Source organism: Xanthomonas protegens (assembly GCF_038442435.1).
In the GTDB taxonomy this organism is placed as follows: Bacteria; Pseudomonadota; Gammaproteobacteria; order Xanthomonadales; family Xanthomonadaceae; genus Xanthomonas_A; species Xanthomonas_A sontii.
Map to the genome: position 1 here is coordinate 114309 of NZ_JAQJCQ010000006.1, position 115343 is coordinate 229651.

The following is a 115343-nucleotide window of genomic DNA, read 5'->3' on the forward strand; positions in this document are numbered from 1 at the left end:
ACTTCGGCACGGTCGGTGCGCTGGCGCTGGACCTGCAGGGCAACCTGGCCGCCGGCACCTCCACCGGCGGCATGACCAACAAGCGCTATGGCCGCGTCGGCGATTCGCCGATCATCGGCGCCGGCACCTTCGCCGACAGCCGCTGCGCGGTGTCCGGCACCGGCTGGGGCGAGTTCTACATCCGCGCGGTGGCCGCCTACGACATCTGCGCGCGGGTGAAGTACGCCGGGCAGAGCCTGGCCCAGGCCGCCGACGCGGTGATCGACCAGCAGATCCCCAAGGCCGGCGGCGACGGCGGTGCGATCGCGCTGGGCGCCGACGGCAGCGTGGCCTTCCCGTTCAACACCGAGGGCATGTACCGCGGCTGGATCGGCGCCGACGGCGTGCCGCACGTGGCCATCTTCAAGGACGAGGCGTTGCCGCTGCCCGGCGGGCAGTGAGCCCGGCGCGCCGGCGCTCCCTGCGGGGCGCCGGCCGTGCAACGCGTCGGCGGCTGGCGCCGTGATCGGGACGCCGGCGCCATGCCTGCGCCCGGCCATCTGTACGCCGGCTGGCTGCCGCGCCGGGCCGAGCCAATGGCACATGCCGCTGCCATGCAAACCCGGTAACGTGGGCGGCTGTCTTGGCCCCAAGGTCCTCCCAGGAGTTCCACCTCATGTCGCGTAACGTCGTTCTGGCCGCCGCCATCAGCCTGGCGCTGGCTGCCTGTTCCGGTAAGGAGTCCACCCCCGTGCCCGCCGCTCCCGCTGCTCCGGCCGCCGCGCAGCCCGCCGCCGCCGCCAACCCGCTGCTGACCCCCAGCACGCTGCCGTTCCAGGCGCCGCCGTTCGACAAGATCAAGGACAGCGACTACCTGCCGGCCTTCGAAGAGGGCATGAAGCAGCACCTGGCCGAGATCCGCAAGATCGCCGACAACCCGGAGCCGGCCACCTTCGCCAACACCCTGGAAGCGATGGAGCGCAGCGGCGAGACCCTGACCCGCGTGTCGCGCATCTTCTTCGGCCTGGTCCAGGCCGACACCAACGATGCCCGCCAGAAGATCCAGGAAGAGATCGCGCCCAAGCTGGCCGCGCACCAGGACGAGATCAGCCTGGACCCGAAGCTGTTCGCGCGCATCAAGAGCCTGTACGACCAGCGCGACACGCTGACCCTGGACCCGGAGCAGAAGCGCCTGGTCGAGTACGAATACCAGGAGTTCGTGCGTGCCGGCGCGCAGCTGTCCGACGCCGACAAGGCCACCCTGCGCAAGCTCAACGTCGAAGAGACCACCCTGGCCACGCAGTTCCACACCAAGCTGGTCGCGGCCACCGCCGCCGGTGCGGTGGTGGTGGACGACAAGGCCAAGCTCGACGGCCTGTCCGACGGCGACATCGCCTCGGCCGCGCAGGACGCCACCGCGCGCAAGCTCGACGGCAAGTACCTGCTGGCCCTGCAGAACACCACCCAGCAGCCGGTGCTGGCCTCGCTGAAGGACCGCGACCTGCGCCAGCAGGTGATGGCCGCTTCGCAGTCGCGCGCCGAGAAGGGCGATGCCAACGATACCCGCCAGACCGTGCAGCGCCTGGCGCAACTGCGCGCGCAGAAGGCCAAGCTGCTCGGCTTCGACAGCTATGCCGCCTACAGCCTCAGCGACCAGATGGCCAAGACCCCGGACGCGGCGCTGAAGCTGCTCACCGACACCGTGCCCGCCGCCACCGCCAAGGCGCGCAGCGAGGCTGCGGAAATGCAGAAGGTGATCGACGCCCAGAAGGGCGGCTTCAAGCTCACCGCCGCCGACTGGGACTTCTATGCCGAGCAGGTGCGCAAGGCCAAGTACGACCTGGACGAGTCGCAGATCAAGCCGTACTTCGAACTGGACAACGTGCTGCAGAACGGCGTCTTCTATGCCGCCAACCAGCTGTACGGCCTCACCTTCAAGGAACGCACCGACATCCCCACCTACCACGACGGGATGAAGGTCTATGAAGTGTTCGACAAGGACGGCAAGTCGCTGGCGCTGTTCTATACCGACTACTTCAAGCGCGACAGCAAGTCCGGCGGCGCCTGGATGGACGAGTTCGTCGGCCAGAACGGCCTGACCGGCACCAAGCCGGTGGTCTACAACGTCTGCAACTTCACCAAGCCCGCTCCCGGCCAGCCGGCGCTGCTGAGCTTCGACGACGTCACCACCATGTTCCACGAGTTCGGGCATGCGCTGCACGGCATGTTCTCCAACGTGAAGTACCCGACCCTGGCCGGCACCGCCACCTCGCGCGACTTCGTCGAGTTCCCCTCGCAGTTCAACGAGCACTGGGCGTCGGATCCGAAGGTGTTCGCGCACTACGCCAAGCACTACCAGACCGGCGAAGCGATGCCGGCCGACCTGGTGGAGAAGATCAAGAAGTCGCGCACCTTCAACCAGGGCTACGCCACCACCGAGTACCTGTCGGCGGCGCTGCTCGACCTGTCCTGGCACACCCTGCCGGCCGACGCGCCGCTGCAGGACGTGGACAAGTACGAGGCCGACTCGCTGAAGAAGTACAAGGTGGACCTGGCCGAAGTGCCGCCGCGCTACCGCACCACCTATTTCGACCACATCTGGGGCGGCGGCTACTCGGCCGGCTATTACGCCTACTTCTGGTCGGAAGTGCTCGACGACGACGCGTTCCAGTGGTTCAAGGAACACGGCGGCCTGACCCGCGCCAACGGCGACATCTTCCGCGCCAAGATCCTCTCGCGCGGCAACACCGTCGACCTGGCCACCCTGTACCGCGACTTCCGCGGCAAGGATCCCAGCGTCGAGCCGCTGCTGGAAAATCGCGGTTTGAAGAACTGATCGGCGCTGCGCCGACCGGGTGTGTCGAGAACGGGATGGCCTTGCGGCCATCCCGTTTTTGTTGGAGTGTCCGGATACTCCATCCGCCACAAGGAGATGGTCATGAAGGGAAGCTGGATTGTCGGTATGGCGCTGCTGGGCGCCTGCTTTACGGTGTCTGCCGCAGGGCGGTTGGACATCCGGCTGGAACACGCGCAAGCAGACAGCAAACGCGCGGGCGCAGCGGTCATCACGATTACCCTGGTCAATGTGGGCGATCAGCCGATCGCGGTGCCGGATGCCTATATCCCCGAGGTGAGCCGCGACGGGCGACTGCAAGCGAATCTGTTCCGAGTGCTGCAGGAAGACGGAGGCCTGGCGGACTACGTCGGCATTCACGTGAGTCAGCTCCCGGGTTCGATACCCGATGTGATCCTGCCCCCGGGCGAGTCGAAATCCGCGACTGTGGATCTGTCACTGAACTACCGGATCGTGCCTGGACGCCGCTACTTGGTGGCTGTGCAGCCGTTGTTGCGGTACAGCGAACTTCCGGCGACCACCACCGCGAATGTTTCCGGTCAGGTGGGTTCCCTCAAGGCCGCTAAGTCCAACCGCATCGAGGTCATGCCGTAGGCATCGGCCGACGGCGTAACCGCCGTTCTTTTGCTCGCACGCTGACGCGCGCTGCGGTCTGGGAAGGCACACTCGAACCGCCCAGGTGGCGTGCCTCGACAGATGCGGCATGATTGCGGCTGATCCATCAGCTTATGCATGGGAGTCGAAACATGATGGTGGGTCTGGCGCTTCTGATGAGCGTGACAGCGGGTTCGGCGCATTTCGGCGAATCGAGACTGGAGAGCTTTTCCAATGTCTGCTGGTCCGAGGATGGCGGAGATTTGCTGGGGACGACGCTATGGATCCTGCCTGCCGTCGATGGCACTCGGCTGTTGATCCAGCGCTACGAGGGCGGGCCTTTGACGCCGGCCTTGTTGTCGACGCGTGTCGAAGACGGAAAGCTCGTGGTGTACTCCGACCGGAGCGAACCGCTTTACGCGGTGCGTCGCGACGGTAAAGGAGTCCGGATCAGGTATCTCGATGGCGAGCAAGGGAGTGATGGCGGAAACGAGGAGCGTCTCCCTCCCGTTGTCACAGTGGGTGAGTTTCCAGACTGCAAATGAGTTGCCGTCTGCATGGTGTCGGCAGGCGTCTGTGCCGGGCGGCGCCATGCCTTTCGTCACTGGCCCCCCGAGCCGCTGAGCGCGCACTGTCGCGATGGCACGACCCGTGCCGTCCTCGCTCACCATAGGTGCCCCATGACCCTCGCCGATCCGCATGCCACCCGCCTGCAGCGCGCCGCGCGCTGGAGCCGCAAGGAACTGCTGCCGATGGTGGTGATGCTGTTGCTGCTCACCGCGGCGCGGTCGTCCTTCGCCAATCACTACGTGGTGCCGTCCGGCTCGATGCAGCCGACGCTGCAGCCCGGCGATCGTGTCGCCGTGGACATGAGCGCCTACGGGCTGCGCGTGCCGTTCACCGAGTACCGCGTGCTCGAACGCGGTCGGCCGCAGCGCGGCGACGTGGCGGTGTTCGATTCGCCGCACGATGGCACCCGCCTGATCAAGCGCGTGGTGGCGGTGGCGGGCGATCGCGTCGACGTGCGCGATGGCCATCTCTCGATCAATGGACAGCCACTGCAGGTGGACGCCGCAGGCGATCAGGAGCGGTTCGGCGCGCGCGTCGCGCGGCTCGACCTGGACGCGGGTGGCGGCCCGGACCTGCACGGCGTGCGGGTACCGCCCGGCAAGCTGCTGGTCATGGGCGACCATCGCGGCAACAGTTTCGACGGGCGCTACTTCGGTTTCGTCGATGCCGACAGCGTCTATGGCAAGGCGCTGGCGGTGTTCTATCGCCGTGGCGAGGGGTTGGAGTGGGCGCGGTTGTAAGGCACCTCTAGCAACGCGGGGACGTGCTCCGTAGGAGCAGCGTCAGCCGCGACGGGCATTCCCGGTAACGCCTCGCGGCTGAAGCCGTTCCTACGGATGCGACGTGCTGCTGGCGCGGTGCAATCAGAACGCCACGTCCGCCAGCGCGCACGCCACCTCCCACAGCCGCGCGGCCACCTGCGGATCGCGCGCCTGCCGGGCGATCCTGGCCAGAGCTGGATCGCCTTTCAGTTCGAACAGGCCGTCCGGCCCGTAGTACGCGCCACCCCGCACCTGGGGCGAGGTCGCGGCATAGAGCGTGGGGAGGGCGCCGGCCGCAGCGGAATGGCTGATCAACGGGGCCAGCCATTTGGTCGCCGTGCCCACCACGCTGCGGCGGCCGTCTGCGTCCGGGCCATTGGCGACCAGCGCGGTCTGCGCGATGCCGGGATGCGCGGCGACTGCACACAGGCCCCACCCGCGCGCGTCGCTGCGCCGCTGCAGTTCCAGCGAGAACATCAGCATCGCCAGCTTGGATTGCCCATAGGCCTTCCACGGCCGATAGGGACGTTCGCTCTGCAGGTCGTCGAAGTCGATGCGGCCCTGGCGGTGCGCCAGGCTCGACAGGTTCACCACGCGTGCGCCCGGCGCGGCGTGCAACAGCGGCAGCAGCCGCGCGGTCAGCGCGAAGTGGCCGATGTAGTTGCTGCCGAACTGCAGTTCCAGGCCGTCGGCGGTGGTCTGCCGCTGCGGCGGCGCCATCACGCCGGCGTTGTTGATCAGCAGATCCAGCCGCGGGGAGCGCGCCGCGATGCGCTCGGCGAAGGCGGCTACCGAGGACAACTGCGCCAGGTCCAGGGCTTCCACGCGCACGTCGGCCGCCGGATGCGCGGCCAGGATCGCCTGCCGCGCGGTCTCGCCCTTGCCCGGGTTGCGTGCGGCCAGCACCACGCCGGCGCCCGCGCCGGCCAGCGCCAGCGCGGTCTCGTAGCCCAATCCGCCGGGGCTGGCGCCGGTGACGATCGCGATCTTGTCGCGCTGCGGCGGCAGGTCGGCCAGTGTCCAGCGGCTCATGGCGCCACCTCCTGCGCCAGCGCGCGCCACCAACGCGCGCCGGTTGCTGGCTGCATGAGGTCGACGTGCTCGCCCATCCGCGGCGTGGCCAGCGCCACGCCGGCGGCATCGGCCAGCGCGGCGAGGCGTTCGAAGGGTTCGTGCCAGGCGTGCATGGCCAGGTCGAAGGTGCCGTTGTGGATCGGCAGCAGCGTGCGTCCGCGGATGTCCAGATGCGCCTGCAGGGTCTGCTCCGGCTGCATGTGCACGTGCGGCCAATCCACGTCGTAGGCGCCGTTCTCGATCAGGCTCACATCGAACGGGCCTAGCCGCTCGCCGATCGCCTTGAAGTCGTCGGAGTAGCCGCCGTCGCCGCTGAAGAACAGCTTCAGTTCGGGCGTCTGGATCGCCCACGAACACCACAGGCGGCGCCCGCGGTCGAACATGCCGCGCCCGGAGAAATGTTGTGCCGGGGTGGCGGTCAGCGTCACCCCGTCCACCGTGGTCGATTGCCACCAGTCCAGTTGCCGCACCTTGTCCGCGGCCACGCCCCAGCGCCGCAGCAGGTCGCCCACGCCCAGCGGCGTCACGAAGGTCCCGACGCGCTCGGCCAGGCGGCGGATGCTGGCGCGGTCCAGGTGGTCGTAGTGATCGTGCGACAGGATCACCCCGGCGATCGGCGGCAACGCGTCCAGCGCGATCGGCGGCGCGTGGAAGCGCCGCGGGCCGGCGAACGGAAACGGCGAGACGCGTTCGGAGAACACCGGGTCGGTCAGCCACAAGCGTTCGCGCAGCTTGAGCAGCACGGTGGAATGGCCCAGCCGGTACAGGCTGCGGTCGGGCGCGGCCAGCAGCTGTGCGGCGGTCAGCGGCAGCACCGGCAGCGGCTGCGCAGGCACCGCCTCGGGCGACTTGCGGGTCAGCAGATGCCACATGATCCGCAGGGTCCCGGCCAGACCGGGCAGGCCGCTGGTGCCCGGGGTGGCGTTGCGGAAGCGGCCGTGGCGGTACTGCGGCGAGGCCAGATGCGAGGACGGGACAGGGGACAGCAGGGAAGCGGATGCGGACATGGCAGCAATCCTTGGAGGGCATCTTGCGGAGAACTTACACTGCACAGTGTAGTTTCCTTTTCGCGAAAGTAAACCGGTCGGTGTAACATCCATTCATGCCTTTTCTATCCACGCCCGCTCCGACACGGCTGACCGATCGCAAGCGCCAGGCGATCCTGGAGGCGGCGATCGCCGAGTTCCGTGGCCATGGCTTCGAGGCCACCAGCATGGACCGCATCGCGGCCAGCGCCGGCGTGTCCAAGCGCACCGTCTACAACCATTTCCCCAGCAAGGACGCGCTGTTCGACGCGATCCTGGTGCAGCTCTGGCAGCGCAGCCTGGACACGGTCGGCGTGCCTTACGACCCGCAGCAGCCGCTGCGCGCACAGCTGCTGCAGTTGCTGCGGCAGAAGCTGCGGCTGTTCGACGATCCCGCCTTCGTCGACCTGTCGCGGATGGCGATGGTCGAGGGCATGCGTGCGCCCGAGCGTGCGCGTGATCTGGTCGCGCGCCTGGGCAGCAAGGAGGAGGGCACCCTGGTGTGGTTGCGCGCGGCGCTGGCCGACGGCCGGCTCAAGCCGCTGCAGCCCGAGTTCGCCGCGCAGCAGTTGCAGGCGCTGATCAAGGGCCTGGCGTTCTGGCCTCAGGTGAGCGTGGGCCAGCCACCGCTCAGCGCGGCACAGCAGGCCGAGGTCGCGGCGTCGGCGGCCGACATGTTCCTTGGGCACTACGCGCGCGATCCGGACTAGCCGCATCGCCGCGCGTGCGCAGCGGGCATCAGCCCTCGCACCACACCGCCAGTTCGTAGCCGTCGCCGTCGGCGAAGTGGAAGCGGCGCCCGCCGGGGAAGTCGAAAAGCGGGCGCACGATGCGGCCGCCGGCGGCTTCGATGCGGGCCTGGGTTGCTGCGAGGTCGTTGGAGTACAGCACCACCAGGGCGCCGCCGGGCTGCGGCGTGCCGTGGAAGAAGCCGCCGCTCAGGCGGCCGTCGCGGAACTCGCAGTAGTCCGGGCCGTAGTCCTGGAAGGTCCAGTCGAAGGCCTGGCCGTAGAAGGCCTTGGCCGCATCGATCGAGGCGACGGCAAATTCCAGATAGTCGATGCGGTGGTGTTGCTCGGCGCGGGACATGGGCGGCTCCTGTGGACGAGCCGGCAGTATCCATCGCCCGGGCGGCGCCGGCTTGGCGAAAACGGCCAGCGGGTTGGCCGTCGCGTTCGACGGTTCCGCAGCGGCGGTGTCTGCGCTTCGGTTGCACGCCAGGCCTGTCTTCGGCCGTGCGGTTCTTGCCGACTTCTCGAAGGGCGTGGCTTGGAATCCTTGCGTTGGGGGCGGTGGAACTCGATGCACGGCCCGTCGGCGATCCGATCGGTGCGAGGTCGAACTGGATCGACGCTGCGCTGGCGGAGCGCGCGGTCGACCTGTGCAGCCGCTTTACTTCGCCGGGAGCGTGCGGACGAAGGCGATGGCTTCGCGCAGCAGGCGTGCGGCGAGCGCGTCGTCGGCGAAGGTCTCCGGCGCGACCCGGACCCAACCGGCCATCGCCCGGCCGCGCGACAGCATCGGCACGATTTCGGGCAGGGCCAACGCCCACGCGTCGTTGCCCTTACCGAGTCGCACCAGCACGCCGTCGTCGCGCGCGCCGCACAGCAGATGGCCGTGCAGCAGCCAGGCCCAGCCACCGAACATCGGTTTCTCGGTCAGACCGCGCTGCGCACCGAGCGTGTCGCGCAGCATGTGCTCCAAGCCTGCATCTCTGGCCATATGTCACCCGGGTCTTTTCGCACCTGGCGACACGGTAGCAAACGGCGCCAGACGACAGCCTGTACTCGATGCAGCGCGGCGTCGGCGTGCAGACGAGGTGGCCGGATCACTCTTTTTTACCCAATCCAAGCGGATGCAGGTGCAGCGCCCTGTAGGGGCGGCTTCAGCCGCGACAGGCGTTATCGTGACCGCCTGTCGCGGCTGAAGCCGCTCCTACGACGCGAACGCCCGACAGCGCGCGTTTCGTCGCTCTCAGCGGCGCACTGCCGTCGCAGACCCTGTCAACGTGCATGCCGCTGCACCAGCGCGCGCGGGCTGAGCCCGGTCAGTTGCCGGCTGTCGCGCACCAGATGCGGCGCGTCGCCGTAGCCGGCCTCGAGGGCGGCCGCGGTCAGGTTGGGATGCTGACGGACCAGGCCCAGGAAGCGTTGCAGGCGCAGGATGCGCTCCAGGGTCTTGGCGCCATAGCCGAACGCGTCGTGGCTGCGTCGCCGCAGCGTGCGTTCGCTGATGCCCAGCGCGTTAGTTAGTGCTGCCAGTCGCGGTGGTGCGTCGCCGGCGAGCTGCGCGAACAGCCAGGCCATCGCGTGGTCGGCCTGCAGTGGGCGGCTGGCGCACAGCGCGTGCAAAGCCGCCAGCGGATCGGCGGCCTCTTCCAACTGCGCCTGCCAGTGACGGCCTTGCCCATCCCACAGCGCCTCCAGCGGCACACGCTGGTCTGCGATGGCGTGTAGCGGCACGCCGAGCAGGCTGGCGCCGGCACCGGCGGCCAGACGCACGCCGGTGAGCACGCTGCCTGACGCCAATGCGGCCTCGGTGGCGCGGCGGTCCGGCCCGGCCACGAACAGCGCGTGGCCGTCCCAGATCAGGTCGACGCAGCCATCCGGCAGCACCTGCGTCGCGGCGGTCTCGGCTTCGCCCTGGCGGAACCGCCAACTGCAGCGCAGGCGGTCGCGCAGCGCCGGTGGTGCGTCGGCTTCGGCGTAGCGGGAGGGCAGGGACACGGACGGTCGGTGTGCAGCGGGCGTGCCGCCACGGTAGCAGAGCGCAAGGGCGCCGCTGACGCGCGGCCGTGCGCAGCTACCGCTCCGACGGCCCGCTCTCGTCGTAGCCGCGCGGGGTGAACAGGTCCGGCTGGATCAGCTCGATGAAGGCGCGTGCCTGCGGCGACAGGTACTTGCCCTTGCGCACCACCACGCCGTAGCTGCGCGCCGGGAAGTAGTCGCCCAGGGCGCGGGTGGCCAGGCGCGCGCGGTCGGCGTCGGTGAGGCAGATCGAACTGACGATGGACACGCCCATGCCCATCGCCACGTACTGCTTGATCACCTCCCAGCCGCCGACTTCCAGCGCCACGGTGTAGGGCACGCGCGCCTGCTGGAACACCAGGTCGACCAGGCGATAGGTGACCTGGCGCCGCGGCGGCAGGATCAGCGGGTAGGGCGACAGGTCTTCCAGGGTCAGCCTGGGCTTGCGGGCCAGCGCGTGGTCGCGCGGGGCGATCAGCAACTGTTCGAAGCGGTACACCGGGGCGTAGCTGAGGTCGGCCGGCACGTCGAGCATCGAGCCGACCGCCAGGTCCACCGCGTCCTCGCGCAGCAGGTCGGTACCGTCGGCGCTGATCGCGTTGTGCAGGGTCAGCCGCACCTGCGGGTGGCGGGCGCGGAAGGCCTCCACGATCTTGGGCAGCAGATAGAGGATGGTGGAACTGTTGGCGGCGACGTTGAGTTCGCCGGCGTCCAGCCCGCGCGCCTTCTCGCGGAAATCCGCCTCCAGCCGGTCCAGGCTCTCCACCAGCGGCTGCGCCATCTCGTACAGCAACTGGCCCTCGCGGCTGGGCACCAGGCGCCGGCCGCTGCGCTCGAACAGCACCACGCCCAGTTCGCGTTCCAGCGCCTGCAACTGCAGGGTCACCGCCGGCTGGCTGACGAACAAGGCCTCTGCGGCACGCGACACCGCGCCCAGTCGCACCGTCTGGCAGAACGCGCGCAGCGGCTTGAGCCGGTCGGATTTGTAGGGAAATCGCGGGGTTGCGGCGCTACCCGTGGCCATGACGTGATAGATATAAGGCTTGCTTATATAAAGCATTGACAAAACTGCTTTGTCAAATACATGCGCCGGAAGCACGGTGGAGCCCCGGAAACATCGAGGAATCCCCACATGTCCGCCCCCGCTTTCGCCACCGCTCCCGACCCGTCCACGCGCTCCACGCCGGGTATCGCGCTCACCGCTTCGCTGGCCGGTCAGGACGCCCTGCTGCCGCCGCCGCTGCTGGCCCTGTTGGTGTCGCTGCACCGGGCGATCGAGCCGGAGCGCCAGGCGCGGTTGGCGGCGCGGCGAGAGCGCCAGGCGTTCTTCGACGCCGGCGGCCTGCCGGACTTCCGCGACGACACCCGCGCGATCCGCGAGGGCGACTGGCAGGTGGCGCCGCTGCCCGAGGCGCTGCAGGACCGCCGGGTCGAGATCACCGGCCCGACCGATCCGAAGATGGTCATCAACGCGCTGAACTCCGGCGCCAAGGTGTACATGGCCGACTTCGAGGACTCGACCGCGCCGACCTGGCGCAACCTGGTCGCCGGCCAGCGTGCGCTGGCCGAGGCGGTGGCCGGGACGCTGACCTTCACCGCGCCGGCCGCGCGCGACGGCAGCCCGGGCAAGCGCTATGCGTTGCGCCCCTACGAGGAGCAGGCGGTGCTGATCGTGCGCCCGCGCGGCTGGCACCTGGACGAGAAGCACGTGCTGGTCGACGGCCAGCCGCTGGCCGGCGGCCTGTTCGATGCGGCGCTGTTCGCCTTCCACAACGGCCGCGCGCTGCAGGCCAAGGACCGCGGCCCGTACCTGTACCTGCCCAAGCTGCAGTCGATGGAGGAAGCGGCGCTGTGGGAGACCGCGCTGGCCCACATCGAGGACATGCTCGGCCTGCCGCAGGGCCAGATCAAGGTCACCGTGCTGATCGAGACGCTGCCGGCAGTGTTCGAGATGGACGAGATCCTGCACGCGCTGCGCGGCCGCATCGTCGGCCTGAACTGCGGCCGCTGGGACTACATCTTTTCCTACCTGAAGACCTTCCGCCGGCATCCGGACCGGGTGCTGCCCGAGCGCGGCCAGGTGACCATGACCCAGCCGTTCCTGAAGGCTTACTCGGAACTGCTGATCCGCACCTGCCACCGCCGCGGCGCGCATGCGATGGGCGGCATGGCCGCGCAGATCCCGATCGGCCACGACGAGGCGGCCAACGAGCAGGCGATGGCGCGAGTGCGCGCGGACAAGTTGCGCGAAGTCACCGCCGGCCACGACGGCACCTGGGTGGCGCACCCGGCGCTGATCCCGATCGCCCGTGCGGTGTTCGACGAGCACATGCGCACGCCGAACCAGCACGCAGTGCGCCGCGAGGACGTGCAGGCCGACCGCGACACGCTGATCGCCCCGTCCACCGGCACCATCACCCGCGCCGGCTTCGAGGGCAACATCGAGGTGTGCGTGCGCTACCTGGCGGCGTGGTTGGACGGCAACGGCTGCGTGCCGATCCACCACCTGATGGAAGACGCCGCCACCGCCGAGATCAGCCGCAGCCAGCTGTGGCAGTGGCTGCACGTGGGCGGCCTGCACCTGGACGACGGCACCGCCATCGACTTTGCCCTGTTCGACGCCTGCCTGCGGCAGTTACCGGCACGGCTGGGCGAGCGCGCGCTGCTGCCGGGCGGGGCGCGGGTGGACGAGGCCATCGCCTTGCTCGATCGCCTGACCCGCGACGAAGAACTGGCCGACTTCCTGACCTTGCCGGCCTATCAGTTGATCGATTGATGTGAGGCCGGGAGTGGGGATTCGGGAATGGGGAATCGTGGAAGCGATACCCCTGCGTCGGATCCCTTCCATGCCGGCCAAGCCTTAAATCCGACACCCCCACCGTTTCATCGCTGCATCCATTTCGAGGAGAACGCCAGATGAGCACCACGCTGCAGACCGCCGAACAGATCCAGCGCGACTGGGACACCGATCCGCGCTGGGCCGGGATCACCCGCAACTACACCGCCGCCGACGTGGTGCGCCTGCGCGGCACGGTGCACGTGGAGCATTCGCTGGCCCGGCTCGGCGCCGAGAAGCTGTGGAAGTACCTGCACGAGAAGGACTTCGTCAACGCGCTGGGCGCGCTGACCGGCAACCAGGCGATGCAGCAGGTCAAGGCCGGGCTCAACGCCATCTACCTGTCCGGCTGGCAGGTCGCCGCCGACGCCAACCTGGCCGGGCAGATGTACCCGGACCAGTCGCTGTACCCGGCCGACTCGGTGCCGGCGGTGGTCAAGCGCATCAACAACACCCTGCTGCGCGCCGACCAGTTGCACCACGCCGAAGGCAAGGACGAGATCGACTTCCTGCAGCCGATCGTGGCCGACGCCGAGGCCGGCTTCGGCGGCGTGCTCAACGCCTTCGAGCTGATGAAGGCGATGATCGAGGCCGGCGCGGCCGGCGTGCACTTCGAGGACCAGCTGGCCTCGGTGAAGAAGTGCGGGCACATGGGCGGCAAGGTGCTGGTGCCGACCCGCGAGGCGATCGAGAAGTTGAACGCCGCGCGCCTGGCCGCCGACGTGATGGGCGTGCCGACGCTGCTGGTGGCGCGCACCGATGCCGAGGCCGCCGACCTGGTGACCAGCGACATCGACCCCAACGATCGCCCGTTCACCACCGGCGAGCGCACGGTCGAGGGCTTCTTCCGCACCCACAAGGGCCTGGACCAGGCGATCAGCCGCGGCCTGGCGTACGCGCCCTACGCCGACCTGATCTGGTGCGAGACCGGCAAGCCCGACCTGGAGTTTGCGCGCAAGTTCGCCGAGGCCATCCACGCCAAGTTCCCCGGCAAGCTGCTGGCCTACAACTGCTCGCCCAGCTTCAACTGGAAGAAGAACCTGGACGACGCCACCATCGCCAAGTTCCAGCGCGAGATCGCCAGCTACGGCTACAAGTTCCAGTTCATCACCCTGGCCGGCTTCCATGCGCTGAACTACTCGATGTTCAACCTGGCGCACGGCTACGCGCGCCGGCAGATGAGCGCCTTCGTCGAACTGCAGGAGGCCGAGTTCGCCGCCGCCGACCGCGGCTTCACCGCGGTCAAGCACCAGCGCGAGGTCGGCACCGGCTACTTCGATGCGGTGACCCAGGCGATTCAGCAGGGCCAGTCCTCGACCACCGCGCTGAAGGGCTCGACCGAGGAAGAACAGTTCCATGGCGAGAAAGCGGCCTGACCTGCAGCCAGGCGCGCCGATCGATCGCCCCTCCCTGGCAGGAGGTGGGAAGCCCGGGTTCGCCCGGGCTTTTTTTCGTGCGCTGCCGTCGGCGGAACGACGCTGTCTACCGCGTGCGACAGATCGCCGCAGCAGCGGCTGCGACGTCTCTCGCAGGAGCGAGATTGCCTGTGAAACGTATCGTGAGGGCGGCGTGTAGGTGCTATGCTCCGCGGACAGGGCCAGCGACGTCACATTAGGGGGCCGGATGAGCTGCGACAGCGCCGCATCCACCGCACGCGGCACAATTTCCAACGCTGCGGTCGCTCCGAAGCCGAACGAGCTGGCGGTGCTGACCGCCGCAGAATTGCGCCTGTTTTCCGAGTTCGGTCGCGCCCGTACGGTGCGCGCCGGCGACGTGCTGTTCCGTCGCGGCGACGGCGGCAGCGCCATGTTCGTGATCACCAGCGGCGTGATCGATCTGGATTTCGGCGAGGACCTGGTGGTCAAGCACCTGGGCCATGGCGAGTTCTTCGGCGAGCTGGGATTGCTGATCGGCAACCACATGCGCAGCGCCGACGCGCTCGCCGCCAGCGACGGCGCCCTGGTGGAGCTGGACCACGACGATTTCCAGCGCCTGGTCGAGCGCGACCCGGGCGTGGTCGCCTACTTCCTGCGCCGCACGATCATGCGCGTGGTGATGAACGAGCAGACCCTGATCCGTCAGCTGCGCCGGCGCAACCGCGACCTGGAAGCCGCGCTGGACAACCTCTACGCCACCACCCACCAGCTCAGCCAGACCGAGGAGCTGGTGCGGACCGACGAACTGACCGGTCTGCACAACCGCCGCGGACTGATCCTGCGCCTGCAGGAGTGTCGCCGCGATGGCCGCTCGCCCGGCCCGGGCCTGCTGCTGATCGACTGCGACCGCTTCAAGCACATCAACGATGCCCACGGCCACCTGGTCGGCGATCGCGTGCTGCAGAACGTCGCCAACATCCTGCGCTCGGTGGCCGGGCCGGACGACACGGCGTGCCGCCTGGGTGGCGACGAGTTCTGCCTGCTGGTGGCCGCCGGCACGGTCGAGGACCTGCGCCGCATCGGCGAGTTCGTGCTCGCCACCGTGCAGAACCTGCTGGGCGTGCCGCACCCGGCGCCGCACATCTGCCCGGTCAGCATCGGCATCAGCCGGGTCGATCCGCATTCGGACTGGAACGACTGGTACGCCAACGCCGATGCGGCGCTGTACGAAGCCAAGCGCCAGGGCGGCAACCGGCTGTACTGGCACGACCTCGCCTCCGCCCCCTGCTGAGCTACCGCGTCCCCGCCGAGCCGCCGCCATGACCGATGCCACCGCACCGCAGCCCGAGGTCCCGCAGCTTCGTACCCTGCTGCTGACCGACCTGTGCGATTCGGTGGCGCTGGTGGAAAAGCTCGGCGACGCCAATGCGGCCGAGCTGTTCAAGCGGCACGACTCGCTGGTGCTGGAGTTGCAGCAGCGTTGGCGCGGCCGCCTGATCGACCGCTCCGATGGCCTGCTGCTGCTGTTCGAACGGCCGATCGACGGCCTTGGGTTCGCCCTGGACTACAGCCGTGGCCTGCACGCGCTGGGCGCGTCGCGCGCGCTGGACCTGAAGGTGCGCGCCGGCCTGCACGTGGGCGAAGTGCTGACCTGGCGCAACAGTGACGCCGCCGTGCAGGTGGGCGCCAAGCCGTTGGAAGTGGAAGGCCTGGCCAAGCCGACCGCGGCGCGGCTGATGACCCTGGCCCGGCCCGGGCAGATCCTGCTCTCGGCGGTGGCCGAGTCGCTGACCCACCGCGCCGCGCGCGAACTGGGCGAGCGCGGCGAGCGCCTGCTGTGGAAATCGCACGGCCGCTGGCGCTTCAAGGGTGTGCCGACCCCGCTGGAGATCTACGAAGTCGGCGAGATCGGCCACACCCCGCTGCGCGCGCCCAAGCCCACGCCCAAGGCCTGGCGCGACATCCCGCTGTGGCGGCGGCCGGCGGCGCTGGCGGCGGAGGCGGCGCTGATCGCCGCGTTCGCGGTCGGCGCCTGGTTCGTCACCCGCCCGCAGCCGGCCATCGCCTTCGCCGAACGCGACTGGGTGGTGGTGGGGGATTTGCGCAATCTCACCGGCGACCAAGTGCTCGACGAATCGTTGGATCAGGCATTCCGGATCAGCCTCGAGCAGTCGCGTTATGTGAACCTGCTGAGCGATCTCAAGGTGCGGGATACCTTGGCGAGGATGAAGCGTCATCCCAACAGCCGCGTGGATCGGGCACTCGCGTCGGAAATCGCATTGCGCGACGGCGCACGTGCCGTGATATTGCCGACCGTCGCTGAAGTCGGTGGGCGCATCCAGGTCACTGCCGAACTGATTGATCCGGTGACGCAGGGGACGGTTTATACCGAATCCAAGACCGGACGTGGTCTGGAGTCGGTATTGGCGTCGGTAGACGCAGTTAGTGGGCAGCTACGGCGCGAACTCGGGGAGGCGATGCAGTCGGTAGAGCAGGCATCCAAGCCGCTTCCCCAGGTCACCACGTCCAACCTCGACGCACTGCGCGCCTATGCGCTCGGCGTGGAAGCCACTGCCGCTGGCAAATGGAAGCAGGCCGAGCAGAGTTTCCAGGCCGCGACCGACCTGGATCCACAGTTCTCCCTGGCGTATCTCGGGATTGCTCGAGTGCTTGCGGCGACATCTGATAGGGCGGCAGCGTTGCCTTATCTAGCGCGCGCGACCCAGTTTTCAGACCGGCTGCCTGCGCGGGACCGCCTGTACCTCAGCGCATGGACGGACGAATTGAAGGAAAGCCCTGCGGCGCTCAGCGGATGGCAACAGCTATCACGCTTGTATCCCGACAATTTTTCTGGGCACGGGAATGCGTTCTGGCATTTGTTCCAGGCCAATCGCTTCGACGAGGCGTTGTCGCATGCAGTTGCTGCAGACACGCAGCAGGACCCGTATCAATCGATAGCGATCGACGATATTGGTCGCGTCTATCTCGTAAAAGGGCAGTTGCCACGGGCCAAGGCTCAGTTCACGGAGTTCGCATTGAAGGGCAAGAGCGGTCCTGCGCGCAGGCTGGCGAATGTGCTTGCGCTTCAGGGCAACTATCCTGAAGCGGAAGCACAGCTTCGTTCGATTCCCCCTAGCGGCTATCCGGATGACGATCTTGTGCCTCACTTGGACCTGATCACGACCAAGGTGGATCGGGGAGACTGGGCTGCGGTCACCACGCAGGTGCGCGAGGCGATTGAAGCCAGCGGTTCCGCCAACGACTTCACCCAAGCACAGTTCGGTTTCGTGGACCTATCGATCCAAGCCATGACGCAGCAGGCAGCCGACGTGTTGCCGCGGTTGAGACAATGGCAAGACGGGCAGTTGCAACGATTGGGTCAAGCCGCTCCTGGTCAACCTTATGCCGCTGATCGTGCTGCCCTGATCCTTGCTGTCGCCCACCTGGCGCAGCGTTTGGGAGATGACAGCCTGTCATCGCGTGCATTGAAGGCAACTGCGCCATGGACTGAGGCGACCGCGGACCCTGTACTCGTCAAGTTGACGAGGATCGTGCAAGCAGGTCGTTATCGCCTCGGCGGCGACTACGCGAGGGCGCTGGAGCTATTGGCTCCGCGCGACGACGACTTGTTGCAGGGGCGAGTGGCCTTGTACCTCGCCTTGCAGGCAACGGGCGATTACCGCCAGGCACTTGAACAGGCCGAGTGGATCGGCAGCCATCGTGGACTTGCCTACGGAGAGGCATCGGCCGCGCAGTCATTGCAAAGCTTGAATGTCGCCGATACTCGAATGGCTGAGCGGTGGGCCGCCGAAACCCTGTCGCGTCTGGACAGGGTTCCGGATGCAACCCGGAGGATGCAGGCGCTGCGGGCCGCTTGGCCGAGCGTCGCCATGCCGCCTTACTTGAGAGAAACGCTCGAAGCGACCTTGCCTGCTTCGAAGCAGAAGATGACGTGGTGATTGCCATCCACGGTCAGATGGCTGACCAGCTCCGCACGCGCCTGTGCGATTTCTTCCTTCGAGGCCAGTTGCTGCGAGGTCATGCAATAGAACGGAGCGCCCTGCTTGGGCGGGCTCGCATCATTGGCCAGTGCTTGGGCCGCCGGGGCATAGCCCAGGCTGGCAAGCGCCGCAGCCGGATTCTCCTGGAATGTGGTACGGAAGGCGTCGTCCGTGCTCAGCAGTTCGAGCAGGCGGTCGGCGATATCGGCGGGCAACGGATCATGGTTGGCGGCATTCATGGCAGGATTGGTCTCCAAAGAGCGGTGGGATGGGGGCCACAAAAGGGACTGCGGCAACTCTCTATCGGCATCATCGCCGCCTAATTGAACGGATTTCCGGATATGCGTGTACGTCGCTGCTTTCATCTGTTTCTGGAGCCGCGCGACGTTGGTCGGTTCGATCTGGCCTCCTTGCTCGCAGGGGGCAACGGTCTACGGCGAGAGCGGCGCTGGATCGCCTTGGCTCCCCATCTTGAAGTCGAGTTAGAGGTCGAGGCCAGCGAGCGGGAGTTGCTGGGCTCGCTGTGTGCAGTCGAATGGACCGAGGCAAGCACCTTGCCCGAGGCGGCGATCCGGCTGATCGAGATCGGTCTCCTGGTTCGCGAGGATGACATCGCTCAGGATGGCTTCGCCGGTCGCGATGCCGCCATGCGCGCCACGTACTGGTGGGGCCCCGCAGCTTTGTCCCACAGATTCGGTCGTTGGCAGGGAAGCGACAGCGTGGCGTCGATGGAAGCCAACGGGCTGACGACGGCGGCCGGTCTGTGTCAAAAGCTCGGCCCGCCGCCTTCTGAAGTGGGTTCGCGCTGTGCGCCCGAAGTGCGCTTGCACTTGCCTCGCCAGGCGGAAGACGCGTTCGACGCCTTGCTTGCCCGCCGTGCGACTTGCCGAAATTTCGACACGGCGCGGCCACTGCCATTAGCGGCGTTTTCGCAGTTGCTGCAGCGCGTCTTCGGCGCGCGTGCCAGGGTCGAGGCGAACGACATGGCGGCTTTCCTGAAGAAGAATGCGCCCTCTGCCGGCGGTCTACATGCTACCGAGTGCTATTTGCTGATCCAGCGAGTGGATGGGCTCGCGCCTGGCCTGTATCACTACCACCCAGTCGAGCATGCACTTGAGCCGCTGCCTCCACCAGAAATGGCGCTTGGTGAATTGGCACGGACTGCGGTTGCCGGTCAGTACTGGTTTGCAGACGCACCGGTATTGGTGGTGATGGTGCCGCGCTATGCTCGGATATTCTGGAAATACCGCCATCACCCGAAGGCATACCGTGCTCTGTTGCTTGATATGGGGCATCTATCGCAGTTGTTGTATCTATGCGCCACTCAGGCCAAATGGGGTGCCTTTGTCACGTCGGCAATCAACGAGGTGGACATCGAGCAAGCATTTGGTCTGGATGGCCTGCATGAAAGCCCTTTGGCAGTCTGTGGCTTTGGTTGGCGTGCGCCGATGCTTGCCACTGCCGAGTTTGATCCGGGCGGTGATGTCTGGCAGGCGGATGTCTCATAGCGCTGATCTCTCCCACTGCTCAAGCAACGGCCCCTCCGCCCCAAACAGCGGATCGATGCACGGAACCGGCACCTGCGCGATGCGTTGCAGCATCGCGGCGTCGGGCGCCTCACGGCAGATGTCCCAGTCCTGGCCGTCCGGATAGGCGCCGACGACCATGAAGTCGGTGCTGGCCGACAGCCGGCAATGGCCGGTGCCGGCCGGCAGCAGCAGGGCGTCGCCGGCCGCGAGCGTGACCTCGATACCGCCCGGGCCGCCGAGCAGCACATGGGCGTTGCCGCGGGCGACGCCCAGCACCTCGTGCGCGGTGGAGTGGTAGTGGTGGTAGTCGTAGATGCCGTCGCGCCATTGCGGCGGCCAGCCGTGTGCGGCGAAGCGCCGCTCGAAGCCGTCGGCATCGATGGCGCCCACGCACTGCCGGTAGTGCAGCACCGGCAGGAACGGGTGGTTGGGCACCCAGTCGTACGGCGGCAATTGCCAATGGTCCAGCGGCATCGCGGGTCTCCTGCGCAGTCGGTCGGCAGGCCGATGCTAATCGTGCGACGTCGTCGCCATGTCAGCGCATGAGCGGAACGCGATGATTGTCGCGCGGCGACCGCCAGATGATGTGTTCGCCGCACCACGCGTCCTCTCGCTGCCGTGTGGACGCTGCTTGGCGGCCTCAATGCAAGGGAATGCGCTCCGCGTCCTCGCGATGGTGCGTCCCCAGCCGTCCGACCATGGCCGCGCTGCCCGGGTTCAACCCCACGACGTCGACTTGCGCGCCGTGGCGGCGAAATTTCAGTACCACCTGGTCGAGCGCGCCGATGGCGCTGATGTCCCAGACATGCGCGTCGCTCAGGTCCAGGGTGACCCGCGCCGGCGCGTGGGCGAAGTCGAAGGCACCGGCGAAGCCGCCGGCCGAGGCGAAGAACAGTTGGCCGCGGATGCGGTAGGTGTGGCCGCCATCGGCGTCCTCGCTGCGCGCGATGTGCAGCATGCGCCCGACCTTGCGCGCGAAGAACAGCGCCGACAGCAGCACGCCGGTGAGCACGCCGCGCGCCAGGTCGTGGGTGGCCACGGTCACCGCGACGGTGCCGAGCATCACCACGCTGGAACTGGCCGGGTGGGTGCGCAACTGCGCCAGCGAACGCCAGCTGAACGTGCCGACCGAGACCATGATCATCACCGCCACCAGCGCGGCCATCGGGATCTGCCGCACCCAGGCGCCGGCGAACACCACCAGCAGCAACAGCACGCTGCCGGCGACCAGCGCGGACAGGCGCCCGCGCCCGCCGGACTTCACGTTGATCACCGATTGCCCGATCATCGCGCAGCCGGCCATGCCGCCGAACAGGCCGCTGACGATGTTGGCCACGCCCTGGCCCACGCATTCGCGGTTCTTGTCGCTGGGCGTGTCGGTCATGTCGTCGACGATCTGTGCGGTCATCATCGACTCGAGCAGGCCGACCACGGCCATCGTTGCCGCGACCGGGAACACGATCCGCAGCGTTTCCAGCGTCCACGGCACGGTCGGCAGCAGCAGGCTGGGGAGGCGATCGGGCAGTTGTCCCTTGTCGCCGACGGTGGGCACGTGGATGCCGAAGTACAGCGCCATCCCAGTCAGCAGCACGATCGCCACCAACGGCGGCGGCACCGCCAGGCCGCGCGTCCAGCGTTGCCCCAACAGCAGCGCCGCAGCGCCACCCACGGCGATCGGCAGCAGGGTCCACGGCGCCATGCTGCCGGCGGTCAAGGCCGCGCCTAGCACCAGCAGCCACAGGCCGATGCCGGGGAAGCTGCGCTGCGACAGCCAGGGCAGGCCGTAGATCAGCAGCAGGCCCAGCGCCACCAGCGGGTAGACCGGGACGGGCACGCCGATCAGTTCGGGCAGTTGTGCCATGAAGATCAGGATCGCCAGTGCATTGACGAAGCCGGTGATCACCGAGCGCGAGACGAAGCGCATCAGCGCACCGAGCTTGAACAGCCCGGCCAGGATCTGCAGCACGCCGGTCAGCAGCGTGGCCGCCAGCAGGTAGGGCACGCCGTGCTGTTTGACCAGGCCGATCATCAGCAGCGCCATCGCGCCGGTGGCGGCGGAGATCATGCCGGGGCGTCCACCGGCGAAGGCGATGGTCACGCAGATGCAGAAGGCCGCGTACAGGCCGATCTTGGGGTCGACGCCGGCGATGATCGAGAACGCGATCGCCTCGGGAATCAGCGCCAGTGCGACGACCAGGCCGGCGAGCACGTCGCCACGGAGATTGCCGCACCACGATTGGCGCAGGGAAGAGGAAAATTTCAAGGTAAACGCTCCCGACACTGCCCCTGTCGCAGGGCAGCGCTCGCTGTATGCAATGGAAAACCAGCAACCTGCGGCCTGCCGTCGAGGCGGGCCGATGCAAGCTGCGGGTGTCAGGGTGGCGTCATGGGAAGCGCGTAGTGAGAGAGCGGCGCGAGCGGGCGCGCGCCGCCAGTATACGCGATGGCTGCCGCCGCGCCCGCTGTGACCGCGTGCACGCTGCCGCCGCCGCACGACTCACGTTGCGCTCACTTTCGCCGCGCAGAATGTGCGGATCGCAACGCCGTATCGTGGAGTCGGCCATGCAGGATCTTCGCATCGATCATGTCGATGGCGCCTTGTCCGCTCTGGACCAGGCCGACCCGCAGTACAAGGCCGCGCTGTGGCAATGGGCGTGCCTGGAAATGCTGCACGAGACGCTCACTGCCATGCACCAGCTCTCGCACCGCGCCGGCGTGGCCGAACTGGTCGCCGACGCCTGGCTGGCCCCGGTCGACGTCATCGCCCCGGAGCAGCCCTTCTTGGAGCGTGCCGCCTTGGCCGATCCACGCGTGCCGGCCTTCGCACTGGCGCTGAATGCGGCGGCGTCGCGGCAGTCGCGCGCCGACTTGTGGCGCAGCGGCTATGCCAGTGCGGTACAGGCCACCCTGCAGGGCATGCAGGCGCTGGCCGGCAAGCATCGGATCGATGCCCGCTTGCCCGCCCACCATGCCGCGGCGACGGCTGCGGCCTGAGCACGGTGTCGACCATAACGTTCGTGCGCTGCTGCCCCGCCTAGCGACCGTGATGGCGCACTACGCGTTCTGCTCGTACTGACTGTCTGCTCGCACTGCATGGTCTTCGCCGCAAGGCGGGGCGTATGACCGAAGCGACGATGCGGTTGACCGGACGCAGCCGGCCCTCGTTTGCGCGCGATGACACGCACACCACATCGCGTTCACCCCCATGCGACAGCGTGCGCGACAGCCTTGCGCCATGCGTCACGACGACCGCCAGCCTTCCGCGTCCGCGCCACAGCGTCGACGCGCGCGCGATGCCAGCGGCACGTCCGAAGCCGCTGCCTGGTGGCGGCAATTGCACGCCAGCCGCTGGCTGCGCGTGGTGGCCGCGCTGCTGGCGCTGGCCGTGGCCGCCGTGTTGCTGCTGCAGTGGTACGACCATGGCTGAGGCAGCGCGTCTTCCCGATCCGCACGGAGCGTTCCGCATGGCCCGATCCACCGTGCATGCCAATGTCCGCGCCTGCGAGGTGCGGGAGGCCGTGTCCGGCGGCCACGAGGCAGCCACGCATGCCTGGGTGGTCACCGAAGTGGGGCGGCTGATGCACCTGCCGGTGCACGACGAGCGCTGTGCCGCCGGTTCGGGGGCGTTCTGCGTGCCCGACGACACCCTGACCATCGCGCAGGCCGAGCAGATCGGCGTGCACACGGCGGCCGATCTGCTGGGCGGCGTGGTGCCGCACGCCTTCGTCGCCACCAAGGCGATCAGCCATCCGCTGATCGAGATCGGTGCGCAGTCACCTGACGGGTGGCAGCCCGACCTGGGCGCGGCGCTGGCGTCCGCCACGCTGCCGGGCTACGCCGCCTTCAGCGCTGCCGATGCCCGGCGCGCGTATGCGCGCTTGTGCGACGGCGGCCCGGTGCGGCTGAAGCTGCCGCACGGCGTCGGTGGGCTCGGTCAGGTGCTGCTCGGCGATGCGCAGGCGCTGGATGCGGCGCTGGCGACACTGCCCGCGCACGAGCTGCGCGAGCATGGCGTGGTGCTGGAACGGCACCTGCAGCAGCCGACCACCTTCAGCGTCGGCGAAACCCACTGCGCCGGCGTGACCATCGCCTACTGCGGAACGCAGTCGGTCACCCGCGACGGCAGCGGCCGCGAGGCGTACGGCGGCTCGGAACTGCAGGTGATCCGCGGCACCCTCGACACACTGCTGGAGCAGCCGTTGCCGCCGCGCGAGCGCACCGCGGTGACGAAGGCACGCGACTACGACCGGCTGGTGGCTGCGGCCTATCCGGGCTTCTATGCGTCGCGCCGCAACTACGACGTGATCGAGGGGCTGCTTCCCGACGGCAGCGTCGCTTGCGGCGTCCTCGAGCAGTCCTGGCGGGTCGGCGGCGCCACGCCGGCGGAACTGGCCGCGGTCGCCGCGTTCCAGCAGTCGCCGACGCTGCAACGCGTGGTCGCCGCCACCGTCGAGCGCTATGGCGCGCATCCGCCGCCGCCGGCCGGGGCGCAGGTGTACTACGTGGGCGAAGAGCCGCGCACCGGCCTGCTGACCAAATACCGCTACATGCGCAGCGCCGCCTGACCATGGAAGCCGAACTTTCCAGCATCGACATCCCGGTCGACGGCGCGGCGCTCAGCGGCACCTTGCTGACCCCGACCAGCCGCCTGCCCGGCGTGCTGTTCGTGCACGGCTGGGGTGGCAACCAGCATCACAACCTGGTGCGCGCGCGCGAGGCGGCCGGCCTGGGCTGCGTGTGCCTGACCTTCGACCTGCGCGGCCACGAAGGCCTGGCCGCGATGCGCGAGACGGTGACGCGCGCGCAGAACCTGGACGACATCAAGGCCGCCTACGACCGCCTGGCGGCGTCGCCGCAGGTGGATCCGGACGCGATCGCGGTGGTGGGGCTGAGCTACGGCGGCTACCTGGCCGCGTTGCTCACCCTGGAGCGGCCGGTGGAGTGGTTGGCGCTGCGCTCGCCGGCGCTGTACAAGGACGCGCACTGGGACGGTCCGAAAGTCGCGCTGAACCGCGATCCCGATCTGATGCCCTACCGCAACCGCGTAGTGACGCCGGCAGACAACCGCGCCCTGGCGGCCTGCCAGCGCTACCGCGGCGATGTGCTGCTGGTGGAGGCCGAACGCGACACCATCGTGCCGAGCCAGGTACTGCACAACTACGCGGCAGCGTTCTCCCACGCGCGCTCGCTGACCACGCGCATGATCGCCGGTGCCGATCACGCGCTGACCGAGAAGGCGCACCAGGCCGCCTATACGCGCCACCTGATCGACTGGCTGACCGACATGGTGATCGGGCGCCGCGTGGCGCTAGCCAGCCGCGTGGTCGAACAGCGCAAGCAGCGCCTCAAGCGCAGCGAGGGCGAGGCGGCGACGGCGCCCGGCAAGGGATCGAACGCGTTCCATGGGCGCCTGGAAGCGAAGGAGCACAGCGCCTCGCCACCCGCTTCGTCGCGTTGAGCCGCATGCAGCGCCGGAGGCGTGCGACAGCAACACGCGGCGCACGCGGCGATGTGCCGTGCACGCGATGGTGTGCTGTCCTTGTTGTCGCCTTGACATTGGCAGGCGGCACCTCGGGGCGCCTTCAGTAACGACCGAAGACTCGTCGTAGGAGCGGCTTCAGCCGCGACAGCTGTTCCCAGTAACGCCCGTCGCGGCTGAAGCCGCTCCTACACTGGCAAAGACGATATGCCCGGCTGCGCTAGGCGCTGTTCAGTGCCGCCGCCCTGAATGCGCCAGGTGCTGCCAGGCATGCCGCACCAGCCAGCGCGCCTCGTCCCACGGCACCGACAGCATCGGCGCGCACTGGTGATAAGCGTCCTGCAGCACGCGATACAGCTGCGCCTCGTTGGCGCGCGGGTAGGCCAGGTACACGTCATAGCCGATCTTCAGCAACTGCGCGTAGTCGGCGAAGCCCTGATGGCCGAGGCGGCCCTCGGCGTGGGCCTGGCGCCAGTACGCCATTTCGGCGTCCAGATCGACAGTGCGGTGTGGGTGGGCAGGCTGGGCAAGTGCGGAGGCGGTGTGCATGGACATCACTCCGGTGTCGGCGGTCCCCTGTGATGCCGATCGTAGCCGATGAACGATGGCTGACCGTGAGGAAGCCGTTTGCTGCACGTGAAGCGGCGCCGTCGTCGGCCTGATTCCCGGCATGGCGCTGGAATCGCCCGCCCTCGGCGCCGCGTGGCCCTTTGTTTGCAGGCCGGTCCGGCGGTGCCCGACGTCTGTCCGTCATGCCTGCCGGCCATGCTGCACTGCAGCTTGCGCCGAAATAATGATGATCTATAACTATTATCAGTCCTAAGTGATCCCGCTCCTCCCCCCTCCCCATGCAGGCCTATCCATGAGCAGCTACCAAGACCGCTGGCAGACCGTCCAGGTCGAGATCGACGCAGGCATCGCCTGGGTCACCCTGAACCGGCCGGACAAGCGCAACGCGATGAGTCCCACCCTCAATCGCGAAATGATCGACGTGCTGGAGACGCTGGAACTGGACAGCAGCGCCGAGGTGCTGGTGCTGACCGGCGCCGGCGAATCCTGGTCGGCCGGCATGGACCTGAAGGAATACTTCCGTGAGACCGACGGCAAGGAAGAGATCGTGCAGGAGCGCATGCGCCGCGACTGCTCGCAGTGGCAGTGGCGCCTGCTGCGCTTCTACAGCAAGCCGACCATCGCCGCGGTCAACGGCTGGTGCTTCGGCGGCGCGTTCTCGCCGCTGGTCGCCTGCGACCTGGCCATCGCTGCCGACGAAGCGGTGTTCGGGTTGTCGGAGATCAACTGGGGCATTCCCCCGGGCAACCTGGTCAGCAAGGCGGTCGCCGACACCATGGGCCACCGCAACGCCATGCTCTACATCATGACCGGGCGCACCTTCACCGGCACCGAGGCGGCGCAGATGGGGCTGGTCAACGCCAGCGTGCCGCGCGCGCAGTTGCGTGAGGAGGTGACCAAGCTGGCGCAGGAACTGCAGCAGAAGAACCCGGTGGTGCTGCGCTTCGCCAAGCACGGCTTCAAGCGCTGCCGCGAGCTGACCTGGGAGCAGAACGAGGACTACCTGTACGCCAAGGTCGACCAGTCCAATCACCGCGATCCCGAGAAAGGCCGGCAACAGGGCCTGAAGCAATTCCTGGACGACAAAACCATCAAGCCCGGTCTGCAGACCTACAAGCGCTGACCCGTCGCGTCGCCTGCGGCCCCGCGGGGGCCGCGGCGGCGTTGCCGCACGCCGTGCCGTCTCTCTCCCCCGGATGGTTCCGATGAATGCCGCTGAGTCCGTTGCCACCGCCGCGCGCTACCGTCCTGTCGGACTGAGCCACGCGGATACCGAGGTCCACCGCGATGCCGACGGCGTGCTGCGCCTGCGCGCGCGCGAACCGCTGGCGCCGCTGCCCAGGCATCTGCTGCAGCGCCTGCAGCACTGGGCGCTGCACACCCCCGATGCCACCTTCGTGGCGCAGCGCGACGACGCCGGGCAGTGGCGGCGCCTGAGCTACGCGCAGATGCTCGAGCGCACCCGCCGCATCGCCGCGCATCTGCTGGACATGGGCCTGTCGGCGCAACGGCCGCTGGCGATCCTGTCCGGCAACGATCTGGAGCACCTGCAGCTCGCGTTCGCGGCGATGTACGCCGGCATCCCGTACTGCCCGGTGTCGCCGGGCTATGCGTTGCTGTCGCGCGATTTCGCCAAGCTGCGGCATGTGGCCGAGGTGCTGCGCCCAGGCCTGCTGTTCGCCAGCGACGCCGCTGCGTTCGCCCCGGCGATCGCAGCGGTGTTCCCCACCGATGTCCCGGCGGTGTGCGTGCGCGGCACCGTGGGCGATCGTGCCTGCCTGCGTTTCGAGGATCTGCTGGTGCCGCGCGCGCTGGAGGCCGCCGATGCCGCCTTCGCCGCCTGCGGCCCCGACAGCATCGCCAAGTTCCTGTTCACCTCCGGCTCCACCCTGCTGCCCAAGGCGGTGATCACCACCCAGCGCATGCTGTGCGCGAACCAGCAGATGCTGCTGCAGACCTTTCCGGTGCTCGGGCAGACGCCGGTGCTGGTCGACTGGCTGCCGTGGAACCACACCTTCGGCGGCAGCCACAACATCGGCATCGCCCTGTACAACGGCGGCAGCTTCTACCTCGACGACGGCAAGCCGACCCCGGCGCTGTTCGAGCAGACCTTGCGCAACCTGCGCGAGATCGCGCCCACCGTGTATCTGAGCGTGCCGCGTGGCTGGGAACAACTGGCGCAGGCGCTGGAACAGGATGCGGCGCTGCGCGAGACCTTCCTGTCGCGCATGCGCATGTTCTTCTTCGCCGCCGCGGCGCTGTCGCAGGAAGTCTGGGACCGCCTAGAACGCATCGCCGAGGCGCACTGCGGCGAGCGCATCCGCATGCTCGCCGGCCTCGGCATGACCGAGTGCGCGCCGTCGTGCACCTTCACCCACGGCACCAGCAATACGCCCGGCGACGTCGGCGTGCCGGCGCCGGGCTGCGAGGTCAAGCTGGTGCCGGTCGGCGACAAGCTGGAGGCGCGCTTCCGCGGGCCGCATGTGATGCCGGGCTACTGGAACGCGCCGCAGCAGACCGCCGAGGCCTTCGACGAGGAAGGCTTCTACCGCTCCGGCGACGCGCTCAAGCCGATCGATCCGCAGCATCCTGAGCGCGGCCTGCTGTTCGACGGACGCCTGGCCGAGGACTTCAAGCTGTCTTCCGGCGTGTTCGTCAGCGTCGGTCCGCTGCGCACGCGGGTGCTGATGGAAGGCGCCGCGTACGTGCAGGACGTGGTGGTCACCGGCGCCGACCGCGACGCCATCGGCCTGCTGCTGTTCCCGCGGCTCGACGCGCTGCAGGCGCTGTCCGGGCTGCCGGCGCAGGCCGAGACGGCGCAGGTGCTGCAGGCGCCGCCGGTGCGCGCCTGGCTGCAGCGCCTGCTCGACACGCTCAACCGCAGCGCCACCGGCAGCGCCAGCCATGTCGCGCGCGCGGCGTGGCTGGAGCAGCCGCCGAACCTGGAGGCGGGCGAAATCACCGACAAGGGTTCGATCAACCAGCGCAACGTGCTGCGCGCGCGCGCGGCGTTGGTCGAGCAGCTGTATGCCGGTACCGCGCCGGGCGCGGTCGCGGCGCCGCCGTCATGACCGGACCGCCCGACCGCGCCACCGGATAGCCGGATCGCGCTTCTTCGCACCACTGGCTTCGAGACTTGGGAGGGAATCGATGACTGTGCCTCTTGCGCGCGCACGCCGTGCGCCCCGTACCGTGTGCCTGGCCATTCTGTGCAGCGTCGGCTGTGGCCAGGCCGATGCCGAAACCAACGGCCCGCAGGGCAAGCTGCTGGCCGATCAGGAAGACTATTCGGCGCTGGCCGAGCGCCCGCGCCAGGGCTGGGAGAAGTGGAAGTACCTCCCGCTCGGCGATGGCTGGCTCAGCCTCGGCGGCGAGAGCCGCACGCTGTACGACTACCGCGAGCACGCCGGCTTCGGCCGCTTCGCCACCGATCCGCACGGCTACGCGCAGCAGCGCCTGCGGCTGTGGGCCGACTACCGGCCATCGGCCCATGTGCGCCTGTTCGGCGAACTGGCCGACAGCCGCGTCGCCGGCCTGCAGACGCGGCCGGTGCAGGCCACCGACCGCAATCCGCTGGACCTGGCGCAGGGCTTCGTCGAACTGTCCGACGGGCAGAAGGAGCCGGCGTGGCGCCTGCGCGCCGGCCGCCAGCAGATCGCCTACGCCTGGCAGCGCCTGCTCGACCCGCGCGACCCGGCCAATTCGCGCATGCCGTTCGATGCGGTGCGGCTGCTGACCCGGCAGCCTCGCTGGAGCGGCGGGCTGCTGTGGGGGCGCCCGGTGCTGACCCGCATCGGCAGTTTCGACGACCGCGCCAACCGCGAACAGCGCCTGTGGGGCGCGCACGCCGAAGTGCCGCTGTCGCCCAGCCAGCCGAAGGCGGCGCTGCTGGAGACGCTGTACCTGGACACTGTGCAGGACGGGCGCCGCTATGGCGGCGTGGTCGGCGAGGAGCATCGGCACACCTTGTCCACGCGCCTGAGCGGCGCGTTGCAGGGCTGGGACTACGACCTGGAACTGATCGGCCAGCGCGGCCATTTCGCCGGCCAGCGCGTGCGCGCCTGGCAGGGCACGCTGTTCGGCGGCTACACCTTCGCCACGACGACGTGGACGCCGCGCCTGGGCTGGCGCATGGAGGTCTCGTCCGGCGACCGCGATCCGCGCGATAGCGAACTGAACACCTTCAACGGCCTGTACGCGCGCGCCTCGGTGTTCGACGGCAGCATGATCAGCAGCAACGTGCGCGCCATCGGTCCGGAACTGGTGCTGCGTCCCAGCGAGCGGCTGTGGATCGACATGTACGTGCTCAAGCTGCAGCGGCAGAGCCTGCACGACGGCGTGTACGCGGCCGGCTGGCGGGTGCTGCAGCCAGGCGACGCCAACGATGCGCGCGACATCGGCACGCGCTCGGTGCTGTGGGTGAAGTACCGCTTCAACGCCTTCGCCAGCCTGGACGTGTACGCCCACTACACCCAGGCCGGGCCGTTCCTGCGCGAGGGCGCGGTGCGCGGCCGCGACTACTTCTACATCGCCCCCTTCCTGACCCTGCGCTTCTGAGCCGGAGCCTTTCCATGCGCGATCCGCTGCCATCGTCCGCGCCGTACCGCCCGCTGTACGCGTGGTACGTCACCATCGTGCTGTTGCTGGCCTACACGCTGTCCTTCGTCGACCGGCAGATCCTCGGGCTGTTGGTGCAGCCGATCAAGCGCGACCTGCAGTTGTCCGACTCGGCCTTCAGCCTGGTCCACGGCTTCGCCTTCGCGGTGTTCTACACGCTGATCGGGGTGATGCTCGGCCGCGTCGCCGATCGCCGCAACCGACGCAACCTGATCGTGCTCGGCGTGGTGGTGTGGATCGCGGCGACCGCGGCCGGCGCCTACGTCACCAGCTTCTTCACCCTGTTCATGGCGCGGGTGTTCGTCGGCGTCGGCGAGGCCTCGCTGTCGCCGGCGGCGTACTCGATGCTGGCCGACTACTTTCCGCCGGAAAAGCGCGCGCGGGTGATGAGCGTGTACACCTCCGGCGTCTACATCGGCTCGGCAGCGGCGTTTATCGTCGGCGGCCTGGTGATCGCGGCGACCAGCAAGGAGAGCACGGTGGTGCTGCCGCTGCTGGGCAGCTTCCGGCCCTGGCAGGCGGCCTTCATCCTGGTCGCGCTGCCCGGGCTGGCGGTGATCGCGCTGATGGCCACGGTGCGCGAGCCGGCGCGGCGCGAGCAGGCCGCCGCGGCGCCGAGCGTGCGCCCGGACCTGAGCCACCTGCGCGACAACGCGCGGGTGTACGTGGCGCTGTTCCTGGCCAACGGCGTGATCGCGATGATCACCTTCGGCATCACCGCATGGCTGCCGGCCACCTTCATCCGCCGCTGGCAGTGGACCCCGGGCGAGATCGGCCCGGCCTACGGCATCATCATCCTCACCTTCGGCATCGCCGGCATGCTGTTCAGCGGCTTTCTCGCCGACCGCCTGGCCGCGCGCGGCAGCCGCGACGCGGCGCTGAAGATCTCGCTGGTCGGGGCCGTGCTGCTGGTGATCAGCAGCGCCCTGTTCGCAGTCGCGCCGGGGCCGTGGCCGGCGCTGGCGGCGATCGCGCTGACCACGTTCGTGCTGGGCATGCCGGTGGCGCTGGCGCCGGCGATCCTGCAGGCGGTCACCCCCAATCGCCTGCGCGGCCAGGTCACCTCGATCTACCTGCTGCTGGTCAACCTGATCGGGCTGGGCCTGGGGCCCTACCTGGTGGCGCTGGGCACCGACCACGTACTCGCCGACGAGCGCCAGGTCGGCCTGTCGCTGGGCGTGGTGTGCATGGGCGCCGCACTCCTCGGCGCGCTCTGCCTGTGGACGGCGGCCGCGCCGTACCGGGCGCTGCTGCGGCGCGTGGACGCTGCGTTGTGACCATGCGCGGCCATGCCCCTACAATGCAGCTGCGACGGCGCTGCCGGCCGGCGCCGATGGATGCGTGCGCATCCGCCGTGACCTGGTCGCAGGATGCCCCATGCAGGAAGCGCAGTGAGTTCGAAACCGAGTCCCGAGATGTCCAGCAGCGCGTTGCCCGCCGATCCGCACACGGCGGACAGCGTGGATCAGCGGCGCCTGACCAGCCTGATCGGCTACCGCATCACCCGCACCGAACTGCAGGTGCGGCGCCTGTTCCAGGACTGCGTGCGCGCCTTCGAGCTGAAGCCGGTGGAGTATTCGCTGCTGGTGCTGGTGGACGCCAATCCGGGCATCAACCAGCGCCAGCTGGGCGAGGTGTTGAGTGTGTCGCCGCCGAACCTGGCGATCGTGGTCGCGCGCCTGGTCAAGCGCAAACTGCTGCGGCAGGTGCGCGGGCGCCAGGACCGGCGCATGCAGCACCTGCATCTGACTGCCGCCGGCACGGCGCTGCTGGCGCAGGCCGAAGCCGAAGTGGTGCGCATGGAGCAGCAGCTCGGCACCGCGCTCGGCGCGACGTCGGCGCGCGCGCTGCTGCAGGCGCTGGACCGGCTGGACGCGCTCGACCGCCTGTAGCGGCCCGCGGCGGCGCGGCTGATTCTTGCCGTCCGCCCCTCTTTCCCGCTGATTCCCGACCCGCCGCCAGCGTCCCGCTGACGGCGTGCGTCGCCGCGTGGTCGCGCCCTGCGCGCGACGCGTGTTCGCGTTCCTGTCCCCCCGCACCCCGCCGTTCCCCTTTCGCTTGGAGTGCCTGCCCGTGAAGCGTGTTCGCCCCCGTGTCCCCTCGTCGCCGCGTGCCCGTGCGCGCCTGTCTCTGCTCGCCGTGCTGGCCATCGCCTGGGTCGCCCCGGCGGCCGCGCAATCGGTGCCGCAGAGCGCCACCCTGCCGACCGGCATCAATACCGGCGGCACCAGTTTCTTCGACGGCTTCAGCAAACCCGATCCGGGCTGGACCGCGATCCAGTACCTGCGCCGCTACGACTTCGACGCGATCAAGGACGCGCACGGCGACGATGTACCCGTCTTCCGCGATCCGCACATCGGCTCCTCAGTGTGGGTCACCCAGGTCGCCTACCTCAGCGACTACAAGCTGTTCGGCGGCTCCCTCGGCATCACCGCGCTGGCGGCGCTGGTCGACCTGGATACGTCGTTCGCGTACGACAGCCCGGTGGCGCTGCGCGACAACGGCGCCGGCCTGGGCGACCTGACCATCGGCCCCTACCTGCAGATGGCGCCGGTGATCCGCAATGGCCGCCCGGTGTTCTCGCAGCGCTTCGAACTGGATGTGCTGGCGCCGATCGGCAAGTTCGACCGCAACCGCGACGTCAACCAGGGCGCGGGCTACTGGTCGGTGCTGCCGAGCTGGGCCTTCAGCATCCTGCCGACGCCGCGCTGGGAAATCAGCGGACGGCTTAACTACATTTACAACTTCCGCGCCGACAAGGCTTCCAACGTGCCGCAGGGCGATGGCTTCGTGTTCCGCAACGGCCAGGCCGGCGACGCGGCGTGGCTCAACTTCGCCAGCTCGCTGGAAGTGGTCAAGGACCTGCACCTGGGCATCAACGGCTACTACCTCAAGCAGTTGCGCGACAACCGCACCAATGGCGAACGCGTCGCCGACAGCAAGCAGACCCAGTTCTACCTGGGCCCCGGCCTGTCGTGGCGGATCGACCAGAAGAACATCTTCAACGCCAACTTCTACATGCCGGTGGAGGTCAAGAACGCGCCCTCCGGCCACAACGTCAACCTGCAATACATCCACGTCTTCTGACCAACCTCGCAACGGACACGCGCTGCCATGAACCTGCACAACAAGACCATCCTCGTCACTGGCGTGGCCTCCGGCATCGGCGCCGAGGTCGCGCGCCTGGCGCGCTTCCACGGCGCCACCGTGATCGGCATCGACCGCCAGCCGGTCAACATGACCCTGCACGGCTTCCACCAGGCCGATCTGGGCGACCCGGCGGCGATCGACGCGCTGGTGGCGCAGCTGCCCGAGCGCATCGACGCGCTGGCCAACATCGCAGGCGTGCCCGGCACCGCGCCGGTGGACGTGGTGGCCAAGGTCAACTACCTGGGCCTGCGCCACCTCAGCCAGGCGTTGCTGCCGCGCATCGTGCCCGGCGGCAGCATCATCAACATCGCCTCCATCCTTGGCGCAGAGTGGCCGCAGCGGCTGGACCTGCACAAGCAGCTGGCCGCCGCCGATGGCTACGCCGCCGGCAGCGACTGGCTGGCGGCGCATCCGGTGCCGCAGGCGACCTGCTATCAGTACTTCAAGGAAGCGCTGATCGTGTGGACGCTGCTGCGCTCGCGCGACTGGTTCGCCGCGCATTCGGTGCGGGTCAACAGCGTCGCGCCCGGACCGGTGTTCACGCCGATCCTGGGCGATTTCGTCACCATGCTCGGGCCCGAGCGGGTCCAGGCCGATGCCGGCAAGATGAAGCGTCCGGCCTATGCCGACGAGGTCGCCGAAGCGGTGGTGTTCCTCGCCTCCGATGCGGCGCGCTGGATCAACGGCGTCAACCTGCCGGTGGACGGCGGCCTGGCCGCCACCGCCCTCTGAACGACTCTTTCCTCCTCTTTCCACGAGAGCACACAGCATGCACAGCACCGAACCCCTGGCCGCCGCATCCACCTGGAGCGAGCGCATCTTCAACGGCGAGTGGGTCGCCGCCCAGGGCGGCGTCCTCGAGGTGATCGAACCGGGCAGCGGCGCGCCGCTGCACCGCGTCGGCCAGGCCAATGCCGCCGACGTGGCCGCGGCGGTGGCACAGGCGCGCGAAGCGCAACGCGCCTGGGCGGCCACGCCGCCGCGCGAGCGCGCGGCCGTGTTCCATCGCGCCGCGCAGGTATTGCAGCAGCATGCGGCGGCGGCCGCGGCGCTGATCGCACGCGAGACCGGCGGCATCCTGCCCAAGGGCGAGCACGAGGTGCGCGAGGCGATCGTGTTGCTGCAGCAGGCCGCGGCGATGCCGCTGCAGGCGCAGGGCCAGGTGCTGCCGACCGCGCCGGGCCGGCTGAGCCTGGCACGGCGCCTGCCGCTGGGCGTGGTCGGGGTGATCTCGCCGTTCAATTTCCCGCTGGTGCTGTCGCTGCGCTCGGTGGCGCCGGCGCTGGCGGTCGGCAATGCGGTGGTGCTCAAGCCGGATCCGCGTACCCCGTACGCCGGCGGCTTCGTCATCGCCGAAGTGCTGCAGCAGGCCGGCCTGCCGAAGGGCCTGCTGCACGTGTTGCCGGGCGGTGCGGACGCCGGCCAGGCGCTGGTCGAGGCGCCGGGCGTGCCGATGATCGCGTTCACTGGTTCCACTGCCGCCGGCCGCCGCATCGGCGAGCTGGCGGGCAAGCACCTGAAGAAGACCGCGCTGGAACTGGGCGGCAAGAACTCGTTGATCGTGCTCGACGATGCCGACCTGGACAAGGCGGTGTCGGCGATCGCCTTCGGTGCGTACTTCCACCAGGGCCAGATCTGCATGGCCACCGGCCGCGTGCTGGTCCAGCGCAGCATCGCCGCGGAGCTGACCCGGCGCCTGGCCGAGAAGGCGCGGCACCTGCCGGTCGGCGACCCGGCCACCGCACACGTGGCGCTCGGCCCGATCATCGACCAGCGCCAGCTGCAGCACGTCAAGGACGTGGTCGATGCGTCGGTGGTGGCGGGCGCCGTGATCGAGGCCGGCGGCACCCACGACGGCCTGTTCTATGCGGCCACCGTGCTGTCGAACGTGCAGCCGGGCATGCCGGCGTTCGAGGAGGAAGTGTTCGGCCCGGTTGCCAACGTAATTGCGTTCGACAGCGACGACGAGGCGGTGGCGCTGGCCAACCAGACCGAGTACGGCCTGTCGGCCGGCATCCTGTCGGCCTCGGTCGGCCGCGCGATGGCGCTGGGCGAGCGCCTGCACACCGGCCTGCTGCACATCAACGACCAGACTGTGGCCGACGAAGTGACCAACCCCTTCGGTGGCACCGGTGCCTCCGGCAACGGCACCAGCATGGGCGGCCCGGCCGACTGGGGCCAGTACACGCACTGGCAGTGGGTGACGATCCAGGACAGCGCGCCGCAGTATCCGTTCTGAGTGCAAGTCGCCGTGCGCCGATGTGGCGCCCAGTTGTGCTCGTGGATGCATTGATTGCGGGAGAGATGATTGTTCCGTTGCGTGCGTGTTGAGCTACGCGCGGCCAATACGGCGTCGGCCCTGGCACCGGCGCCGACACTGCATTGTGGGAGGGACTTCAGTCCCGACGCCTTTGCGATGGTTCACCATTGCCGCTGCCTTCGTCGCGGCTGAAGCCGCTCCTACGACGTACGAGCAGGCCAGTCGTAGGAGCGGCTTCAGCCGCGACGAACGAAGCGGGACTGGTCGATCATCGATCCCGCGTCGGGACTGAAGTCCCTCCCACAGTAGAGCGACCGCACCGCGATCTCCGTACTGGCTGCGGGTCGTGTCACCCCTGCGCCCGCTGCCGGAACTGGATCGGCGAACACCCTGCATGCCGCCGGAAGCAGCGGCTGAAGTACGCCGCATCGGCATAGCCCAGGACTTCCGCGAGCTGCTGCACCGTCAGAGTGGTGTAGACCAGGCTGCGCCGCGCTTCGAGCATGATCCGGCGTTGCAGCAGTTCCAGCGCTGACGCGCCGGCCAGGCGCCGGCACAGCGCGTTGAGATGGCTGCGGCTCAGCCCGAGCCGGTCGGCATAGCGCGCCAGCGGCCAGTGTTCGCGGTAATGCGCGTCGATCAACGCGGTGTAGGCGCGCACGTGGCGCGCGCCGCGGTCGGCATCGTGCGGATCGCGATGGGCATCCGCCAGCGCGCCGCGCGCCGCCCACAGCAAGGCTTGTGTCACCAACGCCTGCAGCATCGGCTCGCGGCCGGGGCGGTGTTGCGTGTGTTCGGCGGCAATGGCGGCGAAGCAGGCGTCCAGCATCGCTTGCTGGTCGCCGGCGGGCAGGCACAGCGGCCTTGCCAGCGCTTCGTCCAGATTCGGCCATTGCGCCGCCAGGCGCTGCCGCAGCGGCGCCGACACGGTCACGACATGGCCGCGAACGTTGCGCTGGAAGCGGAAGCCGTGCACGCACAGCGGCGGCAACAGCAGCAGGCATGGCCCGCGCAGGCGCTGCTGCGTTCCGTCCAAGTGCAGACCGGCGCTGCCGCGTTGCAGATACAGCAATTGCAGCAGATCGCCGTGGCGGTGCGGGCGGATATGCCAGTCGTGCAGGCGGCTGCGCGCAGCGATGGATTCCCAGTGCAACAGGTCCGATGTCCCGCGGTCGCCGGTCTCGCCGTACAGGCGAAAGGCCGGGACCGTGGCGGGCGATGCGACAGCGGCGGAGGCAGTGCGGGGCATCGGCGAAAAGTACCGGAATCGGTCGCGATGATCCATGTCCTCCGCACACCGCAACCGGAACACTGTGGGTCTGTCCCATTCTTCGGAGGACGTATGCGTACCCAGGTCGCCATCGTCGGCGCCGGTCCGGCCGGACTGCTGCTCGGGCAGTTGCTGCACGGCCACGGCATCGACACCGTCATCGTCGAGCGGCAGACGCCGGAACACGTGCTGTCGCGGATCCGCGCCGGCGTGCTGGAGCAGGGTACCGCCGACCTGCTGTGCGCTGCCGGGGCCGGTGCGCGCATGCAGCGTGAAGGCATCGTCCACCACGGCTTCGAACTGGCGCTGGAGCAACGCCGCGAACGCATCGAACTGAGTGCGGCGACCGGTGGTCGTGCGGTCACCGTCTACGGCCAGACCGAAGTGACCCGCGACCTGATGGACGCACGCCGCGCCGCCGGCGCCGCCACCCTCTATTCCGTCGAGGATGTGCAGTTGCACGACATCGCCGGGCTGCAGCCGTGGCTGAGCTTCGTGCAGGATGGTGTCACGCAGCGCCTGGATTGCGACTATGTGGTCGGTTGTGACGGCTTCCACGGGGTCAGCCGCCGCGCGATCCCGACCGAGGTGCTGCGCGTCTACGAGCGGATCTATCCGTTCGGCTGGCTGGGCGTGCTGGCGGATACTCCGCCGGTCGCCGACGAACTGATCTATGCGCGCAATGCGCGCGGTTTCGCCCTGTGCAGCATGCGTTCTCCCACCCGCACCCGCTACTACGTGCAGGTGCCGGCGGACGAGCGGGTGGAGGACTGGTCGGACGATCGCTTCTGGGACGAGCTGCGTCGGCGCCTGCCCGACGACGTGGCGCAGGCGCTGGTCACCGGCCCGTCGCTGGAGAAGAGCATCGCGCCGCTGCGCAGCTACGTCGCCGAGCCCATGCAGTACGGCCGCCTGTTCCTGGCCGGCGATGCCGCACACATCGTGCCGCCGACCGGGGCCAAGGGCCTGAATCTGGCCGCCGGCGACGTCGGCCTGCTCGCGCACCTGTTCGCGCAGGCGCAGCAGGAGCGCAGCGACGCGCCGTTGCAGCGTTACTCGGAACTGGCCCTGCAGCGCGTGTGGAAGGCCGAGCGCTTCTCCTGGTGGATGACCACGATGCTGCATCGCTTCCCGGACGAAGACGCCTTCAGCCGACGCCTGCACGATGCGGAGCTGGACTACCTGCTCGGCAGCGCCGCCGGCCGCGCGACCATCGCCGAGAATTACGCGGGGTTGCCGTTGGCGGTTTAGGGCCGGGATTTGGGAGTCGGGATTTGGGATTCGTCGAGCCGCGTCTTCGTTCTCACGTACGTCGTGGTGATCGCTGGTTCCGCTTTGGCCAATCCGGAATCCCGGCTCTCCGGCGTTTCAGCAGCCGAATGGCTGATCATCCCGGTTGAAGCGCCATCGATCGTCGCTGCCGATGACATCGATAGGATGCGCCGATGACTGATCATGCAGGCCGCCAACGCATCGCCGCGCCGTGTCATGCATACGCACATTTAGGTGCGTGGTGACCGCGCCATTTCTGAGGTCGAGGTAACTGTGGCGATTCTCCCAGACCAGGAAAAAAGCCGCTGAATCCGCGTGTTTTTCGCGGTTTCCTGCGTCGCGCAGGCACGGCGCGTTGCTACGCTGCAGCCGCGCTGGTGCCGACGTTGCCGCGCATCGCGGCAGCGCAGCGTCTTGGCGCATTTCCCTGTTCCCTCATCGGAGAGTCTTCCATGAAGATCCGTTTTCAGGCCTGTCTGCTGGCGCTGCTGCTTGCGCTCCCGGTCGCGTCCGCGTTCGCGCAGACCGCGGTCACCGCCAATCCCAACCACGCGCAACTGCTGCATGGCGAGGACTGGCGCACCACCGCCAACAAGCGCCTGGTCTACGATTTCTGGCGCATCGTGTTCGAAGCCGGGCACACCGAATATGCGCCGATGTACATGGCCAAGGACTACATCCAGCACAACCCGAACGTGGCCAACGGCCGCGATGCGTTCCTGGCGTTCCTGACCTCCTTCGTCAAGCCGACGCCGATCCAGCTGCGGGTGCAGTTGCCGCTGGTGGCGATCCTGGCCGAGGGCGACTACGTGACCCTGGTGTCGGTGCGCACGCTGCCCGATCCCAAGGACGCCAGCAAGACCTACACCACCACCTGGTTCGACATGTTCCGCATCCAGAACGGCAAAATCCAGGAGCACTGGGACGCAGCGACCAAGTGATGCCGCACGGATGATGTTGAACATCCGCAGGCGCCGCCCACTGCGGTGGACGGCGCCTGCGGTGCGCTTGGGTGGCGCCGCGCGTGCGCGTCAGAACGCGTCGGCGCGGTAGCCGGTGTCGATGCTGAGGCTGCCGCCGAGCGCGCGCGAGACGCAGGCGCACAGCTTGCGGTTGCTGTGGCGCTGCTCGTCGCTGAGGAACACGTCGCGGTGGTCCAGCGGCGTGGCGGCCTCCAGCACTTCGACCACACACAGGCCGCATTCGCCGCGGCGGCAGTCGGCCATGACTTCCACGCCGGCCGCGCTCAGCGCATCCAGCAGCGACTCGTTCTCGGCGACCTGCACGGTCTTGCCCAGCGCCGGCACCTGCACCACGAACGGCTGTGCCGGTGCGTTGCCGCTGTTGCCGAAGGTCTCGAAGTGCAGGCGCGCGCGGGCGCGGCCGTCGTCGCGCCAGCGTTGTCGCAGTTCGTCCAGCAGCGGCAGCGGGCCGCAGGCGTAGACGTCGGCGTTGCGCGGCCACTGCGCGATCTGCGCGGCCAGCTCGAGCTGGCCCAGATGTTCCGGGCAGAACAACTGCAGACGCTCGCCAAGCAGGTCCTGCAGATGCTCCAGGTAGGCCATGCTGGCGCGGCTGCGGCCGGCGTAGAGCAACTGGAACGGGATGCGTCCGCGCGCCAGCCGTTGCGCCATGCCCAGGATCGGGGTGATGCCGATGCCGCCAGCGACCAGCACGATGTGCTCGGCGGTCTCGTCCAGCGCGAAGTGGTTGTTGGGCGAAGAAATGTCCAGTTGGTCGCCTGGCGCCAGCGTCCACATCGCGCGCGACCCGCCGCGGCTGCCGGGCACCGCGCGCACCGCGATGCGGTAGTGGCCATCGGCGGCGGGCTCGCCGACCAGCGAGTAGGAGCGCTCGTGCCAGGCCTCGCCGATGCGCACGCGCACGTCCAGGTGGCTGCCCACGCTGAAGGGGCGGCTGGCGCGACCGGGATCGAGCACGATCTCGCGCACGTCCTGGCACGGCGTGGCGACGGCGACGACGCGGGCGGTGGTCCACTGGGTGTCTTTGCGCATGGCGGGGTCCGGCAGGCGGGAAGGGGAGACGGGCGTCTGTGCGCCGCGATCAGGCGGGTGGGCGGCGCCGCAGCAGGCGGCTGCCGGGGATCTGGCCCAGCGCGTTCTGGTCGTGCAGGGCGTGGTGGGCGTTGCGCTGCGCCAGCCGCGCGTGCTCGCGCATCAGCGCTTCGGCGCGCGCGCCTTCGCGGCGCACGATCGCGTCCAGCACCTGGCGGTGCTGGTCCTGGGCGATCGACAGCACGGTGGCGGCCTGGCCGCGTTCGAGCACGAAGCTGCTCGGCGAGGCGAACGGCAACTGCGCCACCCGCGCGAACTCGCGCGACAGCAGCGCGCTGCCGGCCATCTCGAACAGCAGCGCGTGCAGTTGCGCGTTGCCGTCGACGTAGTGGGCGAAGGCCTCCTCGCTCAACGGTCGCGTCGCCAGCACCGCGTCGATCCGCGCCAGCAGCGCCTGCGCCTGTTCCAGCAGTGCCGGATCGGCGCCGCGTTCGGCGGCGCGGCGCGCGGCCAGGCCTTCCAGGGTGCCGCGCAGTTCGATGGCGTCGTCCACGTCGCGCTCGTCGAACGCCTGCACCGCGTAGCCGCCGCCACGCAACGGCTGCACCAGGCCTTCCTCGGCGAGCCGCTGCAGGGCGGCGCGCACTGGCGTGCGCGAGGCGCCCAGGCGCTCCACCAGCGCGACTTCCGACAGGCGTTCGCCGGCGGCCAGCTCGCCGGCCAGGATCAGCTCGCGCAATTCGAGCAGGGCGCGGGTGGTCTGTGCGGCGCTGGAGCGGAATGGATGTGCGGCCGGCATGGCGGGCTCCTGTGTGGTGCGGCGGGCTCAGCCGACCATGCGCAGCTGCAGGTCCTGGTTGCGCTGCTCGGCGGCGACCATGCGCTCGATCAGGCGCCGCGCCCACATGCCGCCGGCATCGACGTTGAGGTTGTAGAACACGTGGTCCGGGTGCGCGTCGATGGCGCGCTGCTGCGCTTCCAGGATCAGCTCGTCCTCGCCGAACACGCCGCTGACGCCATCGCGCAGGCGCGTGGTGATTGACTGCTCGTGCAGCGAATGGTTGCGCGCGAATGCCCAGAAGTAATGGCAGGTGCGATCGGTTTCCGGGGTGATGGTGTTGAGCACGTAGCCGTTGACCCCGCGCGAGCGATCGCCCTGCGGCGCGCCGCTGCCGGCTACCGCCACGCCGACGTCGATGGCGATGGTGCAGGGCGCCTCGAAGCGAATGATCTGCCAGCGGTCGACCTTGCCGCGGTAGCCGTGCGCGTGCTCGATCTGCCAGGCCCAGAACGGCGGCGGGTCGATGTCGAGCATCCAGCGCGAGACCACCGTGCTGCGTTCGCCGTGGACCACGTCGAACGGCGCCTCGGCGACCTCGTCCTGGCCGATGCTGGAGCCGTGCACGAAGGTCTCGTGGGTCAGGTCCATCAGGTTGTCCAGCACCAGCCGGTAATCGCACTTGACGTGGATGGTGCGGCCGTCGCCGGCCCAGGCCGGGTCGTCGTTCCAGTGCAAGTCCGGCACCAGCGCGGGGTCGGCCAGCGCCGCGTCGCCCGGCCACACCCAGACGTAGCGGTGCCGTTCCACGGTGGGGAAGCGGCGCACGCAGGCGGACGGATTGATGGTGTCCTGCGAGGGCATGTGCACGCAGCGCCCGTTCGCGTCGTAGACCAGGCCGTGGTAGCCGCAGACCACGTCGTCGCCGCGCAGCCGGCCCATCGACAGCGGCACCAGGCGGTGCCAGCAGGCATCCTCGAGCGCGGCGACGCGGCCGCTGCTGGTGCGGTACAGCACGATGTCCAGATTGCACACCTTGCGCGGCAGCAGCGCGTGCTTGACCTCGTGATCCCAGGCGATGGCGTACCAGGCATTGAGCGGAAATGCCGGAGTGGACGACTGCATGGCGGCGACCTCGATTGTGTATACAACAGGCTGGGGAAGATCCTTGCGTGTTGCGGGCCGGTGGCGCATTCGCGCTGCCACCGCGCCGTCGCCTGATGCGGGCGACGGTGGAATGTATACAACAGGGCGAGATGGCGCGCCGTTGTCATGGCGTTAAATTGTTCGTTTATCGAACTATGCATCCGATAATCGGATTGACCGCCCGCCAGTGCCGGCCTAACGTGGCCTCCCGGAGCGACCTGGAGGAGGATGTCGTGGCAGACCTTGTAATGCGCCTGCGCCGCCGTGCGCTGCGCCCCCGGCCGGCGACGGCGGAGCGGCGCCGATGATCGACAAGACCCTGGCTTCGTGCGCCGACGCAGTGGCCGACATCCACGATGGCGCCACGGTGATGATCGGCGGCTTCGGCACCGCGGGCATGCCCGATGCGCTGATCGATGCGCTGATCGCGCAGGGCGCGCGCGAGCTGACCATCGTCAACAACAACGCTGGCAACGGCGAGACCGGGCTGGCCGCGCTGATCAAGCACAAGCGCGTGCGCAAGATCGTGTGCTCGTTCCCGCGGCAGAGCGACTCGCAGCACTTCGACGCGGCCTACCGCGCCGGCGAGCTGGAGCTGGAGCTGGTGCCGCAGGGCAACCTGGCCGCGCGCATCCATGCCGCCGGCAACGGCCTGGGCGCGATCTTCACCCCCACTGGCTACGGCACCGAGCTGGCCGCCGGCAAGGAGACCCGCGAGATCGACGGCCGCCACTACGTGCTGGAATATCCGATCCGCGCCGATTTCGCGCTGATCAAGGCGCACCACGGCGACCGCTGGGGCAACCTGGTGTACCGCAAGACCGCGCGCAACTTCGGCCCGCTGATGGCGATGGCCGCGACCTGCGCGATCGTGCAGGTGGAGAAAGTGGTGGAACTCGGCGCGCTGGATCCGGAAGCGGTGGTGACGCCGGGCATCTTCGTGCAACGCGTGGTGGCGGTGGCCACCGCACAGGAGGGCGCATGCACGCACTGACCGGCCGCGGCATCGACCGCAACGCGCTGGCCGCACGGGTGGCGCGCGACATCCCCGAGGGCGCCTACGTCAACCTGGGCATCGGCCTGCCGACCGCGGTGGCAAACTTCCTGCCGGAGGACAAGGAGATCTTCCTGCACAGCGAGAACGGCCTGCTCGGCATGGGGCCGGCGCCGCCGCCGGGGCAGGAGGACCTGGACCTGATCAACGCCGGCAAGCAGCCGGTGACGCTGCTGACCGGCGGCTGCTATTTCCACCACGCCGACTCGTTCGCGATGATGCGCAGCGGGCGCCTGGACGTGTGCGTGCTCGGCGCGTTCCAGGTGTCGGTGCACGGCGACCTGGCCAACTGGAGTACCGGCGCGGCCGATGCCATCCCTGCGGTCGGCGGCGCGATGGACTTGGCGATCGGCGCCAAGCAGGTCTACGTGATGATGGAGCTGCTGACCAAGCGCGGCGAGCCCAAGCTGGTGAAGGCCTGCAGCTATCCGTTGACCGGGCTGCGCTGCGTGTCGCGGGTGTACACCGACCTGGGCGTGTTCGCGCTCGGGCCGGACGGCGCGCGCGTGCTCGAACTGGTCGAGGGCGTGAGCCTGGACGACCTGCGCCAGGCCACCGGGCTGGCGCTGACCCTGGCCGATTCCACGGAGGCGGCATGAACGAGGCCTACATCATCGACGGCATCCGCACGCCGATCGGCCGCTACGGCGGCGCCCTGGCCGGGGTGCGTGCGGACGATCTCGGTGCGGTACCGCTGCAGGCGCTGCTGGCGCGGCATCCGCAACTGGATCCGGCACAGATCGACGACGTCTACCTGGGCTGCGCCAACCAGGCCGGCGAGGACAACCGCAACGTCGCGCGCATGAGCCTGCTGCTGGCCGGGCTGCCGAGCAGCGTGCCGGGCAGCACGCTCAACCGCCTGTGCGGGTCGGGCCTGGATGCGGTCGGCACGGTGGCGCGTGCGCTGCGCGCCGGCGAACTCGGTCTGGCCATCGCCGGCGGCGTGGAGTCGATGTCCCGTGCGCCATGGGTGATGGGCAAGGCGGAGAGCGCCTTCGCCCGCAACCAGCAGCTCGAGGACACCACCATGGGCTGGCGCTTCGTCAATCCGAAGATGCAGCAGCTCTATGGCGTGGACCTGATGGGCGAGACCGCCGAGAACGTGGCCGCGCGCTACGACATCTCGCGCGAGGACCAGGACGCCTTCGCGCTGCGCAGCCAGCAGCGCACTGCGGCAGCGCAGGCGGCCGGTTTCTTCGACGGCGAGATCGTGCCGGTGACCGCCCCGGGCAGGAAGCGCGGCGAGACCATCGAGGTCGGCGTCGACGAGCATCCTCGCGCCGATACCACGCCCGAGGCGCTGGCCAGGCTCAAGCCGATCTTCCGCCAGCCGGGCACGGTCACCGCCGGCAACGCCTCGGGCATCAACGACGGCGCCGCGGCGCTGCTGCTGGCCAGCGCAGCGCAGGTGCAGGCGCTGGGCCTGACCCCGCGCGCCCGCGTGCTGGGCTTCGCCAGCGCCGGCGTGGAGCCGGCCTACATGGGCATCGGCCCGGTGCCGGCCACGCGCAAGCTGCTGGCGCGGCTGGGGCTGTCCATCGGCGATTTCGATGCGATCGAACTCAACGAAGCCTTCGCCGCGCAGGGCCTGGCCTGCCTGCGCGAACTCGGCGTCGCCGACGATGCCACCTACGTCAACGCCAATGGCGGCGCGATCGCGCTCGGCCATCCGCTGGGCATGAGCGGCGCGCGCCTCGTGCTGACCCTGCTGCGCCAACTCGAGGCCACGGGTGGCCGCCGCGGGCTCGCGACCATGTGCGTGGGCGTCGGCCAGGGCGTGGCGTTGGCGATCGAGCGGCTGTAGCCGTTCGCCCCATCGACGCTGCGCCCCGCACGCCTGCATCATTCTTCCAGCCAACCGGCTCCGCGCGGAGCCAGCGAGACCGCACGATGCGCGACGACATCCCCATCGATCCCCTGCTCGGCTATCGCCGCCCCTACCCGGGCACGCAACCGGCCTATCTGCACCCGCCCTATGCCTCGACCGGCGCGCGCGGCCCGACCCGCGATCCGATCGCGATCCCGCTGACCCTGTCCGAGGCCACCGGCCCAACCCTGGACCACACCACCCTGGGCGCGCACGCCGCCGATCTCACCGCCGGCTTCCCCGGCGCGCCGCTCGGCGAGCGCATCATCGTCAGCGGACGCCTGCTCGACGAGAACGGCAAGCCGGTGCGCAACAGCGTGGTCGAGGTCTGGCAGTGCAATGCCGCCGGCCGCTACCTGCATGCCGGCGACCAGCACGACGCGCCGCTGGATCCCAACTTCACCGGCACCGGCCAGGTGCTGACCGACGATCACGGCCGTTACCGCTTCACCACCATCAAGCCGGGCGCGTATCCGTGGCGCAACCACTACAACGCATGGCGCCCGGCGCACATCCACTTCTCGCTGCACGGCGACGGCATCGGCCAGCGCCTGGTCACGCAGATGTACTTCCCCGGCGATCCGCTGCTGGCGTTCGACCCGATCTTCAACTGCGTGGAGGATCCCAAGGCGCGCGAGCGCATGGTCTCCACGTTCGACTGGGAGAACACCGCCAACGAGTTCGCGCTGGGCTACCGGTTCGACATCGTCCTGCGTGGACGCAAGCAGACCCCTTGGGAGTGAGGCGATGAGTTTCCAGGCAACCCCGTCGCAGACGGTCGGCCCCTACTACCGGATCGGGCTGGAGCCGCTGTACCGCACCGAGATCGCGCCGGCGCAGGCGCAGGGCACCCACGTGGAGATCGTGGGCAGCGTGTTCGACGGCCACGGCGCGCCGGTCGGCGATGCGCTGCTGGAGATCTGGCAGGCCGACGCCGCCGGCATCTACGACCATGCCGCCGATCCGCGCCGCGGCGAGCACGATCCGGCCTTCCACGGCTGGGGCCGGGTGCCGACCGACGCGCAGGGCCGCTTCGCGTTCCGCACGGTCAAGCCCGGCCGCGTCGCCGGGCCCAAGGGGCTGCAGGCGCCGCACCTGGTGGTGCTGGTGTTCATGCGCGGCCTGCTGCGCGCCGCGCCGACCCGGCTGTACTTCGGCGACGACGACCTGGATGGCGACGCGATCCTGGCACAGGTGCCGGCCGAGCGCCGTGCCACCCTGATCGCGCAACCGCAGGCGCCCAACCGCTACGAGTGGGACGTGCGCATGCAGGGCGAGCACGAGACCGTGTTCTTCCGCTACTGAGCACGCCAGACATTCCGCACAGGCCGCAACGGTTACCCTGCCTGACCTCTTCACCGTGTACGAACCGATGAGCGTGTCCGAGTCCCTGTTGCGCCCCTTGTTCGGCGATCCGATCGTCGATGCCGCGTTCGACGATCGCGCCCGCCTGCAGGCCATGCTCGACGTGGAAGCGGCACTGGCGCGCGCGCAGGCACGCTGCGGGGTGATCCCGGCCAGCGCGGTGGCGCCGATCGCCGCGGCCTGCGATGCCGCACGCTACGACCTGGCCGCGCTCGCCACCGCCACCGCGCTGGCCGGCAATCCGGCGATCCCGCTGGTGAAGGCGCTGACCGCGCAAGTCGCCGCCGCCGATGAGGAGGCCGCGCGCTGGGTGCACTGGGGCGCGACCAGCCAGGACATCATCGACAGCGGCGCGGTGCTGCAACTGCGCGCCGCGCTCGACCGCGTGGAGGCGCAACTGGACGCGCTGTGCGCGGCGCTGGCGGCGTTGGCGCAGCGCGAGCACGACACCGGCCTGCCCGGACGCACGCTGTTGCAGCAGGCGGTGCCGGTGACCTTCGGGCTGAAGGCCGCCGGCTGGCTGGACGCGTTGCAGCGCAGTCGCCGGCGTCTGCAGGCGCTGAGCGAGGATGCGCTGGTGCTGCAGTTCGGCGGCGCCGCCGGCACCCTGGCCGCGCTGCAGTCGCAGGGCCTGGCCGTGGCCGAGGCGCTGGCCGAGGAATTGCGGCTGCCGCTACCGGCGCTGCCCTGGCACGCGGCGCGCGACCGCATCGGCGAGATCGGCGCGGCGTTCGCGCTGCTGGCCGGCAGCCTCGGCAAGATCGGCCGCGACGTGGCGCTGCTGATGCAGTCGGAAGTGGCCGAGGCGTTCGAACCGGCGGCGGCGGGCAAGGGCGGCTCCTCGGCGATGCCGCACAAGCGCAATCCGGTCGGCTGCGTGGTCGCGATCGCCGCGGCCACGCGCGCGCCGGGCCTGCTGGCGACCCTGTTCGCGGCGCTGCCGCAGGAACACGAGCGCGCGGTCGGCGGCTGGCATGCCGAATGGGAAACCCTGCCGGAGCTGGTGCGCCTGAGCGCCGGCAGCCTGGCCCAGGTGCGCGTGCTGATCGAGGGCCTGGAACTGGACCGCGCGCGCATGGCCGCGCATCTGGACAGCCACGGCGGCCTGCTCTACGCCGAGGCGGTGGCGGTGACCCTGGCCACGCATCTGGGCAAGGCCGCCGCGCACGCGCTGGTGGAAACCGCGGTGCGCCGCGCGCTGGCCACGCAGCAGCACCTGCGCGCGGTGCTGGCCGAGGAGCCGCAGGTGAGCGCGGTGCTGGCGCCGGCGGATCTGGATGCGCTGTTCGCCAGCGACAGCTGGCGCGGCATGGCCACGGTGTGGATCGAGCGCGTGCTTGCCGCGCAGGCGCGCGCGTGAGCCGTCGCGCCGTGCCTGTCTGCCGCAGCGTCGGCGCCACGTTCTAGACTTGCGGTGCCGCGCGGTTCCGAGTTGCGACGGCCCCTTCCCTCTTCCCAGCGAGTTCCGCCCATGCCGATCCTCGACCTGCCCACGCATCGTCTGCATTACCGCATCGACGGCAGCGAAGGCCGTCCGTGGCTGACCCTGTGCAATTCGCTCGGCACCGACCTGCACATGTGGGACGCGCAGATCGCCGCGCTGGCGCCGCATTTCCGCGTGCTGCGCTACGACCGCCGCGGCCACGGCGCCTCCACCGCCGCGCCGGCGCCGTACGCCATGGCCGACCTCGGCGGCGACGTGCTGGCGCTCTGGGATGCATTGCCGATCGAGCGCAGCCATTTCTGCGGCCTGTCGATCGGCGGGCTGACCGGGCAGTGGCTGGGTCTGCACGCGGGCGAGCGCCTGCTCAGCCTCACCCTGTGCGCCACCGCGGCCAAAATCGGCAGCGCCGAGAGCTGGCAGGCGCGCATCGAGCAAGTGCGCGCCGAAGGCCTGGCGCCGCTGTGCGAAAGCACCCGCACGCGCTGGTTCACGCCGGCCCTCGCCGAGGCGCAGCCGGCCACGGTCGAGACGATCCTGGACAGCTTCCGCGCCACCGATGCGCAGGCCTACATCGGCTGCTGCCAGGCGCTGGCCGAGGCCGACTTCCGCGCGCGCCTGGGCGAGATCGGCGTGCCGGTGCTGGCCGTGGCCGGGCACGACGATCCGGTGTGTCCGCCGGCCGAGTTGCAGGTCATCGCCGCGCAGGTGGCGAAAGGTGGCTATGCCGAGGTGCACGGCCGCCACCTGTGCAACGTCGAGTCGCCGCACGCCTTCAACGACGCGCTGCTGCGCTTCCTGCTGCAGTAACGCGCCTGCCTTTTCCCCACGTTTCAGGAGTCGACCCGATGGACGAGAACGAACGCTACGCCGCCGGCCTGCAGGTGCGCCGCGCGGTGCTCGGCGATGCCCACGTCGACCGCTCGCTGGCCGCGCGCACGCCGTTCACCGAGGAATTCCAGGACTTCATCACCCGCACCGCCTGGGGCACGGTATGGACCCGCGAGGGCCTGCCGCGGCACACGCGCTCGCTGCTGACCCTGGCGATGATGGTCGCGCGCGGCCACGACGAGGAGTTCAAGCTGCACGTGCGCGCCGCGCGCAACAACGGCGTCAGCGCCGACGAGATCAAGGAAGTGCTGCTGCAGGCGGCGATCTATTGCGGCGTGCCGGCGGCCAACCACGCCTTCGCCCTGGCCGCGCCGATCCTGGCCGAGCAGGCGGCCGAGGGCGCCGCCTAGCGCACTTAGCGCTCCGCTCAGCGCACCTTGCGCACTTCGGTGACCGCCGGACTCAGCCGCGTGCCATCGGCGGCGCGCGGCAGCATGCGTGCGACCGGCTTGCCGTTGCGCGTGTCGATCAGTACCGAATGGCGCTCGCCGTGGTCGAACAGATGCCGTTCGCCCCATTGCCGCAGCGCCAGCACCACTGCGAACAGATCCTCGCCCTTGGCGCTCAGCGCGTACTCGCGGTAGGCGCTGCCGTCGGACGCCTCGCGCGTCTCCAGGATGCCGGCCTCGACCAGCTTGCGCAGCCGGTCGGCCAGGATGTTGCGGGCCATGCCCAGGCTGCGCTGGAAGTCGCCGAAGCGGCGCACGCCATCGAACGCGTCACGCACGATCAGCAGCGACCAGCGGTCGCCGATCAGGTCGGCGCTGCGCGCCACCGGGCAGGGCGACGCGGGCAGGGCAGGGCGGGGCGGCATCGGCGTTCCTGGAAGGCGCTCGGCGGCAGTGGTTGCATTTTAAAACCTATCGGCCTAGCCTGAAACAAGTTTCGTTTTGAAACCAGAACAGGCGAGCCGTCGATCATGCAACCCGTCACCGCTGCGCCCGCCATGCCGCGTCGCCTGGTCTGGCTGTTCGCCATCGCCAGCGGCCTGAGCGTGGCCAACGTCTATTACGCGCAGCCGCTGCTGGATGCGCTGGCAGCGGATTTCGGCATTCGCCCGGCGGCGGTGGGCGGCGTGGTCAGCGCCGCCCAAGTCGGTTGCGCGCTGGCCTTGCTTTTGCTGGTGCCGCTGGGCGACCTGGTGGAGCGTCGTCGCCTGATGGCGGTGCAGGCGCTGGGGCTGGTCGCGGCGCTGGTCGCGGTGAGCGTGGCGCGGTCGGCGCCGGTGTTGCTGGCCGGCATGCTCGCTGTCGGCATGCTGGGCACGGCGATGACCCAGGGCCTGATCGCCTATGCCGCCAGTGCCGCGGCGCCGCAGCAGCAGGGGCGGGTGGTCGGTGCGGCGCAGGGCGGTGTGTTCATCGGCCTGTTGCTGGCGCGGGTGTTCGCCGGCGGGGTCAGCGAGCTGGCCGGCTGGCGCGGGGTCTATGCGGGCGCCGCGGTGCTGATGCTGGCGCTCGCGTTGCCGCTGTGGCGCTGGTTGCCGGCGCTGCCGGTGCCGCCGCAGCCGCTGCCCTATCCGCGTCTGATCGTGTCCATGCTGACGCTGCTGCGGCAGGAGCGCGTGCTGCAGGTCCGCGGCGTACTGGCGCTGCTGATGTTCGCGGCGTTCAACATCTTCTGGAGCGCGCTGGTGTTGCCGCTGCGGGCGCCGCCCCATGCGTTCTCGCACCTCGCCATCGGCGCCTTTGGCCTGGTCGGCGCGGTCGGTGCGCTGGCGGCCGCACGCGCCGGGCACTGGGCCGACCGCGGCCATGCCCAGCGCACCAGTGCCGTGGCGCTGGTGGTGCTGGTGCTGGCATGGTGGCCGTTGTCGTGGCTGCCGCAGTCGCTCGCCGCGCTGGTGCTGGGAATCGTCCTGCTCGACCTGGCCGGGCAGGCGCTGCACGTCACCAGCCAGAGCATGATCCTGCGTCGCCGGCCGCAGGCGCACGGCAGGCTGATCGGTCTGTACATGCTGTTCTACGCGGCGGGCAGCGGACTGGGCGCGATCACGACGACCGCCACCTACGCGCAGGCCGGGTGGGCCGGCGTGTGTCGCTTGGGGGCGGCGGTCAGCCTGCTGGCGTTGCTGTTCTGGTGGGCAACGCGGCGGGTCGGTGCCGCGTCCGCGTCGCTCAGTCCAGCACCCGACTCAACTGCTGCGCCGCATGCCGCAGCGCCGGCAGCACCGTGCTCTGCAGGCTGCCCAGGGTCATCCGCGCCACCGAACTGCCGACGTTGAGCGCGGCGACCACGCGGTCCTGGCGATTGCGCACCGGCACCGCCACCGAGCGCAGGCCGATCTCCAGTTCCTGGTCCACCACCGCGTAGCCGTCGCGCTGCACGCGCTCGAGCAGGGCCTGGAACTGCGCGCGGTCGGTAACGGTGCGCTCGGTGCGCGGGCGCAGCGGATTGCGCTCCAGATAGCTGTTCAAGGTGTCGCCGGGCTGCGCCGCCAGCAACACCCGGCCCATCGAGGTGCAGTACGCCGGCAGGCGGCTGCCGGCGCGCAGGCCGATCGACATGATCCGCACGGTCTCCGCACGCGCCACGTACAGCAGGTCGTCGCCGTCGAGCACGCCCAGCGAGCAGGACTCGTGCAGGGTGTCGCGCAGCGCGTCCAGCACCGGTTGCGCCGCTACCGACAGCGCGGCGGTGGACAGGTAGCCGCTGCCGATGCCCAGCGCACGCGGCAGCAGCACGTAGCCGCGGCCGTGGGTGCCGGCGTAGCCGAGCTTCTCCAGCGTGTACAGCACGCGCCGCACCGCCGCGCGCGGGATGCCGGTATCGGCGCTGAGCTGGGCCATGCTGACGTCGCGGCTGTGCTGGCCGAAGGCGCTGAGCACGGCCAGGCCGCGCGCCAGCGAGGTCATGAAGTTCGGATCGCCTTCGCATTCGCCGATGCGCCGCATCAGTTCCGCGGCCAGGCCGCGCTCGGGCGGGGTGGGGACGGTGGCGGTGCGCGCAGTGCGGCGTGCGCGAGGGGGACGCGGGGACTCGGACATGGAAGCGGCGGCGGCGGCGATGCGTCCGATGGTAGTGGCTGTACTCGCGGGCGTCGATGCTGGGGTGTGGTCGAGGGCGCCAGGCGCCAGGCGATCGTCCCGCGTCATGAAGCAGATGGGCGCTGCGACGGCCGCTCCTACGGTTCTTTTTCGTCCGACACGAAAATCTCAAGCGAAAGCAAAGGCTTTCGCCCTTACGGGCGAGTTACTTTTCTTTGCTCGCGCAAAGAAAAGTAACCAAAAGAAAGCGCGCCCTGCCTCGCGCCCTCCGCGCTGCGCGCTCCGGGTCCGCGTCCATCACGGGGATCCGCGGAAGGGGCACCCTGCCCCTGCCGCGGACGGCGTACATCCATGTACGCCGCCCTTCGGGTATTTCCCCGCGATGGCCGCCGCTTCGGAAGGGAACCCGGTACGGCAACAGCAACAACAAGAGCAAGAGCAAGAGCAACAACCAGAGCAACAGCAACAGCTACAGCTACAGCTACAGCAAAAGCAAAATCGGTAACAGCAACAGCAACAGCAACAGCAACAATATCGGCAGTGGCATTTGCGTCAGCAACAAAGGTGTCGACGCGCCGCGCCAACACATCACTACAGCAACATCGCACCCGGACACTGCAACGGCGACACCCAGTGCTGACTGCCGAAACCAGCGTCCGCAAAGGCCGCCTGCACCGCCGGTGCCGCGGCCTCGGCCTCGGCACGGCTGGCGAACCAGGCGAACACGCTCGGACCAGCGCCGGAAATGCCCGCCCCCATCGCCCCCGCCGCCAGCGCCGCCGCCTTGGCCGCATCGAAGCCGACGATCAGCGGCGCGCGCCGCGGCTCGATCAGCACGTCGCGCAAGCCGGCGCGCACCAGCGCCTCGTCGCCGGCATGACAGCCCGCCAGCACCAGGGCCAGGTTCGCGCTCTGCGCCACGAACTCGCCGAGCCGGTATTCCCCTGCCAGCGCCGCGCGCGCATGGCGGGTTTCCAGCGTCGCGTCCGGATGCACCAGCAGGCTGTGCCAGCCGCTCGGCACCGGCACCGGCACCAGCCGCTCCAGGGTCGACAGCACCAGGCCGCCCAACAGCATCGGGCCGAGGTTGTCGCCATGGCGGCTGCCGCTGGCCACCGCCTCGCCGTCCAGCGCATAGCGATACAGTTCGTCGCGCGACAGCGGCGCGGCAAGCAAGGCATTGGCCGCCACCAGCGCGGCCACGCACGACGCGGCCGAGCCGCCCATGCCGGAGCTGAGTGGGATGCCCTTGTCGATCTCCAGTTCGAAGCCAAACGGCAGCGCCAACGCCTCGCGCAGCGACATCAACGCGGCGCCGGCGGTGTTGCGTGCGGCCTCCAAGGGCAAGGCCACGGTGGTGCCACGGATCGCGGCGATGCGCACCTCCGGCGCGTCGATGCGGCGCACCGTCACCGTGTCGCCGACACCCTCCACCGCATAGCCGAGCAGGTCAAAGCCCACCGCGACGTTGGCCACGGAGGCCGGCGCGAACGCGCGCGCCTGCGTCGGCAGCGCGGCCGTGCCCACGGCGCCCGCTGTCAGCGTCTGCATCCGGCTCACAGGCGCGCGCCCTCGCCCGCCGCCACCCGCAGCAGGTCGGCGAACACGCCGGCGGCGGTCACTTCCGGGCCGGCGCCCGGCCCCTGCACCACCAGCGGATTGTTGCAGTAGCGACGGGTGGTGAACTGCACCACGTTGTCGGTCAGGCGCAGGTTGGCGAAGGCGTGGTCGGCCGGCAGCTCCACCAGGCCCACGCTGGGTGCATGGCCCGGCGCCAGCCGCGCCACGTAGCGCAGCACGCAGCCGCGCGCCCTGGCCGCCTGCAGGCGCTGCGCGAACACCGCATCGACCTCGTGCAGGCGCGCCATGAAATCGTCCACGCTGGCCTGGCGCAACGCTTCCGGCACCAGGCTTTCCACCGCCACGTCCTCCAGGCTCAGCTCGTGCCCGGCCTCGCGCGCCAGGATCACCAGCTTGCGCGCCACGTCGGTGCCGGACAGGTCGTCGCGGGGGTCCGGCTCGGTATAGCCCATGCCGCGCGCCTCGGCCACCAGTTGCGCGAACGGCACGCTGCCGTCGTACTTGTTGAACAGCCAGGCCAGGGTGCCGGAGAAGATGCCTTCGATGGCGGTAACGGCGTCGCCGGTATCGACCAGGTCGCGCAAGGTGGTGATCACCGGCAGGCCGGCACCGACCGTGGCCTCGTAGCGGAAGCGCGCGCCGCTGGCGGCGGCCGCGGCGCGGATGGCGTGGAAGCGCGGCAGCGGCCCGGCGCCGGCCTGTTTGTTTGGGGTCACCACGTGGATGCCGGCGGCAAGCCAGCCGGCGTAGCGGTCGGCGACGTCGGCGCTGCCGCTGCAGTCGATGATCACCGCATGCGGCAGATGCGCCGACAGCAGGTGCGCGGTGAACGCGTCCAGGTCGGTCGGCTGCTGGCCGGCGGCCAGCGCCTGCCGCCAGTCGCCGGCGAAGGCGCGCGGCTCCAGGCGCATCGTGCTGCGCGAGGCGACCGCGCGCAGGCGCAGGTCGAGGTTGGCCTTGGCGAGCAGTTGCGGCTGCGCAGCGCGCAACTGGTCCAGCAGCGCCGCACCGACGTTGCCCGGCCCGATCACGCCGACCGAGAAGGTCTGCGGCGACAGCCAGAAACCGGCATGCGCGGCGCGCAACGCCTTGGTCGCGTGGGCGCTGTCGATGGCCACCGAGATGTTGCGCTCGGACGAACCCTGCGCGATCGCCAGGATATTGACTTGGGCGCGGCCCAACGACTCGAACAGGCGCGCGGCCACGCCGGGCTGGCCGGCCATGCCGTCGCCGACCGCGGCCAGCACACTGATGCCGGTGGTCAGTTGCACGCGCTGCACCTGGCCCACCACCAGTTCGTGGGCGAACGCGGAGAGCACCGCGTCGCGCGCGCGCTCGGCCTCGTTCTGCCGCACCACGCAGCAGATGGAATGTTCGGACGACCCCTGCGAGATCATCACCACCGACACCCGCGCGTTGCGCAGTGCGGCGAACACGCGCTCGGCGGTGCCGGGCACGCCGATCAGGCCGGTGCCTTCGAGGTTGAGCACGGCCAGGTCCGGGCTCAGCGTCAGCCCCTTGATCGGGCCGCTGGTGGCGCTGCTGGCGGTGATGCGGGTGCCCGGGTGCTCGGGCTGGAAGGTGTTGCGGATGATGATCGGCAGGCCGCGCTCGATCGCCGGCGACATGGTCTGCGGGTGCACCACCTTGGCGCCGAAATAGGCCAGTTCGCAGGCTTCGTCGTAGCTGAGCGTTTCCAGTTGCACCGCTTCGGGCACGACCCGCGGGTCGGCCGAAAGCACGCCGTCGACATCGGTCCAGATGTGCAGCTCGGCGGCGTCGAACAGTGCGGCGAAGATCGCGCCGGAGTAGTCGCTGCCGTTGCGGCCAAGGGTGGTGATACGTCCGGCGCGGTCGCGGGCGACGAAGCCGGTGACCACGATGCGCTGCTGCGGGTGCTCCGCGCGCCATTGCGCCAGGCGCTGCGCGCTGGCGGACCAGTCCACGTCCACGCCCAGTTCGCCGCGGTCGACCACCAAGACCTCGCGCGCATCCAGCACCGCGCACTCCTCGCCCAGCGCACGCAGGTGGTCGCCGAGCAGCTGCGCCGAGTACACCTCGCCCAGCCCCTGCACGCGGTCCAGCACTTCCCGCGGCAGTTCGCCGATCACCGCCAGCGCGGCGAGGATCTCGGCCAGGTGTTCGAAGCGCGCGTCCAGCCATTCGACCGTGGCGCCGGCATGTTCGCCGAGCAAGGCCACTGCGGCGGCGCGATGGCGGGCACGGGTCTCGTGCCAGCGCTCGCGCCAGTCGCCGTGGCCGCGCGCGGCCAGTTCGGCCAGCCCGATCAACGCATCGGTGACGCCCTTCATCGCCGAGACGACGGTGACCTGGAGACGTTCCGGGCGCGCCAACAGCAGTTGCGCGACATGACGGTAGCGTTCGGCATCGGCCACCGAGGTGCCGCCGAACTTGTGCACGACAGTGGCGGCGGCGAGCGCGGGGTCGACGGCGGAATCAGGCGAAGCGACGACAGCAGGAGCGACGGCGGGGGGCGACATGGAAGACCTCGGAGTGGAGGCCCCGTTCGCATCAGGCTGAGGGATTCCCCCGCATCCTGATCCGGGTGCGGGGCCGTGGTGTTCGACGATCAGACGAAGACGACGGGCCGCACCGGGCGAATGGTGAGGGTGGTAATACCGGTGGTAATGCCCGCAGCAGCGCCCGCCGCGTGCCGAAGCGAGCGCGGAAGCGAGATGGCGATAGGGGCGAAGACCAGAGGCATGGACGCAAGAGGACATCATGCGCCGGGGCGCTGTCAAGCGCCGCGTGTGCGACCGCAGCATCGGCGCTGCGGCCCCGGCAAACGGTTGCAAAAGTGACTATCGCGCCAAGCCAGGAAAGACGACGCCAACGCCGCCAAGCAGGGGGTGCCGGGCGGCACCACAACCCCGTCCACGCAGGCCTGCGCGTCGGCGCGCAGGGAACGCGCGACGCCGCTGGCGCCGCGCGTTTTGCGCAAGCCTTACTGCTGCTTCTGATCGGTCGGCGGCTGCTGCTGCGGATCCGGGTTGGCGGGATCCTGGGGCGTGGTCGGGCTGGTCGGAGACGTCGTGGTCGGCGGTACGCCCTGTGACGCGTCCTGGCCCTGCATCGTGCCCTGCCCGGTCTCGGTGCCGGTCGCGGTGCCGCTGGCATCGCCGCTTGTGGTACCGGCCGGGGCGGTGCTGCCGCCTGCCGGGCTGCCGTCGGCCGCTGCTGGCGGGTTGGCCGCATTCGGATCGGTGGCCGGGTGGTCGCCGTCGCGCTTGCAAGCCGCAAGCGCAGCCAGCATCGAACCGACCAGGACCATCTTCATCGCTGTTTTCATCTGTGACTCCTGCTTCGCATAGGGGTGGGAATCGCTGCGGGCGTGCCGGCAAGCCGGCGATCACGCCAGGCCCGAGGCGACCAGGACCGCCGATGCGCGGCGGCGATCGTCCCGCCGCACGGAGTTGCGGGCGGGACGCTTGTGGCGGACGTGGCGGAGGCGACTCCGTCCTCGTCGTCCATCGGCACTGCAAAAGTTAGAGTTCGCGGCGCGAATCGCCGCCAAGCGCAGCGGCCGACGGACGCAGCCTACGCAGGACGATGCTCAGGGCGCGTCGGCACAAGGTGTAGAGGACGTTATTGCCGACAGGTCCGAAAATGCGCGATTCACCATCGCGGCCGCTGCGCAGGATGCATGGACAGGCGAAGCGATGGCGCTCTGGCGGCGCCGCGGTCGCGGCGGATGGCATGCACGAAATGGTGACCCCGGCGCGATTCGAACGCACGACCTGTCCCTTAGGAGGGGACCGCTCTATCCAGCTGAGCTACGGGGCCATTGGCCTGGCGGGAATTCTACGGCATGCCCACGCGTTTTTTGCGCTCGCGGGCCGCCCCCGCCAGCGGCGGCGGCCGGATGCGTCCGGTCTGCTAAAATTGCCGGCTGCGCGTCCCGCGTCCCCCGCCTGCGGTCGCCTTCCCTGTCGCAACGAACCCAGGAGATTCCATGTCCGCTGACCTGCTCAAGGCGCTCGGCCTCGCCGCCACCAACTCCGGCACCTACCTCGGCAACGGCGAGTGGTCCAGCGCCACCGGCGCCGGCGTGCTGCAGCCGCTCAACCCGTCGAGGAACGACATCATCGCCGACGTCCAGGCCACCACCGAGCAGGACTACGAAACGGTGATCGCCCGCGCCCAGGCCGCGTTCAAGGTCTGGCGCACCACCCCGGCGCCGCGCCGCGGCGAAGCGGTGCGGCTGTGCGGCGAGGCGCTGCGCAAGCACAAGGACGCGCTGGGCTCGCTGGTCGCGCTGGAAATGGGCAAGAGCAAGCCGGAAGGCGACGGCGAAGTGCAGGAGATGATCGACATCGCCGATTTCGCGGTCGGCCAGAGCCGCATGCTGTACGGCTACACCCTGCATTCGGAGCGCCCCGGCCACCGCATGTACGAGCAGTACCAGCCGCTGGGCCTGGTCGGCATCATCAGCGCGTTCAACTTCCCGGTCGCGGTGTGGAGCTGGAACGCGTTCCTGGCGGCGATCTGCGGCGACATCTGCATCTGGAAGCCGTCCAACAAGACCCCGCTGACCGCGATCGCGTCGATGAAGATCTGCAACGAGGCGCTGCGCGACGCCGGCTTCCCGGACATCTTCTTCCTGATCAACGACGCCGGCGTGGCCCTGTCCGAGCGCCTGGTCGAGGACACCCGCATCCCGCTGATCAGCTTCACCGGCTCCACCCAGGTCGGCCGCGTCGTCGCCGAGAAGTGCGCGCGCCGGCTGGGCCGCTGCCTGCTGGAGCTGGGCGGCAACAACGCGATCATCCTCGACGAGAGCGCCGACCTGAAGCTGGCGGTGCCCGGCATCGTGTTCGGCGCCGTCGGCACCGCCGGCCAGCGCTGCACCACCACGCGCCGGCTGATCGTGCACGAATCGATCTACGACACCGTGCTGGCCACCCTGGTCAAGGCCTACAAGCAGGTCGAAGGCAAGATCGGCGACCCCACCGACCCGGCCAACCTGATGGGCCCGCTGAACAGCCGCGGCGCGGTCGAGCAGTTCCTGGACTCGATCGCCAAGGCCAAGGCCGCCGGCGGCACCATCGAGACCGGCGGCACCGCGCTGGACCGCCCGGGCAACTTCGTGCTGCCGGCCATCGTCACCGGCCTGAAGAACAGCGATGAAGTGGTCCAGCACGAAACCTTCGCGCCGATCCTGTACGTGATGAAGTACAGCACCCTGGACGAGGCCATCGACATGCAGAACGGCGTGCCGCAGGGCCTGTCCTCGTCGATCTTCACCCAGAACCTGAAGGCGGCGGAGAAGTTCCTGTCCGCGGCCGGCAGCGACTGCGGCATCGCCAACGTCAACATCGGCACCTCCGGCGCCGAGATCGGCGGCGCCTTCGGCGGCGAGAAGGACACCGGCGGCGGCCGCGAATCCGGCTCGGACGCGTGGAAGGTGTACATGCGCCGGCAGACCAACACGATCAACTACTCCGACTCGCTGCCGCTGGCGCAGGGCATCAAGTTCGATCTGTAACGCGGCGAGCGCGGCGGCCCGCACCCTGCGGCCGCCGCCCCTTTCCTTCTGCAAGGAGCGACAGCGATGAGTCAGGTGCGCGAGACCAATTCCCTGGCGGTGGTCAGCCTGGTCGCCGGGATCCTCGGCTGGACCCTGATGCCGGTACTGGGCAGCCTCGGCGCTATCATCACCGGGCATCTGGCCCGGGCGGAGATCCGCCGCCAGCCGCAGCGCTTCCAGGGCGATGGCCTGGCGGTGGGCGGGCTGATCCTGGGCTGGGCCGCAGTGGTGCTGGCCGTGCTGGCGGTACTGGCCTTCGTGCTGTTCTTCGGCGGGCTGGCCTGGTTCGCCAGCACCCAGTCGTGAGCCGGGACGCCGCCGCGCCGCGGGAACGCTTCAGCGACCGCGTCGCCGATTACGTGCGCTACCGCCCCAGCTATCCGGCGGCGCTGCTGGACTGGGTGCACGGCGAGCTGGGCGTGGCGCGCGATGCGCTGGTCGCCGACATCGGCGCCGGCACCGGCATCTCCACGCGCCTGTTCCTGCAGGCTGGGCATCCGACCCTGGCCGTGGAGCCGAACGCGGCGATGCGCGAGGCCGCAGTGGCGCTGCTGCAGGACCTGCCGGGCTTCCGCGCCATCGACGGCAGCGCCGAGGCCACCACCCTGGCCGATGCCAGCGTCGACCTGGTCAGCGCCGCGCAGGCCTTCCACTGGTTCGACCTGGAGGCGGTGCGCCGCGAATGGGCACGCGTGCTGCGTCCGGGCGGGTTGGCGCTGGTGTACTGGAACTCGCGCCTGCTCGACGCCACGCCGTTCCTGGAAGGCTACGAGCAGTTGCTGCTGGAGTACGGCACCGACTACAGCGCGGTGGCCGAGCGCTACCACGACGATGCCACCATGCAGCGCTGGTTCGGCGCCGGCCTGCGCGGCACCGCGCAGTTCCCCAACGCGCAGCGCATGGATTTCGAGGCGCTGCGCGGACGCCTGCTGTCCTCCTCCTACGCGCCGCTGCCCGGCCACCCGCAGCATGCGCCGATGCTGGACGCGTTGCGCGCGCTGTTCGACCGGCACCAGCGCGACGGCGTCGTCGCGTTCCATTACCGCACCCGCGCCTTCGCCGGGACGCTGAACTGAGCCACGCCATGTACTCCCTCGCCCGACCGTTTCTGTTCGCCTTCGATGCCGAGCGCGCCCACGCCCTGGGCCTGCGCGCGATCGAACTGGCCTACCGCACCGGCACCAATCCGTTGCTGGCGCGCACGATCGCACCGATGCCCACGCGCGCCTTCGGTCTGGACTTCCCCAATCCGGTCGGACTGGCCGCGGGCCTGGACAAGAACGGCGAGCACATCGACGCGCTGCTGGCGCTGGGCTTCGGCTTCGTCGAGATCGGCACGGTCACCCCGCGCGCGCAGGCCGGCAATCCGCAGCCGCGCATGTTCCGGCTGCCGCGGCAGCAGGCGGTGATCAACCGCATGGGCTTCAACAACCTGGGCGTGGACGCGCTGGTGCGCAACGTCGAGCGTGCGCGGCGCCGGCGCGGCCTGCTCGGCATCAACATCGGCAAGAACAAGGACACCCCGAACGAGGACGCCGCGTCCGACTACCTGCATTGCCTGGAAAAGGTCTATGCGCTGTCCGACTACGTCACCGTCAACATCTCCTCGCCCAACACCGCCGGCCTGCGCGAACTGCAGGAGGAGCAGGCGCTGCGGCAGCTGATCGCGCGCCTGCGCGAGGCGCAGGAAGCGCTGGCGGCGCGCCACGGCAAGCGCGTGCCGATGCTGGTCAAGGTGGCGCCGGACCTGAGCGACAGCGACATCGACGCGGCGGCGCGGGTGCTGTCGGACCTGCAGGTGGACGGGGTGATCGCCACCAACACCACCGTCGCCCGCCCCGGCCTGGAACACGAACCGCTGGGCGGCGAAAGCGGCGGCCTGTCCGGCGCGCCGCTGCTGGGCCAGTCCACCCTGGTGCTGCGCCGCTTGCGCGCGCGCCTGCCCGAGAGCATCCCGCTGATCGGCGTCGGCGGCATCCTCTCCGGTGCCGACGCGGTGGCGAAGATGGCCGCCGGCGCGGCCCTGGTGCAGTGCTACAGCGGCCTGGTGTTCCGCGGGCCGGAGCTGATCGGCGAGTGCGTGGAGGCGATGCGCCGGCGCCGCGAAGCGCCCAGCCGCGGGGACGTGGTCGTCCCATGAGCACGACGGCCTGGTCGCTCACCGCGCAGGCGCCGCTGCAGGCGCTCAACACCTTCCATGTCGCCGCGCAGGCGCCGTGGCTGCTGCAGATCTTCGCGCCCGAGGCGCTGCCCGAGGCGCTGCTGGCGCCGGAGCTGGCCGGCGCCGCGCTGCTGCCGCTGGGCAGCGGCAGCAACATGCTGTTCGCCGGCGATGCGCCGGGCGTGGTGCTGTGCTTCGCCAACCGCAGCATCGACACCCTGGAACACCGCGCCGACTACGCCATCGTCCGCGCCGGCGCCGGCGTGGGCTGGCACGACCTGGTGATGTGGTCGCTGGCGCAAGGTTTGTCCGGCCTGGAGAACCTGGCGCTGATCCCGGGCACGGTCGGCGCCGCGCCGATCCAGAACATCGGCGCCTACGGCGCGCAGATGGGCGAGTTCGTGCACGTGGTCGAGGCCTACGACCGCGCCGACGCGCGCTTCGTGCGGCTGGACGCGGCCGCCTGCGAGTTCGGCTACCGCGACAGCCTGTTCAAGCGCCAGCCCGACCGTTACCTGATCGCCGCGGTGGAGTTCAACCTGCCGCGGCTGCACGCGCTGCGCCTGGACTACGCCGGCATTGGCGAGGAACTGCAGGCGATGGGCATCGCCACGCCCGGCGCGCCCGACGTGGCCCAGGCGGTGATCAACATCCGCCGGCGCAAGCTGCCCGACCCGGACGTGCTCGGCAACGCCGGCAGCTTCTTCAAGAACCCGCTGCTGCCGCTGGAACAGGCGCTGGCGCTGCAGCACGAACACCCGGCGCTGCCGGTGTTTCCCGGCGACGACGACAGCCAGCGCAAGCTGTCGGCGGCGTGGCTGATCGAGGCCTGCGGCTGGAAGGGCTACCGCGACGGCGACGCCGGCGTGTCCGCCGCGCACGCACTGGTGCTGGTCAACCACGGCCAGGCCAGCGGTGCCGAACTGCTGGAACTGGCGCGGCGCATCACCGCCTCGGTGAGCGAGCGCTTCGGCGTCATCCTGGAGCCGGAGCCGCGCATCGTCGGCGCACAGTGGTAGCCGCGCCCACGCCGCTGCGCGCGGCGCTGCTGATGCTGGCCAGCACCATGGCCTTCGGGCTGATGGTCGTCGCGATCCGGCTGGCGTCGGCGCAGCTGTCCACGCTGCAGATCGCCTTCTTCCGCAACCTGTTCGGCCTGCTGTTCCTGTTGCCGATGCTGCTGCGGCCGGGCCGGCCACTGCCACGCACTGCGCAACTGCCGCGTTACCTGCTGCGCACCGCGATCGGCCTGGTATCGATGCTGGCCGGGTTCTGGGCGATCGGCCACCTGCCGCTGTCGCAGGCGATCGCGCTGTCCTACTCCACCCCGCTGTTCGCGACCCTGGCCGCCGCCCTGTGGCTGGGCGAGACGGTGCGCCTGCGGCGCTGGCTCGCGGTGCTGTGCGGCTTCGCCGGCGTGCTGCTGATCGTGCGCCCCGGCGCCGCCGCGTTCAGCCCCGGCACCCTGGTGGCGGTACTGGCCGCGGTGATGAGCGCGCTGGTCGCGATCCAGATCAAGCAACTGGCGCGGGTCGACGCCGCCAACACGGTGGTGTTCTACACCTACGCGTTCTGGGTGCCGATGTCGCTGCTGCCGGCGCTGTTCGTGTGGCGCTGGCCGCACGGCATCGACTGGCTGTGGCTGCTGGCCACCGGCCTGTTCGGCACCCTCGGCCAGTTGCTGTGGACGCATGCGCTGCGCCTTGGCGAAGTCTCCGCGCTGACTCCGATCAGCTTCACCCAGCTGCCGCTGGTGGCGCTGTTCGGCTGGTGGCTGTTCGACGAGACGCCGGACGGCGGCACCGTGCTCGGCGCGCTGGTGATCCTCGGCGCCAACGCCTACATCGCCCACCGCGAGGCGCTGCTGGCACGGCGTGCAGCGCGCGCCGGGGCCGGCACGCCGCCGACCCTGGACGCCTAGTGGTGCGCGGGACGCCGCGTCGCGCCGCGGCGTCCCGACGATCGCCGACACAGGCACCGCGCGCGGTCGCCGCACGCGGCCGATGCCGCTACCATCCTCGCGCACTCGACACGGCGGCAAGCGACGCACGATGAAGACGATCGGCATGATCGGCGGCATGAGCTGGGAATCCACCCTCCCCTACTACCGGCACATCAACGAGACGGTGCGCGCCCAGTTGGGCGGACTGCATTCGGCCAAGCTGCTGCTGCACAGCGTGGACTTCCACGAGATCGCGCAGTACCAGCGCGACGGCGACTGGGACGCGGCCGGTGCCGCACTGGCGGCCTCGGCGCGCGCGCTGCAGGCCGGCGGCGCCGAGTTCCTGGTGCTGTGCACCAACACCATGCACTGCGTCGCCGACGTCATCGCCGCTGCGGTCCCATTGCCGCTGCTGCACATCGCCGATGCCACCGCCGATGCGTTGCAGGCCGCCGGCATCGTCCGCGTCGGCCTGCTCGGCACGCGCTTCACCATGGAGCAGGCGTTCTACCGCGAACGGCTGCAACGGCGCGGCTTCGAGGTGCTGATCCCGGATGCGCCGGCGCGCGAGGACGTGCACCGCATCATCTACGAGGAACTGTGCCAGGGCGTGGTGCTGGCGCCATCGCGGCTGCGCTACCGCGAGGTGATCGCAGGGCTGCAGACGCAAGGCGCGGAGGCGGTGATCCTGGGCTGCACCGAGATCGGATTGCTGGTCGGCCCCGCCGACGCGGCGGTGCCGCTGTTCGATACGACGGCGCTGCACGCGCGTGCCGCGGCCCTGTACAGCCTGGCCTAGCGATGCGCAGCCAGACCGCACATGCTGTTGCCATCGTCCCGCGCCGCGCCGCCAGCGTTCCGCGCGGCTGGGCGCCGTTCCGGTTGAGCGCCCTGCTGGTGCTGGCGTTGCTGCTGTGGCCGGTAATCGGCCGCTGCGCCGTCGCCATACCGCCCTACACGCCGAACGTGGTCGATCCCGCCGGCACGCTCAGTGCGGACGACACCCAGCGGATCAACGCGGCACTGCAGCGCCTGCGCGAACGCCAGCACATCTGGGGCGCGGTCTACATCGTGCCGTCGCTGCAGGACGAACCGATCGAGGCGCTGGCCGAGCGCGCCTTCCGCACCTGGCGGCTCGGCCGCCAAGGCAGCGACAACGGCCTGCTGCTGGTGCTGGCGATGCAGGACCGGCGTTCGCGCTTCGAAGTCGGCTACGGCCTGGAGGGCGTGCTGCCCGACGTGGTCGCCCGGCACGCGCTGGACGATTACCTGGCGCCGCGCCTGCGCCAGGGCGACACCGCCGATGCGATCGTCGCCGCGTTCGACTTCATGGGCCGCGCCGCCGCGCAGGATCCCGAGGCCGTCGCCGAACTGGCGCAACCGGCCGACGACGGCATGCACTGGCGGCGCGGCGCCATCGCCTGGGCCGGCCTGCTGGTGCTGGTGTGGCTGCTGCTGCCGCTGCGCCAGGCCTGGACCGGCTACCTGCGGAAACGTCTGCTACGGCGGCATCCAGGCCTGTCGGACAAGCCCGAGGAACTGGTCCAGGACACCGTATGCGGCGGTTTCTGGGCGTGGTTCATCCGCCTGTTCCTGAGCGCCAACCCCGGCATCTTCGTGCTGCTGCTGTCGGCCAGGTCGATGACGATGACGGTGATCTTCCTGGCGCTGGAACTGCTGATCCTGGTACTGACCCTGGCCATCGCCGCGCAGCGCTACCGCTCGCCGCAGCGCTACAGCCGCTTCCTGCAGGCGCTCACACGGCGGCGCAATGCGCTGATCCGCAAGGGCCATATCGCCGAGACCGCGCCCGGCGTGTTCGCCTACACCGCCAGCTACCATGCCGCTCAAGCCGCCAAGGAACGCGCCGCGGCCGAGTCCGCTGCATCGTCCTCGTCCTCGTCGTCCTCCAGTTCCAGCAGCGACTCGTCCTCCGGCGGCGGCAGCTCCGGCGGCGGCGGCGCCAGTTCGAGCTGGTAGGCGGCGCAGGCCACACGCGGCAGCACAGCTCTTCCAGACCACCGACGGGACGGCTGCCGCCAACGATCAGTCGGCAGATCCGGCGTTGGCGATCATGCGCTCGAGCAAGCCGAGCAACAGGTGCTGCTCCTCGGGCTGCAGGCCCGCGCAGACCTGCCGGTCGATGCCACGCAAGACCTCGCGGCCAGGCTCCAGCAGCGCCAGTGCCTGGTCGGTCAACGAGATCGCCGCGCTGCGCTTGTCGGCGGCCGTGCGTTCGCGCTTGATCAGCCCGTCGCGCTCCATGCGCGCGAGCAACTGCGCCATGCTCGGCTGTTCGACGCCGGCCATGCGGGCCAGTTCGCCCTGCGTGCGCTGCTCGCCGTTCTTCAACGCTACCAGCACCGGGAGTTGCGCCGCGGTGATGCCGGCCGTGCGCAGCCGCTCGTCGCTCAGTTTCAGCAGCAGCCGCGCCAGACGACCGACCACCAAGGTCGGCATGGCATGCGGCGTCCACTCGGCGGGCACATTGGGCATTGAATAGGATCCTATGTTTCTATAAGGTGGCGTCCATGCCCAGCCCCACCCCGACCCGCTTCCCCCATCCCAGCGTCGCGATCGTCGGTGGCGGCCCCGCCGGACTGACGGCCGCGGTCATCTTAAACCGCCATGGTTGGCCGGTAACGGTGTTCGAAGGCGACGCATCGCTCGACGCACGCGACCAGGGCGGCACGCTCGACCTGCATCCGGACGATGGGCAACTCGCCCTGCGCAAGGCCGGGCTGCTGGAGCGATTCAAGGCGATCGCGCGCTACGAGGACCAGGAACAGCGCTCGCGGCATTACGCCACCGGCGCCATCCTGCGCGAGGAGGTGCCGCTTCCGGGAACCGGCGATCGCCCGGAGATCGACCGCCTCGTCCTGCGCCGACTCCTGCTCGACGCAACCGATGGCGCCACCATCCGCTGGGGCAGCAAGGTGACCGGCGTGGTCGGCGACAGCGACGAGGGCTACCGTCTGCAGCTGCGCGACGGCCTCACGCCGGCCTTCGACATCGTGATCGGCGCGGACGGCGCATGGTCGCGGGTGCGGAGCGCAGTGACCCCGGCGGTCCCTGCGTACACCGGCGTGACCTTCGTCGAACTGTGGCTGTCCGAGGTGGACGCCCGGCATCCGCAAAGCGCCGCGCTGGTCGGGCACGGCACGATGTTCGCGCTGCACGGCCCCACCGGCATCATCGCGCAACGCAACGGCGGCGGGACGATTCGCGTCTATGCGGCCTTTCGCACCGGCCCCGACCATGGCGATTGGCCTGAAACATCCCTGCAGGGCATCGACAAGCCCGCCCTGCTGGCGCGCTTCGAGGGCTGGGCGCCGGCACTGCGGCGCCTGATCGCCGATGGCGACCGCATCGCCGCCATGCGCCCGATCGTGGCCTTGCCGCCGGGGCTGCGCTGGCCGCACCGCAGCGGCCTGGCGCTGGTCGGGGACGCGGCCCACGTCATGCCGCCGCTGGGCGTCGGCGTCAACCTGGCCATGCTGGACGCGGCGGAACTCGCCGAAGCCCTCGTCGGCGCCGCGGACTGGCGTGGCGCGATGCAGCGCTGGGAACTCGCGATGCTCGACCGTGCCGCCGGGTTTGCGGCGATGTGCCGCGACGGCTTTGCCGAGATGTTCCCGGACGCAGCGCCTCCAGCCGAGTGAGCGGTCCGGCGCGCCTCGCGGCAGGGCCGTCGCTCAAGCGCTGGCAAAGTGCAACCGCGGTGTCCGGCCGTGCAACGCAGTGAACCGCAGCACCGCGATCGCGCCGCCGCCCGTCAGCTCGCCACCAGCCGCCGCGCACGCCAGCGCGGCCGGCGCTCGCCGCGGAACAGCAACAGGTACAGCCCCACCACCCACACCAGCGCCGCGCTCCAGCCGCCGAGGATGTCCGAGGGGTAATGCACACCGAGGTACACCCGCGACACCCCGACCAGCAGGGTGAAGCTGCCGGCCAGCCACAGCACCGGCCAACGCCAGCGGGTGCGCCAGCTCAGCGCGATCAGCACCGCCGCCAGGGTCATCGAGCCCATCGCGTGGCCGCTGGGGAAACTGAAGGTGTGGTGCTCCGGCGCGATCGACTCCCACAGGCTCGGACGGTCGCGCTGGAAGAACTGCTTGGCACCCATGTTCAGCAGCGCCGAGCCGATGAAGGACAACGCGGCGAACAGCGCCTCGCGCCAGCGGCGCAGGCCCAGCAGCACCAGCACGATCAGCGTATCCAACGGGATCACGCCGTACTGGTAGCCAGCCTCGGTGACCACGGTGAAGAAACGATCCCAGCCCGGGCTGGTCAGGCCGCGCATGCTCCACAGCAGCGGCTCGTCGAAATACAGGTCTTCCAGCGCATGCACTTCGTCGGCGAGAGCGACGAACACACCCAAGGGCAGCAGCACGCCGGCGAACAGCAGCACCACACGCCAGGCATTGAGCCGCAGCCAGCGGCGCAGGCCGGCCGCCTCGGCGGCGGACTCACCCGGTGCGGCGGACATAGGTGCGTTCGACGTAATCGTCGATCAGCGCCACGAACTCGTGGGCGATGTTCTCGCCACGCAGGGTCACCTTCTTCTCGCCATCGATGAACACCGGCGCGGCCGGCGCTTCGCCGGTGCCCGGCAGCGAAATGCCGATGTTGGCGTGGCGCGACTCGCCCGGTCCGTTGACCACGCAGCCCATCACCGCCAGGGTCATGCTCTCGGCGCCGGGATGGGTCACCTTCCACTCCGGCATCTTCGCGCGGACGTGGTTCTGCACCACCTTGGCCAGCTCCTGGAAGAACTCGGAGGTGGTGCGGCCGCAGCCCGGGCAGGCGGTGACCAGCGGGGTGAAGGCGCGCTGGCCGGTGGTCTGCAGCAGTTCCTGGGCGACGATCACTTCCTGCGTGCGCGACTGCCCTGGCTCCGGGGTCAGCGAGATGCGGATGGTGTCGCCGATGCCTTCCTGCAGCAGCACGGCCAGCGCCGCGCTGGAGGCGACGATGCCCTTGCTGCCGATGCCGGCCTCGGTCAGGCCCAGGTGCAGGGCGAAATCCGAGCGCTGCGCCAGGTCGCGGTACACCGCGATCAATTCCTGCACGCCGCTGACCTTGCAGCTGAGCACGATGCGGTCGCGGCCCAGGCCCAGCTCCACCGCGCGCTCGGCCGAGTCCAGCGCCGAGCGGATCAGTGCCTCGCGCAGCACCCGGCCGGCATCCCACGGCACTTCGCGCCGCGAGTTCTCGTCCATCAGCTGCGCCGCCAGCGCCTGGTCCAGCGAACCCCAGTTGGCGCCGATGCGCACCGGCTTGTCGTACTTCAGCGCGAACTCGATCAGCTGCGCGAACTGGGTGTCCTTCTTCTTGCCGAAGCCGACGTTGCCGGGATTGATCCGGTACTTGGCCAGCGCCTCGGCACAGGCCGGCTCCGCCGCCAGCAGTTGGTGGCCGTTGTAGTGGAAGTCGCCGATCAGCGGCACTTCGATGCCCATCATCCGCAGCTTGTCGACGATGCGCGGGATCGCCGCGGCCGACTCGGGATTGTTGACGGTCAGGCGCACCAGTTCCGAGCCGGCGCGCCACAGTTCGGCCACCTGCTTGACCGAGGAGGCGACGTCGGCGGTGTCGGTATTGGTCATCGACTGCACCACCACCGGCTTGCCGCCGCCCATGGTGACGCCGCCGATGCGGACCGGCTGGGTGAGACGGCGCGCCCAGGGCGCGGCATCGGCGGGAGGCGTGGGGCGGCTGACGGCATCGTACATGCGCCCATTTTAGCCTGCGCGGCCCCTCCTGCCGCACGCGCCGGCACCGTCGATTCAGCGAGGCCATGCCGCTGCGACGGTTTGTCGCAGGCAGCCCCCGGGTCCAGCGCATACGATGCGCAGCATGGATTCCACCGACGCCTCCTTCCTGCGCACCCTGTGCAGCCTGCGCTGGCTGGCCACCGCCGGCCAGGCCGCGACCATCCTGGTGGCGACCTGGCCGCTGCAGTTGCCGCTGCCGCAGGCGCCGCTATGGGCCGGCGTGGCCGTGCTGGCGCTGTTCAACCTGTACGCGCAGTTGCGCCTGCGCCATGCCGACTCGGCCGCGCCGGCCACCGCCTTCGGCCACATCCTGGTCGACGTGACCGTGCTGACCTGGATGGTCGGCTGGAGCGGCGGCATCGGCAACGCCTTCGGCTCGCTGTTCCTGGTGCTGATCGCGCTGGCGGTGCTGGCCCTGCCGCTGCGCTGGGCGCTGGCGGTGGCGCTGGCCTGCGTGGCCGGTTATGCGGTCAGCGCGCTGTTCGGCCTGCCACTGCCGCATGGCCCCTACCAGGCGCTGGACCTGCAGCGCTGGGGCATGGCCGCCAACTTCCTGCTGTCCACGGTGGTGGTGCTGGTGTTCTCCACCCGCCTGGCGATGGCCATGCGCGAGCGCGAACGCGAGCTGGCGCTGCTGCGGGAGCGCTTCACCCGCAACGAGGGCATCGTCGCCCTGGCCACCCATGCCGCGTCGGTGGCGCACGAACTGAACACGCCGCTGGCGACGATGACCCTGCTCACCGACGACATCGCCGAACAGAGTACCCAGCCGGAACTGCGCGAGGACCTGGACACCCTGCGCGAACTGCTGGTGCAGTGCCGCGAACGGGTGCTGGCGCTGGCCGCACCGGCGCAGCGCGCCGGCGGGCAGACGGTTTCGCTGGCGCAGGTACTGCACCAGTGGCAACTGGTGCGGCCGACCGTGCGGCTTCGCCGCAACGACGACGCGCCGCTGCAGTTGCGGATGGAAAGCGCGATCGGCCATCTGCTGCAGGTGCTGCTGAACAACGCCGCCGACGCCGGCGAACGCGCCGGCCACCCCCAGGTGGACCTGAACGTGCGGGTCACCGGCAGCGAACTGGTCGGCGAGGTCCGCGACTACGGCGGCGGCTTCGACGCCAACCAGGTCGGCCTGCCGGCCACCCTGTTCCGCAGCGGCAAGCCCGAGAGCATGGGCGTGGGCCTGGCGCTGTCGCATGCGACCATCGAACGCCTGGGCGGCGAGCTGTGGACCGAGCCGGCGCCGGACCACGGCGCCCGGGTCGGCTTCCGCCTGCCGCTGCTCGCCCTGGAGACCTCCGCATGAACACCGACACCCCGCTGGGCCTGCTGGTCGACGACGATCCGCTGTACCTGCGCACCCTGCAGCGCACCCTCGCCCGCCGCGGCCTGGAGACGCGCACCGCCGACAGCGCCGCCGCCGCACTGGCGCTGGCCGCCGAGGCGCCGCCGGACTACGCGCTGATCGACCTCAAGCTCGGCGACGAATCCGGCCTGGCGCTGATCCAGCCGCTGCGCGCGATCCGCGCCGACATGCGCATCCTGCTGGTCACCGGCTACGCCAGCATCGCCACCGCGGTGGAGGCGATCAAGCTCGGCGCCGACGACTACCTGCCCAAGCCGGCCACGGTGCCGATGATCCTGCGTGCGATCGGCCTGGAGGCCGAGGAGGACGACGACGAGGACGGCAGCGACGTGCCGGACGCGATGACCCCGCTCAGCCGCCTGCAGTGGGAGCACATCCAGCAGGCCATGCACGAGACCGGCGGCAACGTCTCCGCCGCCGCGCGCCTGCTCGGCATGCACCGCCGCTCGCTGCAGCGCAAGCTGGCCAAGCGGCCCAGCCCGCAGCGCGACCCGCCGCGCTGAGCCGAGCGGCGACGGCCTGAACCGCGCCCCGGGCCGGCGCTCAAGTCCCCTGGCGCCGGGCCGCTAACCCGGCATGTTGAAATCTCCCCCACCCGCCTTGCTGGACGAGCCGCAACGGCTCAGCGCCCTGCGCCAGCTGTGCCTGCTGGATACGCCGGCCGACCAGGTCTTCGATCTGGTCACGCAGCTGGCGTCCCGCTACCTGCGGGTGCCGATCGCGCTGGTCTCGCTGATCGACGAACAGCGCCAGTGGTTCAAGTCCCGGGTCGGCCTGGAGGTTCCGCAGACGCCGCGCAGCCAGGCGTTCTGCGCCTACGCGATCCACAGCCCGGAACTGATGGTGGTACCCGATGCCCGCCAGGACCCGCGTTTCCGCGACAACCCGCTGGTCACCGGCCCGCCATTCATCCGCTTCTACGCCGGCGCGCCGCTGCTGATGGCCGATGGGGCCAGCCTCGGTACGCTGTGCGTGATCGACAGCGAGCCGCGCCACGAGTTCGACGAGGTCGCGCGCCGCACCCTGCAGGACCTGCGCGACCTGCTGATGGTGCGCATCGACACCCTGCGCAACAGCGGCTTCGTCGATGCGCTGACCGGCCTGCCCAACCGCAGCCGCTTCAACGACGACCTGACCATGTGGCTGTCGCTGCAGACCGCCGACCACCACGACACCGCGGTGGCGATCGACGTGTGCGGCATCGACTATTTCCGCGACATGGTCAAGGCGCTGGGCTGGGAGTATGCCGAGGGCTACCTGCTGGCCGCCCGCGACCGCCTGCGGCAGGCGCTGGGCAACCTGCCGCTGTACCGCATCGACACCACCACCTTCGTGTTCATCATGGAAGGCAGCGACACGGCGCATCTGGAGTACTGGTGCGAGCACGTCTGCGACGCCTTCGCCGCGGCGATCGACCACCAGGGCATTCCGCACGCGGCCAGCCCCTCGCTGGGCGCGGTGCGTCTGGACGGGGCGCTGAGCGCCAATCACACGGTGCGCTCGCTGACCACCGCGGTGGACATGGCGCGCCAGCGCGGACAGCGCTGGAGCCTGTACGAGCGCAACCACGACGCCAACCAGCGCAATGCCTTCCGGATCCTGGCCGCCTTGCCCGAAGCGCTGGAGGCGCGCGGCCAGCTGAGCCTGCACTACCAGCCGCGAGTGAGCCTGCGCAGCGGCGAATGCGTGGGCGTGGAAGCGCTGCTGCGCTGGCATCATCCCTTGCTGGGACAGGTGGCGCCGAACGACTTCATCCCGCTGGCGGAAAAGACCGCCTTGATGAGCCGCATCACCGCCTGGGTGCTGCGCACCGGCATCGCCCAGGCGGCGCTGTGGCAGCAGCGCGGCTATACCTTCAGCGTGTCGCTGAACGTGTCGGCGGTGGACCTGGAACAGGCCGACTTCATCGCCCGGCTGCAGGCGCTGCTGCACCAGCATGCGCTGGCGCCCGGCGCACTGGAAATCGAATTCACCGAGAGCGCGATGATCCGCGATCCGCAGCGGGTGGCCGAACAGCTGCAGCAGATCAGCGCGCTGGGGGTGAAGATCGCCATCGACGACTTCGGCACCGGCTACAGCAACCTCGGCTATCTCAAGAACATCCCGGCCAGCGCGCTGAAGATCGACCAATCGTTCATCCGCGCCCTGCCCGGCAGCCGCAGCGACGGCATGCTGGTGCCGTCGATGATCCATCTCGGCCACGACTTCGGCCAGCAGGTGGTGGCCGAGGGCATCGAGAGCGCAACCGTCTACAAGATGCTGCGCGACTGGGGCTGCGACGAAGGCCAGGGCTACTGGATCGCGCGGCCGATGCCGGCCGAGGCGCTCGACGCCTGGCTGGCCGAGCCGTGGCAGGGCGACGACGCCTGAGCGTGCCGCGCCACGGCCCGGCCGTGGCTCACCAGAACACCGCGTACAGCGCCACCAGGATCGCGATCACCGCGGCGGCGCCGAGCTTGAAGCCCAGCGTGGTGCCGTAGCGCACGTCGTCGGTGCGGATCAGATCGCGCGCCGGCGCCTGCGGGGTCAGCAGCGACACCAGCACCGCCGCCACCAGCGACAGCACGAACACCAGGCCGATGCGGTCCATGAACGGCAGTTCCGGCCACAGCTTCTTCAGCGCGAACGACAGCAGTACCGAGCCGATCGCCGCGGTCAGCGCACCGGCCTCGTTGGCGCGCTTCCAGAACAGGCCGAGCATGAAGATCACCACCACGCCCGGGGTGAAGAAGCCGGTGAATTCCTGGATGAACTGGAAGCCCTGGTCGAAGTTGCCCAGCAGCGGCCGCGCGGTGAGGATGCCGATCAGCACCGAGGTCACCGCGGCCACGCGGCCGACCCGCACCAGCTGCGGCTGGTCGGCCTGCGGGCGGAACTTGGCGTAGAAATCCAGGGTGAAGATGGTCGCCACCGAATTGATCTTGGACGCCAGCGAGGCCACGATCGCCGCCACCAGCGCGGCGAACACCAGGCCGAGGATGCCGCTGGGCAGCAACTGCATCATGGTCGGATAGGCCTGGTCGGGCTTGGCCAGGTCCGGCGCCAGCACCACCGCGGCGATGCCCGGCACCACCACCACCACCGGCATCAGCAGCTTCAGGAACGCGGCGAACACCATGCCCTTCTGCGCCTCGCCGATGTTCTTGGCCGCCAGCGCGCGCTGGATGATGTACTGGTTGAAGCCCCAGTAGCTGATGTTCATCACCCACAGGCCGCCGATCAGCACGCTCAGGCCCGGCAGATCCTTGTAGAACGGGTTGTCCTTGGACAGGATCATGTGGAAGTGCTCGGGGTGCGCGTTCCACAGGTGGCGGAAGCCGGCGAGCACGCCGGCACCGTCGCCGATCCGCGACAGCGTCAGCCCGGCGACCAGCAAACCGCCCAGCACCAGCAGAGTGACCTGCACGATGTCGGTCAGCGCCACCGCCTTCAACCCGCCGTAGAGCTGGTAGACCAGCGCGAACACGCCGATCAGCGCCAGCGCCAGGGTCTGGTCCATGCCGGTGACCTGGCTCACCGCGATCGAGCCCAGCCACAGGATCGAGGTCAGGTTGACGAACACGTACAGCAGCAGCCAGAACACGGCCATCAGCGTGCGGATCCACTTGCCGTAGCGCTGCTCCAGGAACTGCGGCATGGTGTAGATGCCGTTGCGCAGGAAGATCGGCAGGAAGAACTTGCCGACGATCAACAGGGTCAGCGCCGCCATCCACTCGTAGGAGGCGATCGCCAGGCCGATCGCGTAGCCGGAGCCGGCCATGCCAATGATCTGCTCGGCGGAGATGTTCGCCGCGATCAGCGAGGCACCGATCGCCCACCACGGCAGGGTCTTGCTGGCCAGGAAGTAGTCCTCGGCACTCTTGCGGTGCCCGGCCTTCTCCCGCGAGACCCATTGCGCGAGCAGGAAGATGCCCGCCAGATACACCACTACGATCGCCACATCCAACGTCGCCAGACCCACTGCCTTCTCCTGCGGGCCACAGCCCGGTTCGCATCGTTGTCCATGACGCCGCCCACCCGGGCGGCGTCGTTCGTGTTTGCCATGGCGACGCAGTGGCCGCCTGCGCCGCCGCTCAGCGCAGCGGGCAGTCGACCACGCGCTGCGCGTCGTTGCTGCTGCCCAGCGCGATCCGCGACAGTGACAGATCCAGCGGGCCGTCGCTCTCGATCAACGGCAGGCGCTCGAGCCGGGTCAGGTCGGCGCCGGCCACCGCGAAGCACTTCAGCGGCACGCCGAGGGTGCGCCACTCGCCCTTGGGCAGCGCGGTCAGCGCCTTGCCGAGGTCCAGCCGCGCGCCGCAGTCGTGGCCGCAGGCCACGCCGATGCGGGCGGCGGCGCCGGGCGCCGCATCCACCTTCAACGTCAGGATCAATTGCACGTCGCCATTGCTCTCGCGCGAGACGTCCAGCGGCTTGGGCAACACCAGCGCCAAGCCGGACGTGCCGCTGCCGGACCAGACGAAGCGCCGCGCATCCTCCTGTGCCTTGTGGTCGATCGCGGTGACCTTCAGCGAGCCGTCGGCCAGCGCCGCCGGGAAGGTCGCCGCCGGCAGGTTGGCCTGGGTGGCGCCGAACAGGATCAGGTTGATGCCCGCCGCCGGCTTGCCGCGATCCAGGTACACCCCGCCCACCGCCTGCGCACCGGACACACCCGACACCTCGGACAGGCGGCTCAGATCGCCCTTGTCCTCGTAGGTGAGGCCGTAGCCGAAAGCGAACTGCGGGCTGTAGTTCTTCTGCCCGACGTTGTTGGCGAACTGCACCGCGGTGCGCGGCCAGGAGAAGCTCAGCTTGCCGTGGAAGTCGTACTGCACGCTGCCGTCGGGCTTGCGCAGCAGCACGTCGGCGATGCCGGCGCCTTCCGAGCCCGGCAACCAGGCCGCGACAAAGGCGTCGGCGGCATTGATCTCGCGGTTCACCCACAGCGGCCGCCCACTCAGGAACACCGCCACTACCGGGATGCCTTGCGCCTTGAGCGATTTGATCAGTTCCAGGTCGCTGTCGTCGCCGGGCTTGTACAGCAGCGTGGCGATGTCGCCCTGGAACTCGGCGTAGGGATGTTCGCCGAACACCACCACCGCCACGTCCGGCTTGGTAGTGAACTTGCCGTCCGCCGCCAGTTCGGCGCTGCCGCCGGCGGCGCTGACCTGCTGCTGCAGGCCCTCCCAGATGGTGGTGCCGTTGGGATAGTCGGCGCGCTTGGTGCCGGTGCCCTGCCAGTTCAGGGTCCAGCCACCGGCCTGCCTGCCCATGTCGTTGGCGCCGTCGCCGGCCACCAGCAGCTTGAGCTGCGGCTTCAGCGGCAGCAGTTGCTGCTGGTTCTTCAGCAGTACCAGCGATTCGCGCACCGCCTGCCGCGCCACCGCGCGGTGCTCGGGCGCGCCGAGCAATGCGAACTTGCCGCCGAGCGGGCGCTGCGATGGCTTGCCGGCCTCGAACAGGCCCAGGCGCAGCTTCACCCGCAGGATGCGCCGCACCGCATCGTCCAGCCGCGCCATCGGGATCTCGCCCGCCTTCACCGCCTTCAGCGCGTTCTCGTAGACGCCCTTCCAGCTGTCCGGGGCCATCAGCATGTCCACGCCGGCGTTGAACGCGGCCGGGCAATCGTCGTTGCGGCAGCCGGGCACTTGGCCGTGGCCGTTCCAGTCGCCGACCACGAAGCCGCCGAAATGCATCTGCCCCTTCAGCACGTCGGTCAGCATGACCTTGTTGCCGTGCATCTTGACCCCGTTGACGCTGTTGAACGAGGCCATCACCGTTTGCGCGCCGGCGGCGATCGCCGGCGGATAGCCGGCACCGTGGATGTCGCGCAGCTGCTGCTCGCTGATCCGGGTATCGCCCTGGTCCTTGCCGTCGGTGGTGCCGCCATCGCCGAGGAAGTGCTTGACCGAGGAGATCACGTGCGACCCGTCCAGGAAACCCGGCGTGCCGGGCACGCCCTGCAGCCCCTCGACCACCTTGCCGGCGAAGCTGGCCACCACCTCGGGCGACTCGGAATAGCCTTCGTAGGTGCGGCCCCAGCGGTCGTCCTGCGGCACCGCCACGGTCGGCGCGAAGGTCCACTCCATGCCGGTGGTCCGCGTCTCGGCGGCGGTGATCTCGCCAATCTTGCGCATCAGCTCCGGGTCGCGGGTCGCGCCCAGGCCGATGTTGTGCGGGAACAGCGTGGCGCCGACGATGTTGCTCTGCCCATGCACCGCGTCGATGCCGAAGATGATCGGAATCGCCGGTCCGGCGCCGTCGGGCTGCATCGACGCCGCGTAGTAGGCATCGGCCAGCGCCAGCCACTGCGCCGGACTGGCGTCGTACTTGCCGCCGGGATCGGAATTGCCGCCGGCCAGCACCGAACCGATGTGGTACTTGCGCACGTCCTCCGGGGTCATGCTGCCGATATCGCCCTGCACGGTCTGCCCGACCTTCTGCTCCACCGACATCTGCGCCATCAGCTTGGTGATGCGCGCCTCCAGCGCCGGATCCTCCTTCAATGGCCAGGCCGGCGACGGCCACCGGTCAGGGTGGATCGGCGGCGGCGGCGCAGCCGCCGGTGCGACCGGCACGGAGCCACCGGGAACGGCGGCGGCCAACGCCAGCAGGCCAAGCGCAGCGGCCGCGGCCAGCGCCGTGCGAAGCGGCGCGCGCGCGCCAGCGGTCTGTGTGTGCAAGAGACTCCCTCCCAGGAACGGCGAACGCATGCCACATCGCGGCCGGACCGCACACGCCGAGGTGCGGCCGGCGCCTACGCTTCCCGAATGGCCCCAAGCCTGTCAACCGCGCCGCGAGGTATGCCCCGATGTCGCCGGGATATCGGCTGACGCTATAGCGATGGAATACCGGGTTTGCTTGGGGTGACTGGCATGGACTTGTCTTGCTTCACCAGCATAGGCAGCGTCGCTGCGGAGATTTTGCTGCACCGCAGTAGAACCGACATTGCACACTGCGCAGATCCGGGACCGCATACGGGCAGATGACGCACCTGATCGCTTGCCAGTTCGATGGCCTTCTTCCCCGTCATGGATCATGGCCGAATCCGTGACGGTGACGTCTGGTAGGCAATCAATGTCGAACCGAGACGGAGTCGTTCGCCACAGGCCCGCCGGCACAAGGAGCATTCCTCCTAGATCGAGGCTCTCAGTCGACAGGCAGCGATAATGTCCTTCCATTGCCCGGAGGCAAGCAATGACGCATCGAGATTGACGACATGGTCGTTCTTGCGGAACGCGAACGCATACACCTGATCGAAAAAATCTGGAGAAAACAAACTTTCATAGCGATTAAAAGCCCCGTCATACATGCACAGGGAGAACCTGCAGCCCTCCGCATCGAACATGCTTGCCAAGGCCCGATGAATTTCTGCAGAGATCGCATCCGGAGCAGCCACGACCGTCTCGAGGAGCAGTACGCCGTTCGGCCAATCGTCGCCAAGCATCCTGTAAACGGACGCTTCGCTCCGCGAACTGATATCCCGCTTCAGCGTTGCATAAGCTGCCGGCAAGGAAGCTGCGCCAAAAATACCGTAGCACAGAACAGAGAATGTGTTTGCGCCATAAACCGAGAGGAAATCAACGGCACGCATAAATATGGCAATCGAATTTATTCATGACTGATACACCTTTAATGCCCAAAAAGAATAATACTGACCGTCTCATTCCCTAGGCCGCCTCAGCAAAGCCAAAATCAAGGCGAGCGGACACATGCCCACTAGCCTCATTGCACGTACTGAGCTCATACATGCCAAGTCCGATATACACCAGCAGTCAATAATCATTGCAGCCTTTTCTTAAGCCGCTAAGCATTAAAAAATTCACTATTCAGAGTCCAGCTTAATCCTGCAGCTACTCAAATCTAACACTAAAAAATTCAGTCACATTAAAATTAGTCCGGAATGGAAGACTTCAAAAACTCCATCCCCCTTAACTGAACAGAAGGACGTCTTTCGCACCATCTTAGCTAATAAGCCAAATGGAACAAGGAGTTAGCCAGAAGAAAAAAGACCGATCTGGCAACGCGCATTATCGATCCCAAAACAACCAAAGGCTTGTCCGCCTTATATCGAACAACTCATACAGGACGAGTAACATAAAGGCTTAATCGCGGGGCTTTGGCTCAGTCCAGCCAAGCCAAGCTCCAATGTGAGCAACAATCTTAGAGGAAAGATAGAACCATAAAAATCCGAAAATAATATAAAAATTTGAATACGGCTTGGGCAACGTCCACAGAAGGAAAACACCCCCCAAAAAAATAACAACAAAAATCAGGGCGCTAAGAAATTTTTTCATCATCGCACCGAAATCATTGACATACCCGAGCCAGGCTCAAGACACATATTAGGATTTTCTCTTTGCATAAAGTCGGCCACCCCATCTCTATCACAGTCTAGTTCAGCACACCACGCATCATATGGCTCCATTAGCATGATGTAAACGGACACCCTCCCCAAAAGAGTAGATGGTTTCGGCACCAGCTTGCCAAACTTATTCACAGAGGTAGTTCCAAGACTAAGCTTTCCAATAATAAAGGATGAAATCATTCTTTCCACCCAACCAATAGGCTTTGTGGGCGTTTTGAAAATGATAGGCCCATATGTCGGCTTATACCCCAGCAATGGATCAGGAGCCAATCCCGTTGGATCCACATTCGACAATGGATCAGCCGCAACATAAGCATAAGGATTAGCACCGCCCTCTAGCCCAATTGGATCTTCACCAATGAACCTCGCCAAGTCCGGCCGATAGTACCGCGCCCGGTAGTAATAAAGCCCACTCACATCCCGCTCCCGCCCCGTGTACCGATAGGGGTTGCTGGTCCCTGTATTGGCCTGGCTGGTCTGTCCGTAAGGCGTGTAGTCGTAGCGCTGGATCAAGGAACCGCTGGCGTTGGTAAGTGCACGGGTACTGCCAAGCGCATTGCTCAGGAAGTACGCACGTCCGCTGGCTTCATTGCGCGCATAGCGCTCATCGATGCCAAGCCCGGTCAGGATCGGGTTGACGGTGCCGCCCTGGGTTTCCTGCACCGCATCCAGCCCGTCGTACAGATAGCTGATCGTCTGTCCGCCTTCTGTCTTGCTGATTCGCCGGCCCAGCGGGTCATAGCCGAAACTGGCGATGCTCGCCGTCCCCTGTTTGATTTCGACCAACTGGTCGCGTGCATTCCAGACGTAGGTACGCACGCCGTCGGAGACCAGGTTGCCGTTGGCGTCGTAGCTCAGCGTCTGGCCGTCGGCCTGGGTTTGCCGGTTGTTGTCGTCGAAGCTGCCGTTGCGGGCCGCCGGCAGCGCCTGCGGGGCGAAGCTGCCGGTCTGCGCCACCAGCCGGCCCAGTTGGTCGTAGCCGTAGCCGATCTCGCCAAGGGCCGTGCCGTCCGAATTCATCATCTGCATCAAAATCACCCAACCTTCCAAAGTTATTGACTTCAGATGATTGGCAACCATTATCCCGGGAGAGCCACTAGACAAAAAGCAAAAAACTCAATGCAGAAAAATAACCAAATCCTATTCAAAAAAATAAGCCCACCAAAACAAGGAGAGCAACAGCCATAGAATAATCCCCGCCTCCCACCACAATCTTTACCCACACTCACATACGGTTATAAACCAGAACTAACCAGCCTTATTAAATATGAAAATATTATCATTCCACAACTTAGAGAAATACTCCAAAGGAAATTGCAAATCCGGGTGACTGCCATCATCAAAAATTAGTCGCCACCAAGGAGTTAGGTATGTAACAGACGCAGCCGGCACGCCGTTATTAAGAACACTAAATTTTGAAATAAAAATATTTCGAACGCAATGCACCTCAACTCCATGCCCAATTTTAAAAACCAATCCACCAACGTCGATAAATTTAAATCCATCGTCTTCAAAGAATATTATGCACTTTGGGCCACGCAATATTTTCTCCCAATCAACAAGCCAACCCGCCACATTCAAATCCTTATTGCCAGACGAAAAAAAATTTAACTCCCCACCGCCATAGACAAAGACATCCTGCTCTAGCGGATCGTAAACCCTATAGCGACGAACCAGTATTTTATTGACCACAACCACAATTACCTCCAATTCTTCCTGCGCGCGTTGCCGAACCTATTAAGCCGCCTCCTACTAAAACGGATGTCCACCCAATGCTCGTTCTTCCTGCGCCAGCAATTATGTCGGCGCTACTCTTTCCTTGCGCCACCAGGCCTTCATATGTGACGGCATGCCAATTTCTCAATGAGTAAGCGAAAGGTCCTCTGAAATAATTCTTCAGCGCGTTTCTTGCGATTACGCTTTCCTCTGCAGACAATCCCAATCTTGGAATCTGACGGGCTTTTGCCACGTAACCCAATCGACTCAGAGGCATAGCTAAACTGTAAACAGTTCCGGCGACTTGCCCACCAGAATAATAACCTGAACATTTTTCAACTGCGCCATTAATATCCCATTGATCCCGTATGTAGTTCGTCAACCCAAATGACAACGAGTCGCCAAAACCTGCTACCGCATCTACTACCGGCTGGGGAATTGATGGCAAATCAAAAAGACCTAAAGGATCTCCATACATCAGTGGGGAACCATGGACGTAGGCATAAGGATTGGCTCCACCGACCAACCCAATGGGGTCCTCACTAACAAAGCGCCCCAAGTCTGGCCGATAGTACCGCGCCCGGTAGTAATAAAGCCCACTCGCATCCCGCTCCCGCCCCGTGTACTGATAGGGATTACTGGTTCCTGTATTGGCCTGGCTGGTCTGTCCGTAAGGCGTGTAGTCGTAGCGCTGGATCAAGGCACCGCTGGCGTTGGTGAGTGCACGGGTGCTGCCAAGCGCATCGCTCAGGAAGTACGCACGTCCGCTGGCTTCGTTTCGAGCATAGCGCTCGTCGATGCCAAGCCCGGTCAGGATCGGGTTGACGGTGCCGCCCTGGGTTTCCTGCACCGCATCCAGCCCGTCGTACAGATAGCTGATCGTCTGTCCGCCTTCTGTCTTGCTGATTCGCCGGCCCAGCGGGTCATAGCCGAAACTGGCGATGCTCGCCGTCCCCTGTTTGATTTCGACCAACTGGTCGCGTGCATTCCAGACGTAGGTACGCACGCCGTCGGAAAGCAGGTTGCCGTTGGCGTCGTAGCTCAGCGTCTGGCCGTCGGCCTGGGTTTGTCGGTTGTTGTCGTCGAAGCTGCCGCTGCGGGCCGCCGGCAGCGCCTGCGGGGCGAAGCTGCCGGTCTGCGCCACCAGGCGGCCCAGTTGGTCGTAGCCATAGCCGATCTCGCCCAGGGCCGTGCCGTCCGGCTTGAGCCAGGCGATGCCAGTGGTCTGGTTAGCGGTGTTGTAGGCGTACCCGGTCTTGACTCCGTTGGGCAGCGTGGTCTCGGTGAGGCGATCGGCGGCGTCGTAATCGAACGTCACGGTCTCGCTTCCCTGCAGCAAGATGCGCAGACGGTCGACGGTGTCGTAGCGGTATTCCAGTGCCGCCTGGTTGGCCGCGATCATCTTGGTGCGGCGGCCCGCCGCATCGTATTCGTAGACGATGTTGCCTTGCGGGGTGATGGCCTTGATGACCTGGTCGAACAGGTCGTATTCCCAGCTCAGGGTGCCCGCTGCCGAATCGACCAGCGCGACACGGCGGTTACCGGCGTCGTAGGTGAAGGTCTGGGTGCGCCCGTCGGCCTCGGTGACCACCGACAGGCGCCCGAGCACGTCGTAGGTGAAGGTCTTTTTCTGGCCCTTGCGGTCGGTATAGCTGGCGACACGGTCCATTGTGTCGTAAGTCCAGGTCTCGGACTGGCCCAGCGCGTCCGTACGGGTCAACGGACGGTTGCGCTCGTCGTAGGTGTAGGTGATGCCGTTGCCGTGCGGCAGCAGGATCGCCAGGACGTTGCCGTTCTTGTCGTAGCCGAACTCGGTCACATTGCCGGCGGCATCGTAGGCCTTGCTGACCCGGCCCAGCGCATCGTATTCCTGGCGCGTGGCGTTGCCCTGGTCGTCGCGGCTGCCGGTCACCCGCCCCAGGCCGTCGTACTGGAAGCGCGTGCTGCGCCCCAGGGGATCGACCATGCCGGCCAGATCGTAGCCAGCGTACTGGAAGGCGATCGTCTGGCCGATCGCATTGGTCGCGCTCAACGGCAGGCCCGCGCCATCGCAGGCGAAGCGCGCCGTGCGGCCGCCAGGGTCGGTGACCGCGGTCAGGCAGCGGTTGGCGCCGTAGTCCAGGCGCGTGACCCGCCCGAGCGGATCCGTCGCCGATTGCAGATCACCGTCGCTGGTGTAGCTGAGGCTGGACACGCGCGCCTGAGTGGTGCCCGCCAGCAGCGTGACCTGCAGCGGTCGCCCGCCCGCGTCGTAGCGATACTCGGTGCGACGGCCGAGCGGATCGATACTGGCAGTGACCTGCCCGTAGGCGTTGCGCTCGAAGCTGTAGGTCTGTTGCTTGTCGGTGCCGTAGGCCAGGATGTCGGTCTTCGGGTAGGCGCTGTTGCCGTCGAATACGACGCGGCGTTTGCTGCCGTCCGGACTGGTGACGAGCACGCCAGTGGTGCCGCCATCGACATGCGCATAGTCGATGACGAAGACGCCGCCATCGGCCTGGGTCTGCTTGATTACCCTGCCGGTGGACACGCCATTGACGATCTCGAACTCGTTGAGCAGGACGCGCTTGCCGCGCGCGTCGGTGATGGACTGCATCCGGTGCTGCGCGAGCGCGTTGTTCTGGCTTCTGGTCTGGTAGGCATACGCCTTGCTGCCGCCATCGGGGAACCCCACCGTGGCGAGCAAGCCATTGCTGTCGTAGGCATAGGTCCAGCGGTTGCCGGCGTTGTCGGTGGCGGCTGCGATGCGATTGCGGGAGTCGTACTCCAGGCCGATATAGCGCCCACTCGGCGACACGATGCGCGCGACCAGGCCGGCATCGTAGAGCAGTGTGGTGCGATTCCCGTAGCGGTCCTCCAGCCAGCGCAGGCGGGTGTCCATGTAGCTGGAGAACTGCATGCGACTGCCGTCGCGCAGGGTGATACGGAAGCCGCGGCCCCAGGGCTGCAGCGGGTCCGGATCGTAGACCGATTGCAGCACGGCACCCGCATACTGCGTGGTCGAACCGGCTTGGCGCCACTCACCGCGCGGGCCGGAACCGGAGGCCCGATCGAAGCGGATATAGGCACCAGTTGGCAGCACCAGATCGAGCGAATCGTAGGTTCCCCCCGGGTTGTGCAGGTAGTAGCCCCAGTTGGACGCGGTGCCGATGCCGAACTCGCGCTGCTTCAGGTCATGGGGACGGTAGCTGCGCGACAGGCTGAGCGCCGTCACGTCCGCGATCTGCAGGTCGGTTTCCGAATGAACGAATTCGCCGGTCTTCAGGTCGATGGGATCGGCCGCATTGGCGACGCCGCCGCTACCCGGGGTTCCGCAGCAATGCCCATCCGGCGGCAACCCGGCCTCGCTGGGCGGGTCGTTGCTGGGCACGCTGTACATGCCGCCCATGGTCTGGTGCAAGGCGACGCCAGGCTCGGGAACGAAATGCTTGCCGTCGGCCGAAACGGTGCCCTTGCCGTAGACGCGCCAGCCATCGCGCGGGTCGTACATCCAGAAATTGGCCTGGGTACCCGCGGCGTAGCCGTCGTAGTTGGGGTAGTAGACCTGGATGCCGTTGTTGACGCCGGGGTCGAGTCCGCGGATCTGCGCGCCGCCCGGCTCGACCGTGAACGCCATCGGATGGTTTTCGGTGACCGGGAACGGCGCGCGATTGACCGGCGTCGGCACGATCGCCAGTTCGGTCACCAGGCGGCCCTTGCGGTCCAGCACGACGGTGCCCTTGGGAATGCGCAATTGCAGGCCGGGAATGTCCGGATGGCCAACGACCATGTCCTGGACGGTCGGCGACGGGATCCTGATCTTATCGCGCGCGGCGATGCGTGGCAGATGCAGCAGATAGCCGAGTTCGTTCAATCGGCCGGCGGCGACTTCGGCGCCGACGACGAATTGACCGTATTCGGCGCCGGCCGTGTTGGCGGTGCTACCGTCGACGTAGAGTTCCTGGTGCCCCGCCGGCACATCGAACAGGGTGAACCAGCCGTTCTTGTCGGTAAGCGCGCGCTCCTTGCCGATGCTGACCTCGACCCCGGCCACGGGTTGCTGGTCCACCCGCACCACACGCCCGCGCACCATCGTCACGTGGAAGGTCGCGGCGATGCGCGCGATGCGCGCGTTATGTTCCGGCTGTTGCGAGGCGCCATAGATGCGCCAGCGGCTGTCGGTATTGTCCTGTCCTGGGTACCAGATGCCGTCCACCAACAGGCCGTGCGCACGGCACGGCACACCGTCATTGGCACAGGACGCCGGCGTGCCTGCACCGGTCATCTGCACGCTGGGTGCAGCGCCCGCCTCTGCCGGCGCGGCCGTTGCGTGCACCACCGGCTGTCCGTTGCTGTCGTACGCCGCAGTGCGGAAATCCAGGGCGATCAGCGGCACGGCATCGCCCGATGCGCCGCGCGCACCGTCGACCATCAGGGTGTAGCGGGAATCCGGGAACAACGCCTGACGCGGCTGCACGAACAGCAGACGCCCCTGCTCCACAGGCGCGATGCGTACCGCGACGCGCCCCTCAGGACCGACCAGGGTGACGGTGCGCGCGGACAACGTGGGCATGTGCAGCGGACGCGAGAAGCGCAGCGCGAGCCGCGCGGTCGGCGCGACTCCCGCTGCCCCCTGCACTGGCACGCTGCCGGCGAGCCGTGGCGCGCCTGGCGTATCCGCGATGCTGGCCGGATACGGAAGAAACGCACCCGCGAGCGGATCGAACACGGCATCGCTGGCGATGCGCTGGGCGTTCCGCGACGCTGGCAACGCCACACGGCCATCGGCAAGCAGGCGCGAGCTTGCGTTGCCGCCGCCCGGCAGATCCGCAGGCAGGGTGATCGCCCGATCGCTGGCTTCGTCCCACACCTGCGCACCGGCGCCATCGCCAGTGCCGCCGGCGAGCAGGAGGCGACCATCGGTCAGTACCGTGGCGGTGTGCCCATAGCGCGCACGCAGGCTCAGCCCCGTGGCCGGCTGCACGGAGGCACTTGCCGGATCGAACCACGCGCCGCCGTCCTGCAGTCGGCCCTTGGCATCGCGCCCGCCCCAGACCAGCACGCGCCGGCTCGGCAGCAAGGTAACACTGGCATCGATGCGTACCGATGGCAGCGCGATCTCGCGCGCACGCTGACCGGGCACGCGATGGCGCAGAAAGCGCCCGTCGGGCGCCAGCGCCAGCTCGCTGCCATCGGCCAATGTGGTCGCATGCCACTGCCCGACCACTGCAGGAACAGCGCCAATGCCGACGGCCGGCATGGCCGCCGTGGACCAGACCAGCTGTTGGGAGGCGGCCGTCGACGCCAGCGCGCCCAGCAGCCCACCCAGGATCACGCTTTTCCATGCGCTGTTGAACCACGTCATATGCTCGCTCCGCTCCATGCCTGCTTCCGTTCTGCGTCCGTTCGACGGAACCGCGTCGGTGTTCTAGGGTGTACTGTCCAACGTGATGTCCATCGCCGCGGTGACACCGTCCTCAGGCACGATCCGCAATCGATAGGTGCCGCTCGTCGGCAGCGCCGGGAAACTCAGGTCGCTGCTGCCGGTGCTTGCGCTGAACGATCTGTAGAACTGCCCGTCCGGCCGGTACAGCGCGTAGGTCACCGGCCGGCTGACCGGCGCGGTCGTCTGGTTGACCACCCGCAGCAGCACGCCCTGCCCTGCCGTGCCGCTGAAGGAGAGCGTGGCGGTCTTGCCGTGCCTGTCCAGCGCGATCGACTGCGGGACATCCCACGCCAAGGTGCCTACGACGGTGCTGGACACCGAGGCGGTCAGGGAGAAGCTCTGGTCTTCCGACGAAGGGACCACCACGACGCCATAGCGTCCGGCTTGCGCGGCGTCGATGGAGAATCCGCAGCCGTAGGTACGGAAGCAATTGTTGTTGGAGACGATCTTGCTACCGTCGGGCCGATAGAGCGTCACGTAGACCCAGCCAAAGCCGCTGCCGGCTAGTGCGATCTGATCGAACCCGAGATCGAGCTTCTGCCCGGCCTGCGCATCGAACCAGAAGAAAATGCCCGCGCCGGGCGGACCCGCAGCGAACGTGCGACTGCTGTCCACAGCCACCGACGTGCCGGTGGACAAGGCGACGGTGGTGTCGATCGTCTGCCCATACTGCGGATCGACCACAACGCTGTATTGGCCGGTCGTCGGCAGGCTGCCCAGGCCGATCCCGGTACCAGTACGCGTCGATCCGGACGTGAGCAGGGTGCCGTTTGGCTGGTAGACGCTGTAGTAGCTGGTGCCATCCGCGGGCGCGGTCGCCTGGTTCTGCACCAGCACGGCGAGTTTGTCGCCCGCCTGCCCTTGGAAGCTCAACCGGGCGTTCTGCCCGCGTCTGGCGACGGAGACGGCCAGCGGCGTGTCGCGCTGGAGGTTCAAGGCGAGATCGTTGGAAAGCGTCACGTCATACGTTGCTGCCTGCTCCTCCTCTTGAGTAATCAGTACTGCGTACTTGCCTGCAGCGAGGTTGACGAGATCGAAATCGCAGCCGCCGCGCTCCACGTCGCAGTATCCGCTCGCCAGCGTGCTGCCATCCGCCTTGTAGACGGACGCAACGACGCGCTGCCACCCTGAGCCCACGATCTGGATACCGCTGATGCCCAGTCCCAGGTTCTGCCCCTGACTGGCGATGAAGGAGAAGTGCTTGTATTGCGCCGGCAAGCGGGTCACCACATGCAACGGAGGGCCATCGATCGGTAGCGAGATTCCGGAGGAAAGGGTGATGTCCAATTCCATGGGGCTTCCGGTCCTGCTCTCGACCTGGATTGCGTACTCGCCAGACGTCGGGATATTAATCAGATTGATGGCATCGCCAACCTTGATAGTCGCCGTCTTCCAGACAGTACCATCCGGCCGTAGCACGCGATACACCACATCGCGACCGGCGGGTAGTGTCGTCTGCGCCGCGACCAGCAGCATCAACGACTCGCCTGCCTGCGCCTGGAAGCGCAGCCGCGCAATCTGTCCATACCGCGAAGCCGCCAGATGCAAGGGCTGATCGCGAGTCAGTTGATCCAGCAACTCGGACGACAGCACGGGGCGGAACTTGATCGCCTGGCTCGCCGAGGTCGGTGTCGCCACCACGCTGTAGCGTCCCGCCAAGGTGTTTCTCAGCGGCAACGAACATCCGTCCTCGGCGTAGCAGCTACTGCTGTACAAGGTCGTGCCGCTCGGACTGTAGACGGCGATATTGAAGTAACTGCCCGAACTCACCGCGATGTCGGTGATCCCCAGCCCCAGATTCTGGCCGGCCTGGGTGTCGATGGAGAAATGCACGCCCTGCCCTGCGGGCGCCTGGTAGCTGCCACCTGCGCCGTCCAGTTCGACATTGCCGTCCTGTCCCGTGGAGAGTTTCAACCGGGCCGACCACAACGCGCCGCCCGCCGGATCGACGAACACCCGATAGCTACCCGTCTCCGGGAGATTGGGCAGGGCCAGAATGACGTTGCCGCTGGCCGTCACGTTCTTCCACAACGCGCCGTTCGGCCGATACACCGCATAAACCACGTCGCGGCCTGTCGGCCTGGTCGCAGCGTCAGCGACGAGCAAAGCCAGGCTCTCGCCGGCTGTCCCAGCGAACGTCAGGCGCGCATTCTGGGCATAGCGCGAGATGTCCACGGAGCTCAATGCATCCTTCTGCAGGAAGCCGGCGACCTCCGTGGATAGGGTCGCCTTGAACGCAATGCTCTGGGAGCCAGATTGCGGACTCACGGTCACGCCATAGTTGCCCGCGGCGAGGTTGAGCAGATTGAAGGCGCAGCCATTGGCGGCATAGCAGGTCGCGGTCGTGAGCGTGGAACCGTTGGGATTGGCGATCTTGACGTTGACGTAGGTCCCGCTGCTCAGGTTCAGATCGCCGATGCCCAATCCCAGGTTCTGCGAGGCCGCTGCGCTGAAGCTGAAGAACACGCTTTGACCGGCGGCAGCGCTGTACTCGCCGCTGCTGCCGTCAAGTTGCAGCCCACCCGCACTCCCGGTCGTCACCAGCACCTTGGCGGCCACGGTGGCGCCATAGCGCGGATCCACGAACAGTCGGTAAGTCCCGGCGATAGGCGTATTCATCGTCAGGGTGCCCGAGCCAGACACCGCCATCGACGACAACGCCGTGCCATCGGGTCGGTACACGCGGTAGTACACCACGCCGTTCGTCGGCGTCGTGGTCTGCTCCGACACCTGCAGTGCCAATGCGTCGCCGGCACCCGCCTGGAACGACAGCATTGCGTTCTGCCCGCGCCGGCCGATGCCGACCTGGCTGACCGCATCCCGCGTCAAGGAAAGCGCTAGGTCGGTGGACAGGGTCGCCTTGAAGCGCATCGTCTGCGTCGTCGTGGCAGGGGCGACCAGAACGCCATAACGTCCCGCCGCCTGTTCCGGCAGATTCACATCACATCCGTCGTTGGCCACCTCGCAGGCGGCACCGGCCATCGGCGTACCTGAAGGGCCATAGATCGTGACGTTGAGCGGGCCGCTTTCGTTGGACTGCAGCTCGCTGATGCCGAGCCCCAGGCTCTGCCCGGCGGTCGCGGTAAAGGTGAAGTACACGCTGTCGCCCGGCAGTTGCGTTGCGAATGCGCTGGTGGCGCCATCGATCCCACCACCGTCACCACTTGCGTCTCCGGTGCTGAGCCGCGTCTGCAACCGCACGGTTTCTCCGAATCCGGGATCCACCAGCACCTGATAGGTACCACTGGTCTTCGCCGTCACGTAGGTGGTACCTGCGGCGCGCACCGCCATCGAGGCAACACTGGTGCCGTCAGGCGCGTAAACGCGATAGTAAACATCGCGGCCAGCGGGCGCGGTGGTCTGGCCGGCGACTTGCAACGCGAACGCCTCGCCCGCCGCGGCCTCGAACGACAAACGCAGATTCTGGCCTCTACGCTGTGTCTCCACGACCACATCCTGGTCCTTCGGCAACGCCTGCACCAGATCCGATGAGAGCAACAGATTCAGGCGCATTGTGCGTGCGCCGCTCGTACCGGGCGTCAGCAGCACCTGATACACGCCGGTCCTGGGCGCGGCAATGTTCAGTGCGCAACCGTTGTTGGCCTGATTGCAGTACTGATAGCCCAGATTGACGCCGTCGGCGTCGAAGACCTGCGCCAAAGCTGTTCCCCACCCGCTGCCGACCGGCGACTGCTCGGTCAGCGCCAGGCCCAGCCTGCTCCCGGCCTGGGCCAGGAAGGTGTAGCGCTTCGATTGCGCGGCGATCGACGTGGCAACACTGGTCTCGGCGCCGTCCAGCGCAAGCCTCCCGGCATGCTCCACTCCCATCTTCCAGCTGGCGGAGGAACTACTGGGTGTGAGCAACAACAGATAGGTGCCGCCGACCTTCAACCGCGGCAGATGCAGGGTGGGCTGGTTCGCATTCACCAGTCCACTGGCGATCTCCACGTTATCGGTGCCGAACACCAGGTAGTTCAACGTCGTGGACCCCAGCGACTGAAACTGAGCGCTGAGGTAATCGCCGGCCATGCCGGTGAACAGGACCGCGGCAGACCCACCCGCGTTGGCGACTGCGACGTCGACGGCGGCGGCGTCCAGGGTCAGGCGCGTGACGCTGGCGATGCCGACGGACGACACACTGCTTGGCACCACCAGCACATCCTGGCTGCTGGTGGCGCTGCCGTAGGGCGTGGTCACGGTCACCGGCCCGCTGCCGCTCCTGCCCGGCACCGGAAAGACCAAGCGCGTGCCGGTGGCGCTCGACAGCACCGCGGTCTTGCGATCCAGCTTCGCCGTGGTCTGCCCGGCGACCGGGACCAGGTTCTGTCCGTCGACGGTGATCGCCGTACCGGCGCTGGCGATCAACGGCGATATGCCGGTGATGGTCGGCTGACGTAGGTTGGCATCGACCACGAATTGCTGCGCACTGCTCGCGCTCTGCCCAGCCACGGTGACGGAGATCGGGCCGGTACTGGCGTTGGCAGGCACGAGCACGGTCAACTCGCGTGCGCTGGCAGCCACCACCGTGGCCGCCTGCCCATTGAAAGCCACGCTGTTGGAGGACGCAGCAGTGGAAAATCCCTGCCCCTGGATCAGCACGCGATCGCCCGCCGCACCGCGCCCCGGACTGAAGCCCAGCACCGCCAGGGTTCCGCTGGAGACGCGTTCGACGGCGACGATATTGCCCATCGTGTCGTAGCGATAGCGGGCACTGGCACCGGCATCGTTGCTGACCGCGACCAGACGCCCCTGCGCGTCGTAGACGTAGGAGGTGGCGCCAGACGTGCAGGCCAGAAGGGTCAGCAACATGACCGCCACCGTTCTGCCCACGATGCGCCGCCAACCGCACGCGGGCACCTGCGCCGCCCGCTTCAGCAAACCCACGACCGAGCCCATCCCTGCGCCGCGACGTTCCATGCTCTCATCCCTGAAGACTGGCCACGATGGCCGGCTGTCCGTATGCTGACCTTGCTTCGTGCATTCAGCCTGGATATAGATATCCGACAGTGGGGACAGGAGTCAACAGCGTCATGCCAAGGAACTGGCGTCATCACATCGTCATCTGCATGCGCCTGTGGTCGGCCGCCCTCGTCCTGGTGCTGACTGGGTGTGGTGGTGGCCAGCACGACACAGCGGCGGCGCGCATCACGCTGGGCCAGGCGCTGTTCCACGACACGCGGCTCAGCGCGGATGGCAAGACCAGTTGCGCAAGTTGCCATCGCGCCGAGTTGGCCTATACCGACGGTGCCGCGGTGTCGACCGGGACGGGCGGCCAACACGGCACACGCAACGCGCCCAGCCTGCTAGACAGCCGCTTCATGACCCACTTTTTCTGGGACGGACGCGCAGCGACACTGGAAGAGGCGGTCCTGCAACCATTGACCAACCCGCGCGAGATGGGCCTGACCGATCGGCAGGCCGTGCTGGCCCACCTCGCCCGCGACCCGCGCTACGCGTCACTGTTGCATGCAGCCTCCGGCGAGGACGGCGGCGACATCCAGGTCGTGGCCGCCGCGCTCGCCGCCTACATCCGCGCGTTGCCGGCACCGCCCACGCGCTACGAGACGTACCGGACGACACATGGCGCGCAAGCATCGCTGAGCGAAGACGAACGCGAGGGATTGGCGCTGTTTTCCGGCAAGGCCGGTTGCATCGATTGCCACCGGCTGGACGGCACGCCTGCGACCACGAGCGATCAGCGCTTCCATCACGCCGGCATCGGTTTCAACCAGGTCGCTGGCAACGTCGCCGCCCTGCTCGACGTACTGGAGCGACAGAAACGCGAAGGCCGGAGCCTGGGCGATTCCATCCTCTCCGACGTGCGCGTAGCCGAACTGGGCCGCTTTGCGGTGACGCGGGCGCCGCAGGATCTGGGTGCCTTCCGCACCCCGTCGCTACGGACGGTCGCCGATACCGCGCCCTACATGCACGACGGCAGCATCGCCGATCTGCCGGCGGCGGTGGAACACGAGGTCTACTATCGCAACCTCGCCCGCAATCGACCGATCAGCCTGACCGCGGAGGAGAAGCACAAGCTGGTGCTGTTCCTGCAAGCGCTGTCCAGTACGGGCGCCGCGCCGCGCTAGGAGCCCGTACGCGGCGCGCTGCTCACCGGGTCCATCACGTCGACGTCCTGCTGCGAGGCGAGCTTGCCATCGAGCGTCACCTCCAGCATGTAACGCCCCGGAGGCCAGCCGGCCGCGTTGTCGAAACGCAGCGACTGGACCTGATCGGAGCGGGTCATGGCGCGCTCCACCAGCCCGACCTGGCGACCGTTGCGCAGATCCAGCAAGCGCGCTTTCAGGATCTGTCCCTGGGCAGCGCCGCGCAGGGCCACGTTGACCGGGATCGGCGCATCGCTGGTCTGCGGCACAGGCCTTCCGTCGCGCATCGTGCCGATCCGGACCTCGACGACGTGCAGCGGTTGCGCCGCCGTGGCCGGATTCTGCTCCGGCGCCTGCCGCTGGCACGCTCCCAGGCTCAGCATCGCCGGCAGCAACATCCAACACCCCATCCTTTTCGCTTTCATCATCCCTGCTTCCTTCCTGGATCGGAGATTGCCATTGCGATGCACGCCCGCAGGCTGCATCGTTCCTCGCGAACGCACGGCGGCGAACGGCCCCGTGCGCTTCGCTTCGCCTCAGCCCTGCAACCGCCCCAACACCGCGCGCGTCACCGGGTCGGCGACCTCGGTGGACTGGCCCTGCAGCGCCGGCAGCAACTGGCTGGCCAGCTGCTTGCCCAGTTCGACGCCGAACTGGTCGAAGGCGTTGATGCCCCAGACCACCGACTGCACGTACACGCTGTGCTCGTACATCGCGATCAGCGCGCCCAGCGCCTGCGGGGTCAGCGCGTCGAGCAGGATCAGCGTGCTCGGGCGGCCGCCCGGGTAGTCGCGGGCCGGATCGTCGCTGCCCTGCCCGTTCGCCAGCGCTTCGGTCTGCGCCAGCAGGTTGGCCAGCAGCGCCTGGTGGTTGACCGTGTACGGGTCGTCGCTGCGGATGCAGCCGATGAAATCGGCCGGCACGATGCTGGTGCCCTGGTGCAGCGCCTGGAAGAAGCTGTGCTGCACGTCGGTGCCGGCGCCACCCCACCACACCGGCACGGTGTCGGCCTCGACCGGGCTGCCGTCCAGGCGCACGCGCTTGCCCAGGCTCTCCATCACCAGCTGCTGCAGGTAGGCCGGCAGCAGTGCCAGGCGCTGGTCGTAGGTCATCACCGCCTGCGTCGCGTAGCCGAGCAGGTTGCGGTTCCACAGCGTGGTCAGGCCATGCAGCACGGCCACGTTGCGCTCCAGCGGCGCATTCAGGGCGTGGTCGTCGAACTGCGCGGCGCCCTCCAGCAATTGCTCGAAGGCATCGGCGCCGATCGCCAGCGCGATCGGGAAGCCCACCGCCGACCACAGCGAATAGCGGCCACCGACCCAGTCCCACATCGGCAGCACGCGGCCGGCGGCGATGTCGAAGGCCTTGGCGGCGCGCTCGGGGTTGGCGCTGACCGCGTACAAGCGCTCGCTGCCGCCCAGCCAGTCGCGCAGGATCTGGCCGTTGAGCAGGGTTTCCTGGGTGCCGAAGGTCTTGGAGATCAGCACGCCGGCGGTGCGCGCCGGATCCAGCGTGGCCAGGGTGCGCTGCATCGCCGCGCCGTCCACGTTGGAGACGAAGTGCACGCGGAAGCGCGCGCCGGTGACCGGACGCAGCGCGTCGGCGACCAGGCGCGGGCCCAGATCGGAGCCGCCGATGCCGACGCTGACGATGTCGGTGACCTCGGTCTGCGCCAGTGCGTCGATCAGCGCACGCATGCGCTGCTGCACCTCGCGCGCGCTGGCGTGGGCCTGGCTGGCCACCGGTGCGTCGGTGAGGTCGCCGCGCAGCGCGGTGTGCAGTGCGGCGCGGCCTTCGGTGACGTTGACCGTCTCGCCGCGGAACAGGCGCTGGAAGGCGCCGGCCAGGTCGTGTTCGGCGGCCAGCGCGAGCAGCGCGTCGAGCGCGGCGCGGTCGTACTTCTGCCGCGCGAAATTGAAGTACAGCGGTCCGACCTGCAGCGCCAACGTCTCGGCACGGCCGGATTCGGCCGCCAGCAGGTCGGGAAGGCGCGCCCCGCGCAGGCGCTGGGCGTGGGAATGCAGTGCGTCGAAACCGGTGGACTGTGTCATGCGGCCTGCTTTGGGATGCTGTGGTTGGTGTGGGTGATCTGATTGTTGCCGTCCACATAGACCAGGGTCGGCTGGAAACGCGCGGCTTCCTCTTCGCTCATGCCGGCGAAGGCGGCGATGATGATCAGGTCGCCGACCTGCACGTGGCGCGCGGCGCCGCCGTTGAGCGAGATGATGCCGCTGCCCTCGTCGGCGCGGATCGCGTAGGTGCTGAACCGCGCGCCGTTGGTCACGTCCCAGATGTGCACCTGCTCGAACTCGCGGATGCCGGTCGCGTCCAGCAGCAGCCCGTCGATGGCGATCGAGCCTTCGTAGTTCAGCTCGGAATGGGTGACGGTGGCGCGGTGGATCTTGGTCTTCAACAGGCTCAGTTGCATGGCACGGGACTGCGGTCAGGAAAGACGCGCAGTTTAGCAGCCGAGGGGTGAAACGGCGGTGGCAGGCGGCGCCCGCCGTAAGCGTCGTAGGAGCGGCTTTAGCCGCGACCGGGCCTTCATCGGTCAGGCCCGGTCGCGGCTAAAGCCGCTCCTACGACGGGATCAGGCGACCGCCCTCAGAATTCCAGGTTGTCGATCAGGCGGGTGCGGCCCAGGCGCGCGGCGATCAGCGCCACGCGCGGGCCGGTGCCGTCCTGCGGCTCGCTCAGGTCGGGCGTGCGCAGCACGCTGTAGTCGACCTCGAAGCCGGCCGCCTGCAGCTGCGCGGTCGCCGCCGCCTCCACCTCGGCGCGCGGGCGCCCGGCCAGGTGGGCCTCGCGCATCGCCAGCAAGGTGCGGTGGATATGCGTGGCACGCGGCCGCTCTTCGGCCGACAGGTACTGGTTGCGCGAACTCATCGCCAGGCCATCGGCCTCGCGCACGATGCCGCCGCCCAGGATCTCGATCGGGAATGCCAGGTCGGCCACCATCTGCCGGATCACCGCCAGCTGCTGGTAATCCTTCTTGCCGAACGCGGCCAGATCCGGCTGCACCTGGTTGAACAGGCGCGCCACCACGGTGCACACGCCATCGAAATGGCCAGGCCGGCAGGCGCCTTCCAGCACCTCGCTGACGCCCGGTGTGTGCATGCGCAGCGCCAGCTCCACGCCCAGCGGATACATGCTTTCCACCGTCGGCAGCCACAGCACGTCGCAGCCGGCGCCCTCCAGGCCGCTGGTGTCGGCTTCCGGGGTGCGCGGGTAGCGGGTGAAGTCCTCGTTCGGGCCGAACTGGGTCGGGTTGACGAACACGCTGGACACCACGCGGTCGGCGTACTGCCGCGCCAGCATCACCAGCGAGAAATGTCCGGCGTGCAGGTTGCCCATGGTCGGCACGAAGGCCACGCGCAGGCCCTGCCGCTTCCAGCCGGAAACGATGGCGCGCAGTCGCGCCAGGTCGGTGACGGTCTCGATCATTTGGCGTAGGCGTGTTCGGCGTCGGGGAAGGTGCCGGCGCGGACCGCGTCGGCGTAGGCGCGGGCGGCGCCGGCGATGGAGCCGCCTTCGGCCAGGAAATCCTTGACGAAGCGCGGGCGGCGGTGGCCGCTGTCCAGGCCGAGGAAGTCGTGCATCACCAGCACCTGGCCGTCGCACTCGGGGCCGGCGCCGATGCCGATGGTGGGGATCGCGATCTCGGCGGTGATGCGCGCGGCCAGCGGCGACGGCACGCATTCCAGCACCAGCAGCGCGGCCCCGGCCGCGGCGACCGCCTTGGCGTCGGCCAGCAATTTGGCCGCGGCGGCCTCTTCGCGGCCCTGGATCTTGTAGCCGCCGAAGGTCAGCACCGATTGCGGGGTCAGGCCCAGGTGCGAGCACACCGGGATGTCGCGTTCGCTGAGGAAGCGGATCACCTCCAGCTTGTGGCCGGCGCCCTCGAGCTTGACCATCTCCGCGCCGGCCTGCAGCAGCCTGGTCGACGCGTCCAGCGCGCGCTCGGGCGTGGCATCGGACTGGAACGGCAGGTCGGCCACCAGCAGCGCGCGCTGCAGCACCCGCGCCACCGCGGCGGTGTGGTAGACGATGTCGTCCACGCTCACCGGCAGGGTCGAGTCGTGGCCCTGCACCACCATGCCCAGCGAATCGCCGATCAGGATCAGGTCCACGCCATTGGCGTCGAAGGTTCGCGCGAAGCCGGCGTCGTAGGCGGTCAGCATCACCAGCTTCTGCTGGCGGCGCTTGGCCTCGGCCAGGGCGGGAACGGTCCAGGGCTTGCTGTCGGCGTGACTGCTCATAAGCTCATGTGCTGCGGTAATGAGCCGAGCATTATCTACCGATTGGCACGATCCCGCCGGTTTCGATGCGGTCGCGTGCGTCACGCACCGTTCCATGGCCCGGAATCGCCGCGTCCGCGGCGATCTCGGCCAGCGGCAGCAGCACGAACGCACGCTGGTGCAGGAACGGGTGCGGCACCTGCAGCCCCGGCAGATCGATCACCGCCTCGGCATACAGCAGCAGGTCCAGGTCCAGGGTGCGCGGGCCCCAACGCTCGCCGGGCAGGCGCTGGCGGCCGTGGCGGTGCTCCAGGTCCAGCAGCGCCTGCAGCAGCTCCGGCGCCGGCAGCGTGGTGCTCACCAGCGCCGCGGCGTTGATGAAGTCCGGCTGGTCCTCGCGGCCCCAGGCCGGGCTGCGGTACAGCTGCGAGGCACGCAGCAGGCGGGTCTGCGGCAGCGTGTCGAGCGCGGCCAGGGCCGCGCGCAGGGTCGCCGCGGCGTCGCCAAGGTTGCCGCCCAGGCCGATGCAGGCCTGGACCGGCGCCGGTGTCGCGGCGCTCACTCGACGGGCGTGGCGGCGTCCGGGCGGCGGCGCCGGCGCCGGCGGCGCTTGGGGGTCTCTTCGCTGTCGGCCGGCGGCGCGAACGCCAGCTCGTCGCCGGCGTAGTCCACCTCCGGATCGAAGCCGCGCGGCGGCGGCGCGTAGCCGGGCTGCTGCTGCAGTTCACGCCAGTAGGCGATGTCGGCCGCATGCTCGTCCGACGCGGACTGGCGCACGATCAGGAAATCGAACGCGGCGCGGAAGCGCGGATGCGACAGCGTGCGCACCACCCGCTTGCGCTGGCGCGAGGTGAAGCGCGACTGCAGCAGCCAGATCTCCTGCATCGGCAGCGAGAAGCGCCGCGGCAGCGCCACGGTGCTCAGCTGGTGCAGGGTCACCCGGTCGGCGGCGCGGCGTTGCGCCTCCTCCATCTGCATGCCCTGCTTCTGCAGGGTCATCAGCGCGCGGCAGTAGGCCGGCCACAACAGCAGCGCGAACAGGAACGCCGGCGACACCGGCTCGTCGTTGGCGACACGGTTGTCGGTGTTGCGCAGGCCCTCGATCAGCATCCGCCGCAGCGCGCCGCTGCGGTTGGAGCGCAGCGCCGCCGCGCTCTCCGGGAACAGCGCGGCGAGCAGACCGTGCCGCTCCAGCCCCTCGAAGCTGGCCACGCCGTGGCCAGACAGGAACAGCTTGAGCACTTCCTCGAACAACCGCGCCGGCGCGGCCTCGGCCAGCAGCCCGGCCAGGCGCGGGATCGGCTCGGCGGTGCCGGCCTCGATCTCGAAGCCGAGCTTGGCCGCCAGGCGCACCGCGCGCAGCATGCGCACCGGGTCCTCGCGGTAGCGCTGCTCGGGGTCGCCGATCAGCTTCATCAGCCGCGCCTGCACGTCCTCGAAGCCGCCGGTGTAGTCGCGCACCGAGAAGTCCTCGATGGCGTAGTACAAGGCGTTGCAGGTGAAGTCGCGGCGCACCGCATCGTCCTCGATGCTGCCGTAGACGTTGTCGCGGACCAGGCGGCCGTTGTCCACCTCGCGGTCGCCGCTGCCGTCGTCGACGTTGGCGCGGAAGGTGGCGACCTCGATGATCTCGCGGCCGTAGACCACGTGCGCCAGGCGGAAGCGGCGGCCGATCAGGCGGCAGTTGCGGAACAACTGCTTGACCTGCTCGGGGGTGGCGTCGGTGGCGACGTCGAAGTCCTTGGGCTGGACCTGGACCAGCAGGTCGCGGACCGCGCCGCCGACCAGGTACGCGCCGAAGCCGGCCTCGCGCAGCCGGTACAGTACGCGCAGGGCGTTGGGGCTGATGTCCTTGCGCGAAATGGGGTGCTGGTCGCGCGGGATCGCGCGCAGGGTGAATGGCGATGGAACTGGCGGATTGATGATGGCGCTTCCGTATCGGGTTGCGGGATTGCCGAAGGGCGGCGAGACCCATATACTAGCGCGCTGCAATCGACGCGACCAACGCTCCCTTCGTCTAGTGGTTAGGACGTGGCCCTCTCAAGGCTAAAACAGGGGTTCGAGTCCCCTAGGGAGCGCCATCCTCGCCTCGCCTGCAGCGCGACACAGCAAAAACCCCGCCTTGGCGGGGTTTTTTGCGTTTCGGCGCCGGCTGCGGCCCGACGCGCCTCATTCCTGGTTGCGCGGGCGTCGATCGCCCTCGGCCAGACGGCTGCAGACGCCGGAGCGCCGATCCAAGCCTACCCGGAACGCCGAGGCGGCCCGGGCGACGTGCGCGATCCGGTCGGCATCGGTGCGCACGTGCCGACCACCCGCAGCTCGCGGTCAGGCCTGCGCCAAGCCAGGGGCGGCCTCTCCGGCCATGACGGCCACCGGCGCCGATGCGGTCTCCGCCACCGCATCGTGCGCATGCAGGCTCTCCAGATGCCGCACCTGGACCTGCACCTCGGCGTAGCGCGCGCCCAGCGCCTGTTGCAGGCGCCGCGCGGCGTCTTCCACGTACATCAGGTTCTCGCCATTGCGGCGCGCGAACGCCTGTTCGTCGGCACGCCGCACCGCCGCCTGCACCGGCGTGGCCAGGGCCTGCTCGGCCAGCGCGATCACGCCCTCCGCGTCGAAGCGCACCGCGCGCGCCGACACACCGACCCGGACCGAGGCCACGCTGCGCTGGCTATGCGGGGTGGCGTGACTGCCGTGCCGGAGCAGCCAGTCCGCCACCGACTCCCGCGACAGCGAGGCCCGTTCCGGGTGCTGCTGCACGAAGGCCTCGCTGAGCAGTTGCCGCGCCAGCGCCGCCGAACACGGGCAGGTCGAGGAATACAGCAGATCCACGCCGAGTCCGAGCCGGACCACGCCGCCACGCAGCTCGGCGTCGACCCGCAGCGGATACGCCCGCCATCCGGCCAGCCCCGGGCTGCGCAGTGCCGGGCTGCGACGCAGCAGCTCCAGCCGCAGCGACACCCGCGCCGCGGTCGAGGCGCAGTCGGCGTGGCTATGCACCATCGCCCGCAGCAACTGCGACAGCCGCGACGGCGACAGCGGCTGCTGCGCGCACTCGTCGAGCAGGCGGTACAGCCGCGACATATGAATGCCCTTGACCTGCGCCGACGGCAGGTCGACGGCGAGCGCGGCCTGCGCCGGCACGGGTGCCGCAGGCGCGCCCTCGCCCATTTCCAGATAGACCGGCAGCGCGATGCCGTCCATGCCCACCCAGTTCAGGGGTGCGGCGATCTGCGAAGGTTCGTCGGCGGCGACATCGGGCAATGGCGATGGGATCTGCAAGTTCATCGGATCGACGGGAGCGGCAAGGGAGCGAGGAAAGGTATGGAGCCAAGTTGCAATTGTTATAAAGTAACATAATCAGCGCTCATCGACAGGAGCGCTCATGGCGCACCTCAGCCGTCAGCGGCGCCAAGTCTTTTCGTCGGGCCGATGCAGGCCACCGTGTTCGGCCGGGTAGCGTGGACCTGCTCGCACGGCTTGCCCCGTACCCTCATCCGCTCCTACGGGGCACCTTCCCCCGAAAAGCGGGCCATGGCCCCGGCGGGAGAAGGGAAAGGCAAAGCCCCTCTCCCACCGGGAGAGGGGTTGGGGTGAGGGTACGGCGAGTGCAGCACCCTCGCCGATCTGGCAATGCCTTCAGCCGCTCGCTGCAGACACACCGATCCAGAGATGGCACGCGCGCCGCATGCGCGTGCGTATCGGCATCACCCCTGCATCTGCTCCAGTTCCTTGCCCTTGGTCTCGTACACGTAGCGCAGCACGAAGAACACCGACAGGAACGCGGCCACGGTGTAGATGCCGTAGGCACCGGCCAGGCCGATGCTGCCGAGCAGGACCGGGAAGGTCACGGTGATGGCGAAGTTGGACATCCACTGCGCCGCACCGGCCACCGCCAGGCCGGAGCCGCGGATCTGGTTGGGGAACATCTCGCCCAGCATCACCCACATCACCGGGCCCCAGGACATGTTGAAGAAGACCACGTAGACGTTGGCGGCGATCAACGCCAGCCGGCCCATGCCCGGCGACAAGGCCAGCTTGCCGGCCGCATCCAGCGAGGCACTGGCGAAGGCGATGGTCACCAGCGCCAGCGACACCGCCATGCCGGCCGAGCCGATCCACAACAGCGGCTTGCGCCCGACCCGGTCGATCAACACCACGGTAATCAGGCAGGCACCGATGCTCAACGCACCGGACAGCACGTTGATCAACAACGCATCGCTCTCGGAGAAACCCACCGCCTGCCACAGCACCGCGCCGTAGTAGAACACCACGTTGATGCCGACCAGTTGCTGGAAGGTGGCCAGGCCGATGCCGATCCACACGATCGGGCGGATCTTGCCGGTGACCTTGATGACCAGGTCCGACAACCGCGGCGTGTGCTGGTCGGCCGAGAGCGAGGCGGAGATTTCGGTCAGCTTGGTCTGCGCCGTGCCAGCGCCGTACAGCCGGGTCAGCACCGCCAGCGCCTGCTCGCGGCGGCCCCGTGCCACCAGGAAGCGCGGGCTCTCCGGAATCGCCAGCAACAGCAGCAGGAACGCGGTGGACGGCAGCGCCTGCATCCAGAACATCCAGCGCCAGGCCGGCTGGCCCAGCCACAGCGCCTCGGTGGACGCGCCGGCGGCCTTGGCCAGCAGATAGTTGCTGAGGAAGGCGCAGAACAGCCCGCCGATGATGGCGATCTGCTGCACCGTGGCCAGGCGCCCGCGGTAGCGCGCCGAGGCGACCTCGGCGATGTAGGCCGGCGACATCACGCTGGCCGCGCCCACCGCGAAACCGCCCATCATCCGCGCCAGCACGAACACCGCCGAGTTGTGCGCCGCACCGGCGCCCAGCGCCGACAGCAGGAACAGCGCCGCCGAGACGATCAGCACGGTGCGCCGGCCCCAGCGATCGGCCAGCGAACCGGCCAGGAACGCACCGATCGCGCAGCCCAGCAGCATCGAGGCGACCTCGAAGCCAGTGCCGGCGGAACTGGACTGGAAGGTCTGCTTGAGGCCATCGACGGTACCGTTGATGACACCGCTGTCGAAGCCGAACAGGAAGCCGCCGATGGTGGCGACGCAACTGATCAGGATGATGAGGCGGGTGTTCTCGCCGGCGTCGGCGTGGCGATCGATCGGAACACTGGACATGGGTTCACCTGGTGGCGTGCAAGAGGGAGACGGCCGGCGCGCGGGAAGCAGCATGCGCGGCGGCGGCACCGGGCCGCCGCCGCGCACCGGTTCAGCGCAGCAGGTACTGGTTGATCAGGTTCTCGTAGGCTTCCTGGCGGCCGCTGCGCTGGGTCGGCTCGCCGGCCTGCGCGGCATGCGTGGCGAGGTCGGCCAGCGTGCTCTTGCCGGCGGCGAAGGCCGCGCCGGCGCCGCTGTCGAAGCTGGCGTAGCGCTCGCGGCGCCACTGCTCCAGCGGCGAGGCGGTGAGCAGCGCGTGGGCGACTTCGAGGCCGCGCGCGAACGCGTCCATGCCGCCGATGTGGGCGATGAACAGGTCCTGCGGATCGGACGACTCGCGGCGCACCTTGGCGTCGAAGTTGAGCCCGCCCGGGGCCAGCCCGCCCTGCCGCAGCACCACCAGCATCGCGCCCACGGTGTCGTACAGGTCGACCGGGAACTGGTCGGTGTCCCAGCCGTTCTGCGGATTGCCGCGGTTGGCGTCGATGCTGCCGAGCAGGCCGGCGTCGCTGGCCACCTGCAGGTCGTGCTCGAAGCTGTGCCCGGACAGGGTGGCGTGGTTGGCCTCGATGTTGAGCTTGAAATCCTTGTCCAACCCATGCTGGCGCAGGAAGCCGACCACGGTGGCGCTGTCGAAGTCGTACTGGTGCTTCATCGGCTCCATCGGCTTGGGCTCGATCAGGAAATTGCCCTTGAAGCCGATGCTGCGGCCGTAGTCGCGGGCCAGGGTCAGGAACCGCGCCAGGTGTTCCTGCTCGCGCCGCATCTGCGTGTTGTGCAGGCAGGCATAACCTTCGCGGCCGCCCCAGAACACGTAGTTCTCGCCGCCCAGTTCCACGGTCGCCTCCAGCGCCGCCTTGACCTGCACCGCTGCGCGCGCGACCACGTCGAAGTCCGGGTTGGTCGCCGCGCCGTTCATGTAGCGCGGGTGCGAGAACAGGTTGGCGGTGCCCCACAGCAGCTTGACCCCGGTGTCGGCCTGGCGCTGCCTGGCGATGCCGACCATGTGCTTTAGATTTTTTTCGTACTGGCCGACGTCCTCGGCGTCCGGCGCCAGGTCCACGTCGTGGAAGCAGTAGTAAGGCACGCCGAGCTTGGTGAAGAACTCGAACGCCGCATCGGCCTTGGCCTCGGCGCGCCCCAGCGCATCGCTGCCGGCATCCCAGGGATAGGCCCGCGTGCCCGGCCCGAACGGATCGGCGCCGTTGCCGCAGAAGCTGTGCCAGTAGGCCACGGCGAAGCGCAGGTGCTCGGCCATGGTCTTGTCCCCGATGCGCTTGCCGGCGTCGTAGACCTTGAACGCCAGCGGATTGTCCGAGGCCTTGCCTTCGAACGGGATGCGACCGATGCCCGGGAAGTATTCCTTGGCGCCGGTGTAGACGGAAGTGCTCATCACGAAGTCCTGGTGCGTTGCGGGGGAAAGGGAATCACGCGGCGTACAGCGGGCCGATGGCCTGCAGATGCCGCTGGAAGCTCTGGTAGTGCGCCTGGTACTGCGCGCCGCGCTGCGCATCCGGCTGCGCCGAGCGCGTCGCGTCGTCCTGCTGGTGCTGCAGCACCACCTCGGCCAGGCTGGCGCGGTCGCCCTGCGCCCAGCCATCGGCCCACAGCGCCTGCAGCGCGGCACCGAACGCCGCGCCCTCGGCCTGCGCCGGCACGTGCACCGGCAAGCCGAACAGATCGGCGATGAGCTGGCGCCAGCCGGCGCTGTTGCTGCCGCCGCCGGTGAGGGAGATCGCATCGAACTGCAGCCCGGCATCGACGAAGGCATCGAAGCCGTTGCGCAGGCTGTAGCTGGCGCCCTCCATCGCCGCACGATAGAAATGCGCCGGCGTGGTGTTGTGCAGGTCCATGCCGGTCAGGCAGCCGCGCGCGGCCGGCAGGTTCGGGGTGCGTTCGCCGTTGAAGAACGGCAGCAGCACCAATCCGTCCGCACCGGGCGCGGTGGCGGCGAGCAAGGCCTCGCCCTGCCCGGTCTTGATGCCGAACAGGCGCGCGATGGTCTCGGTGGCGACGGTGCAGTTCATGGTGCAGATCAGCGGCAACCAGCCGCCGCTGGAGGAGCAGAACGCGGCCCAGCGCGCCTCGGCATCGACTATCGGGCGCTCGGCATAGGCGAACAGCGTGCCCGAGGTGCCCAGGCTCATGCTCAGTCGCCCCGGCACGACGTTGCCGGTGCCGATCGCCGCCATCATGTTGTCGCCGCCGCCGGTGGCCACGCGCACCTCGCGCGGCAGGCCCAGCGTCTGCGCCGCGGCGGCGGACAGGACGAAACTGGTCTCGGTCGGCACCAGCGGCGGCAGCGCCGCGGCCAGGTCGCGCTGCGGATCGATCGCCTGCAGCAGCGGCGCCGACCACTGCCGGGTGCGCACGTCCAGCCAACCGCTGCCGGAGGCGTCGCCGACCTCGGCGTAGCGCTCGCCGGTGAGCCAGAAATTGACGTAGTCGTGCGGCAGCAGCACCGTCGCCATCGCCGCGTAGGCATCGGGACGATGCTTGCGCGTCCACGGCAGCTTGGAGGCGGTGTAGCCGGCCAGGATCGGATTGCCGGCCAGCTCCACGCAGCGCTGGGCGCCGCCGACCGCCGCCATGATCTCCTCGCACTCGCGCTGGGTGCTGGTGTCGCACCACAGCTTCACCGGCGCGGTGACCTGGCCCTGCGCGTCCAGCGGCACGAAGCCGTGCTGCTGCCCGGACACCGCGATGGCCCGCACCTGCGCCCGCTGTTCGGCGCTCAGCGCGGCGAAGCAGGCGACGATGCCGTCGATCCACCACTGCGCCTGCTGCTCGCGGGTGCCGTCGTCGCGGCTGATCAGCTCCAGCACGTGGCCGTGGGTGGCCACCACCTGCCGGCTGTCGGCATCGTAGGCGAGCAGCTTGACGCTCTGCGTCCCCACGTCCAGACCGATGTACAGACTCATTGCCCTACCCGCCACATCGTACGCACACCCAGTTCCATCATCGCTCCAGGAGAAAGGCCGGCGTGCGGGGACCACCCGCCGTCCCGCCGAGTGTAGTGCGCACCGCACGCATCACGCAGCGGCGCATGATGACGCTGGGCGCCGCGCGCTGCCAGCACCGCCCGCGTGATGGGGAACGCACGCCCTGGATCCGGCCGCCCCGCAGCCAATTCGCGGTCAACGCATGCAAAAGCAAGACACGCATCGAGCCAACGGCTGTCACTGCATGCAGTAATGACCCGTCGCATGCGCGACACGACGGCGACTGGTGCGGTCTCGCCTCTGCACAGGATGTGTCTACACACGGCACCGTGTTGATGCGCCGCAACAAACATATGAGCAAATTCTGCTGCCGCGTCTCTCTGTCCATACGGGCCACGCTCGTGCACGCAGCCCACTGCGATGATGGCGACGCAAGTAGGCTGGCCCTCGCCTCGCCGGCCTGGCGCCACACTCATCCGGCGCCGGCCACACCGGCACGACCGGCGCTGACGTGCGGCACCTCGACGCTCTCGCCGCGGTAGTCCACCGTGGCGTCGGCCTTGGGTTCGAGCGCACCGGCATCTTCGCGCGGGCCATCAACGAAGCGCACGTGGATGCTGCGCCGCGCCTGCATGCCCGGCCAGTGGCCCTCGCGCGCCCCGATGCGCAACACGCCCCTGGCCTGGTCCCACTGCAGCGGGATACGGCTGAACTCGCCCTGCTCGTAGCCGTAGCCGGTGCCGTCGTCTTCGTAGAGCGAGAAGCGGCCGTCGGCGCCGGTGTAGACCACCACGGTCAGCGGTGCATCCGGGGTCTGGTCGACGTACTGCTGCACGCGGATCATCGGCACGATGGCGCCGGCGCGCACGAACAGCGGCATGCGTTGTAGCGGCGCGGCGGCGTCGATCACCTGGCCACCGGCATAGCGAGCGCCACTGTTGAAGTCGATCCAGTCGGCGCCCGCCGGCAGGTACACCTTGCGCGAGGTTGCGCGGAAGCGGGCCACCGGCGCGACCAGGAAGGCCGGGCCGAACAGGTACTCGTCGTCGATGTCGGCGACCTTGGGGTCGTGCGGGAAGTCCATCGGCAGGCCGCGCATCATCACCCCGTCGTGGTGGTAGGTGTCGCCGGCGAGCGTGTAGATGTACGGCAGCAGCGCGTAGCGCAGGCGGCTGTAGTAGGCCATGCTGGCGTAGTACGGCGTGCCTTCCGGCGCGATGTTCCAGATCTCGCGGTACGGGAACTGGCCGTGCGAGCGGAACAGCGGCACGAACGCGCCAAACTGGAACCAGCGCGTGTTGAGCTCGCGCCACTCGCGCAGATGCGCCGGATCCTGGTTTTCGTAGCGCTTCTCCACCGCGAAGCCGCCGATGTCGAAGGTCCAGTTCGGCAGGCCCGACATCGACACGTTGACGCCGGCGGAGATCTGCTCGCGCATGTCCTCCCAGCGCGAGGCGATGTCGCCGCTCCACACCGCCACGGCGTTGCGCTGGATGCCGGCATAACCCTTGCGCGAAAGGATGAACACGCGCTTGCCATCGGCGGCGCGGTCGCCGGCGTAGACGCCGTGGGTGTGCGGCAACGGATAGGCATTGAAGAACTCGGTGGACGGCCCCAGCGCGGTCGGCGTGGTGCGCGCCTTGCGCTCGGCGATGTCCAGGTTGGAGTGCACGTCGGGTTCGTCGGCATCCAGCCACCAGGCATCGATGCCCTTGCGGTTGAGTTTTTCGTCGATCTGCCGCCAGTAGATCGCCTGCGCGTCGGCCGCGTACGGGTCGTAGAACGCGTTGGTGTAGCCCTTGCCGATCCAGTCCAGTTCGCCCACCTCGACATTGCGCCGGTAGATGTGCCCGGCCGCATCCAGTTCCTTGTAGTGGGCGGTGGCCGGGTAGAACTTCGGCCAGACCGAGATCATCAGCTGCGCGTGGCTGGCGTGCACCGTGTTGACCATGCCGTCCGGATCGGGGAAACGGCTGCGATCGAAGTCGTGCGAACCCCAGGCGTTCTCCGGCCAGTACGACCAGTCGAGCACGATGTTGTCGATCGGCAACTGCCGCCGGCGGTACTCCGCCAGCGCGCCGAGCAGTTCGTCCTGGGTCTTGTAGCGCTCGCGACTCTGCCAGAAGCCGTAGGCCCACTTCGGCAGCAACACGGCCTTGCCGGTCAGTTGCCGGTAGCCGGCGATGACCTGGTCGGCGTTGTCGCCGGCGACGACGTAGTAGTCGATCATCTGCCCTGCTTCGGACCACAGCGACAGGTCGCCGGCCTCGGCCGCCGGCAGCGGGTCGCGATGCAGCAGCGCGATGTAGCTCGGGTCGATCAGATCCCACTCGACCTTCAGCGTATGCCGCTGACCGGGCTGCAGCTGCAGCGCGAACTCATGGTGCCAGGGATTCCAGTTCTGCCGCCAGCGGTCGACCAGCAGCTTGCCATCGACCCACAACCGGGCGTACTCGCTGGCATACAGCGAAAAGGTGTGCGTGCCGCCGCGCTCGGCCTCGATCTGGCCTTCCCAGCGCACCTGGATGCGGCGCTTGTCGCCTGGCTTGGCCACTGCGGGAAACTTCGCCAGGTCCTTGATGTACTGGTAGTCGATCTCCGGCTCGCGACGCTCCAGCATCGGCGTGCCGTCGATCGCGTAGTGCGCGGTGAGCGCGCCGGGCTTGCCATGCGTGTCGTACAGGCGCAGCGTCGCCGGCAGCGGCTGCAACCCGCGCGGATCGCCGAAGCGGGTGATCGCGTTGTTGTCCCAAAGAATGCCGTAATTGCGACTGGAGACCAGAAACGGCACCGCCATGTCGAGATTGCTCTGCAGCAGTTCGATGTCGCGGCCTTTCTGGTTCATCCAGCCCTGCTGGTGCTGACCGAACCCGTAGAAGGCCTCGTCGGGCGGCGAGACGAAGCGCTGGCGCACGCTGAGGTAGTCGCGCCCTTCGACCTGCAGCGGCGCGAAGCTGCGCCCGCCCGCCACTTCCGCGAGCAAGGGCGTGCCGTGCGCATCGGTGAAGCCGACATGGCCGTCGACGGTGGAGACCTGCGCGGTCAGCCTGGGGGTCTTGAGCTGCACCGTCTCGCCGTGTCGTTCCAGCGTAAAGCCGGTGTCGCCCTGCACCGGCACCCGCATCAGGCTGGGGGTGCGCTGGAACGTGCCGGTCGGATCGGCACTAACCCGGACGATGCCGCGGTCGATCACCTGCAGGCGCACCGGCGCTGCGTCCTTGGCGCTGGGATGCACGGTGACGCCGTCGGCCTCGCGGGTCACCTGCTGCGCGGCGGCGGACGCGGTGGCAAGCACCAGCGACAGCAGCAACAGGCGTTGCAACGAGGGCGGCAGGTGACGGTTCGCGTTGTGCATGTTCACTCCCTTGGATGGTCACGCAACACGGCGCCGCTGGCGCCGCCGCGTCGTCAGTAGGTCGCCAGCGTGACGCGCAGCAATTGCGGCACGTCGGAGAAATTCAGCCCGTAATCGGTCTGGTCGCCGTTCCAGTTGCGCCGGAAGCGCCATTGCTCGCCGTCGTACACGCCCTCCTCGACCCGGTCGTAGAGCATGTTCGCGGTCGCCGCGCTGGCCGGATGCAGGGTCACCCGCGCGTGATGGGCGGTGACCAGGAAGGTGTCCGGACCGAGTTCGGCGATCAGCGCCGCGCCGATCGGCGCGGGATTGCCGGGCGGCTCGCCCTGGAACCAGAACTGCGGCACGCCATAGGTGATGGTGGCGCTCCAGCGCGCGTTGAGCGGCAGTTCCTGCACCGCCTGGCCTGGCGCCTCGGCGGTGCCGTGCAACTTGCCGGCGGCGGCAGCCTTGGCGAAGACACGCATGCCCATTCCCACCGCGCGGTACCCCAGCGCGAATGGCGCCAGCGTCTGCGCGTCCACGCGCTTGGCGCCGAGCGGAGAGTTGGAGTAGCCGCTGTAGTCGATGCCGAAGGTCGACCAGCCGATGCCGTCGTGGCCCAGCGCCGGATACAGGTAGCGCGCGTACTCGGGGCGGTTGCCGGTCTCGGCGACGAACAGTGCGTTGTCCGCCCGCGCATAGCGCTGCAGCACCGTGGTGTACAGCGGGTACTCGGGCATGTAGATGTCCGGCGCCAACAGATCGATGTGCGGCGCCGCCGCCTTCCACACGTCCAGCACGTTGTCGGTGGGGCCGCCGCTGGCGTACTGCCCCGGCTGGCCGGGATTGAACGGGCCGCGCAACGCCGCATTGACGTAGATCGGCAAGGGATACGCGGCCTTGCCCGCCTCGGCGACGCGGTCGATGAAGCACGCGATGTGCCAGGCGTGGAAGATCTCGTCGGCCTCGGCGCCGAAGACCTGCGCCCAACTGCCAGCCGGCTTGCCGAGCCGCTGCAGCAGCGCCTGTGGAACTGGCCCGTCGAACACGCGCTGCGCCATCGGCGAGAAGTCGCGCACGCTGCCATAGGTGCCCGGCTCGTTCTCGGCCTGCACCATGATCACGGTGCGCTGCGGATCGGCCTGGCGCAGATGGCGCATGAAGGCGACGAACGCTTTGCGATCGGCCTCCAGCGTGGCCGGCGCCAGCGGCGACAGCGAACCCAGGCGCCGGCCATCGCGCGCGACCACCCGCGGGAAGCGCGCATCGTCGGTCTTGACCCAGTGCGGCGCGTAGTTGGGGCCGTTGTTCTTCCAGGTGCCGAACCACAGCAGCACCAGCCGCACCCGCTGCGTGCGCGCCTGCGCCAGCAGCGTGTCGACGAAGGAAAAATCGAACCGCCCCTCTTCCGGCTCCACCTGTTCCCAGGCAATCGGCACCTGCACCGTGTTCGGCCCCAGCGCGCGAATCGCCGGCCACACCTGCGCCAGCGCCGCCGGATAATTGCTGGAATTGTTGACCTGCGCGCCGAGGATCAGGAATGGCGCGCCATCGACCAACAGTGCGTGGCGGCCGTCGCTGCTGACCAGGCGCGGGATCGGGATCTGCGCCGGCGCGGATGGCGCGGCGGTGGCGGCAGCAGCGCGCGCATGGGTCGGCGGTGCATCCGGCGCGGCCTGGCAGGCGGCCAGCTGCAACGACAGCAGGCACTGCAGCACCCATCCGCGGCGTACGACGCGCGGCTGCGGCCAGGTTCCTCGCATCAGGCGTGTACCCTGCCTCACCAGCTGTCGGTGCGGAACGGACCCACCGGCAACTGCTCGCGGTTGACCAGGTCGGCGTCTTCGGGGTTTTCGCTCCAGGCGTAGCGTAGCGCCTGCGGCTGCGGCACTTCGTCGCTGCGCACCACAACCTGATCGCCCTCGATGCGTGCCTGCGCCGGATGGAAGCGGCGATCGGCACCGGCCAGGGCGAAGCCGTGCACCGCGCCGCCACCGTCGCGCACCGCCAGCGCGCTGCCCATCATGTCGAACATTACCCGCGCCTGGCCGTCGGCGAATGTGGCGCGCACGAATACCGGCGCGCTGTAGACCAGCGTTTCGCCGTAGGCCACGTGCCGTGCGACCAGCGCCAGGCGATGCCCCACGTCCTGCTTGTTGGTGGGATGGATGTTGTCCGGCATGCCGATGTCGATGGTCACCGCCTGCCCGGTCGCCGGCAGCGCCAGCGTCCGGGTCTGCGATTCGCGCAGTTGCGCCCAGGGGCTCAGGTCGCCCTGGTCGTTGCCGGCCTTCCAGTTGGCCAGTTGCACCCACAGGAACGGCAGTTGCGGTTGCCCGCGCTCCTGCCGCCAGCGCCCGATCAGCGACGCGAACTGCTCGCGATAGCGCAGCGCGCCATACGGGTAGGCGTTGCTCTCGCCCTGGTACCAGATCACGCCCTTGACCGGGAACGGCTGCAGGGGGTGGATCATCGCGTTGTACAGCAACGTCGGGATCTGGTTCTTGTCGTCGTTGGCGGCCAGGGTGACCTTGCCCGGACGGAACCGCCAGTCGCCGGCGAGCGAGCGCGGCTGGCCGCCATCGGGCTGCACGAAGAACGCCGCCGCATCGCCGGGAATGCCGCCGAAGCCGCCGGTATCCAGGATCCGGATCGCGACGTGGTTGACCCCGGCACGCAGCGCCGAGGGCGGCACGCGGTAGCGACGCGGCTCGGTGTAGCGCCCTTCGGTGTGGCCGACTTCCACGCCGTTGACGTAAGTGGTGTCGGCATCGTCCGCCGGCCCGATCCCCACGACCGCACCGGCCTTGGCCTCGGCCGCGCTCAGGGTGAAGCTGGTGCGATACCAGGCGACGCCATCCATGCCGACGTAGCCGTGCTGTTCCCACAGCCCCGGCAGCGGTTGGCGATCCCAGTCGCGGTCGTCCAGATCGGCGGCGGCCCAACCGGCATCCGCCTGCGCGTCCGTCGCCTGCGGCCAGCGCGCCAGCCGCCGCCGGGTCTCGCCCAGATCCTGTGCGTCCTTGGCCTGCATCTGCGCGATGCGCGTACGTACCTGCGCCGCGTCCACGCCCGGCGAGGCCGCGTCCATCCACGCCTCGATCGCGCTGCCGCCCCAGGTGCTGTCGATGATGCCGATCGGCACGCCGGTGTGCTGGCGCAGGTCGCGTGCGAAGAAGTACGCCACCGCCGAGAACGCGCCAGCGGTGGCCGGCGTGGCCGCGACCCAGTTGCCGCCGGGCAGCCGCGGCTGCGGTTGCGCCGCCCAGGCCTTGGGCACCTTGAAGTTGCGCAGCTGCGGATCCGTCGCCGCCGCCACCTCGCGTGCGCCGTCGCGCGCCTGCGCCAGCGGCCACTCCATGTTGGACTGGCCGCTGGCCAGCCACACGTCACCGATCAGCACATCGCCGATGCGCCGCTGGCTGCCGTCGCCCTGCACCTCCAGCAGGTACGGGCCACCGGCCGCATGCGCCGGCAACTGCAATTGCCAGCGGCCATCGTCACCCGCGACCGCACTGGCGCTGGCGCCGTCCAGGCGCGCCTGGATGCGTGCGCCGGGCGTGGCCCAGCCCCACACGGGAATCGGCGCATCGCGCTGCAGGACGGCGCCGTCGGCGAACAGCAAGGGCAGTTGCAGTTCCGCCGCGGCTGGCCATGATGCGAACGCCAGGGCCAGCAGCGCCAGGCGGCGAACGGTGGGATGCAGCGGTCTTGCCATGAGCGGCTCCTACGTCGGGGGAAAGGCCGGCAGCGGCCGCCCGCTCGGGCAGGCGGTCCGCGTGCCGGACGCCGCGCGCCTACCAGTTGGCGCGCAATACCAGCGAGTAGCGGCGATCGTTGACGAACCAGCTGCGCGTGTACAGGCGGCGGTCGACCTCGCCGTCGCTGTACGAGGTCGGCCCCATCAGCACCTTGGTCTCCGCGTTGGTGAGGTTGTTGGCCTGGATGCCCAACTGCAGGTGCGGGGTGAAGCGGTAGAACACCGAGCCGTCGAGCTGGCCGTAGTCGTCCGACCAGGTCGGCAGCTTGGTCGCCACGTCGCTGGCGGTGAGCAGGTAGCGCGAGCGCCAGTTGTAGGCCAGGCGCACCGACAGCGGTCCTTTCTCGTAGATGCCGGCGAGGTTGTAGCTGCGCCGCGACAGGCCTTCCAGCGGCAACGCCACGCCGGTGACAGTGGTCTTGGTGTACGGATCGGTGGCCGTGTTCACGCCGCCGCTGCTGTCGACGAAGGTGAAGTTGGCATTGACGCCGAAGCCGCTCATCCAGCCCGGCAGCGAATCGAAGAACTGGGTGTAGCCGTACTCGAAGCCGCGGATGCGGCCCTTGTCCATGTTGTACGGGCGCGTCACCAGGAAATCCTGGCCGCCGTAGTTCTCGGTGACGGTCTGGTTGGAGAAGTAGTCCTTGACGCTCTTGTAGAACAGCGTCAGGTACATCATGTCACTGCTGTCGAAGTACCACTCCAGTGCCGCGTCGTACTGGTCGGCCTTCATCGGCTTGAGGTTGGGATTGCCGGCGGTGCCGGTCCAGTCCTTCGGCGAGCCGTCGTCGTTCATGGTGGCAGCCAACAGCAGGTATGGCTGCAACTGGGTGTAGTCCGGCCGCGCCATCGCCTTGGACGCGGCCAGGCGCAGCTGCAGCGCATCGGAGAACTTGAAGCGCAGGTTGAAGCTCGGCAGCACGTCGGTGTAGCGGCCCTGCGCGTAGTTCTGGAAGTACTGGCCGTAGTACCGGGACTTGAGGTCGCCCGAGGCCGAGGTGGCGGAGAGGTCCGGGTACTGGCCGTAGCCCGCTGCCTCGGTCTTGGTCTGCACCACGCGCACGCCGATGTTGCCGTCCACCGGCACGCCCAGCGCGTCGTCGTTGCCGAAGTACATCACCATGTATGCGGCCTGGGTGCGCTCGAACTGGCGGTTGGTGTCCTGCAACTGGTACTGGTCCGGGGCCCAGCCATAACCGCGCAGCGCAACGATCTGCTCGATCAACGCCGAGGTGCCGGCGTAGTCCTTGACCGCGCTGTTGCGCGGAAAGACCAGTTGGGTCGGCACGTTCACCTTGCCGCGGAACAGGTTCGAGTAGGTGTACAGCGACGACGAGGCGGTCATGTAGCTGGCCAGGTCGGCCAGGCCGGTCGCCGGGCCGGGGATGGTGGCCCAGTTGTCGGTGATCACGCCCCAGTTGTAGCCGGAGTTCTTGTTGGTCTGGGTCCGATCGGTGGCGCGGATGCCGGCGCGGAAGGTACGCAGCCACGGGTTGTCGTCGTAGCTGTATTCCAGGTCGAAGCGCGTGGCCAGTTCGCGGCCGCGGTTCTTCGCCAGGTGGTCCATCGCCGCGCTCCAGAAATAGTTGGAGGGGCTGGCGGTGTAACCGGGGTCGGCCAGGGTCACCGCCGGGTAGCGGCCACCGAGGTCCACGTTCAGGCCTGGCAGGTAGATCGAACTGAACAAGGTGAAATCCAGCACGTCGCTCTGCGAGCGCACCAGTTGCATGTCGCCGCGCACGGTCAGCCGGTCGGTCAGGCGATGGCTGAAGCCGCCTGACAGGTCGGAGGTGGTGGTGCTCTGCTGGGCATAGCGGTTGTCGGTGTAGAAGCGCACGCCGTCGTTGCCGGTGACGTTGCCGCGCCAGGAGTTGGACACCGGCGAGCCGCTGACGAACCGGCCTTCGCTGTCGTAGGTGAAGGTGGTGCCCGGCGCCGGCACGATGGCGTTGGTGTCGTCGTTGAAGAACGCGGCGCGGTCGCGCCAGTTCATGTCGTAGGACGAGCGCAGGTACTGCACATAAATGTCGGTGGCGTCGCTGGGGCGCCACTGGAACGCAGCGGCCACGCCCTTGCGCTTGCGCTCGAAGTCCATCTGCCGCCAGTTGACCCCACCCGGCACGTAGACCTTGTCGAACGTGGTGCCGGCCAGCAACGCGGGATCGGTGCGACGCACGAACGGCTCGACCTGGATGCCGTCGCTGCGCGTGGCCAGCTCCGAATGCGCGACATCCAGCATGAGGCCCATCTCGCCGAGCCCGGTGCTCCAGCGATCGCTGAACAGGAACGAGCCCGACGGCTTGTAGGTCTTGCTCAGATCGCCGTAGTTGGCGTCGGCGGTGAAGCCGATCACCCGGCCGGGCTGGTCGAACGGCATGCGCGTGCGCAGGTTGACCGTGCCGCCGAGGCCGCCTTCGATGATCTCCGCCGACGGGTTCTTGTACACGTCCACGCCGGCCATCAGCTCGGCCGGCACGTCCTCGAAACTGAGCCCGCGCCCGCTGGCGGCGCTGAAGCTGTCGCGGCCGTTGAGTTCGCCGCGCACCTGGGTCATGCCGCGGATCATCACTCCGCTGCCTTCGGCCGAAAAGTGGTCCGGATCGTTGCGCGCCATGAAGTGATCGATGGTCACGCCGCTGACCCGCTGCAGGGTCTCGGTGACGCTGCGGTCCGGCAATGCGCCGATGTCCTCGGCGCTGACCGAATCGACGATCTGCTCGGCATCGTGCTTGATCGATTGCGACTTGATCAGGCTGCCGCGCACGCCCTTGACCTCGACCGCATCGAGCTGGGTCACCGGGTCGCCCTTCTTGCGCGCGGCAGGCGGTGCGCTCGCCGGCTCCGCCTCCTGCGCCAGTGCCTGTGCGCTGAGCAGCAGGCCGATGCTCAGCGCGATGAGCGAACGCGGCAAAACACGGGGACGACGTGACGCTGCGGTCGGCAGAGCCGGACCACAAGAATGCTGCGATGCCATGCTGTTTCCCTCCCAGGAGACATGCACACAGACACGGGCGACGGTCGCACCAGGGCGCCGTCCTGCGAGTTGTGACGGCCTCGGTCTCAGCCGCTGCCGTATCGGATGGCGCCGCTGCGCAGAGTGGCAGGTCGGTCGCTAGCGCGATCGGCCGAGACTAGGAATGCGCCTGGCGTGAAACAAATGAAAAATTCCCGTCAAGCTATGCGATTCCCGACTAGCGGGATGCGCACCACGGCATGTCTACGAAATCGTCCGGTTGCAGCGTGCAGCGCCCGCGGAGGCATTCAAATACTCGCCGCCCGTTCGGGATACAGCCGCTTGGCGGCATTGCGCAACGCCAGCAACACGCGTTCGGCGCCAGGCGGCAACAGATAGTCGCGACGGCGCACGATGCCGAACGATTCCATGCGCACGCCCAGCGTGATCGGCAGTACCGTCAGCAGCTTGGCCTGCACATACGGCGCCACCGCCTCGGCCGGCAGCGCGGCAAGCAGGTCGCTGCCGCGCAGCAGGCTGGTCATCACCGGCAGCGACGAGGTCTCGATGACGTTCTGCGGCGCCGGCACCGCGTGCTCCAGGAACATCGCGTCCAGGCGCGCACGCAGCACGCTGTCGGCCGGCGGCAGCACCCAGCCGTAGCGGGCCAGGTCGGCATGGCGCAGGTCGGCGCGGGTGGACAGCGGGTGGCCGGCGCGCGCGATCACCGAGTGCGGCTCGTCGGCCAGCGGCTCGAACTCCAGCGCCTCGGCGCCGTAGGGGCCGAGGATGCGGCCGATCACGATGTCGAGCTGGCCGTCGAGCAGCTTGGCCACCAGCGGCCGGCTGTAGTCCATCTCCACCCGCACCAGGATGCCGGGGAACTCGCGCTTGACCTCGGCGATGGCCTGCGGCACCAGGTTGGTGCCCGGATTGACCACGGTGCCGATCGAGACCTGGCCCATGCGCCCTTCGCACAGTGCGGCGATCTCTTCCTGGGCACGGCCGATCTCCGACATCGCCGCGCGCGCGCGGCGGATCAGCACCTGCCCGTACCAGGTCGGTTCGACCCCGCGCGCGTGGCGCTCGAACAGCTTCACCCCCAGCAGGTCCTCCATTTCCGCCAGCAGCTTGGACGCCGCCGGCTGGGTCATGCTGGCCGCCTCGGCCGCGCGCAGCACCGAGCGATGCTCGTGCAACTGCAGCAGCAGCAACAGATGCCGGGTCTTCAGGCGCGCGGCATTGAACCAGGGATTGGCAGAGGCATTCATCGTGGGCAGGCGTCCTGGGGGAGCGGAGCCGCGTATTCGGCGGCGGAATAGAATATGCCTAAAATTTCATTTGCAGAGCATAGCTCACGCGCGCAGGCTACGGCCCATCGCGCCCCCGCTGGCGTCGCCGTCGTCGGGCACCGGCCCGCCGGCAGCGGAGGTTGTCGGGTGGAGCCAGCGCGCCGACGCATGGCGC

General features: G+C 68.6%; 93 protein-coding genes and 2 tRNA genes (1 of these 95 only partly in view). 48 read left to right on the forward strand and 47 right to left on the reverse strand.

Going from position 1 to position 115343, the window contains the following annotated elements; translation table 11 throughout:
• The 5 genes from PIQ37_RS09040 to lepB all read left to right on the forward strand — a co-directional run.
• On the forward strand, nucleotides 1-440 hold the 3' end of the coding sequence (locus tag PIQ37_RS09040) for an isoaspartyl peptidase/L-asparaginase family protein (RefSeq protein ID WP_342073292.1). The gene continues 562 nt to the left of window position 1, outside the view; only the last 440 of its 1002 coding nucleotides appear in the window; its start codon lies beyond the left edge, outside the window; the stop codon is at nucleotides 438-440.
• A 215-nt stretch (nucleotides 441-655) separates the two neighbouring features.
• Entirely contained in the window at nucleotides 656-2815 is a 2160-nt protein-coding gene (dcp, locus tag PIQ37_RS09045; protein ID WP_342073202.1) for a peptidyl-dipeptidase Dcp, read from the forward strand.
• A 102-nt stretch (nucleotides 2816-2917) separates the two neighbouring features.
• Complete coding sequence (locus tag PIQ37_RS09050; protein ID WP_342073203.1) at nucleotides 2918-3427, forward strand: hypothetical protein; 510 nt, start codon at nucleotides 2918-2920, stop codon at nucleotides 3425-3427.
• A gap of 152 nt (nucleotides 3428-3579) precedes the next feature.
• A complete protein-coding gene (locus PIQ37_RS09055) occupies nucleotides 3580-3972 on the forward strand; it encodes a hypothetical protein (protein ID WP_342073204.1) in 393 nt (130 codons plus the stop codon).
• A 135-nt stretch (nucleotides 3973-4107) separates the two neighbouring features.
• Nucleotides 4108-4737, forward strand: a complete 630-nt coding sequence (lepB, locus tag PIQ37_RS09060) for a signal peptidase I (protein WP_342073205.1) — start codon at nucleotides 4108-4110, stop codon at nucleotides 4735-4737.
• Nucleotides 4738-4860: 123 nt separating this feature from the next.
• On the opposite strand, the gene PIQ37_RS09065 is transcribed toward lepB, so the two are convergent.
• The gene (locus tag PIQ37_RS09065; protein WP_342073206.1) at nucleotides 4861-5790 is read right to left on the reverse strand and encodes an oxidoreductase; all 930 of its coding nucleotides are present in this window, start codon (nucleotides 5788-5790) and stop codon (nucleotides 4861-4863) included.
• Nucleotides 5787-6821 (reverse strand): MBL fold metallo-hydrolase, encoded by a 1035-nt coding sequence (locus PIQ37_RS09070; protein ID WP_342073293.1) that lies wholly within the window; start codon nucleotides 6819-6821, stop codon nucleotides 5787-5789. Before PIQ37_RS09070 ends, PIQ37_RS09065 begins: the two co-directional genes overlap by 4 nt.
• Nucleotides 6822-6934: 113 nt before the next feature.
• Here PIQ37_RS09070 and PIQ37_RS09075 point away from each other — a divergent pair, with 113 nt between their 5' ends.
• Nucleotides 6935-7567, forward strand: coding sequence for a TetR/AcrR family transcriptional regulator (locus PIQ37_RS09075; protein ID WP_342073207.1), 633 nt, complete (start codon nucleotides 6935-6937; stop codon nucleotides 7565-7567).
• A 28-nt stretch (nucleotides 7568-7595) separates the two neighbouring features.
• On the opposite strand, the gene PIQ37_RS09080 is transcribed toward PIQ37_RS09075, so the two are convergent.
• From PIQ37_RS09080 to PIQ37_RS09095, 4 genes are all read right to left on the reverse strand, one after another.
• On the reverse strand, nucleotides 7596-7946 hold the full coding sequence (locus PIQ37_RS09080; protein ID WP_342073208.1) for a VOC family protein: 351 nt from the start codon (nucleotides 7944-7946) through the stop codon (nucleotides 7596-7598).
• A 303-nt stretch (nucleotides 7947-8249) separates the two neighbouring features.
• Nucleotides 8250-8552 carry a TfoX/Sxy family protein gene (locus PIQ37_RS09085; RefSeq protein ID WP_342073209.1) on the reverse strand — a complete coding sequence of 101 codons (303 nt, stop codon included), beginning with the start codon at nucleotides 8550-8552 and terminating at the stop codon, nucleotides 8250-8252.
• A 308-nt stretch (nucleotides 8553-8860) separates the two neighbouring features.
• The gene (locus PIQ37_RS09090) at nucleotides 8861-9583 is read right to left on the reverse strand and encodes a helix-turn-helix domain-containing protein (protein WP_342073210.1); all 723 of its coding nucleotides are present in this window, start codon (nucleotides 9581-9583) and stop codon (nucleotides 8861-8863) included.
• A gap of 76 nt (nucleotides 9584-9659) precedes the next feature.
• A complete protein-coding gene (locus PIQ37_RS09095) occupies nucleotides 9660-10628 on the reverse strand; it encodes a LysR family transcriptional regulator (protein WP_048490679.1) in 969 nt (322 codons plus the stop codon).
• A 108-nt stretch (nucleotides 10629-10736) separates the two neighbouring features.
• On the opposite strand from PIQ37_RS09095, the gene aceB reads away from it, so the two are divergent.
• The 4 genes from aceB (at nucleotide 10737) to PIQ37_RS09115 (ending at nucleotide 17775) form a co-directional block, all read left to right on the forward strand.
• A complete protein-coding gene (gene aceB / locus PIQ37_RS09100) occupies nucleotides 10737-12380 on the forward strand; it encodes a malate synthase A (protein WP_342073211.1) in 1644 nt (547 codons plus the stop codon).
• Between the two features lie 140 nt (nucleotides 12381-12520).
• Entirely contained in the window at nucleotides 12521-13816 is a 1296-nt protein-coding gene (gene aceA / locus PIQ37_RS09105; protein ID WP_017908067.1) for an isocitrate lyase, read from the forward strand.
• Nucleotides 13817-14063: 247 nt separating this feature from the next.
• On the forward strand, nucleotides 14064-15107 hold the full coding sequence (locus tag PIQ37_RS09110) for a GGDEF domain-containing protein (RefSeq protein ID WP_017908068.1): 1044 nt from the start codon (nucleotides 14064-14066) through the stop codon (nucleotides 15105-15107).
• 28 nt (nucleotides 15108-15135) lie between these two features.
• Entirely contained in the window at nucleotides 15136-17775 is a 2640-nt protein-coding gene (locus tag PIQ37_RS09115; protein ID WP_342073212.1) for a putative peptide modification system cyclase, read from the forward strand.
• On the opposite strand, the gene PIQ37_RS09120 is transcribed toward PIQ37_RS09115, so the two are convergent.
• Nucleotides 17715-18056, reverse strand: a complete 342-nt coding sequence (locus PIQ37_RS09120) for an NHLP-related RiPP peptide (protein WP_148830015.1) — start codon at nucleotides 18054-18056, stop codon at nucleotides 17715-17717. The two genes, PIQ37_RS09115 and PIQ37_RS09120, sit on opposite strands and share 61 nt — an antisense overlap.
• A 102-nt stretch (nucleotides 18057-18158) precedes the next feature.
• Here PIQ37_RS09120 and PIQ37_RS09125 point away from each other — a divergent pair, with 102 nt between their 5' ends.
• Entirely contained in the window at nucleotides 18159-19325 is a 1167-nt protein-coding gene (locus PIQ37_RS09125) for a putative peptide maturation dehydrogenase (protein WP_342073213.1), read from the forward strand.
• Here the strand turns inward: PIQ37_RS09125 and PIQ37_RS09130 are convergent.
• Both PIQ37_RS09130 and PIQ37_RS09135 read right to left on the reverse strand, forming a co-directional pair.
• Nucleotides 19320-19820, reverse strand: coding sequence for a cupin (locus PIQ37_RS09130; protein ID WP_342073214.1), 501 nt, complete (start codon nucleotides 19818-19820; stop codon nucleotides 19320-19322). The genes PIQ37_RS09125 and PIQ37_RS09130 overlap by 6 nt on opposite strands.
• Before the next feature lie 166 nt (nucleotides 19821-19986).
• Nucleotides 19987-21609 carry a SulP family inorganic anion transporter gene (locus PIQ37_RS09135; protein WP_342073215.1) on the reverse strand — a complete coding sequence of 541 codons (1623 nt, stop codon included), beginning with the start codon at nucleotides 21607-21609 and terminating at the stop codon, nucleotides 19987-19989.
• Between the two features lie 299 nt (nucleotides 21610-21908).
• Here PIQ37_RS09135 and PIQ37_RS09140 point away from each other — a divergent pair, with 299 nt between their 5' ends.
• The 4 genes from PIQ37_RS09140 to PIQ37_RS09155 all read left to right on the forward strand — a co-directional run bounded on the left by PIQ37_RS09140 (nucleotide 21909) and on the right by PIQ37_RS09155 (nucleotide 24804).
• Entirely contained in the window at nucleotides 21909-22340 is a 432-nt protein-coding gene (locus tag PIQ37_RS09140; RefSeq protein ID WP_342073216.1) for a hypothetical protein, read from the forward strand.
• A gap of 241 nt (nucleotides 22341-22581) precedes the next feature.
• A complete protein-coding gene (locus PIQ37_RS09145; RefSeq protein ID WP_342073217.1) occupies nucleotides 22582-22773 on the forward strand; it encodes a hypothetical protein in 192 nt (63 codons plus the stop codon).
• A 37-nt stretch (nucleotides 22774-22810) separates the two neighbouring features.
• Nucleotides 22811-23911, forward strand: a complete 1101-nt coding sequence (locus PIQ37_RS09150) for a DUF3182 family protein (protein ID WP_342073218.1) — start codon at nucleotides 22811-22813, stop codon at nucleotides 23909-23911.
• Between the two features lie 2 nt (nucleotides 23912-23913).
• On the forward strand, nucleotides 23914-24804 hold the full coding sequence (locus PIQ37_RS09155) for an alpha/beta hydrolase family protein (RefSeq protein ID WP_342073219.1): 891 nt from the start codon (nucleotides 23914-23916) through the stop codon (nucleotides 24802-24804).
• A 252-nt stretch (nucleotides 24805-25056) separates the two neighbouring features.
• Here PIQ37_RS09155 and PIQ37_RS09160 read toward each other — a convergent pair whose 3' ends face one another.
• Nucleotides 25057-25374: a hypothetical protein gene (locus tag PIQ37_RS09160; RefSeq protein ID WP_342073220.1), complete on the reverse strand. Its 318-nt coding sequence runs from the start codon at nucleotides 25372-25374 to the stop codon at nucleotides 25057-25059.
• Between the two features lie 313 nt (nucleotides 25375-25687).
• On the opposite strand from PIQ37_RS09160, the gene PIQ37_RS09165 reads away from it, so the two are divergent.
• From PIQ37_RS09165 to PIQ37_RS09200, 8 genes are all read left to right on the forward strand, one after another.
• Nucleotides 25688-26518, forward strand: a complete 831-nt coding sequence (locus PIQ37_RS09165) for a p-hydroxycinnamoyl CoA hydratase/lyase (RefSeq protein ID WP_017908079.1) — start codon at nucleotides 25688-25690, stop codon at nucleotides 26516-26518.
• A gap of 82 nt (nucleotides 26519-26600) precedes the next feature.
• Nucleotides 26601-28466 (forward strand): feruloyl-CoA synthase, encoded by a 1866-nt coding sequence (locus PIQ37_RS09170; protein WP_342073221.1) that lies wholly within the window; start codon nucleotides 26601-26603, stop codon nucleotides 28464-28466.
• A 79-nt stretch (nucleotides 28467-28545) separates the two neighbouring features.
• Entirely contained in the window at nucleotides 28546-29952 is a 1407-nt protein-coding gene (locus tag PIQ37_RS09175; RefSeq protein WP_342073222.1) for an alginate export family protein, read from the forward strand.
• Nucleotides 29953-29966: 14 nt separating this feature from the next.
• Nucleotides 29967-31289: a spinster family MFS transporter gene (locus tag PIQ37_RS09180; protein WP_342073223.1), complete on the forward strand. Its 1323-nt coding sequence runs from the start codon at nucleotides 29967-29969 to the stop codon at nucleotides 31287-31289.
• 138 nt (nucleotides 31290-31427) lie between these two features.
• Nucleotides 31428-31904 carry a MarR family winged helix-turn-helix transcriptional regulator gene (locus PIQ37_RS09185; RefSeq protein ID WP_342073294.1) on the forward strand — a complete coding sequence of 159 codons (477 nt, stop codon included), beginning with the start codon at nucleotides 31428-31430 and terminating at the stop codon, nucleotides 31902-31904.
• Nucleotides 31905-32085: 181 nt separating this feature from the next.
• On the forward strand, nucleotides 32086-33099 hold the full coding sequence (locus PIQ37_RS09190; RefSeq protein WP_407136565.1) for a SphA family protein: 1014 nt from the start codon (nucleotides 32086-32088) through the stop codon (nucleotides 33097-33099).
• A gap of 27 nt (nucleotides 33100-33126) precedes the next feature.
• Nucleotides 33127-33894: a coniferyl-alcohol dehydrogenase gene (locus PIQ37_RS09195; protein WP_342073224.1), complete on the forward strand. Its 768-nt coding sequence runs from the start codon at nucleotides 33127-33129 to the stop codon at nucleotides 33892-33894.
• Nucleotides 33895-33931: 37 nt separating this feature from the next.
• The gene (locus PIQ37_RS09200) at nucleotides 33932-35401 is read left to right on the forward strand and encodes a benzaldehyde dehydrogenase (protein ID WP_342073225.1); all 1470 of its coding nucleotides are present in this window, start codon (nucleotides 33932-33934) and stop codon (nucleotides 35399-35401) included.
• Nucleotides 35402-35771: 370 nt separating this feature from the next.
• Here the strand turns inward: PIQ37_RS09200 and PIQ37_RS09205 are convergent, their stop codons facing one another.
• Nucleotides 35772-36671 (reverse strand): helix-turn-helix domain-containing protein, encoded by a 900-nt coding sequence (locus PIQ37_RS09205; RefSeq protein WP_017916016.1) that lies wholly within the window; start codon nucleotides 36669-36671, stop codon nucleotides 35772-35774.
• 93 nt (nucleotides 36672-36764) lie between these two features.
• Here PIQ37_RS09205 and pobA point away from each other — a divergent pair, with 93 nt between their 5' ends.
• Nucleotides 36765-37943, forward strand: a complete 1179-nt coding sequence (pobA, locus tag PIQ37_RS09210) for a 4-hydroxybenzoate 3-monooxygenase (RefSeq protein WP_342073226.1) — start codon at nucleotides 36765-36767, stop codon at nucleotides 37941-37943.
• Between the two features lie 117 nt (nucleotides 37944-38060).
• On the opposite strand, the gene PIQ37_RS09215 is transcribed toward pobA, so the two are convergent.
• Entirely contained in the window at nucleotides 38061-38387 is a 327-nt protein-coding gene (locus PIQ37_RS09215) for a hypothetical protein (RefSeq protein WP_342073227.1), read from the reverse strand.
• A gap of 29 nt (nucleotides 38388-38416) precedes the next feature.
• On the opposite strand from PIQ37_RS09215, the gene PIQ37_RS09220 reads away from it, so the two are divergent.
• On the forward strand, nucleotides 38417-38905 hold the full coding sequence (locus PIQ37_RS09220) for a nuclear transport factor 2 family protein (RefSeq protein ID WP_342073228.1): 489 nt from the start codon (nucleotides 38417-38419) through the stop codon (nucleotides 38903-38905).
• Between the two features lie 90 nt (nucleotides 38906-38995).
• Here the strand turns inward: PIQ37_RS09220 and PIQ37_RS09225 are convergent, their stop codons facing one another.
• From PIQ37_RS09225 to PIQ37_RS09235, 3 genes are read right to left on the reverse strand one after another with little or no spacing between them, the layout of a single operon-like run.
• Complete coding sequence (locus PIQ37_RS09225; RefSeq protein ID WP_342073229.1) at nucleotides 38996-39979, reverse strand: PDR/VanB family oxidoreductase; 984 nt, start codon at nucleotides 39977-39979, stop codon at nucleotides 38996-38998.
• A 49-nt stretch (nucleotides 39980-40028) separates the two neighbouring features.
• A complete protein-coding gene (locus PIQ37_RS09230) occupies nucleotides 40029-40778 on the reverse strand; it encodes a GntR family transcriptional regulator (protein ID WP_342073230.1) in 750 nt (249 codons plus the stop codon).
• A gap of 27 nt (nucleotides 40779-40805) precedes the next feature.
• A complete protein-coding gene (locus PIQ37_RS09235) occupies nucleotides 40806-41882 on the reverse strand; it encodes an aromatic ring-hydroxylating dioxygenase subunit alpha (protein ID WP_017916012.1) in 1077 nt (358 codons plus the stop codon).
• Between the two features lie 325 nt (nucleotides 41883-42207).
• Here PIQ37_RS09235 and PIQ37_RS09240 point away from each other — a divergent pair, with 325 nt between their 5' ends.
• The 8 genes from PIQ37_RS09240 to pcaC all read left to right on the forward strand — a co-directional run bounded on the left by PIQ37_RS09240 (nucleotide 42208) and on the right by pcaC (nucleotide 48871).
• Nucleotides 42208-42897, forward strand: coding sequence for a 3-oxoacid CoA-transferase subunit A (locus PIQ37_RS09240; RefSeq protein WP_017911717.1), 690 nt, complete (start codon nucleotides 42208-42210; stop codon nucleotides 42895-42897).
• Nucleotides 42885-43556, forward strand: coding sequence for a 3-oxoacid CoA-transferase subunit B (locus tag PIQ37_RS09245; RefSeq protein WP_345786442.1), 672 nt, complete (start codon nucleotides 42885-42887; stop codon nucleotides 43554-43556). The genes PIQ37_RS09240 and PIQ37_RS09245 overlap by 13 nt, the downstream gene beginning before the upstream one ends.
• On the forward strand, nucleotides 43553-44761 hold the full coding sequence (gene pcaF / locus PIQ37_RS09250) for a 3-oxoadipyl-CoA thiolase (RefSeq protein ID WP_342073231.1): 1209 nt from the start codon (nucleotides 43553-43555) through the stop codon (nucleotides 44759-44761). The genes PIQ37_RS09245 and pcaF overlap by 4 nt, the downstream gene beginning before the upstream one ends.
• An 86-nt stretch (nucleotides 44762-44847) precedes the next feature.
• A complete protein-coding gene (gene pcaH / locus PIQ37_RS09255) occupies nucleotides 44848-45567 on the forward strand; it encodes a protocatechuate 3,4-dioxygenase subunit beta (protein ID WP_342073232.1) in 720 nt (239 codons plus the stop codon).
• Between the two features lie 4 nt (nucleotides 45568-45571).
• Nucleotides 45572-46129, forward strand: a complete 558-nt coding sequence (pcaG, locus tag PIQ37_RS09260; RefSeq protein ID WP_342073233.1) for a protocatechuate 3,4-dioxygenase subunit alpha — start codon at nucleotides 45572-45574, stop codon at nucleotides 46127-46129.
• Nucleotides 46130-46196: 67 nt separating this feature from the next.
• Entirely contained in the window at nucleotides 46197-47549 is a 1353-nt protein-coding gene (locus PIQ37_RS09265) for a 3-carboxy-cis,cis-muconate cycloisomerase (RefSeq protein ID WP_342073234.1), read from the forward strand.
• 111 nt (nucleotides 47550-47660) lie between these two features.
• Nucleotides 47661-48440 (forward strand): 3-oxoadipate enol-lactonase, encoded by a 780-nt coding sequence (gene pcaD, locus PIQ37_RS09270; RefSeq protein WP_342073235.1) that lies wholly within the window; start codon nucleotides 47661-47663, stop codon nucleotides 48438-48440.
• A 38-nt stretch (nucleotides 48441-48478) separates the two neighbouring features.
• Nucleotides 48479-48871 (forward strand): 4-carboxymuconolactone decarboxylase, encoded by a 393-nt coding sequence (gene pcaC / locus PIQ37_RS09275; RefSeq protein ID WP_048490650.1) that lies wholly within the window; start codon nucleotides 48479-48481, stop codon nucleotides 48869-48871.
• 17 nt (nucleotides 48872-48888) lie between these two features.
• On the opposite strand, the gene PIQ37_RS09280 is transcribed toward pcaC, so the two are convergent.
• Nucleotides 48889-49335, reverse strand: coding sequence for a winged helix-turn-helix transcriptional regulator (locus tag PIQ37_RS09280; protein WP_152182364.1), 447 nt, complete (start codon nucleotides 49333-49335; stop codon nucleotides 48889-48891).
• 105 nt (nucleotides 49336-49440) lie between these two features.
• On the opposite strand from PIQ37_RS09280, the gene PIQ37_RS09285 reads away from it, so the two are divergent.
• Nucleotides 49441-50745: an MFS transporter gene (locus PIQ37_RS09285; protein WP_342073236.1), complete on the forward strand. Its 1305-nt coding sequence runs from the start codon at nucleotides 49441-49443 to the stop codon at nucleotides 50743-50745.
• Here the strand turns inward: PIQ37_RS09285 and PIQ37_RS09290 are convergent.
• The 5 genes from PIQ37_RS09290 to PIQ37_RS09310 form a co-directional block, all read right to left on the reverse strand.
• Entirely contained in the window at nucleotides 50639-51508 is an 870-nt protein-coding gene (locus PIQ37_RS09290; RefSeq protein ID WP_342073237.1) for an IclR family transcriptional regulator domain-containing protein, read from the reverse strand. The genes PIQ37_RS09285 and PIQ37_RS09290 overlap by 107 nt on opposite strands.
• Nucleotides 51509-52099: 591 nt before the next feature.
• Nucleotides 52100-53059 (reverse strand): homoserine kinase, encoded by a 960-nt coding sequence (locus tag PIQ37_RS09295; protein WP_342073238.1) that lies wholly within the window; start codon nucleotides 53057-53059, stop codon nucleotides 52100-52102.
• Nucleotides 53060-53064: 5 nt separating this feature from the next.
• Entirely contained in the window at nucleotides 53065-55590 is a 2526-nt protein-coding gene (gene thrA, locus PIQ37_RS09300) for a bifunctional aspartate kinase/homoserine dehydrogenase I (RefSeq protein WP_342073239.1), read from the reverse strand.
• Between the two features lie 464 nt (nucleotides 55591-56054).
• Entirely contained in the window at nucleotides 56055-56399 is a 345-nt protein-coding gene (locus PIQ37_RS09305) for a hypothetical protein (RefSeq protein ID WP_342073240.1), read from the reverse strand.
• Nucleotides 56400-56816: 417 nt separating this feature from the next.
• Nucleotides 56817-56893: transfer RNA gene (locus PIQ37_RS09310), tRNA-Arg, on the reverse strand.
• Nucleotides 56894-57062: 169 nt separating this feature from the next.
• Between PIQ37_RS09310 and amaB the strand changes: the two genes are divergently transcribed.
• The 8 genes from amaB (at nucleotide 57063) to PIQ37_RS09350 (ending at nucleotide 64720) form a co-directional block, all read left to right on the forward strand.
• Entirely contained in the window at nucleotides 57063-58595 is a 1533-nt protein-coding gene (gene amaB, locus PIQ37_RS09315) for an L-piperidine-6-carboxylate dehydrogenase (RefSeq protein WP_342073241.1), read from the forward strand.
• A 66-nt stretch (nucleotides 58596-58661) separates the two neighbouring features.
• Complete coding sequence (locus PIQ37_RS09320) at nucleotides 58662-58943, forward strand: DUF4190 domain-containing protein (protein ID WP_017913403.1); 282 nt, start codon at nucleotides 58662-58664, stop codon at nucleotides 58941-58943.
• Nucleotides 58940-59713: a class I SAM-dependent methyltransferase gene (locus PIQ37_RS09325; protein ID WP_152236844.1), complete on the forward strand. Its 774-nt coding sequence runs from the start codon at nucleotides 58940-58942 to the stop codon at nucleotides 59711-59713. Before PIQ37_RS09320 ends, PIQ37_RS09325 begins: the two co-directional genes overlap by 4 nt.
• 8 nt (nucleotides 59714-59721) lie before the next feature.
• Nucleotides 59722-60777, forward strand: a complete 1056-nt coding sequence (locus PIQ37_RS09330; protein ID WP_043091899.1) for a quinone-dependent dihydroorotate dehydrogenase — start codon at nucleotides 59722-59724, stop codon at nucleotides 60775-60777.
• The gene (murB, locus tag PIQ37_RS09335; RefSeq protein WP_267117224.1) at nucleotides 60774-61817 is read left to right on the forward strand and encodes a UDP-N-acetylmuramate dehydrogenase; all 1044 of its coding nucleotides are present in this window, start codon (nucleotides 60774-60776) and stop codon (nucleotides 61815-61817) included. The genes PIQ37_RS09330 and murB overlap by 4 nt, the downstream gene beginning before the upstream one ends.
• Entirely contained in the window at nucleotides 61811-62719 is a 909-nt protein-coding gene (locus PIQ37_RS09340; RefSeq protein WP_342073242.1) for a DMT family transporter, read from the forward strand. The genes murB and PIQ37_RS09340 overlap by 7 nt, the downstream gene beginning before the upstream one ends.
• Nucleotides 62720-62801: 82 nt before the next feature.
• Nucleotides 62802-63539, forward strand: a complete 738-nt coding sequence (locus PIQ37_RS09345) for an aspartate/glutamate racemase family protein (RefSeq protein WP_407136480.1) — start codon at nucleotides 62802-62804, stop codon at nucleotides 63537-63539.
• Nucleotides 63540-63541: 2 nt separating this feature from the next.
• Complete coding sequence (locus PIQ37_RS09350; RefSeq protein ID WP_342073244.1) at nucleotides 63542-64720, forward strand: TPM domain-containing protein; 1179 nt, start codon at nucleotides 63542-63544, stop codon at nucleotides 64718-64720.
• Nucleotides 64721-64786: 66 nt separating this feature from the next.
• Here the strand turns inward: PIQ37_RS09350 and PIQ37_RS09355 are convergent, their stop codons facing one another.
• The gene (locus PIQ37_RS09355; protein ID WP_342073245.1) at nucleotides 64787-65236 is read right to left on the reverse strand and encodes a MarR family winged helix-turn-helix transcriptional regulator; all 450 of its coding nucleotides are present in this window, start codon (nucleotides 65234-65236) and stop codon (nucleotides 64787-64789) included.
• Nucleotides 65237-65271: 35 nt separating this feature from the next.
• Here PIQ37_RS09355 and PIQ37_RS09360 point away from each other — a divergent pair, with 35 nt between their 5' ends.
• The gene (locus PIQ37_RS09360; protein ID WP_342073246.1) at nucleotides 65272-66402 is read left to right on the forward strand and encodes an FAD-dependent oxidoreductase; all 1131 of its coding nucleotides are present in this window, start codon (nucleotides 65272-65274) and stop codon (nucleotides 66400-66402) included.
• A 113-nt stretch (nucleotides 66403-66515) separates the two neighbouring features.
• Here the strand turns inward: PIQ37_RS09360 and PIQ37_RS09365 are convergent, their stop codons facing one another.
• Both PIQ37_RS09365 and ispG read right to left on the reverse strand, forming a co-directional pair.
• Nucleotides 66516-67229, reverse strand: coding sequence for a phosphatase PAP2 family protein (locus tag PIQ37_RS09365; RefSeq protein ID WP_342073247.1), 714 nt, complete (start codon nucleotides 67227-67229; stop codon nucleotides 66516-66518).
• Complete coding sequence (ispG, locus tag PIQ37_RS09370; RefSeq protein ID WP_017913396.1) at nucleotides 67210-68475, reverse strand: flavodoxin-dependent (E)-4-hydroxy-3-methylbut-2-enyl-diphosphate synthase; 1266 nt, start codon at nucleotides 68473-68475, stop codon at nucleotides 67210-67212. The genes PIQ37_RS09365 and ispG overlap by 20 nt, the downstream gene beginning before the upstream one ends.
• 124 nt (nucleotides 68476-68599) lie before the next feature.
• On the opposite strand from ispG, the gene PIQ37_RS09375 reads away from it, so the two are divergent.
• From PIQ37_RS09375 to PIQ37_RS09385, 3 genes are all read left to right on the forward strand, one after another.
• A complete protein-coding gene (locus PIQ37_RS09375) occupies nucleotides 68600-69823 on the forward strand; it encodes an ATP-binding protein (RefSeq protein ID WP_043091040.1) in 1224 nt (407 codons plus the stop codon).
• Nucleotides 69820-70386 carry a response regulator transcription factor gene (locus PIQ37_RS09380; RefSeq protein WP_017909993.1) on the forward strand — a complete coding sequence of 189 codons (567 nt, stop codon included), beginning with the start codon at nucleotides 69820-69822 and terminating at the stop codon, nucleotides 70384-70386. The genes PIQ37_RS09375 and PIQ37_RS09380 overlap by 4 nt, the downstream gene beginning before the upstream one ends.
• 73 nt (nucleotides 70387-70459) lie before the next feature.
• Nucleotides 70460-72253, forward strand: coding sequence for a putative bifunctional diguanylate cyclase/phosphodiesterase (locus PIQ37_RS09385; RefSeq protein WP_342073248.1), 1794 nt, complete (start codon nucleotides 70460-70462; stop codon nucleotides 72251-72253).
• Between the two features lie 28 nt (nucleotides 72254-72281).
• Here the strand turns inward: PIQ37_RS09385 and PIQ37_RS09390 are convergent, their stop codons facing one another.
• The 7 genes from PIQ37_RS09390 to PIQ37_RS09420 form a co-directional block, all read right to left on the reverse strand.
• Nucleotides 72282-73844 (reverse strand): sodium/sugar symporter, encoded by a 1563-nt coding sequence (locus tag PIQ37_RS09390; protein ID WP_026144562.1) that lies wholly within the window; start codon nucleotides 73842-73844, stop codon nucleotides 72282-72284.
• Nucleotides 73845-73956: 112 nt separating this feature from the next.
• Nucleotides 73957-76575 carry a glycoside hydrolase family 3 protein gene (locus tag PIQ37_RS09395; RefSeq protein WP_407136476.1) on the reverse strand — a complete coding sequence of 873 codons (2619 nt, stop codon included), beginning with the start codon at nucleotides 76573-76575 and terminating at the stop codon, nucleotides 73957-73959.
• A gap of 422 nt (nucleotides 76576-76997) precedes the next feature.
• Nucleotides 76998-77456 (reverse strand): hypothetical protein, encoded by a 459-nt coding sequence (locus tag PIQ37_RS09400; RefSeq protein WP_342073250.1) that lies wholly within the window; start codon nucleotides 77454-77456, stop codon nucleotides 76998-77000.
• 702 nt (nucleotides 77457-78158) lie between these two features.
• Nucleotides 78159-79310, reverse strand: a complete 1152-nt coding sequence (locus PIQ37_RS09405) for an RHS repeat domain-containing protein (RefSeq protein WP_342073251.1) — start codon at nucleotides 79308-79310, stop codon at nucleotides 78159-78161.
• 168 nt (nucleotides 79311-79478) lie between these two features.
• Complete coding sequence (locus PIQ37_RS09410) at nucleotides 79479-79928, reverse strand: hypothetical protein (protein ID WP_342073252.1); 450 nt, start codon at nucleotides 79926-79928, stop codon at nucleotides 79479-79481.
• Nucleotides 79912-85287: an RHS repeat-associated core domain-containing protein gene (locus tag PIQ37_RS09415; protein WP_342073253.1), complete on the reverse strand. Its 5376-nt coding sequence runs from the start codon at nucleotides 85285-85287 to the stop codon at nucleotides 79912-79914. Before PIQ37_RS09415 ends, PIQ37_RS09410 begins: the two co-directional genes overlap by 17 nt.
• 63 nt (nucleotides 85288-85350) lie before the next feature.
• Nucleotides 85351-90285, reverse strand: a complete 4935-nt coding sequence (locus tag PIQ37_RS09420; RefSeq protein ID WP_342073254.1) for an IPT/TIG domain-containing protein — start codon at nucleotides 90283-90285, stop codon at nucleotides 85351-85353.
• 113 nt (nucleotides 90286-90398) lie between these two features.
• On the opposite strand from PIQ37_RS09420, the gene PIQ37_RS09425 reads away from it, so the two are divergent.
• Entirely contained in the window at nucleotides 90399-91454 is a 1056-nt protein-coding gene (locus tag PIQ37_RS09425) for a cytochrome-c peroxidase (protein ID WP_342073255.1), read from the forward strand.
• On the opposite strand, the gene PIQ37_RS09430 is transcribed toward PIQ37_RS09425, so the two are convergent.
• The 7 genes from PIQ37_RS09430 to pcnB all read right to left on the reverse strand — a co-directional run bounded on the left by PIQ37_RS09430 (nucleotide 91451) and on the right by pcnB (nucleotide 97687).
• Nucleotides 91451-91870 (reverse strand): hypothetical protein, encoded by a 420-nt coding sequence (locus PIQ37_RS09430; RefSeq protein ID WP_342073256.1) that lies wholly within the window; start codon nucleotides 91868-91870, stop codon nucleotides 91451-91453. The two genes, PIQ37_RS09425 and PIQ37_RS09430, sit on opposite strands and share 4 nt — an antisense overlap.
• A gap of 138 nt (nucleotides 91871-92008) precedes the next feature.
• On the reverse strand, nucleotides 92009-93523 hold the full coding sequence (pgi, locus tag PIQ37_RS09435; RefSeq protein WP_342073257.1) for a glucose-6-phosphate isomerase: 1515 nt from the start codon (nucleotides 93521-93523) through the stop codon (nucleotides 92009-92011).
• Nucleotides 93520-93900 carry an aspartate 1-decarboxylase gene (gene panD, locus PIQ37_RS09440; RefSeq protein WP_019802071.1) on the reverse strand — a complete coding sequence of 127 codons (381 nt, stop codon included), beginning with the start codon at nucleotides 93898-93900 and terminating at the stop codon, nucleotides 93520-93522. The genes pgi and panD overlap by 4 nt, the downstream gene beginning before the upstream one ends.
• A gap of 176 nt (nucleotides 93901-94076) precedes the next feature.
• Nucleotides 94077-94916, reverse strand: a complete 840-nt coding sequence (panC, locus tag PIQ37_RS09445; protein WP_152181138.1) for a pantoate--beta-alanine ligase — start codon at nucleotides 94914-94916, stop codon at nucleotides 94077-94079.
• Nucleotides 94913-95731: a 3-methyl-2-oxobutanoate hydroxymethyltransferase gene (panB, locus tag PIQ37_RS09450; protein WP_342073258.1), complete on the reverse strand. Its 819-nt coding sequence runs from the start codon at nucleotides 95729-95731 to the stop codon at nucleotides 94913-94915. Before panB ends, panC begins: the two co-directional genes overlap by 4 nt.
• A gap of 31 nt (nucleotides 95732-95762) precedes the next feature.
• Nucleotides 95763-96272: a 2-amino-4-hydroxy-6-hydroxymethyldihydropteridine diphosphokinase gene (gene folK, locus PIQ37_RS09455; RefSeq protein ID WP_209029109.1), complete on the reverse strand. Its 510-nt coding sequence runs from the start codon at nucleotides 96270-96272 to the stop codon at nucleotides 95763-95765.
• Nucleotides 96269-97687, reverse strand: coding sequence for a polynucleotide adenylyltransferase PcnB (pcnB, locus tag PIQ37_RS09460; RefSeq protein ID WP_209029322.1), 1419 nt, complete (start codon nucleotides 97685-97687; stop codon nucleotides 96269-96271). The genes folK and pcnB overlap by 4 nt, the downstream gene beginning before the upstream one ends.
• Before the next feature lie 29 nt (nucleotides 97688-97716).
• Between pcnB and PIQ37_RS09465 the strand changes: the two genes are divergently transcribed.
• Nucleotides 97717-97791 (forward strand) — tRNA-Glu (locus PIQ37_RS09465).
• Between the two features lie 244 nt (nucleotides 97792-98035).
• Here the strand turns inward: PIQ37_RS09465 and folE2 are convergent.
• The 9 genes from folE2 to PIQ37_RS09510 form a co-directional block, all read right to left on the reverse strand.
• Nucleotides 98036-98986 (reverse strand): GTP cyclohydrolase FolE2, encoded by a 951-nt coding sequence (gene folE2, locus PIQ37_RS09470; RefSeq protein WP_342073297.1) that lies wholly within the window; start codon nucleotides 98984-98986, stop codon nucleotides 98036-98038.
• Between the two features lie 431 nt (nucleotides 98987-99417).
• Nucleotides 99418-100845 carry a sugar porter family MFS transporter gene (locus PIQ37_RS09475; RefSeq protein WP_342073259.1) on the reverse strand — a complete coding sequence of 476 codons (1428 nt, stop codon included), beginning with the start codon at nucleotides 100843-100845 and terminating at the stop codon, nucleotides 99418-99420.
• Nucleotides 100846-100936: 91 nt separating this feature from the next.
• Nucleotides 100937-102277, reverse strand: a complete 1341-nt coding sequence (gene xylA, locus PIQ37_RS09480) for a xylose isomerase (RefSeq protein ID WP_342073260.1) — start codon at nucleotides 102275-102277, stop codon at nucleotides 100937-100939.
• Between the two features lie 34 nt (nucleotides 102278-102311).
• Complete coding sequence (gene xylB / locus PIQ37_RS09485; RefSeq protein WP_342073261.1) at nucleotides 102312-103805, reverse strand: xylulokinase; 1494 nt, start codon at nucleotides 103803-103805, stop codon at nucleotides 102312-102314.
• 493 nt (nucleotides 103806-104298) lie between these two features.
• Nucleotides 104299-107181, reverse strand: coding sequence for a TIM-barrel domain-containing protein (locus PIQ37_RS09490; protein ID WP_342073262.1), 2883 nt, complete (start codon nucleotides 107179-107181; stop codon nucleotides 104299-104301).
• A 53-nt stretch (nucleotides 107182-107234) separates the two neighbouring features.
• Nucleotides 107235-108926 carry a DUF5597 domain-containing protein gene (locus PIQ37_RS09495; RefSeq protein WP_342073263.1) on the reverse strand — a complete coding sequence of 564 codons (1692 nt, stop codon included), beginning with the start codon at nucleotides 108924-108926 and terminating at the stop codon, nucleotides 107235-107237.
• Nucleotides 108927-108943: 17 nt separating this feature from the next.
• A complete protein-coding gene (locus PIQ37_RS09500; RefSeq protein ID WP_342073264.1) occupies nucleotides 108944-110881 on the reverse strand; it encodes a sialate O-acetylesterase in 1938 nt (645 codons plus the stop codon).
• Nucleotides 110882-110960: 79 nt separating this feature from the next.
• Complete coding sequence (locus PIQ37_RS09505) at nucleotides 110961-113897, reverse strand: TonB-dependent receptor (RefSeq protein ID WP_342073265.1); 2937 nt, start codon at nucleotides 113895-113897, stop codon at nucleotides 110961-110963.
• 287 nt (nucleotides 113898-114184) lie between these two features.
• Nucleotides 114185-115147, reverse strand: a complete 963-nt coding sequence (locus tag PIQ37_RS09510) for a LysR substrate-binding domain-containing protein (RefSeq protein ID WP_342073266.1) — start codon at nucleotides 115145-115147, stop codon at nucleotides 114185-114187.
• Nucleotides 115148-115343 lie beyond the last annotated feature (196 nt).

Bases quoted from the DNA above. Each gene is read 5' to 3' on its own strand.
- dcp (WP_342073202.1), top strand. From the start codon at position 656: ATGTCGCGTAACGTCGTTCTGGCCGCCGCCATCAGCCTGGCGCTGGCT.
- PIQ37_RS09050 (WP_342073203.1), top strand. From the start codon at position 2,918: ATGAAGGGAAGCTGGATTGTCGGTATGGCGCTGCTGGGCGCCTGCTTT.
- PIQ37_RS09055 (WP_342073204.1), top strand. From the start codon at position 3,580: ATGATGGTGGGTCTGGCGCTTCTGATGAGCGTGACAGCGGGTTCGGCG.
- lepB (WP_342073205.1), top strand. From the start codon at position 4,108: ATGACCCTCGCCGATCCGCATGCCACCCGCCTGCAGCGCGCCGCGCGC.
- PIQ37_RS09065 (WP_342073206.1), bottom strand. From the start codon at position 5,790: ATGAGCCGCTGGACACTGGCCGACCTGCCGCCGCAGCGCGACAAGATC.
- PIQ37_RS09075 (WP_342073207.1), top strand. From the start codon at position 6,935: ATGCCTTTTCTATCCACGCCCGCTCCGACACGGCTGACCGATCGCAAG.
- PIQ37_RS09080 (WP_342073208.1), bottom strand. From the start codon at position 7,946: ATGTCCCGCGCCGAGCAACACCACCGCATCGACTATCTGGAATTTGCC.
- PIQ37_RS09085 (WP_342073209.1), bottom strand. From the start codon at position 8,552: ATGCTGCGCGACACGCTCGGTGCGCAGCGCGGTCTGACCGAGAAACCG.
- PIQ37_RS09095 (WP_048490679.1), bottom strand. From the start codon at position 10,628: ATGGCCACGGGTAGCGCCGCAACCCCGCGATTTCCCTACAAATCCGAC.
- aceB (WP_342073211.1), top strand. From the start codon at position 10,737: ATGTCCGCCCCCGCTTTCGCCACCGCTCCCGACCCGTCCACGCGCTCC.
- aceA (WP_017908067.1), top strand. From the start codon at position 12,521: ATGAGCACCACGCTGCAGACCGCCGAACAGATCCAGCGCGACTGGGAC.
- PIQ37_RS09110 (WP_017908068.1), top strand. From the start codon at position 14,064: ATGAGCTGCGACAGCGCCGCATCCACCGCACGCGGCACAATTTCCAAC.
- PIQ37_RS09115 (WP_342073212.1), top strand. From the start codon at position 15,136: ATGACCGATGCCACCGCACCGCAGCCCGAGGTCCCGCAGCTTCGTACC.
- PIQ37_RS09120 (WP_148830015.1), bottom strand. From the start codon at position 18,056: ATGAATGCCGCCAACCATGATCCGTTGCCCGCCGATATCGCCGACCGC.
- PIQ37_RS09125 (WP_342073213.1), top strand. From the start codon at position 18,159: ATGCGTGTACGTCGCTGCTTTCATCTGTTTCTGGAGCCGCGCGACGTT.
- PIQ37_RS09130 (WP_342073214.1), bottom strand. From the start codon at position 19,820: ATGCCGCTGGACCATTGGCAATTGCCGCCGTACGACTGGGTGCCCAAC.
- PIQ37_RS09140 (WP_342073216.1), top strand. From the start codon at position 21,909: ATGCAGGATCTTCGCATCGATCATGTCGATGGCGCCTTGTCCGCTCTG.
- PIQ37_RS09145 (WP_342073217.1), top strand. From the start codon at position 22,582: ATGCGTCACGACGACCGCCAGCCTTCCGCGTCCGCGCCACAGCGTCGA.
- PIQ37_RS09150 (WP_342073218.1), top strand. From the start codon at position 22,811: ATGGCCCGATCCACCGTGCATGCCAATGTCCGCGCCTGCGAGGTGCGG.
- PIQ37_RS09155 (WP_342073219.1), top strand. From the start codon at position 23,914: ATGGAAGCCGAACTTTCCAGCATCGACATCCCGGTCGACGGCGCGGCG.
- PIQ37_RS09160 (WP_342073220.1), bottom strand. From the start codon at position 25,374: ATGCACACCGCCTCCGCACTTGCCCAGCCTGCCCACCCACACCGCACT.
- PIQ37_RS09165 (WP_017908079.1), top strand. From the start codon at position 25,688: ATGAGCAGCTACCAAGACCGCTGGCAGACCGTCCAGGTCGAGATCGAC.
- PIQ37_RS09170 (WP_342073221.1), top strand. From the start codon at position 26,601: ATGAATGCCGCTGAGTCCGTTGCCACCGCCGCGCGCTACCGTCCTGTC.
- PIQ37_RS09175 (WP_342073222.1), top strand. From the start codon at position 28,546: ATGACTGTGCCTCTTGCGCGCGCACGCCGTGCGCCCCGTACCGTGTGC.
- PIQ37_RS09180 (WP_342073223.1), top strand. From the start codon at position 29,967: ATGCGCGATCCGCTGCCATCGTCCGCGCCGTACCGCCCGCTGTACGCG.
- PIQ37_RS09185 (WP_342073294.1), top strand. From the start codon at position 31,428: ATGTCCAGCAGCGCGTTGCCCGCCGATCCGCACACGGCGGACAGCGTG.
- PIQ37_RS09195 (WP_342073224.1), top strand. From the start codon at position 33,127: ATGAACCTGCACAACAAGACCATCCTCGTCACTGGCGTGGCCTCCGGC.
- PIQ37_RS09200 (WP_342073225.1), top strand. From the start codon at position 33,932: ATGCACAGCACCGAACCCCTGGCCGCCGCATCCACCTGGAGCGAGCGC.
- PIQ37_RS09205 (WP_017916016.1), bottom strand. From the start codon at position 36,671: ATGCCCCGCACTGCCTCCGCCGCTGTCGCATCGCCCGCCACGGTCCCG.
- pobA (WP_342073226.1), top strand. From the start codon at position 36,765: ATGCGTACCCAGGTCGCCATCGTCGGCGCCGGTCCGGCCGGACTGCTG.
- PIQ37_RS09215 (WP_342073227.1), bottom strand. From the start codon at position 38,387: ATGCGCCAAGACGCTGCGCTGCCGCGATGCGCGGCAACGTCGGCACCA.
- PIQ37_RS09220 (WP_342073228.1), top strand. From the start codon at position 38,417: ATGAAGATCCGTTTTCAGGCCTGTCTGCTGGCGCTGCTGCTTGCGCTC.
- PIQ37_RS09225 (WP_342073229.1), bottom strand. From the start codon at position 39,979: ATGCGCAAAGACACCCAGTGGACCACCGCCCGCGTCGTCGCCGTCGCC.
- PIQ37_RS09230 (WP_342073230.1), bottom strand. From the start codon at position 40,778: ATGCCGGCCGCACATCCATTCCGCTCCAGCGCCGCACAGACCACCCGC.
- PIQ37_RS09235 (WP_017916012.1), bottom strand. From the start codon at position 41,882: ATGCAGTCGTCCACTCCGGCATTTCCGCTCAATGCCTGGTACGCCATC.
- PIQ37_RS09240 (WP_017911717.1), top strand. From the start codon at position 42,208: ATGATCGACAAGACCCTGGCTTCGTGCGCCGACGCAGTGGCCGACATC.
- PIQ37_RS09245 (WP_345786442.1), top strand. From the start codon at position 42,885: ATGCACGCACTGACCGGCCGCGGCATCGACCGCAACGCGCTGGCCGCA.
- pcaF (WP_342073231.1), top strand. From the start codon at position 43,553: ATGAACGAGGCCTACATCATCGACGGCATCCGCACGCCGATCGGCCGC.
- pcaH (WP_342073232.1), top strand. From the start codon at position 44,848: ATGCGCGACGACATCCCCATCGATCCCCTGCTCGGCTATCGCCGCCCC.
- pcaG (WP_342073233.1), top strand. From the start codon at position 45,572: ATGAGTTTCCAGGCAACCCCGTCGCAGACGGTCGGCCCCTACTACCGG.
- PIQ37_RS09265 (WP_342073234.1), top strand. From the start codon at position 46,197: ATGAGCGTGTCCGAGTCCCTGTTGCGCCCCTTGTTCGGCGATCCGATC.
- pcaD (WP_342073235.1), top strand. From the start codon at position 47,661: ATGCCGATCCTCGACCTGCCCACGCATCGTCTGCATTACCGCATCGAC.
- pcaC (WP_048490650.1), top strand. From the start codon at position 48,479: ATGGACGAGAACGAACGCTACGCCGCCGGCCTGCAGGTGCGCCGCGCG.
- PIQ37_RS09280 (WP_152182364.1), bottom strand. From the start codon at position 49,335: ATGCCGCCCCGCCCTGCCCTGCCCGCGTCGCCCTGCCCGGTGGCGCGC.
- PIQ37_RS09285 (WP_342073236.1), top strand. From the start codon at position 49,441: ATGCAACCCGTCACCGCTGCGCCCGCCATGCCGCGTCGCCTGGTCTGG.
- PIQ37_RS09290 (WP_342073237.1), bottom strand. From the start codon at position 51,508: ATGTCCGAGTCCCCGCGTCCCCCTCGCGCACGCCGCACTGCGCGCACC.
- PIQ37_RS09295 (WP_342073238.1), bottom strand. From the start codon at position 53,059: ATGCAGACGCTGACAGCGGGCGCCGTGGGCACGGCCGCGCTGCCGACG.
- thrA (WP_342073239.1), bottom strand. From the start codon at position 55,590: ATGTCGCCCCCCGCCGTCGCTCCTGCTGTCGTCGCTTCGCCTGATTCC.
- PIQ37_RS09305 (WP_342073240.1), bottom strand. From the start codon at position 56,399: ATGAAAACAGCGATGAAGATGGTCCTGGTCGGTTCGATGCTGGCTGCG.
- amaB (WP_342073241.1), top strand. From the start codon at position 57,063: ATGTCCGCTGACCTGCTCAAGGCGCTCGGCCTCGCCGCCACCAACTCC.
- PIQ37_RS09320 (WP_017913403.1), top strand. From the start codon at position 58,662: ATGAGTCAGGTGCGCGAGACCAATTCCCTGGCGGTGGTCAGCCTGGTC.
- PIQ37_RS09330 (WP_043091899.1), top strand. From the start codon at position 59,722: ATGTACTCCCTCGCCCGACCGTTTCTGTTCGCCTTCGATGCCGAGCGC.
- murB (WP_267117224.1), top strand. From the start codon at position 60,774: ATGAGCACGACGGCCTGGTCGCTCACCGCGCAGGCGCCGCTGCAGGCG.
- PIQ37_RS09345 (WP_407136480.1), top strand. From the start codon at position 62,802: ATGCCGCTACCATCCTCGCGCACTCGACACGGCGGCAAGCGACGCACG.
- PIQ37_RS09350 (WP_342073244.1), top strand. From the start codon at position 63,542: ATGCGCAGCCAGACCGCACATGCTGTTGCCATCGTCCCGCGCCGCGCC.
- PIQ37_RS09355 (WP_342073245.1), bottom strand. From the start codon at position 65,236: ATGCCCAATGTGCCCGCCGAGTGGACGCCGCATGCCATGCCGACCTTG.
- PIQ37_RS09360 (WP_342073246.1), top strand. From the start codon at position 65,272: ATGCCCAGCCCCACCCCGACCCGCTTCCCCCATCCCAGCGTCGCGATC.
- PIQ37_RS09365 (WP_342073247.1), bottom strand. From the start codon at position 67,229: ATGTCCGCCGCACCGGGTGAGTCCGCCGCCGAGGCGGCCGGCCTGCGC.
- ispG (WP_017913396.1), bottom strand. From the start codon at position 68,475: ATGTACGATGCCGTCAGCCGCCCCACGCCTCCCGCCGATGCCGCGCCC.
- PIQ37_RS09375 (WP_043091040.1), top strand. From the start codon at position 68,600: ATGGATTCCACCGACGCCTCCTTCCTGCGCACCCTGTGCAGCCTGCGC.
- PIQ37_RS09380 (WP_017909993.1), top strand. From the start codon at position 69,820: ATGAACACCGACACCCCGCTGGGCCTGCTGGTCGACGACGATCCGCTG.
- PIQ37_RS09385 (WP_342073248.1), top strand. From the start codon at position 70,460: ATGTTGAAATCTCCCCCACCCGCCTTGCTGGACGAGCCGCAACGGCTC.
- PIQ37_RS09395 (WP_407136476.1), bottom strand. From the start codon at position 76,575: ATGCGTTCGCCGTTCCTGGGAGGGAGTCTCTTGCACACACAGACCGCT.
- PIQ37_RS09400 (WP_342073250.1), bottom strand. From the start codon at position 77,456: ATGCGTGCCGTTGATTTCCTCTCGGTTTATGGCGCAAACACATTCTCT.
- PIQ37_RS09405 (WP_342073251.1), bottom strand. From the start codon at position 79,310: ATGGTTGCCAATCATCTGAAGTCAATAACTTTGGAAGGTTGGGTGATT.
- PIQ37_RS09415 (WP_342073253.1), bottom strand. From the start codon at position 85,287: ATGACGTGGTTCAACAGCGCATGGAAAAGCGTGATCCTGGGTGGGCTG.
- PIQ37_RS09420 (WP_342073254.1), bottom strand. From the start codon at position 90,285: ATGGAACGTCGCGGCGCAGGGATGGGCTCGGTCGTGGGTTTGCTGAAG.
- PIQ37_RS09425 (WP_342073255.1), top strand. From the start codon at position 90,399: ATGCCAAGGAACTGGCGTCATCACATCGTCATCTGCATGCGCCTGTGG.
- PIQ37_RS09430 (WP_342073256.1), bottom strand. From the start codon at position 91,870: ATGTTGCTGCCGGCGATGCTGAGCCTGGGAGCGTGCCAGCGGCAGGCG.
- pgi (WP_342073257.1), bottom strand. From the start codon at position 93,523: ATGACACAGTCCACCGGTTTCGACGCACTGCATTCCCACGCCCAGCGC.
- panD (WP_019802071.1), bottom strand. From the start codon at position 93,900: ATGCAACTGAGCCTGTTGAAGACCAAGATCCACCGCGCCACCGTCACC.
- panC (WP_152181138.1), bottom strand. From the start codon at position 94,916: ATGATCGAGACCGTCACCGACCTGGCGCGACTGCGCGCCATCGTTTCC.
- panB (WP_342073258.1), bottom strand. From the start codon at position 95,731: ATGAGCAGTCACGCCGACAGCAAGCCCTGGACCGTTCCCGCCCTGGCC.
- PIQ37_RS09475 (WP_342073259.1), bottom strand. From the start codon at position 100,845: ATGTCCAGTGTTCCGATCGATCGCCACGCCGACGCCGGCGAGAACACC.
- xylA (WP_342073260.1), bottom strand. From the start codon at position 102,277: ATGAGCACTTCCGTCTACACCGGCGCCAAGGAATACTTCCCGGGCATC.
- xylB (WP_342073261.1), bottom strand. From the start codon at position 103,805: ATGAGTCTGTACATCGGTCTGGACGTGGGGACGCAGAGCGTCAAGCTG.
- PIQ37_RS09490 (WP_342073262.1), bottom strand. From the start codon at position 107,181: ATGCACAACGCGAACCGTCACCTGCCGCCCTCGTTGCAACGCCTGTTG.
- PIQ37_RS09495 (WP_342073263.1), bottom strand. From the start codon at position 108,926: ATGCGAGGAACCTGGCCGCAGCCGCGCGTCGTACGCCGCGGATGGGTG.
- PIQ37_RS09500 (WP_342073264.1), bottom strand. From the start codon at position 110,881: ATGGCAAGACCGCTGCATCCCACCGTTCGCCGCCTGGCGCTGCTGGCC.
- PIQ37_RS09505 (WP_342073265.1), bottom strand. From the start codon at position 113,897: ATGGCATCGCAGCATTCTTGTGGTCCGGCTCTGCCGACCGCAGCGTCA.
- PIQ37_RS09510 (WP_342073266.1), bottom strand. From the start codon at position 115,147: ATGAATGCCTCTGCCAATCCCTGGTTCAATGCCGCGCGCCTGAAGACC.